The organism is Pseudomonas sp. 102515, from assembly GCF_031085165.1.
GTDB lineage: Bacteria > Pseudomonadota > Gammaproteobacteria > Pseudomonadales > Pseudomonadaceae > Chryseomonas.
This window is the reverse complement of sequence record NZ_JAVHTY010000001.1, coordinates 1297347-1410383: the sequence shown is the minus strand read 5'-3', so window position 1 is coordinate 1410383 and position 113037 is coordinate 1297347. Positions and strand designations below refer to the sequence as shown.

Here is a 113037-nt window from a genome sequence, read left to right as displayed (position 1 = left end):
CGACGTGGATCCGCGCTACGTGAATTTCGTCAAGTTGCGCAACTGGGTCGTGGCGCTGCCGGAGTTCGACGACGATCCCCAGCGGGGTGGCGAGAAGGTGCTGGAGGCCATCCAGGCCGCCTGGATCGACGAGTCCGCCTGACGCATCGCCCGTACCGCGCTACGCTTTTCACCGGGACCCGCGTATAATCCGCGGGTTTCGTTTTTGCTCTATTCCCACATTCGGAGTTCACATGTCTGTTCAACGTACCCTGTCGATCATCAAGCCCGATGCCGTATCCAAGAATGTCGTCGGTGAGATCGTCACCCGCTTCGAGAAGGCTGGCCTGCGCGTCGTCGCTGCCAAGATGGTCCAGCTGTCCGAGCGCGAAGCCGGTGGCTTCTACGCCGAACACAAAGAGCGTCCCTTCTTCAAGGATCTGGTCTCCTTCATGACCTCCGGTCCGGTCGTGGTTCAGGTGCTGGAAGGCGACAACGCCATCGCCAAGAACCGTGAGCTGATGGGCGCCACCGATCCCAAGAAAGCCGACGCCGGTACCATCCGTGCCGACTTCGCCGTCTCCATTGACGAGAACGCCGTCCACGGTTCGGACTCCGAAGCGTCCGCCGCTCGCGAGATCTCCTACTTCTTCGCAGCCACCGAAGTCTGCGAGCGCGTCCGCTGAGGATGAGCGCTGGCCAGGGAAGCGGCCAGCCCGCCTTCCTGGCACCGCCCGCGTCCTGCGCGGGCTTCAAACAGATTTCGTCGAGGTGATCCCATGACCACAGCCACCGATAAGGTCAATCTGCTGGGCCTGACCCAGCCGCAGCTCGAGTCGTTCTTCGAGTCCATCGGGGAGAAGCGCTTTCGCGCCGGCCAGGTCATGAAGTGGATCCATCACTTCGGCATCGACGATTTCGACGCCATGAGCAACCTGGGCAAGGCGCTCAAGGAAAAGCTCAAGGCCGCTGCGGAAATCCGTGGCCCCGAGATCGTCAGCGAGGACATCTCCCGCGATGGCACCCGCAAGTGGGTGATCCGCGTCGCCTCCGGCAGCTGCGTCGAGACGGTCTACATTCCGCAGAACGGCCGTGGCACCCTGTGTGTGTCGTCCCAGGCCGGCTGCGCGCTGGACTGCAGCTTCTGCTCCACCGGCAAGCAGGGCTTCAACAGCAACCTCACCGCCGCCGAGGTGATCGGCCAGGTGTGGATCGCCAACAAGTCCTTTGGCAGCGTACCGGCCAAGATCGACCGCGCCATCACCAACGTGGTGATGATGGGCATGGGCGAGCCACTGCTGAATTTCGACAACGTCGTCGCCGCCATGCGCATCATGATGGATGACCTGGGCTACGGCATCTCCAAGCGCAAGGTCACCCTGTCCACTTCGGGCGTGGTGCCGATGATCGAAGAGCTGGCCAAGCAGATCGACGTCTCCCTGGCGCTGTCGCTGCACGCGCCCAACGACGAGCTGCGTAACGAGCTGGTACCGATCAACCGCAAGTATCCGCTGGCCATGCTGCTCGATGCCTGCCAGAGATACATCGGCCAACTGGGCGAGAAGCGCGTCCTGACCATCGAGTACACCCTGCTCAAGGACGTCAACGACCTGCCCGAGCATGCGCTGCAGATGATCGAGCTGTTGCGCAACGTACCCTGCAAGATCAACCTGATTCCCTTCAATCCCTTCCCGCACTCCGGATACGAGCGGCCGAGCAAGAACGCCACCCGCCGTTTCCAGGAGCTGCTGCAGCAGGCCGGCTTCAACGTCACGGTGCGTACCACCCGCGGTGACGACATCGATGCCGCGTGCGGCCAGCTGGTGGGGCAGGTCATGGACCGCACCCGGCGTAGCCAGCGTTACATCGCCGTTCGCCAGCTCGACGGTGCCGAAACCGTGACGCCGCTCCAGGGCTGAGGGCGCGACCATGGCGATCACGCGCTTTGCGGCTGTCGCGCTCGCCCTGGTGGTCGGCGGCCTCGCCGGCTGCGTGACCGAGGGTGATCGCAACCCCATGGATACCCGCCAGGGACGGATGCAGGCCCGTGACGCCTACATCCAGCTCGGCCTCGGCTATGTTCAGCAGGGTAATACCGAGCAGGCGAAGGTACCCCTGAAGAAGGCCCTGGAGCTGGATTCGTCGAGCGCCGACGCCCATGCCGCGCTCGGACTGGTGTTCCAGGCCCAGGGCGAGACCGACCTGGCCGATCAGGAATACCGCCTGGCCCTGCGCGAGCGGCCCCACGATGCCCGCATCCTCAACAACTACGGCAGCTTCCTCTATGAGCAGGGGCGCTACAAGGATGCCTACGAACGCTTTACCCAGGCCGCCGAGGACAGCCTCTACCCGGAGCGCGCCCGGGTGTTCGAGAATCTCGGCCTGACCGCCCTGCGACTCAATCAGGTCGACTTGGGCAAGGAAAATCTGGAAAAATCCCTGCGGCTGGATCGCAATCAGCCCAGGGCCCTGTTCGAATTGGCTCAATTGGCCTACCAGACGCGCGATTACGTGCCGTCCCGGAGCTATTACCAGGCCTTCAGCCAGCTAAGCCCCCAGGATGCCCGCAGCCTGTTGCTCGGGATCCGTCTCGCCGAGGTGTTCAATGATCGCAACACCGCCGCGAGTTACGCCCTGCAGCTGAAGCGCCTCTACCCGAACTCACCTGAATATCGTCAACTTCAGTCGGAGCAGAAATGACCGCAGTGCAATCCGAAGCGGTACACGCCGGACGGGGCAATCCCGGTGAGATCTTGCGGCAGAAGCGGCTGGAACTTGGCTGGAGCCAGGCCCAGGTCGCCCAGAATCTCAATCTCAGCGAGCGCATCATCGAGCAGCTCGAGTCCGGCAACTATCAGCAGATGCCGGGGCACACCTTTGCCCGTGGCTACACCAAGGCCTATGGCAAGCTGCTCGGCCTGGACCAGGTCGAGCTGGTGCGTACCTTCGACGGCTATACCGGCACCGATGCCAAAGGCAGCACCGTGCACAGCCTGGGTCGTCTCGACGAGCCGGTGCGGCTGTCGCGCAATGTCCTGAGATTCGTCAGTTTCATCCTGGTGGTGCTGATCATAGCCATGGGCCTGTTCTGGTGGCAGGAGCGCAGTCGCCAGGCCTCCAGCTCCAGTGCCGTGAGCATGGAGCATGTCGAGGTCGAGGGTGCCGACGGCAAGACCGAGATCCACCCCATCGACGAGCCGGAAGAACAACCCCCGGTCGTCGCCCAGCAGCCGGCTGCCACCCTGCCTTCCCCGGTAGGCACGCCGACGCCGGATGCCAACGCCGTCGCCGCCATGACCGCCCCCACCGCCGCGCCCACCCCGGCCCCGGTAACGGGTTCGACCACGCCTACTCCCACGGCGCCCACCGCCGCGGCCCCTGCCGCGCCGGCCAGCGCGCCTGCCGCGGCTCCCGTGGCCGGCAGCGACAGCCTGAACATCCGGTTCACCGCCAGCTGCTGGACGCAGGTCAGCGACGGTACCGGCAAGATCCTCTTCAGTGGCGTGAAGAAGGGCGGCGAGAGCCTGGATTACGCCTCGATCAAGGCACCGGTGAACATCCGTCTCGGTTTCGCCCGCGGTGCCCAGATCTCCTACAACGGCCAGGTCGTCGACCTCGCGCCCTACACCAAGGGCGAGACCGCCCGCATCAAACTCGGTCAGGCCGGACAATGACGTCCGGCGACCCCATGGGAAACCAGCATGCATAGCGAATCGCCCATCAAACGTCGGTTGTCCCGCAAGATCTGGGTCGGCTCGGTGCCGGTCGGCGGCGATGCCCCCATCGCCGTGCAGAGCATGACCAACACCGAAACCTGCGACGTCGACGCCACCGTGGCGCAGATCCAGCGCCTGCAGGACGCCGGTGCCGACATCGTGCGCATCTCGGTGCCCGACATGGACGCCGCCGAAGCCTTCGGTCGCATCAAGCAGCGGGTCAGCCTGCCGCTGGTGGCCGACATCCACTTCGACTACAAGATCGCCCTGCGTGTGGCCGAACTGGGCGTTGACTGCCTGCGCATCAACCCCGGCAACATCGGTCGCGAAGACCGGGTCAGGGCGGTGGTCGACGCGGCCCGCGAGCGCGGCATCCCGATCCGCATCGGCGTCAACGCCGGTTCGCTGGAAAAGGACCTACAGAAGAAATACGGCGAGCCCACCCCGGAAGCCCTGGTGGAATCGGCCATGCGCCACGTCGACCACCTGGAGAAGCTGGACTATCCGGACTTCAAGGTCAGCGTGAAGGCCAGTGACGTCTTCATGGCCGTGGCCGCCTATCGCCAGCTGGCCACCCGCATCGAGCAGCCGCTGCACCTGGGCATCACCGAAGCCGGCGGCCTGCGCTCGGGTACGGTGAAATCCGCCGTGGGTCTGGGCATGCTGCTGGCTGACGGCATCGGCGACACCATCCGCATCTCGCTCGCGGCCGATCCGGTCGAGGAGATCAAGGTCGGTTTCGACATCCTGAAATCCCTGCGCCTGCGTTCGCGTGGCATCAACTTCATCGCCTGCCCGAGCTGCTCGCGGCAGAACTTCGATGTGGTCAAGACCATGAACGAGCTGGAAGGGCGCCTGGAGGACCTGCTGGTGCCGCTGGACGTCGCGGTGATCGGCTGCGTGGTCAACGGCCCCGGCGAAGCCAAGGAGGCCCATGTCGGCCTGACCGGAGGTACGCCCAACAACCTGGTGTACATCGACGGCAAGCCGGCCTCCAAGCTGAACAACGACAATCTGGTGGACGAGCTGGAAGGGCTCATCCGCCGCAAGGCGGCCGAGAAGGCCGAAGCGGATGCCGCACTCATCGCGCGCAGCTGAAAGATCAAGGAATAAGGCCCTTTCGTGAGCAAGTCCCTGCAAGCCATCCGTGGCATGAACGATATCCTGCCGGAGCAGACTCCGGCCTGGCGCTACCTGGAACGTACCTTCGCGACGTTGCTCGACGGCTATGGTTACCACGAGATCCGTCTGCCCATCATGGAGTTCACCGAACTCTTCGCCCGCGGTATCGGCGAGGGCACCGACGTGGTCGACAAGGAGATGTACACCTTCCTCGACCGCAACGAGGAGTCCCTGACCCTGAGACCCGAAGGCACCGCGGGTTGCGTGCGGGCCGTGCTCGAACATGGCATGACCGGCGGTGGCCAGGTGCAGAAGCTCTGGTACGCCGGGCCGATGTTCCGCTACGAGAAGCCGCAGAAGGGCCGCTATCGCCAGTTCCACCAGATCGGCGTGGAGGTCTTCAACCTGCCCGGTCCGGACATCGACGCCGAACTGATCGTGCTCACCGCGCGCCTCTGGCAGCGCCTGGGCCTGAGCGACGCCGTCACCCTGCAGCTCAACAGCCTGGGTTCCAGCGCCGATCGCGTGCGCTATCGCGAAGCCCTGGTGGCCTATCTGCAGGACCGCTTCGAGCAGCTCGACGAAGACAGCCAGCGGCGCCTGACCACCAATCCGCTGCGCATCCTCGACAGCAAGAACGCCCAGACCCAGGCGCTGTTGCAGGACGCCCCGACCCTGGCGGATTACCTGGACGACGAATCCCGTGCCCACTTCGACGGCCTCAAGGCCCGCCTGGACGCCGCCGGCATCCGCTACCAGATCAATCCCAAGCTGGTGCGTGGCCTGGACTACTACGGCCGTACCGTCTTCGAGTGGGTCACCGACAAGCTGGGGGCCCAGGGCACCGTCTGCGCCGGTGGCCGCTACGACGGCCTGATCACCCAGTTCGGCGGCAAGCCCACCCCTGGGGTCGGTTTCGCCATGGGGGTCGAGCGCCTGGTGCTGCTGCTGGAAACCCTGGAGCGTCTGCCCGGTGATCTGCAGCGCCCCGCCGATCTCTATCTCTGCGCCTTTGGCGAGGCGGCCGAGCTGGCCGGCCTCAAGCTGGCCGAGCAACTGCGCGATGCCCGTCCCGACCTGCGTCTGCTGGTCAACGCCGGCGCCGGCAGCTTCAAGAGCCAGTTCAAGAAGGCCGACAAGAGCGGCGCGCTCTGGGCGATGATCCTGGGCGACGACGAACTGGCCACGCAACAGGTGGCACTCAAGCCGCTGCGTGGCGAGGCGCCCCAGGAAAAGGTCGACTTCGCGGCCCTGGCCGCTCGTCTGGACGAGATTTTGCCCCCGGCCGGTTCCGGTCGCGGGAATTGAGGAGAACGGATTTGAGTTCCATCGACGACGACAATCTGGTGGTCGCCAAGGCCTGGTGGCAGCGTAACGGCAAGCCGCTGCTGGCCGGTGGCGTCATCGCCCTGGTGGCGGTACTGGGCTGGCAGGGCTGGCAGCGCTATCAGAACAACCAGGCGCAAGGCGCCTCGGTGCTCTATCAGCAGCTGGTGGAAGCTACCCTGGCGCCCGGTGGCAAGGTCGACACCGCCCGGGTGACCGATACCTACGGCAAGCTCAAGCAGGATTATTCCGGTACCGCCTACGCCCAGTACGGGAGTCTCTTCGTCGCCAAGGTGGCCGTGGAGAACAATCGCCTGGACGACGCCGCCGCCGAACTCAAGGCCGTGGTGGACAAGCCCCACGACGCCGAACTCGGCGAGCTGGCGCGTCAGCGTCTGGCCCGGGTGCTGGCAGCCCAGGGCAAGGCCGAGGAAGGCCTCAAGCTGCTGGATGGCGAGGCGCCCAAGGCCTATGTCGCCAACCGCGAAGAATTGCGGGGCGACCTGCTGGTGGCATTGAAGAAGCCGGTCGAGGCCCGCGCCGCCTATGAAAAAGCCCGCGCCGCGCTGCCCAACGATGCAGCCGAAGGCGTGCTGCAGATGAAACTCGATGATCTCGCCAAAGGAGACGCCTGATGTTGCGCTGGAAGCCTATCGCGGTACTGGGTCTCGCCCTTGCGGTCGTCGGGTGCAGCAGCACCGGTAAGAAGGAATTGCCGCCGGCCGAGCTGAAGGACATCAAGGCCGAAGTCCGGCTGGATGAAGTCTGGAGTCGTTCGGTGGGCGATGGCCAGGGCAAGGAATACAACCGCCTGGTACCGGCCGTGGACGGTCAGACGATCTTTGCCGCCGATGCCGATGGCCGGGTCATGGCGATGAATCGCGAGACCGGCCAGGTGCTGTGGAAGAAAGACCTGGACCTGCCGGTATCCGGCGGCGTCGGGGTCGGTTCCGGCCTGGTGCTGGTTGGCACCCTGCGTGGCCAGGTGATCGCCCTCGACAGTGCCAGTGGCGACGAGAAGTGGCGCGCCCAGGCGTCCAGCGAGGTGCTGTCCGCCCCGGTGGTCAACAACGACGTGGTGGTGGTGCAGTCCCAGGACGACAAGCTGCAGGCCTTCGAACTGGGCAGCGGCACCCGTCGCTGGATCTACGAAGACACCCAGCCCGTGCTGAGTCTGAGGGGCACCGGTGCCCCCCTGGTCACCAACCAAGTGGTCATGGCCGGCTTCGCCAGCGGCAAGGTGGTCGCCCTGGACGTGCAGCGTGGCCTGCCGTTGTGGGAACAGCAGATTGCCGTGCCCAAGGGCCGTTCCGAACTGGAGCGCATCGTCGACGTGGACGGTGGCCTGTCGCTGTCGGGCGACACCCTCTATGTGGTCAGCTACAACGGCCGCGTAGCCGCGCTCAATCCGGCCAATGGCCAGGTCCTCTGGCAGCGGGATGCCTCCAGCTACGACGGCGTCGCCGAAGGCTTCGGCAACGTCTACCTGAGCCTGGACAACGGCACCGTGGAGGCCGTCGAGGAATCCTCGACCTCCGCGCTCTGGACCAATGCCGATCTGGCCCGTCGCCAGCTCACCGGCCCGGTGGTCTGGTCGAGCAACGTGGTGGTGGGCGACTACGCCGGCTACATCCACCTGCTGAGCCAGGTCGATGGGCGTTTCGTCGGTCGCACCAAGGTCGACGGTGACGGCGTCCGGGTACGGCCACTGGTCGTCGGCGACATGCTCTATGTTTACGGCAATGGCGGTAAACTCGTCGCCTATCGTCTGCGCTAGTGGGGTGTTTTAGAAGTTCGCGCAAGAATTGGCGAGTGATTGTTGGGTCTGGGCAAGGCGCCGCGACGAGTCATAGCAGGGCTATGGCGAGGAGTGACAGCGCCGTCCAGGCCGAAAAAGCGCCGCCAAAATTGTGTAGTAACCTCTGAAACACCGCACTACACCTTTATCCTCAACCGATGGCCGCTACCGTGAAGTTCGGTAGCGGCCATCGTGTTTTCTGCTCTGGGAGAGCCGTATGGTTCCCGTAATTGCCCTGGTGGGGCGGCCGAACGTCGGCAAATCCACGCTTTTCAACCGCCTGACCAAGACCCGGGACGCCATCGTCGCCGACTTCGCCGGCCTGACCCGCGATCGCAAGTACGGCGAAGCCAAGTGGCAGGGGCGCACCTACATCGTGGTCGACACCGGCGGTATCTCTGGTGACGAGGAAGGTATCGACCTGAAGATGGCCGAGCAGTCGCTGCAGGCCATCGAAGAATCCGATGCGGTGCTGTTCCTGGTGGACTCCCGCGAAGGCATGACCGTCGCCGACCAGATGATCGCCGAGCACCTGCGCAAGCGAAACAAGCGCACCTTCCTGGTGGCCAACAAGGTCGATACCGTCGACCCGGATATCGCCCGGGCGGAATTCAGCCCGCTGGCCATTGGCGACGCCTATCCCATCGCGGCGGCCCACGGGCGCGGCGTGAACAACCTGCTGGAAGACGCCCTGGGCGTCTTTCCCAAGGATGAGGTCGAGGTCGAGGAGCTCACCGAGGAGCAGGTGCGCGCCGCCGCGGAAGAGGGCGGTGACGTCTTCCGTCGCGTGCAGGGCATCGACGAGACCACCGGCATCAAGATCGCCGTGATCGGCCGGCCCAACGTCGGCAAGTCGACCCTGGTCAACCGCATGCTCGGCGAAGAGCGGGTGATCGTCTATGACCAGGCCGGCACCACGCGCGACAGCATCTACATCCCTTTCGAACGCAACGAAGAACGCTACACCCTGATCGACACCGCCGGCGTGCGCCGCCGCGGCAAGGTCTTCGAGGCGGTCGAGAAGTTCTCGGTGGTCAAGACGCTACAGGCGATCCAGGACGCCAACGTGGTGATCTTCGTCATGGACGCCCGCGAAGGCGTGGTCGAGCACGACCTCAACCTGCTCGGCTTCGTGCTGGAGACCGGTCGCGCCCTGGTGATCGCCCTCAACAAGTGGGACGGCATGGAGTCCGGCGAGCGCGACTACGTCAAGACCGAGCTGGAGCGCCGGCTGCTGTTCGTCGACTTCGCCGACATCCACTTCATCTCGGCGCTGCATGGCACCGGCGTGGGTCACCTGTACAAGTCGGTGCAGCAGTCCTTCGCCTCGGCCACCACTCGCTGGCCCACCAGCCGCCTGACCCAGATCCTCGAGGACGCGGTGCAGGAGCACCAGCCGCCGATGGTCAGTGGCCGGCGCATCAAGCTGCGCTATGCCCACCTGGGCGGCGCCAACCCGCCGCTGATCGTCATCCACGGCAACCAGACGGATGCGGTGCCCAAGTCCTATACCCGCTACCTGGAAAAGACCTATCGCCGGGTGCTCAAGCTGGTGGGTACGCCGATCCGCATCGAATACCGCGGTGGCGAGAACCCCTTCGAGGGCAAGAAGAACACCCTCACCGAGCGCCAGGTCAACAAGAAGCGCCGGTTGATGAGCCACCACAAGAAGGCCGAGAAGAAGCGCAAGGACAAGCGGCGGTAGACCGTGGCATGCTGCGAAAGGAAGGGGGCTCGATAGCCCCCTTTTTCTTTGGTGATGCGTCAAGGCAATCCCGTCGTGGAAGCACCCGTGGAAAAGGCTGCGCCGTTTCCCACGCTACGTGATCAGCCTTATCGAGGCCCTGCGGATCGCGGCTGAGCGTCCAGCTGGCCGCGTGGGGCGAACCGCTCCCTTTTCCACGCCCCATCCCTTGCCCTGGCGGGGAAAAAATCGCAGGCTGCTGGTCTTCTCAGCCAGACCTGTACCCGCGCGATGATCCAGAGCAAGCTTCCCGACCTCGCCGTCACCATCTTTACCCGCATGTCCCAGCTCGCCGCCCAGACCGGTGCGCTGAACCTGTCCCAGGGCTTTCCCGATTTCGACGGCCCGGCCGAGCTGCTCGCGGCGGTCGGTCGCCATGTCGCGGCCGGTCACAACCAGTACGCGCCCATGACCGGGCTGCCGGCGCTGCGCCAGCAGGTGGCGGCCAAGGTCGCCCGCTTCTATGGCCGTGCGGTGGACGCCGAGGCCGAGGTCACCATCGTGCCCGGGGCCACCCAGGGCCTGTTCTGTGCTCTCCAGACCCTGGTGCGGCCAGGTGACGAGGTGATCGTCTTCGATCCCTGCTACGACAGCTACGAACCCTCGGTGCACCTGGCCGGCGGGCGCTGTGTGCACCTGCCCCTGGCGCTGCCGGGCTTCGGCATCGACTGGGCGGCGCTGGAAGCGGCCCTGAGCCCACGCACCCGCGCCATCGTGCTCAATACCCCGCACAATCCCAGTGGCTCCCTGGTCAGCGCTGCCGAACTGGACCGCCTGGCCGCGCTGATCCGTGGGCGCGATCTCTACCTGGTCAGCGACGAGGTCTATGAGCACCTGGTGTACGACGACGAGCGCCATGCCAGCGTCATCGCCCACGACGAACTCTATGCCCGCGCCTTCGTGGTCAGCTCCTTTGGCAAGACCTACCACGTCACCGGCTGGAAGACCGGCTACGTGGTGGCGCCGCCGGCGCTGTCGGCCGAGTTGCGCAAGGTCCACCAGTACGTGAGCTTCTGCGGGGTGACGCCGATCCAGGGCGCCCTGGCCGACTTCATGGCCGCCCATCCCGAACACCTCAGCAAGCTGCCGGCCTTCTACCAGGCCAAGCGCGATCTCTTCTGCGATCTGCTGGGCAACTCGCGCTTCACCTTCCAGCGTGCCGCCGGCACCTATTTCCAGGTGGCCGACTATTCCGCCATCCGCCCGGATCTGGACGACGTGGCCATGGCCGAGTGGCTGACCCGCGAGCATGGCGTCGCCGCCATTCCGCTGTCGGTGTTCTACCAGACGCCGCCCGCGGACCTGCGCCTGGTGCGCTTCTGCTTCGCCAAGCGCGAAGACACCCTGCGCCAGGCAGCGGAGCGGCTATGCGCGATCTGACCCCCACCCAGGACCTACGCCTGGCGCTGGTGCAGAGCGACCTGGTTTGGCACGCCCCGGCCGCCAACCGCGCCCATTTCGAGTGTCTGCTGACGGACATGGGCGAGACCGACCTGGTCATCCTGCCGGAGATGTTCACCACCGGCTTTTCCATGGAATCGACAGTCCTTGCCGAGCCCGCGGACGGGCCGACGGCGGCCTGGATGAGAGAACAGGCGCAGCGTCTCGGCGCCGTGATCACCGGCAGCCTGATCGTGCGGGATGCGGATGGGCAGCACCGCAATCGCCTGCTGTGGGCGACGCCGGATGGCGAGTTGCAGCACTACGACAAGCGCCATCTGTTTCGCATGGCCGGCGAGCACGAACACTATGCGCCAGGCGAGACACAGCTGGTGGTGACACTCAAGGGTTGGCGGATCCGCCCGCTGATCTGCTACGACCTGAGATTCCCGGTCTGGAGTCGTGCCCAGGACGATACCGATCTGCTGCTCTATGTAGCCAACTGGCCGGCGCCGCGGCGCGGGCATTGGAGCCGCCTGCTGCCGGCGCGGGCCATCGAGAATCTCTGCTACGTCGCCGCGGTGAATCGCATCGGCAGCGACGGCAATGGCCATCCCTATGCGGGAGACAGCCAGGTGCTGGACTTCCAGGGTGAACCCCTGATCGAAGCCGGCGCGGAATCCGGCGTCTTCCATACGACCCTGGCGGCCGCGGACCTGGCCGGCTATCGCCAGCGCTTTCCGGCGCAGCGCGATGCCGACGCCTTCCGCCTGGACTGATCAGGCCCAGAAGGGCGCTGGCTGGGCAGCGTGCTGGCGGATCAGGGCGACGGCCCGGTCCACGTCCGCCGCGGTGGTGTAGCGACCCAGGCTGAATCTGTAGCTGCGCGCCGCCTGTTCGGCGGTGAGGCCCAGACCCAGGAGCACATGGGAGGGCGCAGCCTTGGCCGAACTGCAGGCCGAGGTGGTGGAGAAGGCCAGCTGGCGCTGCAATGATGCGGTATCCAGCGGCGTGGCGAAGGTCAGATTCAGGGTATGGGGAATGCGCTGCCGGGCGCAGCCATTGAGCTGCATGCCGGGCAGGGTCTGGACCCCGGCCAGGAACCGCTCGCGCAACTGACCGAGACGCTCGTTCTCCCGCGCCATGGCCTGGGCAGCGAGGGCGAAGGCGGTACCCATGCCGACGATCTGGTGAGTAGCCAGGGTGCCGGAACGTAGTCCGCGCTCATGGCCGCCGCCGTGGATCTGTGCCTGCAGGGCGCCCTCGGCATGCGGACCGACATAGAGGGCGCCGATGCCCTTGGGCCCATAGGTCTTGTGCGCGGAAAAGGACATCAGATCGACCTCCAGGCTGGCCAGGTCGATGGTGACCTTGCCGGTGGCCTGAGCGGCGTCCACGTGGAAGAGGGCGCCCCTGGCGCGGACCATTCGGCCGATGGCGTCGATGTCGGTCAGGGTGCCCAGCTCGTTGTTCACCACCATCAGCGAGACCAGGCAGGTGTCCGTTCGCCAGGCCTGCTCGACGGCGGCGGGGGTGATCAGACCTGTCGCGTCCGGCGTCAGGTAGGTGACGGTGAAGCCCTCGGCTTCCAGTTGGGCCGCGGTATCGAGCACCGCCCGGTGTTCCAGGCAGCTGGTGATCAGGTGGCCGCGTCCGCGACGACGGGCCATGCCGAGCAGCGCGAGGTTGTTGGATTCGGTGGCACCGGAGGTCCAGACCAACTGCTCGGGCCGGGCGCCGACCAGTTCGGCCACCTGCTGGCGGGCGGTGTCCACGGCGCGCTGGGCATCGTTGCCGAAGGCATGGCCGCGGGAGGCGGGATTGCCGAAGACGCCCTGCCGGCCCAGGCAACCCAGCATGGCTTCGATGACGGCGTCGTCGACGGGGGTGGTGGCGGCGTAATCGAAATACAGGGGATAAGCGTCCATGGCGGCCTCGGGCGTTTGAATGGAACTAGGCTAACGCTCCCGCTCGTGAAGAAATTTGCTTTCTTATCGCTTTTTGCCACTCTAGGAAGAATAGAATTCTATTCAATAGCCTATACAGAGAAAATCATTTCATGGATCGCTTCGATCGGGCCCTTCTCGAGATTTTGCAGCAGGACAGTACCCGACCGGTGGCCGATATCGCCGAGCGTATCGGCCTGGGCACTACCGCCTGTTGGCGGCGTATCCAGAGGTTGGAGGAGCAAGGGGTCATCCGCGCCCGGGTGGCGTTGCTCGACCCCCGGCAACTCAACGTGGGGGTGACGGTGTTCGTCTCGGTGCGCACCAACCAGCACGCCATGGACTGGCTGCAACACTTCCACGAGGCAGTGGCGGCCATCCCGGAGGTGGTCGAGCTCTATCGCATGGCCGGCGACACCGACTACCTGATGCGCATCGTGGTGCCGGACATCGCCGCCTACGACGGCGTCTACAAACGGCTGATCCAGGTGCCGGGATTGCTGGACGTGAGTTCCAGCTTCGCCATGGAGCAGATCAAGTACAGCACGGCCTTGCCGCTGGACTATGTGCGGTAGGGCTTATGAAGACCGTAGCGTGGAAGGCCGCGCAGCCTTTTCCACGCTCGATATCAGCTGCTTGGGTCACCCTCATCCCAGCCCTCTCCCAAAGGGAAAGGGGGTTGTCTGCAGGCGATGAGCCCGGCCACTGTGTCAGCGATAGGCGCTGACCTGATCCAGCAGGGTGACGTCGTCGGCCGGTAGCTGCAGCCGGGTGGCGGCCACCAGGTCGTCGAGTTGGGCCTGTGAGGTGGCGCTGGCGATGGGCGCGGTGATGCTGGGGCGGGCGATCAGCCAGGCCAGGGCGACCTGGGCCGGGGTAGCGTCGTGCTTTTCGGCGATTTCGTCGAGGCCGGCCAGGATGGCCATGCCGCGTTCGTCCAGGTAGCCCTTGACCATCTCGGCCCGCGAACCCTTGAGATCGTCCTTGGTGCGGTACTTGCCGGTCAGGAAGCCGCTGGCCAGGGAGAAGTAGCTGATCACGCCCAGACCGAGTTCCTTGACCACGGGTTCCAGCTCGGTCTCGTAGTCCTGGCGCGCATGCAGGTTGTAGAGGGGTTGCAGGCTCTGGTAGGCCGGCACGCCCAGGCGCTCGGCGACCTGGGTCGCTTCGCGCAGGCGCTGGCCGCCGTAGTTGGAGGCACCGATCACCCGTACCTTGCCCTGTTCCACCAGCCGGGCGAAGGCGCCCAGGGTTTCCTCCAGCGGCGTGTCCTCGTCGTCGCAGTGCGCCTGGTAGAGATCGATGCGATCGGTCTGCAGGCGCTTGAGCGAGGCCTCCACCGCCTGCTGCACATAGCTGGCCTTGAGGCCCTTGCGGCCCTCACCCATGTCCATACCCAGCTTGGTGGCCAGGATCACCTGATCACGCTTGCCGCTACGGGCGAACCACTTGCCCAGCAGGGTCTCGGATTCGCCACCGCTGTTGCCGGGTGCCCAGCGCGAATAGACGTCGGCGGTGTCGATGAAATTCAGGCCCGCCTCGAGCAAGGCGTCCAGCATGCGAAAGGACTGGGCTTCGTCCAGCGTCCAGCCGAAGACGTTGCCACCAAAGCAGAGTGGCGGCACCTGGAGGTCTGAGTGGCCGAGGGTACGTGTGTGCATGGGATCCTCATCCGGTTGGGGGGCATGCAGATTACGACCGATGGCCACGGCTCAAGGTTCGAGGCGCGTCGGCCCCGGCCACTCCCGCAGGGGCAGGGGTTTGCCGAGGGCATAGCCCTGGGCGTAGTCCACGCCGATGATGCCGAGCAATTCGAAGGTGGCCTGGGATTCGACGAATTCGGCGATGGTCTCGGCGCCCAGGTGATGGGCGACCTGGTTGATCGACTCGACGATGGCGCGATCCAGCGGATCCTGGTCGAGGGTGCGGATGAAGCTGCCGTCGATCTTCACGTAGTCGACGCGGAAATGCTTGAGGTAGGCGAAGGAGCTGAGGCCGGCGCCGAAGTCGTCCAGGGCGATGCGGCAGCCACGTTCGCGGACCTGGCTGATGAGTTCGGAGGCCACCGAGAGCTTGTTGATCACCGCGGTCTCGGTCAGCTCGAAGAGCAGGCGCTGCGGATCCAGTGGCGAGGCGGCGATCAGCTCCAGCAACTCGGGCAGGAAGTCGGGATCGCTCAGGCTGTTGCCCGAGAGATTGATGCCCACGTGCAGCTCGGGTCGTTCCTGCAGCCAGGGGACCAGCTCGACCAGCACCTGGCGCACGACCCAACGGTCGATGCTGCTCATCAGGCCGAAGCGCTCGGCGGCCGGGATGAAGGTGGCCGGCGAGATCAGCTGGCCCTGGACATCGCGCAGGCGCAGCAGCAGCTCGACGTGCTGCGCGGTGCTGCCGGTGGCGCGGGTGGGGACGATGGCCTGGGCGTGCAATTCGAAGCGGTGCTGCTCCAGGGCCTCGCGCAGGCCGCTGGCCATGAGGATCTCGCGGTGCTGGCGCTCCACGTCTTCGCTGCCGGCGCGATAGAGCGCCGCGCGATTGCGCCCGGCGTGCTTGGCGGTGTAGCAGGCCACGTCGGCCTGGCTCATCAATTCCGCCGGGCTGCGGGTTTCGGCGGTGATGGCGACGATGCCGGCACTGGCGCCGACGTCGTAGATCCGGTTCTGCCAGTTGAAGCGTACGGCACCGATGCTGGCGATGAGCTTTTCGGCGACGGCCTCGGCCTGCACCAGGTCGCAGTCGCGCAGCAGCAGGGCGAATTCGTCACCACCGATACGCGCCACGGCGTCCGAGCCGCGCAGGGAGTCGCGCAGCAAGGTGCCCAGTTCGCGCAGCAACAGGTCACCGGCGGCATGGCCGGCGGAGTCGTTGACCACCTTGAAGCGGTCCAGGTCGATGAAGCACAGCGCATGCTGGGTGGTGCCGGCCTGGGCCTGTTGCCAGGCGGCGTCCAGTTCCTGCTCGAACTTGAGGCGGTTGTAGAGACCGGTCAGGGCGTCGTGGGAGGCGTTGTAGCTCAGCTCGCGCTGGAGGTTGCGCGCGTGGGTGACGTTCTGGAACACCAGCACCGCGCCGATGATGTGGCCATCCACCGTGCGTACCGGCGCGGCGGAGTCCTGCACCTCGTGTCTTTCACCCTGGCGACTGAGCAGCACCGCGCCCTCGTCCAGCGAGGTGATGGTCTGCTCGCGCAGGCAGCGGGTCACCGGACTGGGCAGGACCTCGTCGCTCTGGCTGTCGTGGATGAGGAACACCTCTTCGTGGCGGCGCCCCTGGGCATCCGCCAGCGACCAGCCGGTGAGCTGTTCGGCGACCGGATTGAGAAAGAGGATGCGGCCGTCCATATCGGTTGTCAGCACGGCGTCGGCGATGGAGGCCAGGGTGACCTGCAGCCGTTCCTTTTCCTCGTAGAGCGCCGTGGTCAGCTGGTGGTGCTCGGTGACGTCGCGGTTGCTGCCGACCATTCGGCAAAAGCCGTCGCCGCTTTCGATGGCGATGACTTCAGAACGGATCCAGCGAACGGCGCCATCCCGGCGAACGATCCGAAACTCGTGCTCGTAAGAGGACAGATTGCTGATAGATGCACGGAAGAGCCTCATGGAGGCTTCGCGATCCTCCGGGTGCAGGGCTTCGATCCAGGTCGCTAGCTCGTAATTGCCATCGATCAGCGGCAGGCCATAGAGCTGTTGAACCTTGGCATCGGCGATGAATTGACGGCTGCGGCTGTCCCACTCCCAGATGCCGACGTTGCTGGCGCGAATCGCCAGTTGCAATCGCTCGCGCAGATGCGCGCTAACTTCATCGGCGCGCCGCTCGGCATCAATATCCCGAACCTGCAGCAGATAGCCCGTCAGTAGATCCTGGTCGTTGTGGTCTGGCGAGCAGGCCATCATTACCCAGAGGGTATGGCCGTCATGGTGACGGAGTTGCAACGTCTGCTCATGTTCGCCAAGGTCGGGCTCGGCTTGGGAGTCGGCCAGCAGCTCGTCCAGAGGATGGCCTTCGAGGGCATGGCGCGAATAGCCCAGCATGGTCTCCAGAGCCGGGTTGACGTCCGACAGCAGCCCCTGGGTCGACACCAGCGCCATGCCATAGGGCGCGGTCTGCATGGCGTGCCGATAGCGTGCCTGATTGCGCAGCAGCCGCTGATGCTGATGGCGGCTCTGTTGCACTGCTGATGCCAGCAATAGCGGTGGAATCTGCATCAACGCCACGGGTATGTAGGTGAGCGCCTGGATGGCCAGGGACGCGCCGGTTAGATCTATGACATGGTCGTAGGCCAGCAGGTTGCCCAGCAGGAAGATGTTGAGTCCGCCGATCAACGCCGTACCCGCTACGGTGAGCCGCATGGTCAGCATCAGCAGCAGCATCGCCAGGTAGACGAAGGGGTAGGGCAGGTAGCTCAGGATGCAGATCGCCAGTAGGGGGCTCAGGCCCAGCAGGGCGATGAATTCCTTGCGCCCATATGGCGTGAAGGTGGCCAGCGCCACCGGCCAGCGCAGCAGCGCCAGGGGTAACACCGTGAGTAGGCCGAGGGCGTCGCCGATGTACCAATGCACAGCAACGGTCAGCAGCCTGGCTTCCCCGGTCAGACCCATCATCAGGGTCCCCAACGCCGCCCCCAGCAGCGGCGGCAGGAGGACGCCATAGATGAGCAGGCGGCCCATGGCCGCGACATTGCGATCGAAGGCTAGACTCTGGCGTCGTAACAACGCCGCGCCCAGCATGATCTCGGCCAGATTGCTGGCGCCGAATCCCAGACCAGGCAGCACTGTTCCGCCCGTTAGGAGATCCGCCAGAACGGTGGCAACCAAGATTGCCCCAGCCTGTAGCGGCCACTGTCGTGGCGGACTGCGCAGCAGGTACGCCAGCGCCAGACCGTTGGGTAACCACAGCGCCGGTACCGCACTGGGATCTTGGCCGGTCAGTGTCAGGCACAGCAGAGAAGAAAGCAGGAACACGCCGCAGAGTGCCAAGGCGCTACCCAGGGCGGGCGGAAACCGAAGCGAAGATACGTTCATCGACCGTCCGTAACGGACCGCTTTCGGCGTGGCGGTGCACGGCGGGAGCGGAAATTCCTCAAAGCGGTCAGTATCTAGGCAGAGGCACCATAAAAAAAGGGAACACCGACGGGTATTCCCTTTAGTTTGACGAATGTCAGTTTCAGGCGGCCTTGGCCTGGGCCTGGGTGACCGCGCGGTTCAGGGCGCTGAGCAGGGCGCGGAAGCTGGCGGTGGTGATGTTCTCATCGATGCCGATGCCATGCAGCGGGCGCTGGCCTTCCAGGCGGACCTCGATGTAGGAAGCGGCCTTGGCGTTGGCGCCGGCGCCGATGGAGTGCTCGTGGTAGTCCATGATCTCCACCGCCTGCGGCAGGCTGGCGACCAGGGCCTCCAGCGGACCCTTGGCGGTGCCGTGCCAGTGTTCGGTACGACCCTCGACGGCGACCTTGATGTCGACGGTGGAGGTGCCGTCTTCCTCGCGCAGCCTGTGGCTGACCAGGGCGTAGGGACTCTTGGCCTGCAGGTATTCCTGTTCGAGCAGGGCGTGGATCTGCGCCGCGGTCATCTCCAGGCCCAGGCGGTCGGTCTCGCGCTGCACCACCTGGCTGAATTCGATCTGCATGCGGCGCGGCAGGCTGATGCCGTATTCCTGCTCCAGCAGGAAGGCGATGCCGCCCTTGCCCGACTGGCTGTTGACGCGGATGACCGCCTCGTAGTCGCGGCCGATGTCGGCCGGATCGATGGGCAGGTAGGGCACTTCCCAGAGCGCATCCGGCTTCTGCTGGGCGAAGCCCTTGCGGATGGCGTCCTGGTGGGAGCCGGAGAAGGCGGTATGGACCAGGTCGCCGACATAGGGATGGCGCGGGTGCACCGGCAGCTGGTTGCACTCCTCGACGGTCTTGCGCACGGCGTCGATGTCGGAGAAGTCCAGTTCGGGATCCACACCCTGGGTGTAGAGGTTGAGCGCCAGGGTCACCAGGCAGACGTTGCCGGTGCGCTCGCCGTTGCCGAACAGGCAACCTTCGACGCGATCGGCGCCGGCCATCACCGCCAGTTCCGAGGCGGCCACGCCGGTGCCCCGGTCGTTGTGGGTGTGGACGCTGATCAGCACGCTGTCACGGCGGTCGATGTGGCGGCCGAACCACTCGATCTGGTCGGCGTAGTTGTTGGGCGTGGCGCACTCGATGGTGGCCGGGAGGTTGAGGATCAGCTTGTTGGCCGGGGTCGGTGCGAACACCGCGATCACCGCGTTGCACACCTCGACGGCGAAGTCGGTCTCGGTGGAGCTGAACACCTCGGGGGAGTACTCGAAGCCCCACTGGGTCTCCGGACGCTCGGCGGCCAGGCGCACGATGGTCTGGCCGGCGGCCACGGCGATGGCCTTGACGCCGGCCTTGTCCTGGCCGAAGACGATGCGACGGAAGCTCGGCGCACAGGCGTTGTAGTAGTGGACGATGGCGCGCTTGGCACCCCTGAGCGACTCGAAGGTACGCTCGATGAGGTCGTCACGGGCCTGGGTCAGCACCTGGATGGTGACGTCGTCGGGGATATGACCGCCCTCGATCAGCTCGCGGACAAAGTCGAAGTCGGTCTGGGAGGCGGAGGGGAAGCCTACCTCGATCTCCTTCAGGCCTACCGCCACCAGGCACTTGAAGAAGGCCATCTTCTTCTCGGCATCCATCGGCTCGATCAGCGACTGGTTGCCGTCGCGCAGGTCGGTGGACAGCCAGATCGGCGCCTTGTCGATGACCTTGTCCGGCCAGGTACGGTCGGGCAGGGCGACGGGCGTGAAGGGACGGTACTTCTGCGAAGGATCTTTGAGCATGGTCATGGCGATTCTTTCCTTGGGCGTGGTCGGGACTTACGAAGCGAGCGCAGCAGAGCTTCGCAGTCGTGGACTGACCAGTCGCAGGCAGCGGTGCTGCCGGAGGAGGATGAGGGTATGGGCGTTGTACATGGCGCTCACGTTAGTCCGCCCAGGGCGGGTCTCGCAATGTTCTTTTTGAAATTGGCAGAAATGTTCGATCAGGGCGATTTCGTGAGTATTTATTGCTGGTTAAGGCCGGTTATTGGTGATTTATAAATGAGCGTGGCGGTGTTTTTCGTGTAGCCCGAGCTCGACGGGGTGATCCCTGGCGCCGGACCGGGTCAATGCTGGACGACTCTTGGCAACCGAACGGAAGGAAGGCGTCCATGAAGACTCTCGCGCTGGTAGGCCTGGCGACCACCCTGATGGCCGGCTGGGCGTCAGCGGCCCAGGCCGTCGACAACCCCCTTGAGGCGGAACGCTGGAAGACGCGACCGCTGATCCTGGTCGCGCCCACGGCGAACGATCCCCAGGTGGTGAAGCTGCGCGAGGAGCTGGCGCAGCCGGCCAATCGCGAAGCCTTCGTCGAGCGCGAGATGGTGCTCTATACCGTGGTGGACGGTGCCGGAAGCCGCAACGACCAGCCGCTGCGCCCGGAGCAGGCCCGGGCGCTGCTCAAGGCGCTGGATGCCCGTGCCGGGCAGCCGGCGACGCTCTATCTGGTGGGCAAGGATGGTGGGGTCAAGGTGCGCGAAGAGCAGGGGTGGTCGCTCAAGACATTGTTCGGCACGGTCGACCGGATGCCGATGCGGCGGTAGTCGTGGTTCCCTTACCCCAGCCTTCGCCCCGAGGAAGAGGGGGCCCAGGCACCGTAGGTTGGATCGAGCGTTTGGCGAAGCCCAACAAGCCCGGCCCTCAGGCGTAGACGTAAGGCCCACCCTGCTCCAGCGCGCGCTGATAGGCCGGGCGGGCATGGATGCGCTTGAGGAAGTCCACCAGCTTGGGTCTTTTGCCATTGTCCAGGCCGGCGCGGCTGGCGGCGGCTTCCAGGGGGAAGCTGAGCTGGATGTCGGCGGCGGTGAAGCGGTCGCCGACGAACCAGCCGCTGGCGCCCAGCTGGCTCTCCAGGTAATCCAGGTGCAGGTCGAGCTGGGGCTGGATGAAGCTGGCCGTGGCCTTGGTGGCGATGCCCTTGGCGATGGGCTTGGCGAAGAAGGGCATGGGCGAGGTGGCGATGCGGTCGAACACCAGCTTGAGCAGCAGCGGCGTCATGGCCGAACCTTCGGCGTAGTGCAACCAGTAGGTGTAGCGCACGAACTCGGGGCTGTCCTGGGCCGGTAGCAATTGCGGGCCGTAGCGCCGTGCCAGGTAGTCGACGATGGCGCCGGATTCGGCCAGGGTCAGGTCGCCGTCGACGATCACCGGCGACTTGCCCAGCGGATGCACCTTGCGCAACTCCGGCGGGGCGAACAGCCCGCCCGCCGCTCGCTCGTAGCGTTGCACCCGATACTCGATGCCGAGCTCTTCGAGCAGCCAGAGCACCCGCTGGGAGCGGGAGTTGTTCAGGTGGTGGACGACGATCATGGTCTTTCCTTAGGCCGGGGCGGGCGATCAGGGCGCCGGGATGCCCGGTTCGCCGAGGGAGGTCATGGCCTCGCGCGGTTCCAGCCGCCCGCGGAAGTCGCGTCCGCTCGGGTGCTGAAACACATGGAGGCCGAATTCCGGGAGGATGGAGAGCAGGTGATCGAAGATGTCCCCCTGGATGCCCTCATATTGCGCCCACACCGTGGTGTTGGTGAAGCAGTAGATCTCCACCGGCAGACCCTCGCCGGAGAGCGGCATCTGGCGGACCAGCAGGGTCATGCCTTGATGCACCCCGGGATGGGCGCGCAGGTAGCGTTCGACATAGGCGCGAAAGGTCCCCAGGTTGGTGACCCGACGGGTGTTGACCGGCTCCTGGCCGCGCTTTTCCAGCTTGCGATTCCAGTCCGCCAGTTCCTGCTCCTTGGCGGTGAGGTAGTCGTCCAGCAGGTTGAAGCGGTGCAGGTGCTCGCGCTCGGCGTCGCTGAGGAAGTGCACGCTATTCTGGTCGATGTTGAGCGCGCGCTTGATCCGTCGGCCACCGGCTTCCTGCATGCCGCGGTAGTTGCGGAAGGAGTCGGTGATGAATCTCTTGGTGGGGATGGTGGTGATGGTCTTGTCGAAGTTCTGCACCTTGACCGTGTGCAGGGCGATGTCGATGACGTCGCCATCGGCGTTGAGCTGGGGCATCTCGATCCAGTCGCCGACGCGGATGATGTCGTTGCTGGAGATCTGCACGCTGGCCACCAGCGAGAGCAGGGTGTCCTGGAATATCAGCAGCAGCACCGCGGCCATGGCGCCGAGGCCGGAGAGCAGGATCAGCGGCGAGCGGTCGATCAGGGTGGCGATCATCAGGATGACCGCGATGGCGTAGATGACGATCTTGCTGACCTGGACATAGCCCTTGATCGGCTTGAGGCGTGCCGAAGGCCGGCGCGAATACAGCACGTTGACCACGTTCAGGGCGCTGCCCAGGGCCAGGGCGATGGTCAGCACGATGAAGGCGCTGCAGACGTTCTGCACCACGGTGACCAGGGCCTCGGGACGCCCGGGCACCAGTTCGATGCCGATCGACAGCACCAGGGCCGGGACGATGTTGGCCAGCCGGCCGATGACGCGGTGGTGATTGAGCTCCTGGTCCTGACCGAAGGAGGTGCTGCGCAGCAGGCGATAGAAGCCGCGCACCAGGATGCGCTTGACGATCCAGTTGAGGACCCAGGCCGCCAGCAGCAGGCCGAGGCAGGCGACCAGGGTGAGCAGTTGCGGGTGTTTTTCGAGATCGTCGATCAGGTTGGTCAGGGCCGTGGGCATAGAGGGTCTCTTGACGGGATACTACGGGCGCCACGTTAGCAAAGCTGCGCCCCGCATGCCGTATTCGGCGCCCGTGGTCGGTCCAAGGTTCAGCCTTTCCAGGAAAATTTCCATGCGCGTCCTCCCTGCCTTTTTCACCCTCGTCGCCATGCTGCTGCTCGCCGGTTGCGCCGGGCGTCCCTTCGGACCGCCGACCCTGGACGATCGCCTGGCCGAACTCGGCTATCGGCAGGGCGCGGCCATGGACACCATCCTGGGCTTCGATCTCTCCGGCTGGCACTACCTGGACACCCGCCACCTGGCGCTGGGGACCGGGTTGGGCCGCGCCTACCTGGTGGACTTCGCCATGCCCTGCCGCAACTTGGCCGGTGGTAATCGCCTCGGCTATCGCTCGCGGGCCGCTGGCTTGCGCCCGGGTGACTTCCTCGTCTCCACCGATGCCCGGGGCAACCGTATGGAGTGCCCCATCGGCGGATTGCATCGCCTCGATCCCTTGCGCTGAAACGCCATGATCCTGACCCTCGGCCATTCCAATCATCCGCTGGCGCGCTATGTCGAGCTGCTGCAGGCGCAGGGGGTGACGGCGGTGGCCGATGTGCGCTCCCAGCCTTACAGCCGCCATGTGCCCCAGTATCGCCGCGGGGCCCTGCGCGAAGGTCTGGCCGCGGCGGGCATCGCCTATGTATTCCTGGGGCGGGAGCTGGGTGCACGCAGTGCGGATCCGGCGCACTACCAGGATGGACAGGTGCGCTATGACCGCCTGGCCGCCAGCGTGCGGTTCCAGCAGGGATTGCTGCGGCTGGAGCAGGGCCAGGCACGCTGGCGCATCGCACTGCTGTGCGCCGAGCGCGATCCCCTGACCTGTCATCGTGGCCTGCTGGTGGCGCCCTGCCTGGTGCGACGGGGCCTGGCGGTCGCCCATATCCACCCGGACGGGCGGCTGGAAAGCCAGGCCGAGCTGGAAGACCGGCTATTGGCCGCGAGCGGTCTGGCGGACGGCGACCTGTTCAGTTCGCGCGAGGAGCGATTGAAGCGGGCCTATGCCCGCCACGGCTGGGGCTAGGTGCCTAAGGCTCCACGGGTTCGCGCTTCTTCCACCAGCCGGCGAACAGGCCGACCGGATAGAGCGTCACCATGACGGCGAACACCACCCAGGTGCGCCAGGACCAGGCCGACACCACGAAGCCCTGGGAAAAGCCCACCAGCAGATAGCAGGCCGCGGTGACCAGCAGGATGCTGCCGAGGGTGCTGCCGAAGCGGGGTCTTGAGGTCATGGTGGTTCCGGGTCGCGGCAAGGGAAGGCGTCCCTTTTAAGCCAGCGCCTTGCGCCTGGCAATGCCCGCGACTGCAACCAATTGTTTGCCCGGCTCAGGGCTTGAAGGCACCGATGAAGATGCTCGGATCGACGCGCACGTCGTTGAGGCTGACGTTCCAGTGCAGATGGGGACCGGTGGCCCGCCCGGTGCTGCCGACGCGACCGACCACGCCGCCGCGGGGCACCTCCTGGCCGACCTGGACGTCGACGCGGGAGAGGTGGCAGAACATGCTGATCAGCCCCTGGCCGTGGTCGACGAACACCGTCTTGCCATTGAAGAAGTAGTCGCCTACCAGGACCACCTTGCCGGCGGCGGGGGCCTTGACCGGGGTGCCGGCGGGCACGGCGAAGTCCAGGCCGGAATGCGGATTGCGCTCCTGGCCGTTGAAGAAGCGGCGCAGGCCGAAGGGACTGGAGAGCGGGCCGTCCACCGGCTTGTCGAGGAGCAGGTTGCTGGGCTGGTTGGGCGAGAACAGCCGGTAGGCGGCCTGCTGCTCGGCCAGTTCGCGTTCGAAACGCTTGAGGTCCTCGGGATTGGGCGTGACCTGGCGCTGGTTCTTCAGGGTGATGCGCTGCTCGGCGTAGTGCCGGCTGCCGACCGTGAAGGCCTGGGGCGCGGCGCCGGCGACCTCCAGCGGCTGGCGACCCGCGGCGGTGCCCAGGGGGATGCCGACGATGGCCACCCAGCCGTTGCCGTCCTTGACCACCAGCACCGGCTTGCCCTGGTAGCGTACCCGCGGCGCGGCGTCACCCGGAATGGGGACCACGGCGACGCCGCCCGGCACGGGCTTGTCTAGCAGGCGTTGCAGGTAGGTGCCGGCGTGGGCGGGAAGGGTCAGCAGCAGACAGCAGAGCAGGGCGAACAGGCGGGGCATGGGCGCATCCGGTGGCGAAAACGCCCATGCTGGAGCAGGCGAGGGCCGCAGGGCAAGGTGCCCCAGGCCCCCTTGGTCAGTTGGGGACGATCTTGTAGAGCACGGTTTCCAGTGCCGGCTTCTGCTTGGGATCGAAGAAGCTCATCTCGGGAATGCGCGAATCCGTGACGTAGATGGTGCCATCCGGACCGCGACCGAAGGTGTCCGGCCAGACCAGTTTCTTGTCCTGCACCAGGGTGGTGACCTGGCCGTTCTCGCGGATCTTCACCGCATGGTCTTCCACCGCGCTGACATAGAGGCGCCCTTGCGGGTCCATCAGCAGGCCATCGGCCGGGCCGTTCTCGCCGACCTTTTCCACCTTGGCCGGCAGGCTGGCGAGTTCGTCACCCTGCAGCGCCGTGGTAGGAATGCGGTAGAGGGTATTGCCCTTGACCGCCTGCCAGTAGAGGTAGTCGCCGGCTGGGGAGAGGGCGATGCCGTCGGCGGAAAATTCCACGCCGCGGCCATCCGGACGCACCAGCGGCTCGCCATCGGCCTTGACCTTGACGCCCTTCTCGGCCTGGGTGCTCGGATCGCCATCCAGGGCGCGGCGTGCCTTGCCGCTCTCCAGGTCCAGCACCACCAGGGCGCCGCGGGCACCGGAATCGGTGATATAGGCATGGCGACCATCCGGGCTGAATCTCACGTCGTTGAGGTAGCTGCCCTGGGGTGCCACGCTCTCGTCCAGCGCATAGACCTTGCTCACCTGGTTGCTGGCCAGGTCGATCTTGACCAGCTTGGGTGCGCCGGGCACCACCAGGGCCTGGGCCGGAGCGCCTGGATCGATCACCCAGAGACTGCCGCGACCGTCGGCCACCACGGATTGCACGCAGACCCAGTGATTACCCGGGGTCAGTTCGTCGCGCTTGGCATTGCGCCAGCCGTTCCAGGCCGGGTCCGGATAGGGCACCAGGCTGCCGTCGGGCTTGAGTTCGGCGACCGATACCGCGCTGTCTTCGGTCCAGCGCGGGAAGTTGACGAAGATCCGTCCGCTCTCGCTGACGGTCACGCCGGTGACCTGGTGATCGAAGCGGGCGACCTTTTCCAGTTTGGCACTGGATTCGGCGGCCAGTGCGACGGGTGCCAGGGGCAGGGCGGTCAACAGGGTGGCCAGGGCGAGGCGGGAGAGGGCAGGTCTGGGCATGGCAGGGTCCTTGTAGGGGTGACCGGGCGGTCCGGTGCTAGAGGTACGACTGCCCTGGCCGTGGAGAAAGTCGCCGGGACCGACGACCGGCTGGCCGTTGGCCAGCGCGGGAACGCAGCTGGAATTTCCGGGGTCCTCCCTGAAACCCCAGAGGAGAAGCCCATGTTCCGTCCCATCGCCAGCAGCTTGGCCTTGCTTACCCTGAGTACGGTACTCGCCGGTTGCGACAAACCACCGGAGACCCCGCCTCCCCAGCGCAGCGAAGTAGTGCAGAAGAGCGCGCCTGGCAGCGATCCGGCCACGCAGTCGCCCGATCGCACCGTGGAGCATGGCAATCCGGGGACCAAGGCGCCCTGAGGCGCCGGCTGTCAGTCCAGCAGCGACAGGGTGACCGGCGCCCGGTGATTGTCCAGCACCCGCACCTCCAGCTCGCCTTCGCCCAGGCGAGCCTGGAGCTTCTGGCCCGGCTGTACCTGACTGGCGGTGCGCACGGCGTGACCGCGTTCGTCGAGCAGGATGCTGTAGCCGCGACCCAAGGTGGCCAGGGGGCTGACGATCTGCAGGGTCTGGACGGTGCCAGCCAGGCGCTGCTGGCGCTCCTTGAGTTGCCGCTGCATGACCCGCGGCAGGCGTTCGGCCAGTTGCTCCAGGCGCTGGCGCAGCAAGGCCAACTGGCGCCCGGGATGCTGGCCGGCCAGGCGGGTATCCAGGTGCGCGAGGCGATCGCGGCGGCGATTCTGGGCGATGACGTAGGCACGGCGCAGGCGCAGATCCAGATCGTCCAGCCGTTGGGCCTGCTGGCGCAGTCGCTCGCCAGGGTGACGCAGGCGCCGGCTGCAGGCCTCCAGGCGCAGCCGCTCGCGGGCCAGCCGTTCGCGCATGCGCAAGAGCAGTTGGCGATGCAGGCCGTCCAGGCGCTGGCGCAGGTCGGTGCTATGGGGCGCGAGCAATTCCGCGGCTGCCGAAGGCGTCGGCGCGCGGACATCGGCGACGAAGTCGGCGATGGACACATCGGTCTCGTGCCCCACGGCGCTCACCACCGGGGTCTGGCAGGCGGCCAGGGCGCGGGCCACGGGTTCTTCGTTGAAGCACCAGAGGTCTTCCAGCGAACCGCCGCCGCGGGCCAGGATCAGCGCATCGAAGCCCTGGCGGTCGGCCAGTTGCAGGGCGCGGACGATCTGGGCGGTGGCCTCGCGGCCCTGCACGGCGGTGGGGATCAGCGTCAGCTCCACCTGGGGGGCGCGGCGCTTGAAGACGCTGACGATGTCGCGGATCACCGCGCCGGTGGGCGAGGAGACGATGCCGATGCGCTGCGGATGGGCGGGCAGTGCGCGCTTGCGTTCGGCGGCGAACAGGCCCTCGGCGGCCAGCCGCTCCTTGAGCGCCTCGAACGCCAGGCGCAGGGCGCCGTCGCCGGCCGGCTCGACGCTGTCGAGGATCAGCTGGTAGTCGCCGCGGCCCTCGAACAGCGAGACCTTGCCGCGCACCTTGACCGCCAGGCCGTCGCGCAGGGCCTGGCGCACCCGGCTGGCATGCTGGCGAAACAGCGCGCAGCGCACCTGGGCCTGGCCATCCTTCAACGTGAAATACAGGTGGCCCGACGCCGGCTTGGCCAGGTTGGAGATCTCGCCCTCGACCCAGACCTGGGCGAAGACGTCTTCCAGCAGCACCCGGGCGCGGCTGTTGAGCTGGCTGACGCTGAGCACCTCGCGGTCGAGACCGAGGCGGGTGAAGGGATCCTTGAACATGGGGCGCTTTCTGTGGCTTTCGTCGGCCTCACCTTAGCAGTTCTGGGCGCGGGGCGAGCAGGGGATTAAGCTGCGCGCCCCCTTTGCCGAGACCCGTGTTCCATGACCCTGCGCCAGACCATCCTCGCTCCCCGTATCTCCAGCCATCCACGGGTGGAGCGCACCGCCGTGGAGGTTCTCGGCTGGCTCGCCGCCAGTGGCGTGGTCAGGGCCGAAGCCTCGCCCTGCCTGCCCAGCCGCGGGCGGCGTGGCCATGCGCCGGGTCCGCGACTGACCGAGGTGCTGCGCCTGGCGCCGGGCATGGACGATCCGCGCGACTGCGCCGACGGCGGCCTGGAGATCGTCACCGAGCGCTGCATCTTCACCCCGCTGGACGGCTTCGAAGGCCGCGCCCGCTGCCCCGCCTGCCGGCGCGAGATCGGCGAGGCGCTGTTCGAGCACCTGGAGGTCTGGATGCCGGCGGAAAGCGACAACTTCGCCTGCCCGGAATGCGATCACGAAGACGACATCAACGGCTTCGACTTCCCCCAGCCCTGCGCCTTTTCCGACCTGGGTTTCATCTTCAACCACTGGCCGGCGCGGGCCTTCGCCCCGGCCTTCCTGGAGGAATTCCGGAGGCGGCTGGGGCAGCCGTTGGCGGTGGTGGAGGTGTAGGGGCGGGCGTTTTTAGCGCGGCCATGGCGGTCCGCGATAGCCCCGTAGCGTGGAAAACCGCGCAGCGTTTTCCACTGGGCCTAGGTGCCTGACGGTGGACAAGGCTGCGCCGTTGTCCACCCTACAAGCTGGAAGGGTGAGCTGTTGGGCTTCGCGTTGCTCAGCCCAACCTACGGGGGCGGTAGATTGGCTTGAGACGGCGCTTTCGTCGAAGCCCAACGGGCTCAGGCAGCGGGGGGATTGGGCTTAGGTCTTGAGCTTGCGCAACCACTCCAACCCCGCCGAGGTATCGCCCCGCGGACGGTATTCGCAACCGATCCAGCCGTCGTAGCCAAGGGCGTCGAAGCGCTCGAACAGGTAAGGGTAGTGCAACTCCCCCAGGTCCGGTTCGTGGCGGTCGGGCACCCCGGCGATCTGCACGTGGCCGATGCCGGCGAAGTCGCGCTCGAAGGTCTTGCTGACATCGCCCTCGACGATCTGGCAGTGGTAGCAGTCGAACTGCACCTTGAGATTGCTAGCGCCTATGGCCTGGCGGATGGCCTGGGCGTCGTCCTGGCGATTGAGGAAATAGCCGGGCATGTCGCGCGGGTTGATCGGCTCGATGAGGATCGTCACCCCGGCCTTGGCCGCCTGTTCGGCGGCATGGGCCAGATTGCCCAGGTAGGTGTCGCGGGCGCGGGCCCGGTCGACCCCGGCGGGCAGCAGCCCGGCCATCACGTGTACCAGGCGATTGCCCAGCACGGCGGCGTAGTCCAGGGCGCGGTCGATGCCGGCGCGGCACTCGGCTTCGCGACCGGGCAGGGCGGCCAGGCCGCGTTCGCCAGCGGCCCAGTCACCGGGCGGGGCGTTGAACAGCACCTGGGTCAGGCCGGCGGCGTCCAGGCGCGCCTCGATCTCGGCGGCGGTGTGCTCATAGGGAAAGAGGTATTCCACGGCCTGGAAGCCATCCGCCGCGGCGGCGGCGAAGCGGTCGAGGAAGGCATGCTCGGGGTAGAGCATGCTGAGGTTGGCGGCGAAGCGGGGCATGGCTTGTCTCCCAGATCAGACGAAGGGCCAGAGCAGCAGAGTGGTGGCGAAGCCCAGGCACCCCAGCAGGGTGGTCAGGACGGTCCAGGTACGCAAGCCGTCGGCGACGCTCAGGCCGACCAGCTTGGTGAAGATCCAGTAGCCGGCGTCGTTGATGTGCGACACGGCCAGACCGCCGGCGCCCATGGCCAGGCACAGCAGGGCCATGTGGTTGGCCGAGAGGTCCAGGGTGGCGATCAGCGGGCCGAGGATGCCGGCGGTGGTGACCAGGGCCACGGTGGTGGAGCCCTGGACCGCGCGCAGCAGCAGGGTCAGCACGAAGCCCAGCGCCAGCACCGGCAGGCCGGTGGCGCGCAGCAGCTCCGAGACCACCGCGCCGATGCCGGTGTCCACCAGCACCTTGCCGAAGACCCCGCCGGCACCGGCGATGAGGATGACCATGGCCACGCCGGGCAGCGCCGAGCCGATGACGTCCGAGACCTGCTCGCGCGACCAGCCGCGGCGGAAGCCCAGCACATAGGCGCACAGCAGGGTGTCGATCAGCAGGGCCACCAGGGGCGCGCCGACCACGGTGAGGATGTCGCGCAGCAGGTTGCCGGCGGGCAGCCAGCTGGTGGCCAGGGTCCCCAGCAGGATCAGCACGATGGGCAGCAGGATCAAGGTCACCACCAGGCCGAAGCCGGGAGCTGGCGCGGGCGGCAGACCGGCGGCGAGGCCGGCCGGGGTCTCGTCGACCTTGACCGCGGCAGCACCGAGGCTGGGCAGGCCGGGGGCCATGTCCTGGCCGCGGCCCCACTGCTGCAGGTGGGTATCGGTGATCTGCGGACCGTAGACGTCGCTGCGGATGTCGTCGGTCATGGGGTAGTGGCGACGGGTCATGCGCCCGGCCACCCACCAGCCGATCAGGGCCAGCACGGCGGTGATCGGCAGGCCGAACAGCAGCACCCGACCCAGGTCGGCGCCCAGCTGGCCGGCGGCGGCCACGGCGCCCGGGTGGGGCGGCAGCATGGCGTGCACGGTGAGCATGGTGGCGCACATCGGCAGGGCGAAGACGATCAGCGGCTTGCGCGCGGTGCGGGCGATGCCATAGGCCAGCGGCATCAGCACGATCACGCCGACCTCGAAGAACACCGGGATGCCGACCAGGAAGCCGGCCAGGGTCAGCGCCAGCGGCGTGCGTCTGTTGCCGAAGCGCTCGATCAGCGTCTTGGCCAGGGCCTCGGCGCCACCGGAGAGTTCGATGATGCGGCCGATCATGGCGCCCAGGGCGATGATGATGGCGATGTGGCCGAGGATCTTGCCCATGCCGCCTTCGATGGTCGCCACCAGCTTGGACGGCTCCACCCCGGCGGCCAGGGCCACCAGGATGCTCACCAGCATCAGCGCCACGAAGGGCTGGAACTTGTACTTGAGGACCAGGAACAGCAGCAGGGCGATGCCCGCCGCGGCGATGAGGACCAGCAGCAACGGACTCATGAGCGGGACTCCGGGCAGGTGAGGCTGACGACGTGGGACATGGCACTTTCCTCGCTATTGTTGTTTTTCCAGGGCAAGCCGATCCCGCGACGGCCGGCAGGGGCCATCGTGGGGGGGGGTCGGTCGCGCGGGCTTCAGGTCACCAGACGGCGCCGAAGGTCTCCGCCAGTTCGGCCAGCGCGGCGGCATCGAGCGGCGCCGGGCGCGGCTCGCTGAGCAGCCACAGCCGCGCGGTTTCTTCCAGCTCCTCCAGGGCGAAGCTGGCCTTGCTCACGCTGCTTTCCCAGACCACCGGACCTAGGCGTTCGAGCATCACGCCGCGGACCCGGTTGGCCAGTTGCGCCACCTGCTCGGCGACGCTGGCGGCGCCGGGGCGGGCATAGGAAATCAGCGGGATATGGCCGACCTTCATCACCTGGTAGGGGGTGATCGGCGGCAGGATGTCGTCGGGGCGCCAGACGCCGGCCAGGGTCAGGGCCACCAGGTGGGTGGAGTGGGTGTGCACCACGCCGCCCACGCCCGGATTGCGGTCATAGACCTGGCGATGCAGGGCCAGGGTCTTGGATGGCTTGTCGCCGGAGACCCAGTCGCCGTCCAGGCCGACCTTGGCGATGGCCGCCGGATCGAGGCGACCGAGGCAGGCATCGGTGGGGGTGATCAGCCAGCCGTCTTCCAGGCGGGCGCTGATGTTGCCGGCGCTGCCCACGGTGTAGCCGCGGGCATAGAGGCTGGCGCCGACGGTGCAGATCTCTTCGCGCAGGCGGGCTTCGGCGCTCATGGCTGTTCTCCCGCCAGCTGGCGCAGGGCCTTGGCGAAGAAGTCGCGACTGCCGAAGTTGCCGGACTTGAGCGCCAGGGCCAGGGGTTCGCCCTGTACCTGGCCGAGGGTAGCCGGCACCCCCGGATCGATCTGGGCGCCGATGCGCAGGGCCTGTACACCCAGGGCCTGGACCACGGCGCCGGAGGTCTCGCCACCGGCCACCACCAGGCGGCGCACGCCGCCCTCGAACAGGCCACGGGCGATCAGGCCGAGGGCACGTTCCACCAGTTCACCGGCGCGCGCCACGCCCAGCTCGCGCTGGATGGACTTGACCTCGTCGGCGGGACTGGTGGCATAGATCAGTACGGCCTGGTCCTGCTCGCGCGCCCAGGCGAGGGTGGCGTCGATGCTGGCGTCACCCTGGGCCAGCGCCAGCGGATCCAGGCGCAGGGCCGGGCGACCGGCTTCCAACCAGGCGGCGACCTGGCCATTGGTGGCCTGGGAGGCGCTGCCGGCCAGGACCGCCTCGCCACCGGCGGGCAGGTCGAGGGCGGCGGCGTCGTGCGTCTGGAGCAGGCCGGCGCGGCGGAAATTCTCCGGCAGGCCTTGGGCGATGCCCGAGCCGCCGGTGACCAGGGGCAGCTCGGCACAGGCCGCGCCCAGGGTATGCAGGTCGGCATCGGACAGCGCATCGGCGATGGCCAGGCGATGACCCGAAGTACGCAGTTCGGCGATGGCCGCGCGCACGGCCTCGGGGCCCTTGGCGACCTGGTCGTAGCGCAGCAGCCCGACGGTGCCGCGGCTCTGCGCCTGCAGCACCCGCACCAGGTTGGCGTCGCCCATGGGCGTCAGCGGGTGGTGCCGCATGCCAGACTCGCTGAGCAGCTGGTCCTGGACGAACAGGTGGCCACGGAACAGGGTGCGCCCGGTCTCCGGGAAGGCCGGGCAGGCCAGGGTGAAGTCGCAGTCCAGCGCCTCTTGCAAGGCCTCGGCCACCGGGCCGATGTTGCCCGCGGCGGTGGAGTCGAAGGTCGAGCAGTACTTGAAGAAGAATTGTCGGCAACCGCGCTGGCGCAGCCAGGCGAGGGCGGCCAGGGATTCGCTCACCGCCTCGGCGGCCGGCGTGGTACGGGATTTCAGCGCCACCACCACGGCGTCGGCGGCGTCCAGTTCGGCGTCCGCCGCGGGCACGCCGATCACCTGCACGGTGCGCATGCCACCGCGCACCAGCATGTTGGCGAGATCGGTGGCGCCGGTGAAGTCGTCGGCGATGCAGCCCAGCAGCGGGCGGGTCTCGGTCCGGCTCATCGGGATCACTCCGCGGCCTTGGGCAGTTCGATGCCCGGGAAGATCTTGATCACGGCCGAGTCGTCTTCGCGACCATAGCCGGCGGTGGAGGCCTGCATGAACATCTGGTGGGCGGTGGCCGACAGCGGCAGCGGGAATTTCGAGGTGCGCGCGGTATCCAGCACCAGGCCCAGGTCCTTGACGAAGATGTCCACGGCGGACAGCGGGGTGTAGTCGGCCCTGAGGATGTGCGGCACGCGATTCTCGAACATCCAGGAATTGCCGGCGCTGTGGGTGATGACCTCGTAGAGGGCTTCCGGATCGACGCCTTCGCGCAGGCCCAGGGCCATGGCCTCGGCGGAGGCGGCGATGTGCACCCCGGCCAGCAGCTGGTTGATGATCTTGACCTTGGAACCCTGTCCGGGCGCATCGCCCAGGCGATAGACCTTGCCGGCCATGGCGGCCAGGACCGCCTCGCCCTTGGCGTAGGCCTCCGCGGTGCCGGAGGTCATCATGGTCATCTCGCCGCTGGCGGCCTTGGCCGCGCCGCCGGAGAGCGGGGCGTCCAAGAGCAGGATGCCGCGCTCGGCCAGGCGCTCGCCCAGCTCGACGGCGTAGGCCGGGGCCACGGTGGCGCAGGCGATCACCAGGCTGCCCGGACGCAGGGCAGAGGCGGCGGCGCCCTCACCGAACAGCACGGCTTCGGTCTGTTCGGCGTTGACCACCACGGTGACGAGGATGTCGCAGCTGTCGGCCAAAGCGGCGGGTGAGGTGCAGGCCACGCCGCCTTCGCTGGCGAAGGACTCCAGCACGCTGGCGCGTACGTCACAGGCATGCACGGCGAAGCCGGCACGCAGCAGCGAACGGGCGACGCCCAGACCCATGGCCCCGAGGCCGATGACACCGACGTTGTCTTGCATCTTGTTGTTCTCCAGAAAAGGTCAGGCGAAGCCGGCCTGCCGCAGGCGGCGGGCGGCGTTGTAGATGTGCTGGCGGGCGGCGTTGGCGGCGGCCAGGGGATCGCCGAGGCGAATGGCGGCGACGATGGCCTGGTGTTCTTCGTGCACCTGACGGGAGAAGTCCTCGCGCCGCGCCTCGTTGGTGCGGGTGATGCGCGTGGCCGTCTCCAGGTACTGGCTGACGAATTCCAGGGTCCTGATGAAGTAGGGATTGCCAGTGGCCTGGGCGATGGTGCGATGGAAGGCCACGTCGGCGCGTACGCCGTCATGACCGTCGGCGACCTCTTCGTCGATGGCGGCCAGGGCCTCGTCGATGGCCACCAGATCGGTCTCGCTGCGGTTGATGGCGGCTTCGGAGGCGATCTCGGCCTCGATGGCGCGGCGCAGGTCCAGCAGGTGGAAGACGCTGCCGGGCAGGCTGGCTTCGTCGGCGTCGATGCGCAGCGGGCGGATGCCGGCATGGGTCGTGACGAAGATGCCGCGACCCTGCTGGGGCTGCAGCACGCCTTCGTTCTTCAGCCGCGAGATGGCCTCGCGCACCACGGTGCGGCTGACGCCGAAGGCTTCGGACAGCAGGGCTTCGCTGGGGATCTTGCTGCCGGGGGCGAAGACGCCGGCTTCGATCTTGTCCAGCAGCTGCTGGGCGACGTTGTCGCTCAGCACATTGGCGGGAACCTTGGCGAACATGGAGACCTGCTTATGTGGTTGTAAGGTTGTCATACAGGTTGTAGCGCTACTTTCGCACAGGCTTTTGCCTTTGTGTAGTGGTTTTGGCGGAGGCACTACGGAATTTTTGTGACGGATTCTACGGCTGTGAGCCGCAAGCTAGAGCCGCTGGTAGGTGTTATAATGTAACACTTCTGATGGGAGCCTTGTCATGACCCCTGCAGAACGCCTGGCGCAACCTGCCGCGGACTACATGAATGCGTCCCAGCGTGGCGACCTGCGGCGAGGAATTCGCGGTTGCGCTGCCCTCACCCCAGCTCTTCCCCCTTGAGGGAAAGGGGCGGTATGGCGCAGGAAGGAGTACCCGTAGGCTGGGTTGAGCCGGCTTCATCGTCGAAGCCAGCAGGCGGGGCACCGTTGGGCTTCGGTGGCGCTCAACCCAACCTACGCCAACCGCTGCGCCTCGAACAACTCGCCCGGTCGCACGATCTGGTCGCGCGCGGCGATCAGGGGCAGATCGCGGCTGCCGGGGCCGGTGCGGGCGACCAGGGCGTAGAGGGCGCTGACCGCATGGGACGCCGCAGCGGGCGTGGACTGGCCGTTGAGCAACTGGCCCAGCAACACCGCGGAAAAGACATCGCCCATGCCGTTGGGCAGCGGCTGCAGGTCCAGGTAGGGCGTCTGTACCAGCCAGGCATCCGTGGCCTCCACCACCAGGGTGCTGAGGGCGTCGGTCGGCAGGTCCGGGGTGCGCAGGCTGGTGATGACAATGGTCGTAGGGCCCGGTTGGCCGGGGCGACCGAGCAGCAGCCGGGCGGCGCTCACGGCGTCGGCGGTGTCGGCCAGCGGCTGGCCGTGCAGCAACTCGAATTCGTACTGGTTGGGGGTGATCAGGCTGGCCTGTTCGATGGCCCGGCGGCGCAGGAAGTCAGGGATACCGGGGCGTACGAAGATGCCGCGGCCGACGTCGCCCATCACCGGATCGCACAGGTACTGCAGGTCGCCGCGCTGGCGGCGGATCTCCTGCACCACGCCGAGGATCACCTCGCCGATGGCGGCGTCGCCCAGGTAGCCGGAGAGCACCGCCACGCAGCGCGCCAGCACGCCGCGGGCGCGCAGGCCGTCGAGCACGTCGTGGATGTGCTCGGGCGGAAAGACCTGGCCCTTGAATTCGCCGTAGCCGGTGTGATTGGAGAATTGCACCGTGTTGACCACAACCGGTTGCAGGCCGAGCAGTTGCAGCGGCAGGGTGGCGGCGGCATTGCCGACGTGGCCGTAGGCGACATGGGACTGGATGGACAGCACCAGCGGCGGCTGGGCGGGCAGGGCGGCGGGCATGGCGATCTCTCGGGCGGCGGGCTCGGGGTCAGGAGCCGGAAGGGTGGAGGCCTGCAGCTTACCGCAGCCCTTCCGGCGAACCCTAACCCGCCTGTGGCGGTCTGCATCGGCAGTGCAGATCGCTCCCGGCGCTGGCTACACTGGAGCGGCTGTCTTCCATCTCTGGCCCCAAGGAGAAACGGGGAATGTCCGAGCTTCGCTTCGCACGTCTGGTGTTGGGTCTGCAGGCCCTGGTCTGGTTTGGCCTCGCCCTGGCGCATTGGTTCTATCCCTACGAGATGGCCAATGCCCGTGGCATGGTACTGATGGATTCGGCGTCGGTGGCCGAGGCGCGGGTCTGGTACGGCGGCATGCAATTCGCCCTGGCGCTGTTCGCCGTGCTGGCGTTTCGCCGAGCGGAATGGCTGTCGGCCGGCCTGCTGCTGGTGGCCTTCGTGCAGTTGACGCTGTTCGTGGTGCGGCTGATCAGCGGCGTATTGGGCGAGTCGGCCACCGCCGAGCTGGATCTCTATTCCCAGGGCTATCGCCTGGTGATCGGCATCCTGGCCCTGCTGGCGCTGCGCGCCCACCGCCGCCACGAGCAGCGGGAGCTGGAGAATCGCCGCCTCTACCAGGGCCAGTAAGCGGACCAGTGCCAGCAGCTAGCGCTAGGGTCGGGGCCGCGCGGTGTCGATCTGATCGCTGCGAGCGAGGCCCTGGGTCAGCTGGCGACAGAGGTCGAGGAATTCGACCATGGCTCCGGTCTGGTACTTCTGCTTGTGCCAGATGAAGCAGAACTGGCGACGCAGATCCAGGGTCGGCGTCGCGATGGGCACCAGGGTGCCGCGGGCGAAGGCATCGCGCAGGGCCAGCCGTGACAGGCAGCCGATGCCGAGCCCAGATTCCACCGCGCGCAGGATGGCCTCGGTGTGTTCCAGCTCCAGACGCACGTCCAGCGGCTGAGCGTGATGCCGCATGGCCTGGTCGAAGGTCAGGCGGGTGCCGGAACCCTGTTCGCGCAGGATCCAGGCCTGGGCCTCCAATTCGGCCTGGGTGGCCTGTCTGCCTGCCAGGGCGTGTCCGGGCGCGCAGAACACCACCAGTTCATCCTCGATCCAGGGCTGTACCTCCAGATCGGGATGCTGGCAGTCGCCTTCGATGAGGCCGAGGTCGATGTCATGGTTGGCGATGCGCTGCACCACGCTGGCGGTGTTGTGCACGTGCAGGCGCACCCGGCAGTCGGGATGGCGCTGCATGAAGTCCCCCAGCAGTAGGGTAGCCAGGTAGTTGCCGATGGTGAGGGTGGCGCCGACCTCCAGGGAGCCGAAGCCGGTCTTGCCGCGCAACAGGTTTTCCACCTCGGCGCTGCGATCGAGCAGCGCCACCGCCTTGGGTAGCAACTGGCGCCCCAGGGCGTTGAGCGTCAGACGCTTGCCCGCGCGGTCGAACACCCGGCAGTCGAATTGCCGTTCCAGTTCGCCGAGGGCGGTACTGGTGGCCGACTGCGACAGACTGAGCGCCTCGGCCGCCCGGGAAACGCTTTCCTGGCGGGCCACGGCGACGAACACCTCGAGTTGACGCAACGTGAATCTCATATCTGCCTTTTGGATAACCCATATTCGAATTATTCATTTCACGGATATTTTCCCCCTCTATAAACTGTCGCGCAATTTCTATCCAGCCCCGGGCTGTACCGATTTTTCCTGGAGTCATCGATGAGCAACCTGTACACCGAGCGCGTCCTGAGCGTTCATCACTGGAACGACACCCTGTTCAGCTTCAAGACCACCCGTAATGCGGGCCTGCGTTTCGAGAACGGTCAGTTCGTGATGATCGGCCTGGAAACCGAAGGCGGTCGTCCGCTGATGCGCGCCTACAGCATCGCCAGCCCCAACTACGAAGAGCACCTAGAATTCTTCAGCATCAAGGTGCCGGACGGCCCCCTGACCTCGCGCCTGCAGCACCTCAAGGAAGGCGACAACCTGATGGTCAGCCGCAAGCCCACCGGCACCCTGATCCTCAGTGACCTCAAGCCCGCCAAGCACCTCTATCTGCTGAGCACCGGCACCGGCATGGCGCCCTTCCTGAGCACCATCCAGGATCCGGAAACCTACGAGCGCTTCGAGAAGGTGATCCTGGTCCATGGCGTGCGCTACGTGAACGAGCTGGCCTACGCCGACTTCATCACCAAGACCCTGCCGGAGCACGAATTCATCGGCGACCTGGTCCGCGAGAAGCTGATCTACTACCCCCTGGTCACCCGTGAGGAATTCCGCAACCAGGGTCGTCAGACCGACCTGATGCGCAGCGGCAAGCTGTTCGCGGACATCGGCCTGCCGCCGATCAATCCGCAGGACGACCGCGCCATGATCTGCGGCAGTCCGAGCATGCTGGACGAGACCAGCGCCGTGCTGAACGAATTCGGCCTGACCATCTCGCCGCGCATGGGCGACCCGGGCGACTACCTGATCGAGCGCGCCTTCGTCGAGAAGTGACGCGACCCGGCTCCCCGAAAACCCGCCCTCCGGCGGGTTTTTCGTTTCCGCGGTCCGGCGGGCTGAACTCCCCCGGCGCCGGATCGGTCGGTTGCTGCGAGGCGTGTCATGGCGACACGCCATTGCCGGGAGTCCCCATGAAGCCCTATGTGATCTGCCATATGATGTCCTCGGTCGACGGTCACGCCCTCACCGACGGCTGGGACCGCGCCGTCAAGAAGCAGGCCGATGCCACCTACGAGCGCCTGGCCGAGCGCTTCGATTTCGATGCCTGGGCCTGTGGCCGGGTGACCATGGAAGAGATCGCCCACGGCGAGGGCTATCCCACCGGCGTCGCCCAGGCGCCCATCCCGCGCACCCACCATTTCGCCACGCGCGACGCCAGCAAGTACGCCATCGCCATCGATCCCCAGGGCAAGGTGGCCTGGAAGAAGAACGAGGCACTGAATTCCCATGTGGTGGCGGTGCTCACCGAAGGGGTCAGCGACGACTACCTGACGCACCTGCAGAGCATCGGCGCCTCCTACGTCTTCGGTGGCAAGGACGAACTGGATCTGAGCGCCGTGCTGGACTTGCTGAACGCCGAGCTGGGTATCGAGCGACTGGTGGTGGAGGGCGGTCCCCACGTCAGCGGCTCCTTCGTCGCCGCCGGGCTGGTGGACGAGATCAGCGTGCTGATCATCCCGCTGGTGGATGGCCGTGGTGCCCATCCGGCCTCCTTCGAGATCGCCGAACAGGCCTGGAAACAGCCGCTGTACCTCAAGCTGGATACGGCCGAAGCCCAGGACGATGGCAGTGTCTGGCTGCGTTATCGCCGTAGCTAGCCGAGCGCCTTGGCCAGGGCCAGGGCGTCGGCATCCGCCTCCGCCTGGGCCTGCAGCGGGCAGACTCTGCTGGCGTAGCGGGCGATCACCTCGGGCACCTGGGCCAGCGGGACCGGTCGGCTGATGTGGTAGCCCTGGATGAAGTCGCAGCCCAAGGCGCACAACAGGCGCAGCTGTTCCAGGTGTTCGACGCCCTCGGCGGTGACCTTGAGCTTGAGCGGCCGGGCCATGCCGATGATGGCCTGGACGATCTGGTGATCGGCATTGCCTTCGACCAGCCCGGTGACGAAGGAGCGGTCGATCTTCACGGTATCGATCGGCAGGCGTTTGAGATAGGCCAGCGACGAATAGCCCGTGCCGAAGTCGTCGATGGACACCGTCACGCCCAGGTCGCGGATGCGTTGCAGCAAGTCGGCGGTGGGCTGCACGTTCTTGACCAGGGCATTCTCGGTCACCTCCAGTTCCAGCCGTCGCGGCGACAGCCGATGAGCGTCCAGCCGCCAGGCGATCTGCCCGGGCAGGGCTTCGTTGCTCAGACTGAGCGCCGAGCAGTTGACCGCGATGCGCAGGTCCGCAAGGCCGGCGGCGGTCAGCTCCATCAGGTCCTGACAGGCGCGTTTGAGTACCCAGGCATCCAGCTCCTCGATGAAGCCGTTGGCTTCGGCCACGCCGAGAAAGACATGGGGCGCCAGCATGCCGAGGCGGGGATGATCCCAGCGGATCAGGGCCTCGGCCTTGTCCAGCTGGCCGCTGGCGACGTCGAGGATCGGCTGATAGTAGAGCTGTAGACCGCGCTCCTCGGTCAGCGCCTCGCGCAATTCGGCTTCCAGCTCCAATTGCAGCGAGATTTTCTCGCGCAGGGTCTCGTCGAAGAAGCTGTAGGTGTTGCGGCCATTGCCCTTGGACAGATAGAGCGCGAGGTCGGCGCTCTTGAGCAGTTCTTCGCAGCAGCCGCCGTCGCGCGGATAGAGGCTGATGCCGATGCTGGTGGTCATCACCAGGGTGCGGTTGCCGATGGTGACCGGATTGCGCAGCCGTTCCAGGATGCGCTGGGCCAGGTGCCGGGCTTCGTCGGGGCCGGCGAGGCTGGCCAGGATGCAGAATTCGTCGCCACCGAAACGGGCCACCAGATCGCCTTCGCGCACCGCGTCGCGAATGATCTTGGCCATGGCCACCAGCAACTGGTCGCCGGCATCGTGGCCGAGGCTGTCGTTGATGCGCTTGAAGTGATCGATGTCGAGAAACATCACTCCCAGGCTGCGCCCCTGCTGAGCGTGGCGCTCGAGTATCTCGGCGAAGGCCTGGTTGAAGGCGCGGCGATTGTGCAGATCGGTGAGCGGATCGTAGTGGGCGGCCTGCTGCAGCGAGGCGCGGGCTTCGTCGAGCTGGCCGACCAGGGAATTGACCCGCTCCAGGTCGTTTTCCTTGCGCTGCAGCTGGCGATCGGCCCAGGCCGCGCCCAGGCCGCCCACCACCAGCAACAGGGCGCTGATGGCGATGCCGACGCCGAGCTGCCAGGAATTGCTGGCGCCCTGCAGGGCGCTTTCGTTCTGGGCGGGGGCGATCAGCACCATGGACCACATGCCGGTGAAATGCATGGCGGCGATGGCCAGGCCCATCACCAGGGCGGTGGCGATGCGCAGCCAGCGGTAGATGCCGGTGTAGTGACGGCGAAAGATCTGGATCAGTTGCAGAGCGGCGAAGCTGGCGACCACGGCGATGCCGATCGACAGCAGGAAGGGCAGCGGGCGATAGAGCACCACGGCCTCGGTGTGCACCGCGGCCATGCCGGTGTAGTGCATGAGCACGATGCCCACGCTCAGCACCGTGCCGGCCTTGAGTCGCTGACCCAGGGTGAGGTCGGGCTGGCTGAGGGCGGGCATGGCCATGAGTCCGGCCAGCACCACGATCAGCAGCGAGGCCAGGGTGATCAAGAGGTCGTAGTGCACCCGCGTGGACACGGTGAAGGCCAGCATGGCGATGAAGTGCATGCCCCAGACGCCGAAGCCGAAGCTCAGGGCGCCCATCAGACTCCAGGCACGCCGCCGCGCCAGGGTACGGGTCTGGCCGATGCGCTCGGCGAACACCAGGGTGACGTAGCAGGCACTGACGGCGACGAGATAGGCGAGCGCCACCAGCCAGCCATCATGCTGGCCGTGCAGGTGTACTTGCTCCTGGGCAAGAGGGGCGACGAGGAAGTCGAGTCCCAGCCAATTATTCATTCCGTGGCCTCGGCAGGAAGTCTGGCGCGGCTGGAGGAAGACGGCCCGGCGGGATCTCCGGCTCGGGTAGATTTCACAACGGCAACCTGCGCTTTGAGGTTAGCTTGCCTTGCCCTATCGGCGTGGTGAAGAGGGGCTTGAGGCCGCAGCCATGCAGTTAGCGCGCGAGGTTTTTTAGCGGCGGCAAAGTCACTTCGCGACCCGGCAGACGCAGGTCAGCAAAGCGCTCTAGATAGCTGGCTAGCGATTTTATGATATCACCTGGCCAGCGCGATGACCGTTCGTCGAACAGGGCGCTGACGAACGGTCGTGGTAGGGAGAAATCGGCCAAAAAGGCCGACCTGAAAGGATTCAGCTGACCACGCGGTAGCAGGGCTCATAGGCCGCGCCACCGGGCAGCTTCATGCGGTGCTGCTCGACGAAGGCCTGCAGCAGCCGATCCAGCGGTCGCATGATGTCGGGATCGCCATGGATCTCGTAGGGCCCGCGCTCCTCGATCAGCTGGATGCCCTTGGCCTTGACGTTGCCGGCGACGATGCCCGAGAAGGCGCGGCGCAGATTGGCGGCCAGCTCGTGGGGTGGCACGGCATGGGTCAGTTGCAGCGCGGCCATGTTCTCGTGGGTGGGATCGAAGGGACGCTGGAAGCCTTCCTCGATGCGCAGCAGCCAGTTGAAGTGGAAGGCGTCGTGACGCTCGCGACGGAATTGCTTGACCGCCTTGAGGCCCTGGGCCATCTGCCGGGCCACCTCGACCGGATCGTTGACCACGATCTGGTAGTGGCGCTGGGCGGCTTCGCCCAGGGTGGCGCCGATGAAGGCGTGCAATTGCTCCAGGTAAGGCGCGGCGCTCTGCGGCCCGGTGAGCACCACCGGGAAGGGAATGTCCCGGTTGTCCGGGTGCATGAGGATGCCCAGCAGGTAGAGGAATTCCTCTGCCGTACCGGCGCCGCCCGGGAAGATGATGATGCCGTGGCCCACGCGAACGAAGGCTTCCAGGCGCTTCTCGATGTCCGGCAGGATCACCAGTTCGTTGACGATGGGATTGGGCGCCTCGGCGGCGATGATCCCCGGCTCGGTGAGTCCCAGGTAGCGACCGCCCTGCAGGCGCTGCTTGGCATGGGCGATGGTGGCGCCCTTCATCGGACCCTTCATCACGCCCGGGCCGCAGCCGGTGCAGATGTCCAGACTACGCAGGCCCAGTTCGTGGCCGACCTTCTTGGTGTACTTGTATTCCTCGGTGCTGATGGAGTGACCGCCCCAGCACACCACCATCTTCGGCTCGACGCCGGCGCGCAGGGTACGGGCGTTACGCAGCAGGTGGAAGACGTAGTCGGTGATGCCTTCGGAGCTCTCCAGATCGATGCGCAGGCTGCTCTGTTCGCTCTCGGTGTAGACGATGTCGCGCAGGGCGCTGAACAGCATCTCGCGGGTGCTGGCGATCATCTCGCCGTCGACGAAGGCGTCCGAGGGCGCGTTGATCAACTCGAGGCGCACGCCGCGGTCCTGCTGATGGATACGGATCTCGAAATCCTGGTAGGCCTCGAGGATGGTCTTGGCGTTGTCGCTGTGGGCGCCGGTGTTGAGGATGGCCAGGGCGCACTGGCGAAAGAGCTGGTAGAGGTTGCCCGAGCCGGCCGCGCTGAGCTGCTGGACCTCGCGCTGGGAAAGGGTCTCCAGGCTGCCCTTGGGGCTGACCTGAGCGTTGATGACCTGTCTGCTTGGAGCCATAGATGCTTCCCTATCGGTGATACGGCCGAACGGCGGCCGTAGCCGGGTGCGGACCGCCTCATGCGATCCGGCAAGGTCATTGTTGGGGCCTTGGACGCCGGAATGCAAACCGGGCGACGTCAGGGCGCCGCGGTCACGTCCAGTACCCGGATCCGGTCCGCGGTCGGATAGTGCCAGTGCACCTCCACGTCCCAGAGGCGCACCCCATAGCGGCGCTCGGGTGCCGGCGCCTGATAGGCCGGGCGCGGGTCCTGAGCCAGGCACTGCTCGATCAGCTCGGCCAGGGGCTCGCCCAGGCGCTGGCCGTGGGCCTCCGCCTGGACGCGCGCCGCGTCCGCCCAGCCTACCGCGAGGACCGGCGGCGGCGCCTCGGCGATGGCGTTGTGGACGCCCGGCGGACTGTCGGCGTAGGGCACATAGGGCTTGATGTCCAGCACCGGAGTGCCGTCGAGCAGATCGATCCCCGAGAGCAGCAGCCGTCCCGGTTCGAAGCCGTCCAGGCGCACCACCGACTGGCCGATGCCATTGGGTCTGTGGGTGGCGCGGGTGGCGAACACCCCCAGGTAGCTATTGCCGCCCAGGCGCGGTGGCCGCACCCGCAGCCGCGGCTGGCTTTCCAGCGCCTGGTGGAAGAGGAACAGCAGCCAGACATGGCTGACGCCTTCCAGGCCGGCGACCGCCTCGGGTCGGTCGAAGGGCGGCAGCAGTTCCAGCACGCCACGGGCGGCCGGAGCCAGGGCGGGTTGCCGGGGAATGGCGAATTTCTCCTTGAAGCAGGAGCGGACGTGGCCGATGGGGGTGACGCTGTACTGCATGGGACGGGGCCGTCTGACGCGGGGCCGGTCATTATGCCCTGCCCGAGACCTCGGCGGCGGCTGGCGCCTCGTCGGCGTTGCGGCGCACGCCGCGCAGATTCATCGCCGCCAGGCCCAGCTGCAGCACGATCAGGGCATAGGCCTCGGCCTGCAGCCCCCAGGCGATCCACAGTCCATTGCTCAGCAGGAATACCCAGAAGCCGAGGTTGCGTCGGCCCTGGCGCTGGGAGGCCACCAGCCAGGCGGCGAGCAGGGTGATGGCCATGGCCGGCCATTGCAGCAGATCGAGCGCTTCCATGGAAAACCTTCAATAGATTGAATAATGAAGGTGAGCGCTGGAGGCCGTCTTGAGTTCCGAACGAGCCGATCAGGGCGCCGGATGGCGTTCCCGGACGTAGGCGATGAAGCCGTCGATATCGGCACTGCACAGGTATTCGCCCGCGGCGAGGATCTCGGCTTCGGGCCAGTCCCACCAGGCGATGTCGAGCAGCGCCTGGCAGGTGGCCTGGGGAAAGCGCCCTTTGATGAAGCGCGCCGGATTGCCGCCCACCACCGCATAGGGCGGCACGTCGCGGGTGACCACGGCACCGGCGGCCACCACGGCGCCATGGCCGATGGTGACGCCCGAGAGGATCAGCGCATCGGTGCAGATCCAGCAGTCGCTGCCGATCACCACGTCACCCCGGGTGCCGCCATGATCCTTGATGTGGGCCAGGTCGTCGACGAAGGCGGGGAAGGGATAGGTGGTCACCCAGTCCAGCCGGTGCAGGCCGCCGAGGAGGATACGCACCCCCTCGGCGATGGAGGTGTAGCGGCCCAGACGCAGGGTGGCGCCCTCCTTGAGATCGAACACCTTCGGCGCGCCATAGGTGCCGGCGCCGATCTCGTAGTCGGGCAGCTCGCGCCGCAGGCGCGCCGTGCGCTGGTGCAGGCGGGGCAGGGTGGCCAGGGCCTGGCGTTCACGTTTCTTGCGCAGCTTGTCGAGAAAACCCATGGCGGTGCCCTGACGAAAAGTATCCGGCAGGATACCGAAGCGCCCGGGCCGCGCTCAATCGTCGGGGTCAGGTTGATCGCCCGCGAGCGTCGGCATGCCCAGCTGATCGGCGAGATCCTGGAGGTCGCTCGCTTCGAGATCCCAGCCGCCGCTGGACATCTCGCCACCGGCCGGCCCCTTTTCCCGTGGGCGCTGGATGAAGGCCGTGGCCAGCCCCAGCTCCTTGGCCGCCTGCAGGTCGCCATTGTGGGCGGCGCAGAGCATCACCTGTTCCGGTTGCAGGTCGAGCAGGGCGCAGGCGCCCAGGTATACCTCCGCGGCCGGTTTGTAGCGCTGGAAGAGATCGGCGCCAAACAGCATGTCCCAGGGCAGCCCGCCGTGGCGGGCCATGTTCAGCAGCAGGCTGACGTTGCCATTGGAGAGGGCGCAGACCGGATAGCCCTGGCGCAGCCGCTGCAGGCCCGGCACGGCGTCGGGCCAAGGGGCCAGCCGGTGCCAGAGGCGATTGATCCAGGCCACCTCGGCGGTGGTCAGGCCGACCAGCCCATGGCGTGGCAGCAATTCGTCCAGCGCCAGGCGATGCACCTCGTCGAGGGGCAGCCAGGGCAGGCTGCGGGCGGCGATCTGCGGCAGGATGGCCTCGTAGGCTTCGGCGCGCCAGGCATCGGCCAGCCGCTCCCAGTCGCCCTGGACGCCATGCTTGGCGGCCAGCCCCTGCAGGCCCTCGACCAGGCTGCCGCGCCAGTCCACCACGGTGCCGAAGACATCGAAAAGTAGCGCCCGGACGGTCGTCGTCATGGGTAGACTCCTGCAGAAGGTTGTCTCCACCAGACGGAGCACGGGTGACGGGGGTTCCCCCGGAGTGCCCGAAGGTCATCCCCTGCCAAAGGATCCCTGCATGACATTGCGTCACCTCAGCCACTGGGTGTTCGACCTGGACGGCACCCTGACCCTGGCGGTACACGACTTCGCCGCCATTCGCCGGCACCTGGGCATTCCCGAGCAGGCCGACATCCTCCACCACCTGGCGGAGCTGCCGGCCACCGAGCGCGAGGCCAAGCACGCCTGGCTGTTCGAGCACGAACGCGAACTGGCCGTTGCCGCCCGCCCGGCGCCGGGGGCGGTGGCCCTGATCCGTCGCCTGCACGAGGAGGGTCGCCCGCTGGGCATCCTCACCCGCAATGCCCGCGACCTGGCGCTGCTGACCCTGGCCGCCATCGGCCTGGAAGACTGCTTCGATCCGGCTGCCGTGCTGGGGCGCGACGAGGCGGCGCCCAAGCCCGATCCGGGTGGCCTGCTGCGGCTGGCCGACCTCTGGCAGGTGGCGCCGGCCCGCCTGGTGATGGTCGGCGATCACCGCTACGACCTGGAGTGCGGCCGAGCCGTGGGCTGCCATACCCTGCAGGTCAATCAGCCGGGCGACCCCTGGCCGGCGGCGCGTGACCAGCGCTTCGAGACCTGCGCGGAGATCCTGGCGGCGCTCTGACGCCGGAAATTTGTCCGTTAGGCGTAAATAGTCTGTTGTTTGCCTGGCCGCTGGCTAAGATGCCCGCTTCGGATCAGGTCGGGCCAGCCATATGAGCCTCCACACGCCTTCGAGCGATCAGCCACCCTCCAGCGATCTGCGCCAGTACGAGCGCCAGGCGCTGGAGAGCCTTGCCACCGGGCTGCCCCTGACCCAGGTGCTGCATGCGCTGCTGCAGCGGGTGGAGGCCCTGGCCCAAGTCCGGCTGCATGCCTGCATCCTGTTGCTCAGCGAGGATGGCCGCTATCTGCAGGACGGCATCGCGCCGAGTCTGCCGGAAGCCTACAGCCGCGATCTCGGTCGGCTGGAGATCGGTCCGCTGGCGGGCTCCTGTGGCACCGCCGCCTATCGGCGCGAAGCCGTCTATGTCGAGGACATCGCCTGCGATCCGCTGTGGGCCGGCGCTCGCGATCTGGCGCTGCGCTACGGTCTGCGGGCCTGCTGGTCGATGCCGCTGCTGGCGCTGGATGGCCGGTTGCTGGGTACCTTCGCCAACTATTATCTGGAGCCGCGGCGCCCCCTGGCCGCCGAGCGCAACGCCTTCCGCCTGGTCACCGAGACCGCCGCCCTGGCCATCGAGCGTCATCAGACGGATCTGCAGCTGCGCGAGAGCGAAGACCACTATCGGCACCTGGTGGAGCTCAATCCCCAATACACCTGGACCTGCGATCCCAGTGGTCGGCGCATGGTCTTCTCGCCGCGCTGGCAGCAGCTGACCGGCCAGCCGGTACTGGAAGCCGAGAGCTTCTGGGCGCTGCTGCATCCGGACGATCGCCGGGCGACCCGGCAGGCCTGGGACGCCGCGCGCCGCACCGGTCAGGCCTACGACCGGGAGCACCGGGTGCGGGTGGCGGACGGCAGCCACTGCTGGCTGCGCACCCGCGCCTATCCGCGGTGCGATAAAGCGGGCGCCGTGATTCGCTGGTACGGCACCAGCGAAGACATCGACGACCGCCGCGAGGCCGAGGAGGCCCTGCGTCGCGAACGCGCCACCCTGGAGCTCCAGGTGCGCGCACGAACCGCCGAACTGGAGGAGAGCAATCGCCAGCTGCGTGAAGAGATGCAGAGTCGCGCCCAGGCCGAAGAGCTGCTGCGCCAGGCGCAGAAGATGGAAGCCGTGGGCCAGCTCACCGGCGGCATCGCCCATGATTTCAACAACCTGCTGGCCGGCATCCAGGCCAGCCTGGATCTCATGCGCCGCCGCCTGGCGCCGGAGGCTCTGAACGGGGTCGGCGGCCTGCTCGATACCGCCACCCAGTCGGTCGGCCGGGGCGCCAGTCTGACCCATCGGCTGCTGGCCTTTTCCCGCCGTCAGACACTCAATCCCCAGGCGGTGGACGTCGCCCGGCTGATCGGCGATTTCCAGGAGTTGCTGCTGCACAGCCTGGGGCCGCAGATCCGCTGCCAACTGGAACTGGACGCCGAACTCTGGCTGGTCGACGCCGATCCGCACCAGCTGGAAAATGCCCTGCTCAACCTGGCCATCAACAGCCGCGATGCCATGCCGGCGGGCGGCACCCTGACCATCCGCGCACGCAACTGGGTGCAGTCCGACACCGATCCGGCGCTGCCGGCGGGCGACTACCTGCTGATCGAGGTGGGCGACAATGGCGTGGGCATGACGCCAGCGGTGCTGGAGCGCGTCTTCGAGCCCTTCTTCACCACCAAGCCAGTGGGCCAGGGCTCGGGCCTGGGGCTGTCCATGATCTATGGCTTCGTGCGCCAGTCCCGCGGCCAGGTGAGCGTGACCAGCGCGCCGGGGCAGGGCTGCCGCGTGAGGCTGCTGCTGCCGCGCCATCCGGCCATGGCCGTCCACGCCCCCCTGACCGTCGCCAGCGCCCCGGCCGCCCGTGCGCTGCCCGGCGTCCGGGTGCTGCTGGTGGAAGACGATGCGGTCATTCGCCAGTTGCTGGTGCAGGTGTGCGTCGACCTCGGCTGGCGCTATCGCGACGCCGTCGATGCCGAAGCGGCGCTGGCGGCGCTGCGCGAAGGCGAGGGCTTCGACCTGCTGATCACCGATGTCGGGTTGCCGGGGTTGAACGGCCGCTTGCTGGCCGGGGCGGCCCGTACCCTCAGACCTCACCTGCCGATTCTCTTCATCACCGGTTATGCGGCGGGCAACGAACCTCCCGTGCCCCTGGTCGGCGAGCGCATGGCGCTGCTGGGCAAACCCTTCACCCTGGAGGCCCTGGTCGCCCAGGTGCGGGAGCTGCTGGACGCGCCCGCCGCCTTGGAGCGCTGACGCTAGTCGCTGGCGCCGAACAGCGCCCGGCGGCCTGCGGGCGAGGTAAAGATGGCGTCGCCGTTGTGGCCGACGCCGGGGACCTCGATCAGCGGCTGGCGCAGCCCCGGATGACGGCCTTGCAGGTAACGGTAGTAATTCAGCCCGCGGGCCAGGCGATAGGCGCCCTGGGCCTCGGCGGCGCAACCCTTGTCCAGCGCCGGATGGTTGGGGTTGGTGTCCTCGGCGCCCAGCAGATAGGTGAGGTCGAGCCCCGCATAGTGCTGCTCCAGGCTGGCCGCCGTGCGTCCTTCGGCATAGGCCGGCAGACCCTGCATGCCGTATTTCCAGGTGTCGAAATCCGGGCAGCTGGCGGCGTCGGCGAAGGGCAGGGGCTGGCCCTGGGCATCCGGACGGCGGGCATCGAAATAGGCATAGGACGACGGATTGGCCACCACGTATCTCAGGCGGATGCCACGGGCGGCGAGGGCACGCTCGCCCTGGCCGAGCACGGCGTAGCGCTGTACCACCTGGCCACCGCCGGAATGCCCGGCGATCACCACCTCCTGCAAATTGGGCAGCAGGCGGCGCTCCGCCAGCCGTGCGAGCAGGGCATCGAACACCGCGAAGCTGCTCAGCGGCTGCGGACCCAGGGCGGGCTCGCCGCCCATCCAGGCATTGCCCTGCCAGCGCAGCAGGGTGTCCGGTAGCCGATGAAGCCGGACATCCGTTTCGTTGAGGAACTGCGGCGCGATCACCAGGGTGTCCGCCGCGGCGCCGGCCGCCGCCGTGGCCGTCTCGCCGGAACGGAAATAGGTCGCGGCATTGCGCAGGCGGCCATGCACGATCACCAGGGCGCGGCGGATCTCCGGATGGGGCTGGTTCCAGTCGGCCGACAGCTGCAGGGTAGCCTGCGCCTGGCCAATCGGCAGGCGGTCGCTGACGATACGGGCGACCCCCTCATGGGGCGCCGCCTTGGCGGAGCCCCAGGCCAGGGCCAGGCACAGCGCGAGCAGGCGACGCATTGGGGGGTTCTCCAGTGTGATCAGAGCGCCTTGGCGGCGAAGGTATCGCAGCTCTCCACCTTGCCACTGTCGAAGCCGGCGCGGAACCACTTGACCCGTTGCGCCGAGCTGCCGTGGGTGAAGGAATCCGGTACCACGCGGCCCTGGGACTGGCGTTGCAGGCGGTCATCGCCAATGGCGTTGGCAGCGTTCAGCGCCTTCTCCAGGTCACCCGGCTCCAGCCAGTTCAGCCGCTTCTGGGCGTCGTTGGCCCAGACCCCGGCATAGCAGTCGGCCTGCAATTCCAGGCGCACCGATAGCCCGGTGGCACCCTCGGTGGGGATGCCGCGACGGCGCGCCGCTTCCATCTTGCTGGTGGTGCCGCTGAGGTTCTGCACATGGTGGCCGACCTCGTGGGCGATCACATAGGCACGGGCGAAATCGCCATCGGCGCCGAAACGCTGCTGCAGTTCCTGGAAGAAGGTGAGGTCTAGGTAGACCTTGCTGTCTACCGGGCAATAGAAGGGGCCGCTGGCCGCGGTGGCGCCACCGCAACCGGATTGCACCTGTCCATTGAACAACACCAGCTTGGGCGGCTGATACTGCTCGCCATGGGCCTGGAAGATGCGCGTCCAGGTGTTTTCGGTCTCGCCCAGCACCACGCGGACGAAGTCCACCTGGCGATTGTCGGCCGGCGCGGTGGTCTCCTGCTGGCTCGGCGCGCTCTGGCCGCTGAGGCTGATCAGGTTGCCGAGGATCTGCGTCGGACTCTGGCCGCTGAGCAGGCCGAACACCACCACCAGGGCCACGCCCCCCAGACCGAGGCCGCCGCCGATCTTCATGCCGCGTCCACCGCTGGCCTGTTGCACGTTGTCGCTACGTTGTCCCTTGTCCCACTGCATGGCGCTCGCCTCATGATCTTAGCTATCGCTAGGACCGCGGGGCGCGCCAAAAATGCGTTACCGGAAATGACAACGCCCGCGACGGGCGCGGGCGTTGTCGGCGGAGCGGAGCGCGGGATCAGGCCGCGGTCTGGCCCTGCTTGAGGCTTTGCATGTCGATCACGAAGCGGTACTTCACATCGCTCTTGAGCATGCGCTCATAGGCGTCGTTGATGTCCTGGATGGCGATCTGCTCGATGTCCGAGACGATGCCGTGCTTGGCGCAGAAGTCCAGCATCTCCTGGGTCTCGCGGATGCCGCCGATGAGCGAGCCGGCCAGCTGGCGGCGCTTCATCACCAGGTTGAACACGCTGGGCGCCGGGTGCGGCTCGGCGGGCACGCCGACCAGGGTCATGGTGCCGTCCCACTTGAGCAGGGTGAGGAAGGCGTCCAAGTTGTGCGGCGCGGCCACGGTGTTGAGGATGAAGTCGAAGCTGTTCGCGTGGGCGGCCATCTCGTCTTCGTTCTTCGACACCACCACCTCGTCGGCGCCCAGGCGCAGGGCGTCGTCCTTCTTGCCCGCGCTGGTGGTGAAGAGCACCACGTGGGCACCCATGGCATGGGCGATCTTCACGCCCATGTGGCCGAGGCCACCCAGGCCGACGATGCCGACCTTCTTGCCCGGACCGACCTTCCAGTGGGCCAGCGGCGAATAGGTGGTGATGCCGGCGCACAGCAGCGGCGCCACGGCGGCCAGGTTCTCGGTGTGGCTCACCTTGAGCACGAACTTCTCGTTGACCACGATGTGGTCGGAGTAGCCGCCCTGGGTGTTTTCGCTGCCACCGTAGAGGTTGCCGTTATAGGTGCCGGTGAAGCCATTCTCGCAGTAGGACTCTTCACCGGCGTCACAGGGGGCGCAGTGCTGGCAGCTATCGACCATGCAGCCGACGCCGACGCTGTCGCCGACCTTGAAGTTCTTCACGTGGGCACCGACCGCGGTCACCTTGCCGACGATCTCGTGACCGGGCACGGACGGGTAGAGGGTGTTGTTCCACTCGTTGCGGGCGGTGTGCAGGTCGGAATGGCAGACGCCGCAGAAGAGGATGTCGATCTGCACGTCGTGGGCACCGGGTTCGCGCCGCTCGAAGGAGAAGGGCGCCAGGGGCTGGTCGGCGGACTGGGCAGCGTAGCCTTGGGCTTGGCTCATGAGATACCTCATCTAGGTGGTGGAACCGGGGGGGGTGGAACGTCGCGGCCAGGCGGACCTGGCCAGGTGACAAACCGCCGATCCTGCTGAGCCAGAGCCGACGGCGCCAATCGATCGTCTCGATATCTGTCATGCCGCCCATCGATGGAACTCAGGGGCGAGCGGGGTACGAGATTTTACGACCGGGGTGCCCGCGCGGATGTTCCCGCCCTGGCGCGGCAGCTGGGGCCCAGTGGTCGAGCGGTCGTGGCTAACGCGCAAGCTTCGGCGCCACGGTGGGCAGCAACCGGCTGGCCAGGTGCTCCAGCAGCAGCCGGACCCGTGGCAGGCTCTCGCGACTGCGCGGCCACACCAGATTGATCGGCGAGCCCTCGACGCCATGCTCGGGCAACACATCCACCAGGGCGCCGCTGTCCAGGTGCGTGGCGATCAGCCAGGTCGGCAACTGGGCGATGCCATGGCCGGCCAGGGCGGCCAGCACCTCGCCTTCGCCGTCGCCCACCACCAGGCGTGGCTGGAAGATCCAGCGTTCGCTGTCACCCGGCTGTTCGCCGCGCAACTGCCAGGGGCTGATCAGGCCATCGGCCTGGCGAAAGCCGATGCACTGGTGATCGACCAGCTCGGCCGGGGTCTGGGGCCGGCCATGCTGGGCGAGATAGGCCGGGGCGGCGCAGAAGACCTGGCGCTGGGTGCCCAGGAAGCGATGTCCCAGGCTGGCTGGCCAGGCGTCGGAGCCACCGATACGCACCAGGATGTCGATGCCTTCGTGGACCGGGTCGACGAAGCGATCCGACAGCGACAGATCCGGTTGCAGCAGTGGATAGCGGTGCAGCAGCGCCAGAATCAGCGGCAACACATGCAGGCGGCCATAGGAGGCGGGCAGGTCGATGCGCACCCGACCATGGGGCTCGCCGTCCTGCGCGGTCAGCCCCAGTTCGGCCTGTTCCAGCTCGGCCAGTACCCCGGTGCAGGTGCGGTAGAAACTGGCGCCGGCCTCGGTCAGGGTCAGGCGGCGGGTGGTGCGCTGGAACAGTCGCACGCCCAACCGGCTTTCCAGCCGCGCCACGCTCTTGCCGACGGCCGAACCGGTGAGATTGAGGCGCTCGCCGGCCGCGGTGAAGCTGCCGAGGTCGGCCACGGTGACGAAGACGTCGAGGCCCTTTAGGCGTTCGGAGGAATACAAGGCTGGCTCCTGATTGCGGAATCCGATTCCTGTTAAAAAGGAATTTATACCCAGGATACGCCGTTAATTCTCCAATAGGCTGGAATCTACCTTGAGACAAGGCACTCCCTTATCTACAGCACCTGCGATCACGGCAGGCCGTTCTCAACCCTATCTGGAGGTTTCATGCGCAAGGGCACCGCTCTCATCGTCGGCGTGACCGGCATTTCCGGCTACAACCTGGCCAACACCCTGGTCGCCTCGGGCTGGACCGTCTACGGTCTGGCGCGCAAACCGGTGGCGCAGGAAGGCGTCATCCCGGTCGCCGCCGACCTGCTCGACGCCGAGTCCACCCGCCAGGCGCTGGCCGGCCTGCCGATCAGCCATGTGTTCTTCTGCACTTGGACCCGTCGCGCCACCGAGAAGGAAAACGTCGAGGCCAATGGCGCCATGATGGACAACCTCTGCCAGGCCCTGGACAGCGCGCCGCTGCAGCACCTGGCGCTGGTCACCGGCACCAAGCACTACCTGGGTTCCTTCGAGGAATACGGCAGCGGCAAGGCCGAGACGCCCTTCCGCGAAAGCGAACCGCGCCAGGCCGGCGCCAACTTCTACTACACCCTGGAAGACATCCTCTTCGCCGCCGCCGAGCGTCACGGCTTCGGCTGGAGCGTGCACCGCTCCCACAGCATGATCGGCCAGGCCAAGGGCACCAACGCCATGAACATGGGCCTGACCCTGGCGGTCTACGCCTCCCTGTGCAAGGCCACCGGCCAGCCCTTCGTCTTCCCCGGTTCCCGTACCCAGTGGGACGGCATCACCGACGTCACCGACGCCGGCCTGCTCGCCGAGCAGCTGGAATGGGCCGCCCTGGCGCCGGCCGCGCGCAACCAGGCGTTCAACACCGTCAACGGCGACGTCTTCCGCTGGCGCTGGCTGTGGGGCGAGATCGCCGCCTTCTTCGAGCTGGAGCCGGCGCCCTATCCCGAGCAGCCCATGCCACTGGAAGCGCGGATGAAGGACGTGGCACCGGCGCAGTGGCGCCAGCTGGCCGAGCAGCACGGCCTGGTGGAAGCCGACGTCGACAAGCTGGCCTCCTGGTGGCACAGCGACGCCGACCTGGGCCGCGAGATCGAGTGCCTCAACGACATGACCAAGAGTCGTGACCTGGGCTTCTTCGGCTATCGCGACACCCGGGCGAGCTTTCTCGACCTCTTCACCCGGCTGCGGGCCCAGCGCCTGATTCCCTGAGCCGCTCTGGCACGCCGGTCCCCGTGAACACGGGCGGCCGGCGGTTTTCACCGGCCGTACGCGGGGCGCAAAATGCACGTTCTCGTCGCAGGATGCGCCCCATGCTCGAACCCCTCGCTGCCCTGATTCCCGCCTTCAGCCCGCTCGACTGGCTGTTCATCGAAGCCATCGTGGTCCTGGCCTATCTGATCTTTGGCGTCGCCGGCTTCGGCAGCGCCCTGGTCGCCGGTCCCTTGCTCACCAGCTGGATGCCCCTGTCGCGCATCGTGCCCTTGCTGGTGATGCTGGATTTCCTCGCTTCCTTCCACAACTGGCTGCCGGATCGCCGCGCCATCGCCGGGCGCGAACTCAGGCGGCTGCTGCCCATGCTGCTGCTCGGTGCCGCCCTGGGCACCTACCTGCTGATGCGCACCGATGCCCGGTTGCTGATGCTCTGGCTGGGGCTCTTCGTGGTCGCCTATTCCAGCTACAGCCTGCTCACCCCCAAGGGCTTTCGCCAACTAACGCCGGCCTGGTCGATCCCGGCGGGCGGGGTAGGGGGCCTCTGCGGTGCCCTGTTCGGCAGCGGTGGCTTTCTCTATGCGCTCTATCTCAACGGCCGCCTGGAAGACAAGAACGCCATCCGCGGCACCCAGAGTTTTCTCATCGGCTGCAGCGCCTCCATCCGCATCGTCCTGCTGCTGATCGCCGGTGCCTACAGCGACGGCCGCCTGCTGCTGCTCGCGGTCTGCCTGCTGCCCGCCATGCTGCTCGGCGGCTGGATCGGCCGCCACCTGCAACGCCGCCTGTCGCGAGAGCGCTTCACCCGCTTGGTGACCTGGCTGGTGCTGGTCTCGGGCATGACCCTGATCGGGCGGTATCTGGCGGGGTAGCGGGTTTGTCATGGTCATGCCGATCGCGGCCATGGGCCGCTCCTACGGGACGTTAGGCTTTTGTAGAAGCGGTCGCTACGGCGCACCGGCATGGCCGCGATGCTCTCAGACGCCGTAGCCTGGTAGGGTGGAAAACCGCGCAGCGTTTTCCACGCGAAGTGGCCACCTTGGGAACTCCCAGGCCCACCCACCTCTCCGCTCTACAACACCCTTGACGGAGAACGCCCATGCTCACCTCCATCCAGGCCGGCGTCTTGGACGTGGCCTACCAGGTCCAGGGACCAGAAATCGGGCAACCGGTCCTGCTGCTGCATGGCTTTCCCTACGACATCCACGCCTACGCCGAGGTGGCCGACGAACTGGCCGCCGCTGGCTGCCGCGTCTACGTGCCCTTTCTGCGTGGCTACGGCGCCACCCGCTACCTGAGCGCCGACACCCCGCGCTCAGGCCAGCAGGCCGCCCTGGCCCACGACGTCCTGGCGCTGCTCGATGCCCTGGGCCTGGCGCGGGCGACCCTGGCCGGCTACGACTGGGGCGGCCGTGCCGCCGGTATCGTCGCCGCCCTCTGGCCGGAGCGGGTCGCGGGCCTGGTAGTGGGCGACGGCTATCCGATCCAGGACATCGCCGCCACTGCCACCCAGCCCGCCGAGCCGGCGGCGGAGCTGCGCTATTGGTACCAGTACTATTTCCATGGCGAGCGGGGCCGGGCCGGGCTGGCGAAACATCGCCGCGACTTCTGTCGCTTGCTCTGGTCGCTGTGGTCAGCCAGCTGGCGCTTCAGCGACGCCACCTACGCGCTTACCGCCGCGGCCTTCGACAATCCCGATTTCGTCGCCACCGTGATCCACTCCTATCGTCACCGCTACGGCCTGGCGCCGGACGATCCGGCCTATGCCGACACCGAGCGCCTGCTCGCCGCGCAGCCACCCATCCGCGTGCCCACCACGGTATTGGCGGGCGCCGACGACGGGGTCACCGCAGTGCAGGGTGAAGCTGAGGTAGCGCAACACTTCAGCGGACCCTTCCGCTACGAGGTGCTACCCGGCTGCGGACACAACATCCCCCAGGAAGCCCCCGCTGCATTCGCCGCCGCGGTAAGGGAGCGGTTGCCGTAGGTCAGGTTGAGACAGCTTCATCGTCGAAGCCCAACAGCGTTCAAGCCTGGACAATGTTGGGCTTCGCTACGCTCGACCCAACCTACGAGATGTACGCCGCTTTTCCCCTCTCCCCCTGGGAGAGGGCTGGGGTGAAGGTGCAGGTTGTCGGGCTTTGCTGCGCTAAACAGATGGCTGCGTCGGGTGGATAACGGCGCAGCCTTATCCACGCGCACCCGCCGCTACCGCCCCAGCACCTCCGGATTGGCCAGGCCGGTCGGTTCGCCGCTGAAGAAGCCCACCAGGTTGGCGAAGGCCTCGCCGAAATAGAGTTCGTAGCTGTGCTTTTCCACGTACCCCAGGTGCGGGGTGCAGAGCACCTGGGGATGGGCGAGCAGGGGGTCGTCCGGCGCCACGGGTTCCTGCTCGAAGACATCCAGCGCCGCCTGGCCGGGATGGCCCAGCTCCAGCGCCGTGAGCAGGGCGCCGGGCTCGATCAGGCCGGCGCGGGCGGTGTTGACCAGCAGGGCGCTCTTCTTCATCCGCGCCAGGTCTTCGGCCCGCACGCAACCCCGGCTGCGCTCGCTGTATCTGAGGTGCAGGCTGATGACATCGGCTTCGGCGAAGAAGGCCTCCTGGCTGCTCGCCGCGCGATGGCCGTCGGCTTCGGCGCGGGCGCGCGAGGCCTCGCTGCCCCAGACCAGCACCGGCATGCCGAAGGCCTGGCCATAACGCGCCAGGCGCTGGCCGATCTTGCCGTAGCCCCAGATGCCGAGGATCTGCCCATCCAGCCGTTCGCCCAGGTTGACCTGCCAGCGCCCGGCATGGAGCGCGTCGATGGCGGGCTTGAGCTTGCGGCGGGCCATGAGGATCAGCGTCCAGGTCAACTCGGCGGTGGAGACCGGCGAGCCGCTGCCTTCGCAGACCGCTATTCCCCGGTGGGTGCAGGCGGCCACATCGAGGTGGGCGGTGGCCTTGCCGGTCTGGCTGATCAGCTTGAGGCGTGGCAGGTGCGCCAGCAGCTCGGCGTCGATACGGGTGCGCTCGCGGGTCAGCACCAGGGCATCGGCGTCACGGAAGCGCTCCACCAGCACCCTGGGATCGCGCTCGGCATCGTGATAGAGCGTCACCTGATGCCCGGCGCGCTGGAGCAGCGGATAGCAATCCAGGGTTTCGACGACGTGCTGGTAGTCGTCGGGGATGACGATATGCATGGCGGGCTCCGTTGTTGTTCTGGATCGCCAGTGGAGCACTTGCAAGGTCGTCCGACAAGCTTGGGAGCGCCCTCGTAGGTTGCGCTGAGACAGCTCTACCGTCGCAGCCCAACGGCCAGGCCTAGTAGGGAATCACCAGCGGCGTGCCCGCCAGCGGATTCTCGATCACCGCGCACTTGAGGCCGTACAACGCCTCGATCAGCTCGGGCGTGACGATCTCCGCCGGCGGGCCCTCGGCGAGGATGCGGCCGGCGCGCAGGGCGATGATGTGGTCGGCGTAGCGACAGGCCTGGTTGAGGTCGTGCAGTACCGCCACCAGGGTGCGGCCACCCTCCCGATTGAGGCGGCAGAGCAGCTCCATCAGCTCCACCTGGTGGGCGATGTCGAGGAAGGTGGTGGGCTCGTCGAGCAGCAGCAGCGGGGTCTCCTGGGCCAGCGCCAGGGCAATCCACACCCGCTGGCGCTGGCCGCCGGAGAGGCTGTCCACCGCCCGCTCGGCCAGCGCCAGGGTATTGGTGGCTTCCAGGGCGTGCTGCACCGCGCGCTCGTCGGCCTCCGTCCAGCCGGCGAAGGCCTGGCGATGGGGATGACGCCCGCGCGCCACCAGGTCGCTGACCAGGATGTCCTCCGGCGCCACCGCGCTCTGCGGCAGCAGGCCGATGCGTCGGGCCACCTCGCGGGTCGGCAGCTCCTGGATCAGTCGGCCGTCCAGGCGCACCTCGCCGGCCGTGGGGCGGATCAACCGTGCCAGGCTGCGCAGCAGGGTCGACTTGCCGCAGCCGTTGGGGCCGATGATGACGGTGAAGCGCCCATCGGGCAGGCGCACGTCGAGGTCGGCGCAGATCGGCAGGCCGCCGTAGCCCACGGTGAGACGGTGGGCGGCGAGGCGACCGGAGGGGGCGTCTTGGCTCATGAGGTCCGCCGCCATTCGCGGCTCAGCAGGAAGATCAGATAGAGGCCGCCCAGGGCGCCGGTGAGCAACCCGACCGGAATCTGGAAGGGGGCCAGCAGCCGCTGGGCCAGCAGGTCGGCCAGGGCGATGAGGCAGGCGCCGAGCAGCGCGGGGGCGAGGATGCCGAGATCGGCGCTGCGGGTCAGGCGGCGGGCCAGCTGGGGCGCCGCCAGGGCGACGAAGCCGATGGGGCCGGCGGTGGCGATGGCCAGGGCGGCGAGGGCCACGGCGACGGCCAGTAGCAGATTCTGGCTCGGCAGCACGGCCAGGCCCAGCGCGCGGGCCAGGTCGTCGCCCAGCTCCAGCAGGCGCAGCCGCCGCGCCAGCCAGGCGGCCAGCGGCAGGAGCAGCAGGCAGCCGGCCAGCAGGGTCAGGGTGCGACTCCAGGTCAGCATGTCCAGGCTGCCGAACAGCCAGAGCCGGGCCTCCTGGGCTTCATCCAGCTCGGCGCGGGTCAGCAGGTATTCGTTGAGCGAGGCGAGCAGGGCGCTGACGGCGATGCCGAGCAGGATCATCCGCTCGCCACGGATCCCGGCCAGAGCCGCCAGGCCGGCGACCAGTACCGCGGCCAGTAGCCCGCCGCTGAGGGCGCCCAGCATCAGCGCCGCACCGCCCAGTTGCAGCCACAGCAGGGTGATCAGCGCACCGCTGGCCGAGCCGACGGTGAAGCCCACCAGGTCCGGACTGGCCAGGGGATTGCGCGCCAGCCGCTGGAAGATGGCGCCGCTGGCGCCCAGGGCCGCGCCGACGCCAAAGGCCGCCAGCAGTCGCGGCAGGCGTAGCTCCAGCAGGATGAGGCTAGCGAGGGCGTCGCCTCGACCGAGCAGGGTGACCGCCACCCGGTGCGGCGCCGGGGCGAAGGCGCCGCCGGTGAGGGTCAGGGCGCAGACGGCGATGGCCGCCAGCACGAGCAGCAACAGGCAGGCCTTGAAGCGCACCGAGCGGCGGGGGGCGAAGCGATGGCGACTCAAGGGCGCACCCGGCGGGCGGAGCGGATGATCAGCGCGAGCAGCACCGGGGTGCCGAGCAGGGCGCAGACGATCCCGGCTTCCAGCTCTCCCGGCAAGGCCACGCGGCGGCCCAGGGTGTCGGCCAGCAACAGCAGATTGGCACCGGCCAGGGGCGCCAACGCCAGGATCCAGCGCCAGTCGGCACCCACCAGCAGGCGCAGGGCATGGGGCACCACCAGGCCGAGAAAGCCGATGGGTCCGGCCACCGCGGTGGCGGCGCCGCACAGCAGCACGATGGCGACGAAGGCCAGTAGCCGCAGTTGCCCGGGTCGGGCGCCGAGGGCGCGGCCCAGGTCATCGCCCAGGGCCAGGGCATTGAGACGGCCGCCCAGCGGCAGGCCCAGGGCCAGGCCGATCAACAGCAGCGGCAGGATGCCGAGGGCGCCACCCGGCGTCTGGCCGCTCAGGGCACCCACGGCCCAGAATCGGTAGCTGTCGAACACCGCGCTGTCGAACAGGGTGATGATGCCGGTGCAGGCGTTGAGGCTGGCGCTGAGGGCGATGCCGGCCAGGATCAACCGCAGCGGCTGGCCACGCGCCGGGGCGCTGCCACCCAGCAGATAGACCAGGCCGGCAGCCAGGGCCGCCCCCAGCAGGGCGCAGGCCAGGCGCGCCGGGGCGTCGTCCAGCCCCACCAGCGACAGCCCGGCCACCACGGCGAAGGCCGCCCCGGCATTGATCCCCAGCAGCCCGGGGTCGGCCAGGGGATTGCGCGTCAGTGCCTGCATCAGGGCACCGGCCAGACCCAGGGCCGCGCCCACCAGCAGCCCGAGCAGGGTGCGCGGCAGGCGCAGCTGCCAGAGCACCACGGCCTCGGTGGAATCATCGGACGCAACGAGCAGGTGCAGGATCTGCGCGGCCGACAGCGAGCGCGCCCCTATGCCCAGGCTCGCCACCACCGCCAGCGCCAAGACGATCAGCAGCAGGACCAGCACCAGGCCACCGCGGGCGGCGGATGTCCGTTGCGCAAGGGGAGCGGGGCGGGCCGCCTGGGTCATGTCACCCCCAGGGCGCCGGCGACCGTGCTCACCACCTGGCGAGCGGCGAGGGGGCCGGCGTTGAGGTAGAAGGCGTCGGTGTCCACGCGAACGGCCCGGGCCTGACTCACCGCAGTGAGCCGGGGCCACAGCGGCTGTCGCGCCAGGCTGACCAGGGCGGTGCCCTGCTCGGCGTAGAACAGCCAGTCGGCATCGGCCAGGTCCAGCAACTCGGCGCTGACATCCCGTGAGGTGCCCTTGAATCTCTGCGCCGCCGGGCGGGTCACGCCCATGGCTTGCAGCAGCCCGCCGGCAAAGGAATCCGCGCCCATCAGGCGCAGTCGGGCGCCGCTGGAAAACAGCAGGGAGGCGGAGGGTGGCTGGGCGGCGAAGCGCTGCGCCAGGCCGGCCAGTTCTCGATCCAGGTCCGCCAGCAGTCGCTCGGCCTGCTGACGGCGGCCCAGGGCATCGGCCAGCAGCAGGAAATCCGCTCGCCAGTGGCCGCCGGTGCCGCGCGCCACCACAGTGGGGGCGATGCGCGAGAACAGTTCCAGGCCACCGGCCTTGAGCACGGTGCGATTGAGCACGATCAGATCCGGCGCCAGGCGCGCCAGGGCTTCCAGATCCGGCGCCTGGCGACTGCCCAGATCGACCATGGCGTCCAGCTCGCCGGCGCGGCTGGCGAGGGCGCTGCGCAGATAGCCGGGCGCCAGTGCGCGATTGTCCACCCGGGTGGTGCCCGCCGGGATCACGCCCAGGCTCAGGGCGGCGTCCAGCTGGCCGGTGGAGATCACGGCCACCCGTTGGGGGTGGCGGGGGAGGAGGGTGCTGCCCACCACATGCTCCACCTGCCGCGGAAAGTCGCCATCCGCCGTCGACGCGCGTGCGCATGCCCGACCCGGCAGCCCGGCGAGCAGGACGGTACCGGCGGCGAATTGCAGAAGGGCGCGACGATCGAGCATGACGGGGACTGGCTGAAGACGGCAAAGAGGCCCGCCAGGCGGGCCGAGGCCCCACGGCGGGGCGGCTAGGATAGAGCATCAACGCAGGGCTGGCACCTTCCGCCCCCTCTCCCCTTGGAAGAGGACTGGGGTAAGGGCAGGCCACTGGCTCAGAAGCTCACCGTGGCACTCAAGCGCGCCGTCCGCGGTTCGCCCACCGCCACCTGCAGCGGACTGTTGGCGCTCGACGGGTAGTACTGCTTGTCGAACAGGTTGTCGACGTTCAGCTGCAGGCGGGTCCGGTAGCCGGTCACCGGGAGGTCCCAGCGCAGGAAGGCGTCGGCCACGGTGTAGCTGCTCATGTAGAAGCTGTTGGCCGCATCGCCGGCCCGCTCGCCGACGTAGCGGGCACCGCCGCCGACGTGCCAGCCGCCCAGGTTGGATGGCACCAGCAGGTGGTGGGTCAGGTAGAGACTGCCGCTGTGCTTGGGCGCCTGGGGCAGGCGCTTGCCCTCGTTGCTGGGATCGTCGAGCACCTCGGTGTGATCGTAGGCGTAGGTGGCGACGACGTCCCAGCGCTCGGCCAGGCGACCGGTAAGATCCACCTCCACGCCACGCGAGCCGACCTTGCCGGCGGCTTCGCTCACGCTCACGCCACCTACAGTGCTGGTGGTCACCACGTTCTTCTTCTCGATGTCGTAGAGCGCCACGTTCAGGTTCAGGCCGGGCGTCAGGTCGTACTTGGCGCCTATCTCGAAGCTGCGGCCTTCTTCGGGATCGAAGGTGTTGCCCCGGTCGTCGACGGTGGTGTTCGGCACGAAGGATCGACTGTAGTTACCGTATAGCGACAGGGTATCGGTGGCCTGGAACACCACACCGGCCAGCGGCAGGGCCGCGTGATCACGCTTGTCCAGATTGACGACGTAATCCCGGCCCAGGCCTTGATCGCTGTACTGCTTGAAAGCCTGGTAGCGGCCGCCCAGCACCAGGATCCAGCGGTCGTTCAGGTGCCAGTTGTCCTTGAAGTACAGCGAAGTGGATTCCAGGCTGCTGTCCTGATCGCTCTGGGTCGTGCTCAGGAGGCTGGGTGCTGCCAGGTTGCCGTACACCGGCGCGTTGATGTTGATGTTGCGGCGCGAGGCATTGTTGTTGCGGTAGGTGTTGCCGCGGTACTGGTCGTTGTCCTCGTGATCGAGGCCCACCAGCAGATCATGGCGTTGGCCCAGCAGATCCTGCCGGCCGATGAAGTCCCAACTGGCGTACGTCGTCTCGTAATCGTAATGGGCGCCATTGGCCGTCCGCAGCAGATTGCCATTCGCGGCCAAGGAGACCGGCTGGGCGAAGTCCAGGCTGTACCTGTCATTGTTCCAGGCGTAGATCAGCCGGGTCTTCCAGTCATCGCTGAGCTGATACTCGTAGCGTGCACTGGCGGTCTCGGTGATACCGCTCGTTGAGGCCCACTTCTCGTCGAGGCGCTTGTCGTAGCTGGCGCTGCTGGGATGCCCATTGACGAACACCGTCCCCCGATCCACCGGGCCGGTGTAATCGTTATAGGAATAGGCCAGGGTCAGGCTGGCGCGCTCGCCGGTCCAGGACAGCGACGGCGCCACCAGGGTGTGCTGATCCACGCCATAGTTGCGCCAGTAGTCCTCGCTCTGGCGCTCGGCGATCAGCCGATAGGCGAAGCCGCTGTCACCCAGGGGGCCGGTGGTGTCGACGCCGAGATTGCCGCCGCCTTCGCTGTAGGCCGAGCCGCTCAGGGTGGTAAGCGGTTGATACTGCGGCTGCTTGCTGACCACGTTGATCAGGCCGCCGGGTTCGAGAGCGCCATAGAGCAGAGAGGCGGGGCCCTTCAGGACTTCCACGCGCTCGGCGGCGGCGTCGAAGTTGTGCGACAGATTCGAGCGCACCCCATCGCGAAAGATGGAGCCATCGGCGTTGGTACCGAAGCCCCGTTTGACGAAGGCATCCTTGGTCCCGGCCAGGGTGTTGCCCTGGGTCACGCCGCTGACGAATTTGGAGGCGTCGTCCAGGGTCCGCACCTCGTAGTCCTGGATCAGTTGCGGGGTCACGGCCTGCACCGACTGCGCCTCTTCCTTGATCGGCACGTCGCTCTTGCTCGCGGTCGAGGCGCGGGTCGCGCGATAGCCCTGGTCGGCCTCGCTGGCCGTGGCGGAGATGTCCATGGGGGCGAGGGTGGTGTCAGCCGCCGCCAGCAGATCCGAACTGGTCGCCAGGGCCAGGGTACTGAAGGCGAAGGGCGCGAAACGGCAAAGGGCTCTGGGCGGCGTGTTCAAGGGCGTTCTCGGGACGGGCGGGAAAAGTGGCGGCGATTCTAAAGTGATAGTCATTCTCAAGTAAATCGAATCCTCCGACCGTTGGTGTCAGGCGCGTTGCTGCCCATCCCCAAGCGCAGGTATAATGTCGCGCTCCTAAATTTTCCCGCCCGGGAGCGCCCGCCATGCTGCGCATCAGCCAAGAAGCCCTGACGTTCGACGATGTTCTCCTCATCCCCGGCTATTCGGATGTCCTGCCGAAAGACGTCAGTCTCAAGACCCGCCTGACCCGTGGCATCGAGCTGAACATTCCCCTGGTGTCCGCCGCCATGGACACCGTGACCGAGTCCCGCCTGGCCATCGCCATGGCCCAGGAAGGCGGCATCGGCATCATCCACAAGAACATGACCGTCGAGCAGCAGGCCGCGGAAGTCCGCAAGGTCAAGCGCTTCGAGGCCGGCGTGGTGAAGGACCCCATCACCATCGACGCCGACGCCAGCGTGCGCGATCTGTTCGATCTGACCCGTCTGCACAACATCTCCGGCGTCCCGGTGATCTCCGGCCGTGACCTGGTGGGTATCGTCACCTCCCGCGACGTGCGCTTCGAGACCCGTCTCGACGTGCCGGTGCGCGAAGTCATGACCCCCAAGGATCGCCTGGTCACCGTGCGCGAAGGCGCCGACAAGCAGGAAGTCCGCGAGCTGCTGCACAAGCACCGCATCGAGAAGGTGCTGATCGTCGATGCTGCCTTCGCCCTCAAGGGCATGATGACCGTGAAGGACATCGAGAAGGCCAAGGCCTACCCCAACGCCAGCAAGGACGACGCCGGTAGCCTACGCGTCGGTGCGGCCGTCGGTACCGGTGCCGAGACCCCCGAGCGCGTGGCCGCCCTGGTCGCCGCCGGCGTCGACGTCATCGTGGTCGACACCGCCCACGGTCACTCCAAGGGCGTGATCGAGCGCGTACGCTGGGTCAAGCAGACCTACCCGCAGGTCCAGGTCATTGGCGGCAACATCGCTACCGCCGAAGCCGCCAAGGCCCTGGCCGATGCCGGCGCCGACGCGGTCAAGGTCGGCATCGGCCCGGGCTCCATCTGCACCACCCGCATCGTCGCCGGTGTCGGCGTGCCGCAGATCTCCGCCATCGCCAACGTCGCCGCCGCCCTCGAAGGCACCGGCGTGCCGCTGATCGCCGACGGCGGCATCCGCTTCTCCGGTGACCTGTCCAAGGCCATCGTCGCCGGTGGCTACTGCGTGATGATGGGCTCCATGTTCGCCGGTACCGAAGAGGCCCCGGGCGAGGTCGAGCTGTTCCAGGGTCGCTCCTACAAGTCCTACCGCGGCATGGGCTCCCTGGGCGCCATGTCCCAGACCCAGGGCTCCAGCGACCGTTACTTCCAGGACTCCGCCTCCGGCGCCGAGAAGCTGGTCCCCGAGGGCATCGAAGGCCGCGTTCCCTACAAGGGCCCGCTGGCTGCCATCATCCACCAGCTGATGGGTGGCCTGCGCGCCTCCATGGGCTATACCGGTTGCGCCACCGTCGAGCAGATGCGCACCAAGCCGCAGTTCGTGCGCATCACCGGCGCCGGCATGGCCGAATCCCACGTCCACGACGTGCAGATCACCAAGGAAGCGCCCAACTACCGCGTTAGCTGATTCCTGATCTGTCGTTCTTATCGTTGCGATTCGGGGCTGTCTAGACAGCCCCGAATCGTCTGAACCTAGCGCTATCGAGACCTGGCCATGTCCCAAGACATCCACGCCCACCGCATCCTCATCCTCGACTTCGGCTCCCAGTACACCCAGCTCATCGCCCGCCGCGTGCGCGAACTGGGCGTCTATTGCGAGCTGCACCCCTTCGACATGGACGACGCCGACATCCGCGCCTTCGCTCCGCGCGGCATCATCCTCGCCGGCGGGCCCGAGTCGGTCCACGAGGCCGGCAGCCCGCGTGCACCCAAGGCGGTGTTCGACCTGGGCGTACCGCTGTTCGGCATCTGCTACGGCATGCAGACCATGGCCGAGCAGCTCGGCGGCAAGGTCGAAGGCTCCAACATCCGTGAATTCGGCTATGCCAAGGTCGACGTGGTCGGCAAGAGCCGCCTGCTCGAAGGCATCCAGGACCACCTCGACGACGACGGCGTGCTCGGCCTGGACGTCTGGATGAGCCACGGCGACAAGGTCGGCAAGCTGCCGGACGGCTTCCACATCGTCGCCAGCACCCCGAGCTGCGCCATCGCCGCCATGGGCGACGACGAGCGCGGCTGGTACGGCGTGCAGTTCCACCCCGAGGTGACCCATACCAAGCAGGGCGGGCGCATCCTCTCGCGCTTCCTGAAGGACATCTGCGGCTGCGAAGCCCTCTGGACCCCGGCCAACATCGTCGAGGACGCCATCGCCCAGGTGCGCGCCCAGGTCGGCAGCGCCAACGTGCTGCTGGGCCTCTCCGGCGGCGTCGACTCCTCCGTGGTCGCGGCGCTGCTGCACAAGGCCATCGGCGACCAGCTGACCTGCGTCTTCGTCGACAACGGCCTGCTGCGCCTGCACGAGGGTGACCAGGTGATGGCCATGTTCGCCGAGAACATGGGCGTCAAGGTGATCCGCTCCAACTCCGAGCAGCGTTTCCTGACCAACCTGGAAGGCGAGGCCGACCCGGAGAAGAAGCGCAAGATCATCGGCCGCACCTTCATCGACGTCTTCGACGCCGAAGCCAGCAAGCTCGACAACATCAAGTTCCTGGCCCAGGGCACCATCTACCCCGACGTCATCGAGTCGGCCGGCGCCAAGACCGGCAAGGCCCACGTCATCAAGTCCCACCACAACGTCGGCGGCCTGCCCGAGGAGATGAACCTCAAGCTGGTCGAACCGCTGCGCGAACTGTTCAAGGACGAGGTGCGCAAGATCGGCCTGGAGCTGGGCCTGCCCTACGACATGGTCTACCGCCATCCCTTCCCCGGCCCGGGCCTGGGCGTGCGCATCCTCGGCGAAGTGAAGAAGGAATACGCCGACCTGCTGCGTCGCGCCGACGACATCTTCATCGCCGAACTGCGCAAGGCCGACTGGTACCACAAGGTCAGCCAGGCCTTCGTCGTCTTCCAGCCGGTGAAATCCGTCGGCGTGGTCGGCGACGGCCGCCGCTACGCCTGGGTCGTCGCCCTGCGCGCGGTGGAAACCATCGACTTCATGACCGCCCGCTGGGCCCATCTGCCTTACGAACTGCTGGAAAAGGTCTCCAACCGCATCATCAACGAAATCGACGGCATCTCCCGCGTCACCTACGACGTTTCGAGCAAGCCGCCGGCGACGATTGAGTGGGAGTGATGCCGCGGCCGGCATAGACCGGCACGTCTAGCAGAAAAAACCAAAAGCCCGCGTAATTGCGGGCTTTTGGCTTTTTGATGAGGGTGAATCCTGGCAGTCTCCACGACCTGCACCGCACGGTCAGCCTCTTTCGCACGCGGTAGGTTACAACTCCGACTGAATCGAGGAGTGCCCGGCGCACCAGCAGAGGGGGGCGTGCGCCGTTTACAATAAGGTCGTGGCGGGATCAGCGTCGTGCGATGTGGCAGGACTAGGCTGATGTGATTGATGAATGGACGCTCAGGCAACCCGGGAGAACTATTGGTCAGGCTGCGTGGTTTCCGTCCATTACAACTAGTCGCTTGATGGGAAATTGCCTCTGCCGGAACAATTTTCATGAGTGCTGACTAGCCGTTTGCATTTGACATGACCGGTCGTACACACGGCTCATGGACGAACGCATTCATTCATGACTGACCGCTAACGACCCAAAGCGGACGGTCGATTAACGACCGCGATCGGCAAAAACAGAGGCATGGTTAGCTACGAAACAAGGGGCGACTCCGGGTGGCTAAATCGAATGCCTAGAGCTACAGCCCCTTGCTAGTAACCAGGAATCGTTTGCTGGCCTGTACTAACCGATCTGTCGCTTGGTTCAATTGCACCGAATCGCCCTCGAGTACACCTGCTTCCGTTGCATTGTCATGGACGACCGCTTGCAACGCCTCTAGATCCCCAGTGACCTGAGCGCTGATGGCCGATTGACATTTGGTGCTCGCGGCAATTTGAAAAGTCATAGCATTGATCGAGGCAATTTCCGCTGCTACCGTACCGAGCAGGTTGGCAGCCTGTTCCGTGCCTGTCACACACCTATCCGCGCCCTCTCGGCTATCACGCATCGCTTCGGTAGCCTGTGTAGTGCTGTGCTGGAGCCTTTCGATAAGGGCTCTTACCTCGATGGTGGAACTGGCCGTACGTTGCGCCAGATTACGAACTTCATCGGCAACTACGGCGAACCCTCTGCCCTGATCCCCAGCCCGTGCAGCTTCGATCGCAGCATTAAGTGCTAAAAGATTGGTCTGGTCCGCAATACCACGTATCACATCAAGCACTTTTCCAATCTCGGTAGAGGCCTCGGCCAGTGCGTGGACATCTCGGTCTGTGGTATCGATATTCCCGGCAAGGGACAGGATCTCGGTGCGGATATGCTCAACCGCAGCCGTGCTCTCACGAGAATGTTCATTGATCGACACGGCGATGGCGGAAGCCTGAGTGGCACACATGGCTACCTCGTCAATTGAGCCTGCAAGGTTGGTTAGCGCCACATCCATGCGATCGGCCGCGCCCTGCTGCTCATCGACGCCTTGGCGTATGCCCGTAGTAGCGCCGCCCAAGCTTTTTGCCATCTGGCCAAGCCTATTCGCCTCGCCGACGACTTCACCTACCATCCGTTCTAGCTGGTCCAGGAACTGGTTGAAGCGTATCACTACGGGGCTTTGCACGTCGCTGCGATAGCTGAGATCAACCCTTGCACTGTCGGCACCAAGACGATTGGCGATATCTAATATGGCTTGCCCTTCCCGAGCCTCGGTCTGGCTACGCTTGGCCATATATACAAGAATGACCGTTTCAATAACCACATACAATGCGTGTAGGAGAACGACCCAAATATTATGATGATGCACTACATGTACAGCAGTGATGTGTTCTTGCATGAAGAAAAAGGAAAGGTGATGCACCGCAATGACTGCAGCCGCTATCACAATCGGTAACCAGTCTCGGTAATAAACAAGGCAAGCTAGGAGCACGAAGATGCCGAAGTGTAATTCGGTGAAACCCCGCCCTTGGTTGATATGAAGAGCAGCCAATACCATGAGACCAACGCCCATAGCGCAACGAAGTAACCTTGACCCTGAGAAAAGTTGTTGTAACAAAGTCAGGGCGACTGAACAGCCGCCGCCCACAATGAGGGATTGTCCCCAAGTATCTGACCATGCAGCTATCCCTAGCGAGGCCAAGAACATGAACCAAACCAGACCGAGCATAACGCGGTCAGCTTTAAGGTAATGCCGTTCAAGTTGAGATATGGAGGGACGCATAGCAGAACCGTCTTTAGAAGATCAAGAAATTTTGGCAGCATCCTGCTTGTTTTAGCTTATCGGTCGAAATTTCTGAAACTTTAGCATTTGATCTGTAGCCACCAAAAAGGAATTAAGTAGGAACAAAGCGAGACGGCTGAATTTCTTTCCATTTCGTAGACACCATCGAACGTCCGCTCATGGCCGATTGCGGCCCGTTGCCACCGGCTGCAATCGGCCAATAGCAGTCACTCGCAAATAAGTTAAACCGGGCTCATGGAGGATGTGCGATTCCGACAATGACCGCTGCTGTCCGCAGCACGCTGATCGGTATCGGATCTCGCCAAGGTCACAAATCGGCTCTCGTTTCGCTCGAGATTCTCGCCGCATCCCGCGCAGGAGGCAGGCCGAACACCCGTGCATAATCCCGCGTGAATTGCGTGGCGCTTTCATAGCCCACCTCGAACGCGGCGGCCGTGACGCTTTTGGCGCTGGCGACCATGAGGGTTCGGGCCTGTAGCAGGCGAACCCGTTTCTGGTACTGCAATGGGCTCAGCGTAGTGACGGCTTTGAAGTGCCGGTGAAACGCCGAGACGCTCATGGCCGCCTTTTGCGCCAGGCTTTCTACTCTGATCGGTTCAGCAAAGTCTCGCCGAATCCACTGAATGGCCAGGCTCACGCGGGCCATGGCAGTGTCTGGTGCGGCGATCTCTCGCAACATCCAGCCATGCGGGCCTTGTAGAACGCGAAACAATATCTCGCGCTCGTACGCTGGGGCGAGCGCGGCAATCGCATCCGGGTTGCCCATGAGTCGAAGCATGCGCACCCAGGCGTCCATCAACTCTGGCGTGATGGCAGCAACCGAAAAGCCGGGGTCGTTTTCGTACCGCCCCATAGGTTTCGGAAGGTCAGCCAGCAATGTAGCGAGCACTGTCGAGTCGAGGGTCAGGCTAACGGCTAGGTAGGGCTCGCCTGTCTCCGCGGCGTGGACAGCCCCTACCGCGGGCAGGTCGATGGACATCACAAAATACGTCGCAGGGTCATACCGAAGGGTGCGGTCGCCCACCGTCATCGTTTTGCTGCCTTGCAGGATCAGGTTGATCATCGGGTCGTAGACGGCAGCGAGCATGTGCTCGGGGATATCGCCCTGAACCATGGCAACTCGCGGAATACCCGTTTCGGTGCGGCGATTTTCGGCCTTGGCGGCCAAGATGCGTAGCTCATTCAGTTGATCTTTCATGGAAGGGATGTTGACCGGAGATCGACGCGCCGTACAAGCAAAAAGCAGAAACAGGCAAGTTTGGAGTAGGAACGGCTGCGTCGGCGAGGCGGTGCGTCGCTACTGTGGTGACTCATTTCATCGACAGCGGAGCACCACATGAGCGTGATTGTCATCACCGGCGGCAGCCGTGGTATCGGTGCCAGTACGGCACGGCACCTTGCCCAGCGTGGCACGGGTGTCATCCTGACTTACAACAACAATCCCCAAGCAGCGGCGGAGGTCGTGGGGGGTATCGAGCAGGCCGGCGGTAAAGCCGTTGCGCTCAAACTCGATGTTGGCAACGTGGGCAGTTTCGAAGCCTTTCGAGAAGCGGTCGTGATGACCTTGAGAGACGTCTGGAACATCAGCACGCTCACTGGCTTGGTCAACAATGCGGGGTATGGCCTATTCAACCCGTTGCAGACGGTCAGCGAAGCGCAGTTCGACGGCCTGTTCAACGTTCATTTGAAAGGTCCGTTCTTCCTGACCAAGGCACTTCTTCCATTGCTGGAAGAGAACGCCAGCATCGTCAACCTGACCAGCGCCACCACCCGCGTCGCCACGGCCGGGGTGGCGCCTTATGCGGCGTTTAAAGGTGGGTTGGAGGTGCTCACACGCTATATGGCCAAGGAGTTCGGTGATCGGCGCATACGGGCCAATGCGGTTTCACCTGGAGCGATTCGAACTGAGTTGGGAGGCGGGCTCAACGACGAGTTCGAGGCGATGCTGGCTGGGCAAACCGCTCTGGGCAGGGTGGGTGAGCCTGAAGATGTAGCGCAGGTCATTACCATGCTGTTGTCCGAAGACGGCGCCTGGATCAATGCCCAGACCATCGAAGTGGCAGGCGGCTACAACATCTGAAAAAGCGAGGACTATGACGTGCTGGATCATGTTTTTCTATCCGTTAGCGACATCGAGCGCTCCATTCGTTTTTACGAAGCGGCACTGTCGCCGCTTGGCATCAACGCACGTCTGGACTATGACGGCAAGAACGGCCCGCCAGGTCATCCGGATCTCAAAGGCTTCGGCGCCAATGGCCGAGTGTTCTTCTGGCTGCGCGAGGGTGTGGTCGAGGGACGGGCTGCTCACGTCGGGTTTGTCGCGAGCAGCAAGGCTGAGGTCAAGGCTGCCTATGCCGCCGCTATGAGCCAGGGAGCCGTTGACAATGGCGCGCCTGGTGCCCGGCTGCATTACGACCCGAATTATTACGCCGCGAACGTGCTAGACCCGGATGGTTACAGTGTGGAATTCGTCTACAAAAACTGGCAGCACGCGCAATGAAGACACTACTGATTTACGGCGCGACGGGTTACACCGGGCGCATGGCCGCTGAGCGAGCGAAAGCACTAGGTCTAACTTTCGAAATAGCGGGACGTACGGTTGATCGACTTGAAGATCTTGCCGCGCAACTGGATGTTCCTTACCGCGTGTTCGGAGCAGATGCTCAGGCGGCAGAGGCGCTGGATGGTATAGACGTCCTATTGAACTTCGCAGGGCCTTTCGCGCAAACAGCTGAGGCGTTGATGCGCGCGTGCATGCAGGCTGGTGTTGACTACCTAGACATCACGGCCGAGATTAATATCTACCGGCTCGCGGAGCGGCTGGGTGCTCAAGCTGGCGAGGCGGGCGTGATGCTTCTGCCTGGCGTCGGCTGGGACGTTGTCCCCACGGACTGCCTGGCCATGCATGTGGCCCAGCGGGTTGCGGACCCTCATGCGCTGAGCATTGCGCTGCAGGTTCCCGGGTCGATGTCTCGGGGTTCGGCGATGAGCGTCAGCGAAATCATCGGCGCAGGGTTGCTCGCAAGGATCGACGGTGAACTCGTGGCAACGGCTGATGCGCAGTCACGCCAGTTTGATTTTGGCGACGGGCCGGTGACGTGCCAGCCGTTGTCTTTCGGTGATCTGGTGACGGGGTGGCATTCGACAGGCATCCCCAACATCGCGATGTTCGTGCATATCTCGGGCGAGGCTTTTCCCAAGGGCGACTTATCACAACTGCCTGATGGTCCCAGCGTCCATGAGCGGGACACCCATCGGGCTTGCGCGGTTGCAGAGGTCACCGCGGCGGATGGCAGCGTTGCAAGATCCATGATCGAAACGGTGAACGGATATTCCTACACGCCGCTGGCCGCCATTGAAGCTGCGCGCCGGGTGTTAAGCGACGATCGCAAGCCTGGTTTTGAAACGCCAGCTCGCATTTTCGGTGGTGAATTTGCGGAGAGCATTGCCGGAACGACCATCACTGATCGCTGCCTTCCGTAGGTAGCGTCTATGCGGGTTGCTCAGAAATTCGTAGCGCCGTCGCGAGTTTCGAACTCGAGGGAAATCAATTTGCCGGCAAGCTGCGCCACTTCCGCCAGGCGCTTGCGAGACATGCCACTGCATGCCGCCGCCGATAGGCCCCGCAGGGTGATAAGCACGTAGTCAGTCAGAACCTGACCGGTTTCCGGGCGGACCTGATCAAGGTAACGGCGTATCGCCTGGTTCCCGGCGTTGCCCAGTTTCTCGGCCATATCGCGGGCGGTCGGATCGTCCGCGCGCATACCCTCGGTAATCAGACAGCCACGCAAAGCCCGGTCTCGCCCGTACTGCTTCGCAGCGGTAATCAGCAGTGCGGTCAGTGCTTCTGCGGGCGGTCGATCCGGTCCCAGCAGCCTGTCCATAGGCAGCGCGCTTTCACTGGCGTAGCGATGCATCGCGCGCTCGAACAGCTCGGCTTTGCTGCCATATGCGGCGTAAAAGCTCGGCGGCTTGATGTTCATGGCCTCGGTCAGGTCGGTCAGGCTGACCGCGTCGAAGCCGCGCTGATGAAATAGCGCCTGTGCGATGGCTATCCCTTGCTCACGGTCGAAGGGAGGGCGGCGCTGCCGGTTTTTCTCGTTCATGGCGATCTCGTTCCTGTCGGTTTGATTAATTTAGCGATCACTACAAGAGATTTCAATCACAGATCGATGGTCAGGCTTATATAGCAGTCACTAAATATGTTGCGCCCAGGTGTCTGTCTATGTAGTGTTCACTATATATTCACCCGCGCAGGTATTTCCCATGTTGTTTGAAAACAAGGTTGTTCTGGTCACTGGTGGCTCTTCGGGCCTGGGTTTCGCCATCGCTGAAGCCTTCGCCAGCCAGGGCGCTAAGCTGGTCATCACCGGGCGCCGCCAGCCTCAGCTCGACGAAGCCGTTAAGAGCCTCGGCGAGAACGCTTCTGCCGTATGCGCGGACATTTCGAACCTTGGTGACCTGACCCAGCTGTTCAGCCACATCAGCGGGGTGCATGGCCATATCGACGTATTGATCGCCAATGCCGGGACGGGTGAAATCGAGCCCTTGGGCGCAATCACCGAAGCAGGTTTCGATCGGCTCTTCACGACCAATGTCAAAGGCACGACCTTCACTGTGCAAGGCGCGCTGCCGTTGATGGGTAAGGGGAGCAGCGTCGTCGTCATCGGCTCGACCGCCTCGATCAACCCCGGCCCCGGCCTGAGTGTCTACGGAGCCACCAAGGCCGCGCTCCGTTCGCTGGTGCGCAGCTGGGTTCTGGATATCAAAGGATCCGGTGTACGCATCAACCTGCTCAGCCCTGGCCCCGTGGACACCCCGTCCCTGCGCAACGTTCTGGGTGAGAACGCGCAGGAGGTGATCGATGCCCTTAGCGAGAAGAGCACGCTCGGTCGGATCGGCCAGGCATATGAGATAGGTCAGGCCGCGCTCTTCCTGGCGAGCGATGCATCGAGCTATGTCAATGGAGCTGAGCTGTTCGCCGATGGTGGTGCATCTCAGGTTTGATACTCACACGGAGCGGCCCCGCGCTGTCAACGACGCGCTCTACCAACCTGCCGATTCATGAGCGTTTATGGAGATACTTGATGAGCAACTTTGCTGGGTCAGCAATCGATCATGTAGGCCTCGGGGTTTCGGACATTTCGCATGCTCAAGCCTTCTACGAACCTGCGCTCAGGCCGCTTGGGATTGAGTTGCTGATGAGCATCAAGGCCGATCCGCCAGCTTCAACACCTCGACGACTGGGGTTCGGCTCTGAAGGAAAGCCGTTTTTATGGTTGCATGCTGCGCTTCCCCCCAGTCACGGGACGCACATAGCTCTGATCGCAGAGAGTCGTGACGCGGTCGATGCGTTCTATGCGGCCGCCATTGCCGCTGGCGGACAAGATAACGGAGCGCCCGGCATCAGGCGCCATTACCACCCCAGTTACTACGCGGCGTATGTGCTAGGTCCTGAGGGAGTGAATCTGGAAGCGGTTTGCCAGCTAACTGCTTAGTGCTGAGCCTCGCACCCCTTTCAATCGAGTCACAGCTAGGACGGCCCTTGATCAACATGCTGTTCCCTTGTTTCACTTGGGACATGCAGAAGCGCTTCGGACCCGAACGGGTTCTACCTCATTTCTACGGACAGGTTTGGCTCGGATACGGCTACCGCCGAATGGCTGTTTCTGGAGCAATGATCTGTCTGCGGGATATTTAGGCGTTCGTTAAAAGGCAGCTTTTGGCCGACGGCCGCCCCACGCGAAGGTCTGCAATGGGTCGGTAGCTGTCGGTGAGTCTGCTCAAGCCCAGCTATGCGCGTCCTAGTATTTCACCTTGTAGGTAGCGGAATCCTCGGGCCGGTTCTGCCGGCGATCATAGATCCGCGTGGTACTGATGTTGGCATGGCCCAACCAGGCTTGGACCTTGACGATGTCTGCCTCGTGCTCCAAGGCATTGGTGGCCGCCGTGGCGCGCAGGCCATGCACGCCTAGGCCGTCTACCTTGATACCTGCCTTTTTCGCATACGCTTCCATGAGCTTATAGATGCCATCCGCCGTGATGCCGCCGCGATCAACAGGGCCGCGCAGCGGTAGAAAAAGGGACCCTTTCGACGCGACCAGGTGATGCCTGGAGCGCTCAAGGTAATCATGAATGCGGTCCGCTGCGATTGGATGCAGCGGCAGGTAGCGCACCTTGCCGCCTTTGCCGTGGATCAGCAGGTGTTTGATGCCCCGCCGTTCCAGGATGTCGCCCACCGTCAGCTGTGCCGCTTCTTCACGCCGTAACCCGTGGTACAGCAGGACCGCAAGTACGGCGCGGTCGCGCAGTCCTTTTGAGGTGGCCATGTTCGGCGCATCGAGCAGCGTCTTGGCCTGACGATCGCCCAGCGCTGGGGTCTTGCCTTCGCTGGTGTCGATCTTGGGCCGTTTGACTCCGTGCACCGGATTGCCGCCGGCGACAGCGTTGCATTCCAGAAGGTGATCAAACAGGCTGGCCAGTGCGGCGAGTTTGCGCCGTATGGTGGCCCCGGCCAGACCGCGCTTTTCCAGCTGGGCTTGCCAGGCCAGGACGTGCGCACGGTTCACTACGCGAAAATCATCCGCGCTGGCCAGCCCTATTAAGGAAGAGAAGGTTTGGATGAAACGATCGGGTGTTATGTCGAGTCCCGATTAACTGGCTCAAGGCAGGGCTCCGCCTGAAATTTCGTCGACGGTTACCTGGCCTGAGCGGTACCTACAGGGTGGAAAGCACCCACGTGCTCAAGCAAACGTAAGCGAGTAGCACAACGCTGATGGAAAGCGTTGTGCGCATGATCGCAGACTCCTGGCCCACTAGCTTCACCGCTGCTGCGGCAATAGCAATTGACTGCGGTGAAACCAGCTTGGCCATGACGCCACCCGCGGTGTTTGCGGACACCAGCAGCGCCTCCGGTGCGCCGATCTGTCCAGCCGTCACCGCCTGCAGATGGGCGAATAGCGTGTTGTTGTTGACTACCGAGCCGGTTATGAAAACACCCATCCACCCGATCACCGGCGACAGAAGCGGGAAGACGCCACCGGTCTGCGCCAGCGCCAGCCCGATGGTAGAGGAACCACCCGAATAGTTCGTGATGTAGGCCACCGCCATGACCAGCGAAACCGTCGCCAGGGGCTTCCACATCTCCCGGCAAGCCTGCGCCAGCTCCTGGCCGGCAATACGCGTGCTAAGCCGCGCTGACAGCGCGACTGTCAGTACCGCTGCCACCAGAATCGCGGTCCCGGAGGCGTTGAGCCAACCCACGCTCCATACGGCCGGCAGCACATGCATCTGCTGCACCAATGGCGGTAGCTCCTGTACCTTCCCATCCAGCAGTCCGATGGGCAACTGCAGCACCGTCTTCGCCAGCGCTCCACCTGGCGCGAACAGCGCCTTGAATGCGGGCAGGCTCCACACCAATATCGTGCCGGTCAGGATGTAGAACGGCGACCAAGCCTGCAACACCTCCCTGAGGGTGTACTGGCGTGCGGGCCCGGACGCTGTATCGGATTCCCGATAGATCCGCTTGGGACGCCACAGTTGCATGAAGCCGGCCAGAGCCCCCATCGCCGCTAGTGGCCCGAGGATATCCGCCAGTTCAGGCCCGAGCAGGTACAGCGTGGCCGCCTGCACACCACTGAAGACCACGCCGACGACGATCAGCACCGGCCAGGTCTCGCGCACGCCACGCCAGCCGTCAAGCATGAGTACCAAGACGGCCGGCGACACCAGAGCGATGACCTGGACCAGCGCCATCAGCATGGGAGCCATTTCAGATACGGCCACCCCGCCTTGTTGCGCCCCGACCAGCACCGGAATGCCGATCGCTCCATAGGCCCCCGCCGCACCGTTGGCCAGCAGGCACAGCATGGCGGCCTTCAGTGGCCGAAAGCCGAGCTCAACCAGCAGCGCGGCACAGATAGCTATCGGCACACCGAATCCTGCTGCACCCTCCAGAAAGCCGCCGAAGCAAAAGGCAATCAACAGCACCTGGACGCGCTGGTCTTCCGATACCGTCGCGATGCTACTACGGATGATCTCAAACTTGCCGCTACGGATTGCGAGCTTGTACAGCCAAACCGCCATAAGCACGATGAAGCTGATAGGGAAAACGCCACTGATGATGCCGAAGATCGCCGCCCCGGCAATCGCGCTGGAAGGCATTGTGAATACTAGCGCGGAGACCACTGCCGAGACGACCAATGCCAACAGTGCGGCGGTCAATCCCTTGAGGCGAAACGCCGTAAGTGCCAGGAGGAACACCAGCACGGGCAGCGCAGCCAGCAATGCGGAGAGATTGGGGTTATTCAGCGGGTCGTAATTCTGCGGCCACATTGTTGGGGCTCCGAGTGGTGACGACGCTTCGCAAGCGCGGGGCGTGCACAGCCAGATATGGATTGTCGGCTGAATTAGGCAACGCAGTTAGGGCACGGTGTACCGGCAATAAAGTGCCCCAGATTAGCTACCGTGGTCTGTGCAATCTCCTCCAGCGCTTCGGCGGTGAAGAATCCTTGATGCCCGGTCACTAGCACATTCGGAAAGGTCATCAGGCGCTGGAATACGTCGTCGTCGATGATCTCGCCGGAGCGATCCTGGAAGAACAGCGCGCTTTCCTGCTCGTACACGTCGATGGCGACGTGGCCCAGATGGCGCGTTTTCAGCGCACGTATTACCGCACCGGTGTCCACCAGTCCGCCGCGCGAGGTATTGACCAGCATGGCCCCGGATTTCATGCGGGACAGCGAGACGTCATTGATCAGGTGCCCTGTTTGCTCGGTCAGTGGGCAATGCAGGGAGACGATGTCTGAGCGTGTTAGCAGTTCGTCAAGCTCTACATTCTCACCGATCGCCTGGAAGGCAGGCGATATATAGGGGTCATGGCCAAGCACCCTGCAGCCCATGCCTTTAAAGATTCGCGCCGTAGCCAACCCGATCTTCCCCGTGCCCACAATGCCGAACGTTTTGCCGTGCAGCGTGCGCCCGAGCAGGCCATCGAGCATAAAGTTGCCTTCGCGTACGCGGTTGTAAGCACGGTGTGTCTGGCGGTTCAGCGTCATAACCAGCGCCAGCGTGTGCTCGGCCACGGCCTCGGGCGAATACGCAGGCACACGGGCGACGAAAAAGCCCAGCCGCTGCGCGGTGGCCAAGTCGACGTTATTGAAGCCCGCGCAGCGTAGCGCGATGGCACGAACTCCCAACTCATGTAATGCCTGCAGTACCGGCGCATCAAGCCTGTCATTGACGAACACGCACACTCCGTCGCAGCCGTCGGCCAGTGCAGCTGTACGGGAATCAAGTGTGGCCTCGTTGTACAAAAACTGGATCCGTTGCTCCACCGCAGCGGCCTCATTGGCCCGATCGAGTGAACGGCGGTCATAGGGACGCGCACTGAAGACGGCAATTCTCATCTGAAGTATCCGTTTCTGGGCATGGAAGGGTTCTGCGTCGGTCGGAGTGAGGTCGGTGGCAGGGCTTATTATGAGGTTCACCAGAACCCCAACAGTTTCCACCACACGCCGCCCACCAGTGCGAACGCTAGCAATTCGAACAGACACATGACCAAGCCGACGCGCCACCACAGTCCGAGCGTGACATAGCCGCTACCGAAGATGATGGGCGAAGTGCCGGTTGCATAGTGGGTCAGCGTCATCATGATGGCGGACCCGGCCGTCATCATGAGCATGAAGGCAATCAGGTATTCCGGCGGAATGAGCAACGCGCCCACACCGAGGAAGGCCAGCATCATTGCACTGATGTGCGCTGTGGTGCTGGCAAACAGGTAATGAGAGAACACGAAGGCAAGTACCAGGACAGCCGCGATCGGCTGCCAATTCATGCCGCTGGCAATGATGGCAGCCTTCATGCCCTCAGTGAACCAGCTCACCACTCCAAGCTTGTTGAGCTGCTCGGCAAGCATGACCAACGCACCGAACCAGATCAGTGTGTCCCAAGCGCTTTTCTCAGACAGCACATCGTCCCAGTCCAGTGTGCCGGTGATGATGAGCACAAACAGGCCGACGAATGCCACGACCGTAGGATCAAGTGTGTAGGCGGGACCGAATAACAGTGCAGGCAGATTGGCCCACAGTACCAGTAGCAGCCCGAAGGTGAAGATCATCACCTTTTCCTTTGGGGCCAGGGGGCCCATCCGCTGCAGCTCGCCCTTGGCGAAACGCACCGCGTCCGGAGTGACCTTGAGCCCGGGCGGTGATAGGAGGTAGATCACTAGCGGCATGGCTAGCAGACAGAACAGCCCAGGTACCAGCATGCACAGCGCCCACGTGGTCCATGACAGCTGCAGCTGCTGGTCGGTAGCCTTGGCCACGTAATCCACCACCAGCGGATTGGGCGCAGTAGCCGTAAGGAACATCGCCGAAGTGATCGGGTTGGCGTGGTAGTTGACCAGCGCCAGATACGTGCCGACCTTGCCCTGCGTGGCATTGGCTGGATCGGAATCAAAGGCGTTGGCGATGGATTTCATGACCGGGTGCACAATGCCGCCGCCGCGTGCCGTGTTACTTGGGGTGAACGGCGCAAGCACCAATTCACAGATAGCCAGGCCATACCCGATGCCGAGGGTGCGCTTGCCCAGCAGCGCTATGAACAGCATGCCGATACGGTTGCCCAGCCCCGTGTTCTTTAGACCGCGCGAAATTAGAATGGCGACTACGATGAGCCAGATCAGCGGGCTGGAAAAGCTGGACAGCACATCGGCAATTGCCCCTTTCGAGCTTGTCGAGGTCACTTGCGAGAGCGCAAGGATTACGATGGCCATCACCGCCATCACGCCGATGGGCATTACCTTGAGAATGATGGCCACGATGGTGGTGAGAAAGATAGCGACAAGCCCCCAAGCCTCGTCGGTGAGGCCGTCCGGGGCCGGAACGAGCAGCAAGGCGGCCAGAACGGCAGTGGTAATCAAAGCCTGCGGTAGCTTGAAAGGCACAACGGAGTTGAAGTAAATGAACGCAGCGCGGATGCGGTTGAACATGACACTTTCCTGATTCTGTTCCGTGAGCCGTGGCGCCCCTGGGGAGCGTTGCCTTAGCCATCCCTACGAGCGGAATGGACGCAGACGATTTTGAAAGCTGCCACTAACCTCCCCATGACTGGGAAGCGCCCCGGCCGCAATGTCCGGCCCAAAAAGTCAGGCGAAAGCGGATTAGTCATCCGGGCCTCGTCGCCGCTTGCCAAAAGTTTGCATAGCGGCGCGGAGTAGGCGTTTCTCTTTAACCTGACCCATTCCTGGATGTACTCGTGAGCCGTGCCGATTACGACTCTTTGCGCGCATTCACTGATCGGTTCCCCCCAGTGTTTCCTTGAATTCCTCATAGTATTGATCTGCCATTGCCCGTAAGGACCGGCCGATATTGGCGTACTCGTATTCGTTAAGGTTAGCCAGGGACACCCGGGCAGCGGGTTGCTTGGTACCGAACCCCTTGCCGGGTAGCAGCACGATGCCGGTCTCCTTCGCGATTCTGAACAGGAGGTCACCACTGCTGAAGCGCGCTTTTACCCAAGCGGCAAACTCGTCGCCATGTATCTTGCGCGCCAAGTCTTCCAGGTCCAGAAGCGTGTAGTAGTCAACGGCATTCGGATCGCTGTCAGGCTCCACGCCCAACTCACGATAGAGCGCCGCTTCGCGGCGGCGTACCAGTTTCTTGAGCTCGGCTTTGTAGCCGTCGCTTTCGTCCATGAGAGCGAAGAGCGCGAACAGCACCATTTGCACTTGCTGCGGGGTGGACAACCCTGCAGTGTGATTCAGGGCGACTGTACGGCTGTCCGCGACGATGCGGTCAATGAATTTGAGGTCTCGAACATTCGGCAAGAGCGTTCCATAGCGATGGTCCAAGGAAACTTTCGCCGCCTCGGGCAACGTCGAGAGCGCCTCATCGAAAACGCTGTCCTTGTGCGTGGCGATTACGCCTAGGCGCCAGCCGGTGGCACCGAAATACTTAGAGAATGAATACACAAGCATGGTATTGCGAGGGCATATAGCGAACAGGGACCGGAAGTCGTCGGCGAAGGTGCCATAGACATCGTCGGTCAGAATGAACAGATCCGGGCGGGAGTCCGTGATAATGCGGGCAACCGCCTCGAGCCCGCGGTCGTCCATCTTCACGGAGGCCGGGTTGCTGGGGTTGATACAGAAGAAAATCTTTATCGCCGGATCCTTGAGCTTATCCAGCTCCGTATCCGGGTACTGCCAGTTGGCGTGCGGGTCTGCGTCGATGTGTACCTGCTCCAGCCCGAATTCTTCCAGCTCCGGAATTTCAATATAGGGTGTAAACGCGGGCATCCCGATCGCGACCTTGTCGCCCCGTTTAAGCAAACCATTCTGCTGTAGCGAATGAAAGATATAGGTCATTGCGGCCGTACCGCCTTCCACAGCAAACAGGTCTATTGTTCCGGCCGGAACGAAGCCACCGATCATTTCCTTCACGATGTAATGGCCTACGACCTGCTCGGAAATTCTGAGCATGCGGGGTGGCACAGGATAGTTCGCGCCCAGAATGCCTTCGACCATCTCGTGCAGAAACGCAGAAGCCGAAAGCCCCAGTTGGTCCCGGACGTAGCTAAGGCTCCTGGCGAGAAAAAGCACCCCGGGTTGGTCACGGTGCTCAGCGGTATACCGTTCGAAACGTGCCTCGATGCCATCAATCTGCGGTAGCCCGCCGACCCCGTGGGGCATGTAGGAATAGGACAACTCGGCTTCGCTCGTGGCGAAGAGGCCAAGGCGGAAAAAGGCGCGTCGGGGCAGGGTAGACAGGAAGTTTGGATTGCCCCGACCTGCATTTAGCATCAGACGGTTTTCAGTACCGGAGGCCAGCTTGATCAGTTCATCTTTGAGTTCGAATGGACTCAGCTTGGCGTACTGGGCGTAATCGTCGTTCTTGGCAATTTCGTCGCTCATGACATTTTCCCTTTCGGTTAAGCGAAGGCTACGACCAGCGGCCCGAGCAAGGTGAGAAACACATTGGCCAAGGCATAGGTAACCGCGAATGGAACCGTTGGTATCGAATTACCGGCTTTGTCGAGCACTTCTCCAAAGGCAGGGTTGGCGCTGCGCGCCCCGGAAACGGCGCCGGCGAAGATGGCCAGGTTGTCGTAGCGGAGCACATAGCGCCCCACGAGGATCGTGATTACGATAGGGACGATGCATACCGCCACGCCCACGAGAAAGATGGAAATACCTTGTGTAGCGATAGTTTGGACGGCCTGTAGCCCAGACTGCAGGCCTACCACGGCCACGAACCCCGCCAAACCCAGGTCACGCAGGAGGGTGGAAGCCGGCGTGGGAAGGTTGCCACGGGTGAGATGGCGGCTGCGATACCATCCGAAGGCTAGACCGGCGATGAGCGCGCCCCCACCACTACCCAAGGTCAACGGAATCGCACCCAGCCGAACAACGATCATGCCGAGAAGCAAGCCGACGACGAGCCCGAAACCGTGAAAAACAAAGTCGGTTTTCTCGCTCGGCACGATAAGGGTACCAACCTGCTTGGCTACGCGCTGGATGTCATCCGGGGTGCCGTAGAGCGTTACCATATCCCCGGAGCTGATGACGGTATCGGGTTGCAACGCCAATGGCCGACCAGCGCGTTTTACTCCCACCACATACACGCCATGGCGCAACGTACGGTTTGCCTCTTGGCGGATTTCTGCCACGGTTCGATTAACGAAAGCAGGGTTGCCCACGGTCAGGTCGCGTTGCACCACCACCACGTCCATGTCCGGATAAGACTGCAGTTCTGGCCCAAGCCGCTCCGCCATGGCGATCACACCAGCGCGACGTCCTACCACAAGCACAACGTCATCCGCTTCCAGCACAGTATCCGGCGCCACACCGACCAGTGCGCCGCCACGCTTGATACGTTCGATCGTCAAGGCAGCCGCATTAGCGCTTTGCGGGGTGGTTTCCAGTTGCTCGACCGTCTTGCCAGCCGCTTGGGCGACGCGATAGATACGCCCAACCAACGGAGGGGTCGCTGGCTGTTCTCCTGGCCCATATACCCGCGCTCCGGCGAGCAACTCCGCCTCCGCTCGGGTCGCATCGTCCCGAATCGAGCGCTTCATGAACCACGGGAGGACATTGACGCACATAAGGATTGCGCCGAATGAGCCGAAGATATAGGTCACGGCGTAGCCCACCGCAACGTTGCCTTGAAGGGCCTGGATCTGTTCCAGCGGAAGCTCCAGCTTGGCAATCGCGGCACTTGCGGTACCGATGATCGCCGACTGAGTCATCGAGCCTGCAGCGATACCTGCGGCTAGCCCTTTGTCCAGCCCCAATACCCTGGCGGCGACAATCACTGTCGCCAAGCCACTGAGTGCCATGACGGCCGCCAATACAATTTCCCGGAGCGATTGCCGCCCCAGGGAACGAAAGAACTGTGGCCCGCTCTCGAACCCGACGGCGTAGATGAACAAAGCGAACAACACCGACTTGATCCCGTTATCGATGCTGATTCCGACCTGGCTGATCACAACAGCCGCCAGTAGCGAGCCGGCTACGCCTCCAAGCTGAAATTTACCAAACTGGATGCCGCCGACCCAGTAACCGATTGCCAGAGAAAGAAATAACGCAAGTTCGGGCGACTGATTCAGCACGAGGTGGAGGTAGTCCATAGAAACCTTCGATCGAAGGCCGGATGGCAGCGTTTCACCACACGACCAAGCGCTTTGGGGATGACCGAACGCGCAGCCCGTCAATGGCTGGGCACGCAATCCAGCATCTGACAGGCTAAGCTTCACCTGGCAGAACGACGCTCATCATCAAGGTTGCGGTCAGATTTACCAGCAAGCATGGTTGGATCCGGCAGCGCTAGAAACCTAAGCACAGCATTCCAGAACTGTCAAAAGCAGGGGCTGTAGATGAGGTGAGGGCGGGTATGGCTTTGCCTTGAGCAATAAAACTGTAACGAGTAGGTGCCCAAACTGTGTAAAAACACCTATCGGACTATCGCTGCCAAATTAAAATAGAGAGAGAACGCCCATTTTCAAAGTCGATCTCAGCGTAGCCCCCTAAATCCCCTTATATGACCTGATCTAGAAGCCCCAAACTTTGGCTGCAAGAAAATGGCAAGCTGTGGACTGCAACAGCCCCTACGCCGCGTGCGAGCGGGTATTATGTTCAATCTAATTGGCATAATCCGCCGGCAAAGCGGGGCCTGCGCAAGGGCTGCATCCGACCCCTTGCAGCCGTTCGATGTGCCTACGAAGCCAAGGGCGATTCAGTTCCGCTGCTCGGTAGAAGCAACGCTAAAAGCAAATGAACACCTCACCTGTTTACTCGTAGATTTTTCCGCAGTACAAAAAATTAGCGAATTGCCCCCAAGGATTGGAGCCTTGAAGCCCCTGATCGATGCCAAAATTACTGGCCTCGGCCCACGCAATAGCTCCGTCCAAGAAGGTTTCTATCGTCCCGTTTTCCCAGTTACCATTCGACTTATCTTCAGCCAAGGCGTGGGCAAAAGCCAAAAAGGTCTTGGCGTCCTTGACCTGATCCAAGTGCTCATGAAGCTCCATGGGTTTCTTTGCTCAAATTCATAAGTAATCCGTTGGATTATCCATCTAGCGACTAATGTCCGCTAAGGGGCAGTAGCGGTCGCTTGTCAACGTCCGTTTCTTGCCGCCACCAGTCACGGAATGATCACATCACGGTATTCATGTTCTAAGCCCAGCAGGCCGAGCGTGTCGCGCAAGCGAGTATGTCTCTGTCGGCTTTTCGCGGGCTACAGGATTGCAGGGTCAAGCCCATACTCATCGGGCTAACCTGAACTTCTTGAAGATTCTAAATGAAATGGCATGAGTGCCTACGTAAACCCAAGCGGGCAAGGTGTTGCGGGATTACAGTTGTGAGCGGACGCGGCTGAACCAGAAGTCGCTGCTTGGACATGAGCTCGCGTCGCACCTGGTACCCCTACGAGTCAAACCGCCAACACCTCGTCCAAATGTTCCCCGTCCAACCAACCCCTGATATCACTCGCCCGCATGGGCTTGGCGAACAGATAACCCTGCGCTCTGGTACAGCCAAGGTTTTTCAAAGCACCCAGTTCTGCCGCGGTTTCCACCCCTTCCACGATGCAGTCCAGCTGCATGTCCTGGCACAGGGCGATCAGGGATTTGACGATCTTGAAACTGGCCGGGTCGAGGTGGAGGTCGGTGACGAAGGTGCGGTCCACTTTCAGCTTGGTCAGCGGCAGGGCGTGGATCTGGCTCAGGCTGGAATAGCCGGTGCCGAAGTCGTCGAGGGAGATGCCGCAACCCAGTTCGCGAAAGCGGCTGATGGCGCGCTGGGTCTGGGGCAGGTCCTGGATGGCGGCGGTTTCGGTGATTTCCAGGTCGAGGCAGGCCGGGTCGAAGCCGCTGCGCTTGATCAGTTCGACGATCTGCTGGGCGGCGTCTTCCGAGCCGCAGTCGTGGGCGGACAGGTTGAAGGCCAGGCGGATGCCCTTGGGCCAGCACGCGGCCGCATTCAGGGCCTTGCTCAGCAAGGGTAGGGTGAGGCGATTGACCATGCCGACGCGCTCGGCGGTCGGGATGAAATCACCCGGTGGCACGTTGCCCAGCTCCGGACTTTCCCAGCGGGCCAGGGCCTCGAAGGCCACGGTCTGCTTGCTGTGGATGTCCACGATGGGCTGGAAGACCATGTAGAACTCGCGGTCCAGGTCGGCCCGGCGCAAAGCCTGTTCGGTCAGGCCTTCGCGATTGAGTTGCTGGCGGTGCATGGTGCTGAACAGGCAGGCCGTGCCCGGGCGGTGGCGCTTGCTCTGGTACAGGGCGTAGTCGGCGTGCTCATAGACGTCCGTGGCGGTGAAGGCCTGGTCGGGAAAGGTGGCGATGCCCAGCGAGCCACTGATCTGGATGGGCATGTCCACCAGCAGGAAGGGCTCGCGCAGGCTGGCGCAGACCTGTTCGCCAAACGCCCGCAGCTGCTCATCGTTCAGGACCCTGGTGATGATCAGACTGAATTCGTCGCCGCCCAGGCGGGCCAGGTGGACGTCCTCGTCGAGCAGGCCGCTCAGGCGCTGGCCCACCTGATAGAGCAGCCGGTCACCGACGCTATGGCCATAGAGATCGTTGACCGGCTTGAAGCCGTCCAGGTCGATGAGGCCCACGGCCAGACGGGTCCCCTGCGCGCGCGCGTCCGCCAGCAGGGTATCGAGGCGGGCAAAGAATTGCCGCCGATTGGCGAGGCCGGTCAGGCTGTCCTGATTGGCCAGCTTGAGATTTTCCTCGCTGAGTTTCGCCGTCTGCGCCTGCATGTTCACCAGCCGGGTGAAGTCGCCATACTGCGCCTTGAGAATGACGAGCATGGCGACGGACACCAGCAGGACGTCGATCGCCGTGGCCACGAAGGTGCCGATGGTGGTGGAGGCGAAGAACACCACGAACGCCGTGTTGACCACGGCGGTGGTGGCCAGGGCCGCGGGCAGCAGGTGCATCATGCAGAAGATGCAGCCGATCACGGTGATCGCCATGTAGAAGCCCACGTGCGCCTGGGTATAGCTGTCGCCATAGGGAAACAGCGCCAGCGCCCAGGCGGTGAAGGCCGAGGCCACGAAGGGCGCGAGCCTGTTGGTGCGCTTCAGAGCCGAGAGCATCTGCGTCGGACTGCGCGGCTGATTGCGTGTGCGGACCCATTCGGCCGCCCGGATCACGCCGAACAGCGTCATGATCAACGGGCAGTAAAGCACCAGCCAGCGTGGCGCGACGGCATGGTGGGTGCCGGCCAGCAGCAGGGTGTTGGTCAGCAGGATGAAGTACATCATCGGCAGCTGCCGAGACAGCGCGAGGTATTGCGCCTTGACCAGGCCAGGATTGTCCTTGGGCACGGACATCAGGACTCGCACGCCGAGCAGGATTTTCTTCATCGGGCAATGCTCTGAAAATACGACCAGGTAACCCACTGCACGGATATCCTTTCCAGCCTGGGCGGAGCAGGTTGAAGGCTGCGCTCATGGGAGGGTGTCGGCTGGCGCTTGGATTTCTGCAACCTTTGCGACTAGTGGCACTTTGATCTTGTTCGAATAGCCAATCGTCATAGTTATAGGCGAGGCGAGCGCTGGTGAACAGCCTTGACGATTGTCGGCGACCAAGCGCTTGGCGGAGACCTCTGGTGGTCGTTCAGCGATGCAGATGCGCGTGCCTGGCCGGTCCGCCTGAGCATTCGGGAAACGGGGGCAGCCCTGTGCCCAGCTCTCCCGCGCGCGAGCCGCCAGGTCTGTGGTGATGGACCACAACGAAAAAGCCCGCCATCAGGCGGGCTTTTTCAGGTTCGCGACGTTCAGCCCAGCTTGGTCAACAGGGCATCCGCCGCGGCTTCCGAACTGGCCGGATTCTGGCCGGTGACCAGGTTGCCGTCCTCCACTACGAACTCGCCCCAGTCCGGGCCTTTTTCGTAACGGGCACCGAGTTTCTTCAGTTCGTCCTCCACCAGGAAGGGCACCACGTCGGTAAGTTGCACACCGGCTTCCTCGCTGTTGGTGAAGCCGGTGACGGTGCGGCCCTTGACCAGCGGCGTGCCATCGGCGGCCTTGACGTGGCGCAGCACGCCGGGGGCGTGGCAGACCAGGCCGAAGGGCTTGTTGGCCTGGGCGAAGGCTTCGAGCAGGGCGATGGAATCGCGGGACTCGGCGAGGTCCCACAGCGGGCCGTGGCCGCCGGGATAGAAGAGGCTGTCGTAGTCCTCGGCCTCTACCTCGGCGAGCTTGACGGTGTTGGCCAGGGCCTGCTGCGCTTCGGGATCGTTCTTGAAGCGCTCGGTGGACTCGGTCTGGGCCTCGGGGGCGTCGCTCTTGGGGTCCAGCGGCGGTTGGCCACCGGCGGGGGAGGCCAGGGTGATCTCGGCACCGGCATCCTTGAAGACATAGTAGGGGGCAGCGAATTCTTCCAGCCAGAAACCGGTTTTCTTGCCGGTGTCGCCGAGCTGGTTGTGGGAGGTCAGGACCATCAGGATCTTCATCGCGCGTTCCTCGTGTTCGGAAGGGTATCGCTAGACAGACCCTGGGTCCCTGCCGTGAGTGCCCGGCTCTTGTGGTAAGCCACGAGTACCTCACAGAAGCGGCCGGCGAGCCGCCCGGTTGGGGCGGCCGTGGCGTTCAGGGGCGATCAACCCCAGCCAAGCGTGCCGCCCGCCTCGTAGCGCTCACGAGCGGAGACGGTGCTGGCGACGTCATCGAGGTTATGAACGCCTACCAGTTTGATCAGGGAATCCAGGTTGTCGACCTGGCCTTCGTAGCCTGTGTCACGGAAGACATAGGTGTCCTGGCCGTAGTGGAAGACGGCGGCATTAACCAGGCCGGTGGTGGACTGGGTCACGGTGTTGAGCGCGGCGAACAGGCTGGTCGCCTTCGCCAGGGCGGCGTCCTGGATGGTCACCACGGCTTTCTCGTCGTACACCGCGAAGCCGAAGATGATGTGGTCATCGTTCGCGTTGTAGTCGGTGACCGTCACGTGATTCGCTGCCAAGGCACGGTTGGCTGCGGCGCTGCTACTACCGTCGAAGTTGGCCAGGGAAGGGTTGAGCAGACTCAGGGTGTCACGGCCTTCGCCCAGGGTAACGGTGGCGCCATGGCCGTAATTGCCGCGCAGGGTGGCATTGTGAGCGGCCACACCTTCGGTGATCAGGATGTCGACGAAGTCACTGCCAGAGCCGGCATTGATGATCATGTCGGCTTGCTGGATATGGGCACCGATCTGGTCGCCGCCCGCGCCGCTGTCGACGGTGATGGCCTTGACCCGCGAGTTGCTCAAAGCCGCCACGTTTTCGAGTTCCGGAGCGGTGCGGGTGCTGACCTGGAGCAGATCGCCGCCGCTGCCGGTGGTCACGTTCTTGAGAAAGGCGCTCTGGCTGGCATAGGAGTAGTCATGGCCTTCGGTGTAGCCATGCAGGAAGTCGATCGAGAGGCCGGCTGTGGACCTGGAGCCATCGAAGGTCTGTAGGCCGTCGAAGTTGTCCAGGGTGATGATGTCGCCTTCATTGAACTGATTGGTCGGCACGTCGGTGAGGCTGACGGTGAGCTTGGCGATGCTTGAATCCAGGGTGCTGTCGCTGGCGGTGGCGCCACGGGTATGGCCGTCGAGGCGGGTGACCTGATCTTCCCAATGGCCGGTCAGGGTCAGTTCGTTCAGGGTCGAGGCGGCCGCATAGTGTGGACCCTTGGCATCGAAGGTCTTGGCGAAGCCGACGTATTCGGGCGCGGTATTGATGCCGAGGGTGAGTCGGGGCTGGCTCTGGAAGGCGTAGTAGGTGACGCCGTCAGAGGTGCCGGCAGCCTTGGCGGGCGCGGCAACCAGGGGCGCCTTGGCAAGGGCGGCGGTGAACAGGGGGGCGGTGGTGTCCAGGGGATTCTTGTAGGTCATGGCGGTCATCCTTAATGCATGTCAGGCCGAGCGCTCGCTGGACACGTTCTCGCGCAGGGCAAGACGTTTCATACAGCTGAACGTCACGCCGACAGTGCCTAGCTTTTCACGGAGCGACAGCGAACCACGCCGCAATTTCATCGGGCCACTAGTGGCACGCCGCCAAACGGTAGTGCGCTAAAAGTTCAACAACCACGCGGTCAAGACGACCAATAGCGCGACCAGGGCGGGCGACCAGCGGGTGCTCAAGAGCAGCAGCAGGGCAAGCGCCGCCAGAGCGACGTCCAGCAGGCTTTGGATGGCCCCCGTCCAGACCGGATCGTAGAGGGCCGCCAGCAGCAGGCCGACCACGCCGGCGTTGAGCCCGGTCAAGGCGCGCTGCCAACCGGGGTGCTGGCGCAGGGCCTGCCAGAAGGGCAGGGCGGCGAGCAGGATGAGCGCGCCGGGCAGAAAGATCAGCAGGGTCCAGAGCAGGCCATTGAGCCAGGCGGGCAGGGCCGAGGGCACCAGGGTGCCCAGGTAGGCGGCGAAGGTGAACAACGGGCCCGGTACCGCCTGGGCCAGGCCGTAGCCGGCCATGACCTGGCCATCGCTGACCAGGCCGCCGGGCACTACCACCGCCTGCAGCAGCGGCAGCACCACATGGCCGCCGCCAAAGACCAGGGCACCCGCGCGATAGACACCCTCGGCCAGGTTGCCCCAGGCGGGCAACAGCAGCAGCGGCAGCAGGAACAGCAGCAGCGCGCCACCCCCCAGCCGCCGGGAGAGTCCGGTTCGCAGGCCCAGGGCCGGCGGTGTGGCGGCCGGCGCCAGCGCCAGGCGACCGACCAGGGCGGCCAGGCCAAGCCCCAGCAGTTGCCCCGCCGAACCGGGCAGCCAGAGCGCCAGGCCGGCGGCGACCAGCGCCAGGACGCGGCGCGGGGCATCCGGGCACAGGGTGCGGCCCATGCTCCAGACCGCCTGGGCCACCGCCGCCACGGCAAAGACCTCGAGGCCATGCACCGCGCCCGAGTCGGCCAATCCCGGCGCGTGGGCGAGGCTCAGGGCGAACAGGACCAGCAGCAGGGCGGAGGGCAGGGTGAAACCGAGCCAGGCCGCCAGCAGGCCCCAGCCACCGGCGCGGCCCAGGCCCAGGGCCATGCCGACCTGGCTGCTGGTCGGACCGGGCAGGAGCTGGCAGAGCGCGACCAGCTCGGCGTAGGCGCCCTCATCCAGCCATTGGAGACGTTTGACGAAGGCCTGGCGGAAGTAGCCCAGGTGGGCGATGGGGCCGCCAAAGCTGGTGCAGCCCAGGCGCAGGAAGATCAGGAAGACCTGCCAGGCGCTTTCCTGACCGCGGGCAATGTCGCGCATGGCGGCCCGATCAGCCGCGCGGCGTCGCAGAAGGAGCCACCACCTCGCCGTCTTCCTTGACGAAGGGGCCGCGCTGCGGCTCGGGCAGGATCTCCAGCACCCGTTCCGAGGGGCGGCAGAGCCGGGTACCCAAGGGGGTCACCACGATGGGTCGATTGATCAGGATAGGGTGCTGCAGCATGGCGGTGATCAGGGCCGCGTCATCCAGTTGCGGATCGTCCAGGCCCAGTTCGGCGTAGGGCGTGCCCTTGTGGCGCAGCAGCTCGCGCACCGGCATGCCCAGGTCGGCGATCAGCCGCTCCAGCTGCGCCCGGTCGGGCGGTGTCTCCAGGTAGTGGATGACCGCCGGCTCGACGCCGCTGTTGCGAATCAGGCCCAGCACGTTGCGCGAGGTGCCGCAGGCGGGGTTGTGGTAGATCGTGACGGCGTTGCTCATGGACGGTCTCGACGGCGGGAAGGGGCACCCCGTTCGTACCAGCCACGCGAGCCGTTCACCAGGCGCACGACCAGCAGCATCAGCGGTACCTCGATAAGGACCCCCACCACGGTAGCCAGGGCGGCGCCCGAGTGGAAGCCGAACAGGCTGATGGCGGCGGCCACCGCCAGTTCGAAGAAGTTGCTGGCGCCGATCAACGCCGACGGACAGGCCACGCTGTGGCTCTCTCCCACCAGGCGATTGAGCCAGTAGGCCAGGGCCGAATTGAACAGCACCTGGAGCAGGATGGGCACGGCCAGCAGGGCGATCACCAGCGGCTGCGCCAGGATCGCCTCGCCCTGGAAGGCGAACAGCAGCACCAGGGTGGCCAGCAGGGCGCCCATCGAGAAGGGCCCCAGGCGGGCCAGCGTGCTGTCGAAGGCGGCCTGGCCCTGGCGCAGCAGCGCCCGCCGCCAGAGCTGGGCGAGGATCACCGGCAGCACCAGGTAGAGGATCACCGAGAGCAGCAGGGTGGCCCAGGGCACGGCGATCGACGACAGCCCCAGCAACAGACCGACGATAGGCGCGAAGGCGAACACCATGAGGGTGTCGTTCAGCGCGACCTGGGACAGGGTGAACAGCGGATCGCCCTGGGTGAGTCGACTCCAGACGAAGACCATGGCCGTGCAGGGCGCCGCCGCCAGCAGGATGAGACCGGCGATGTAGCTGTCCAGCTGCTCCGTCGGCAGCCAGGGCGCGAAGAGCTCCCGAATGAACAGCCAGGCGAGCAGCGCCATGGAGAAGGGCTTGACCGCCCAGTTGACGAATAGGGTGACGCCGATCCCGCGCCAGTGCTGGCGGACCTGGCCGAGGGCGCTGAAATCCACCTTGAGCAGCATCGGCACGATCATCACCCAGATCAGCAGGCCGACCGGCAGATTGACCTGGGCCAGCTCGATCCGGCCGATGAAGCGGAACAGGCCCGGTGCCAGCTGGCCGAGGGCGATGCCGGCGAGGATGCAGAGCGCCACCCAGAGGCTGAGGTAACGCTCGAAGGTGTTCATGGCGGCTGCTGCCGGTGGGCAGGCGTGGGGATTGTGCATGGCGGGCCTGGTCGGGTGATCGGTGGATGGGCGCGGGTCGGCGGATCAGCAGGCACAGCGCGGCGATTCGCTGACCACGCAGTCGCCGCCGGCGCAACAGTGCTCGGTCAGATAGCCGAGCAGGGCATTCATGTGCTCGTAGGCCGCCCGATAGATCAGGTTGCGTCCCTGGGACTCCACCGTGACGAGACCGGCGTTGGCCAGTTCCTTGAGATGGAAGGAGAGATTGCTGCGAGCCACCTCGAGCTGGTCGGCCAACTGGCTGGGCATGAGGCCGGCCGTGCCGGCGACCACCAGGGCGCGGAAGACCCTCAGACGCTGGGCATGGGCCAGGGCGGCGAGGGCGGATACGGCGAGTTCTTCCTGCATGATTCGATAATTCAATGATCGTTGAATAATTGAATCATAAGGCGTGGTGGCTGCCTGGTCGAGCCCTGATCAGCGACGCAACCGCCGGAGCGCTTCCAGCACCTGCTGCAGCGGGCGGCTCAGGGGTTTGTCGCGGCGCAGCACCAGGGCCAGGGTGCGCGTCAGGGGCGGTGCCAGCGGCTGCACTCGCAGGCCGTGGCGATGATGCTCGGTGGCCACGGCGATGCCGGGCACCAGGCTGTAGCCGAGTCCGGCGGCCACCAGTTCCTTGAGCGCCTCGATACTGCCCAGCTCCATCACCGGCCGGCTGGCCTGGCCGGCGCGGCGAAACCAGTCGTCGATCAGCAACCGGGTGCTGCTGCCGGTCTCGAAGGCCAGCAGCGGCGCCTCGGCCAGTTCCGCCGGGGCCAGCGCACCTGTCGGTAACGAACTGGCAGGCGGGAGCAGGGCGACGAAGGCATCCTCCAGCAGGGGCTCCACCTGCAGGTTGCGGCCACTGGCGGGCAGGGTGACCAGGCCCAGGTCGAGGCGGTTGTCTTCCACCGCCCGCAAGACGTCCAGGGTGTTGCCAGTGCTGACTCGCACATCCAGCTGCGGAAAACGCTGACGCAACTGGCCCAGCAGCGGCGGCAGGAGATGGATGCAGGCGGTGGCGCCAGTGCCGATGGCGACCCGTCCGCTGACCGTCTCGCCATGGCTGGCCAGTGCCTGCAGGGCCTGGTCCACCGCCGTCTGGATATGCGCGGCGTGGTCCAGCAGCAGACGGCCCGCCGCGGTGGGCTTGAGGCCGCGCCCCAGGCGCTCCAGCAGCTTGAGGCCCAGGCGCCGCTCCAGCTGGCGGATCTGCAGGCTGACCGCCGGCTGGCTCAGCCCCAGGCGATCGGCTGCGGCGGAAAAGCTGCCGGTGGCGACGACTTGGACGAAGGTCTGCAACTGATTGAGGTTGAGGTCGGCCATGCCAAGGTTTCGCTTATACCGGTGATAACCGAGCATAGCTTCATCTTTGGCTGGCCGTCCCGGCATGATCGCTTCATCGACCCTACGAATGGACCTCTCCCGTGAACACCGCTCTGCAGTTGCGCGATGCCACCCACGCCGATCTGCCGGCCATCCAGGCCATCTATGCCCCGCATGTCCTGCACGGCTGCGCCAGCTTCGAGCTGGAGCCGCCGGACCTGGCCGAGCTGGAGCGCCGGCTGGCGGCGGTACGCCAGGCCGGGCTGCCTTACCGGGTGGCCGAGCGGGACGGCGAGGTGGTGGGCTATGCCTATGCGGTGCTCTATCGCCCGCGACCGGCCTATCGCCATACCGCGGAGGACTCGGTGTACGTGCGCGACGGCCTGGGCGGCCAGGGTATCGGTCGCCGGCTGCTGGAGGAGGTCGTCGCGGCCTGCACGGCGGCGGGCTTTCGCCAGCTGGTGGCGGTGATCGGCGACAGCGCCAACCGGGGCTCCATCGCCCTGCACCAGCGACTGGGCTTTCGCACCGTCGGCACCTTCGAGGCGGTGGGTTTCAAGCATGGGCGCTGGGTGGACACGGTCCTGATGCAGCGCAGCCTGGGCGAGGGCGAGCGGACCCCGGGTACGCGCTGATGACGCCGATGCCGAGCGATCGCGCCATCTGGCAACTGGGGTTGATGCAGTTGCTGGCCTGGGGCCTGGCCTTCTATCTGCCGGGGGTCTATGGCCCGGCCATAGCCGCGGGGCTGGGTTGGGATGCACGCTGGGTCTATGGCGGCTTTTCCCTGGCGATGCTGACCATGGGCCTGGTCTCGCCCTTCAGCGGCGCGGTGATCGAACGCCTGGGCGGCTGTCGCACCCTGCAACTGGGCCTGGTGCTCGATGCCCTCGGTTGCCTGGGCCTGGCAGCGGCCCAGTCGGCGCCGCTGTTCTACCTGGCCTGGGTGACCCTGGGTGTGGGCATGCGCCTGTCGCTGTACGACGCCGCCTTCGCCACCCTGGCGCGCCTGGCCGGCGAGCGGTCGCGGACGGTGATGGTGCGCATCACCCTGCTTGGTGGGCTGGCCTCGGCGGTGTTCTGGCCGCTGGGGCATTGGCTGCTGGAACTGCTGGACTGGCGCCTGGGGCTGGTGGTCTATGCCGGCATCGCCCTGGCCGGCTTGCTGTTGCTCGTGCCGCTGCCCAATGTGCGTGGGCGCTTGCCTAGCGCCGAGCTGCCGCCCGCCGCCGCGGGCGGCTCGCCTCGCCTCGCTGGCGTGCTGTTCGCCACCGGGATGGCGCTGATCGGCTTTCTTTCGGCGGGGTTGTCGGCCCATCTGCCGGCGCTGCTGGCCGAGCGTGGGGTGCCGGTGGGGGTGGCGGCGCTGTGGGGGATCGGCCAGGTCTGCGCGCGGCTGGCGGAGCTGGCTTCCGGTCAGCGGCTTTCGGCGCGTCAGCTCAATCTGTTGCTGGGCCTCGGCCTGCCGCTGAGTTTCGCCCTGGCGCTGGCCAGCGAAGGTCATATGGGCCTCACCGCCGGCTTCGTCTTTCTCTATGGCGCCCTCAACGGCCTGGTGGCGGTGCTGCGGGCCAGCCTGCCGCTGGAGTTGTTCGATCGGGCGCTCTATGCGCGCCTGACCGGCAAGCTGCTGGCGCCGAGCTTCCTGCTCTCGGCGGCCGCGCCCTCGTGCTATGCCCTGGCGCGGGAGAGTTGGGGCGACCGAGGCCTGCTCGGCCTGTGCCTGCTGGTCAGCCTGGGCGTGACCCTGGCGGCGCTGGGGCTGCTCGGGCGCCGGTCCGCGGGCTAGTTCAGGCGGCGGGCGAACTGACCCACCGCACCCACCACGCGCTGGGCGCCGTCCTGGATCTCGGTGATGCGGGTACCGGCGGCGTTGGCCAGTTGCAGGCCCTGTTCCGCCTGGTGCTTGCTCGCCGCCATGTTGGCCACGGCGGTCTGCGCCAGTTGCTGGTTCTGCTGCACCACGCCGACGATCTCCTCGGTGGCCTTGCTGGTCCGGCCGGCGAGTTGGCGGACCTCGTCGGCCACCACGGCGAAGCCCCGCCCCTGTTCACCGGCCCGTGCCGCTTCGATGGCGGCGTTGAGCGCCAGCAGGTTGGTCTGCTCGGCGATGCCGCTGATGGTCTTGACGATGGTACTGATCACCAGCGACTGCTCGCCCAGGGCCTCGATGCCGTTGGAGGCGACCTGCAGCTCCTCGGCGATCTTGCGCATCACCGAGACGGTGTCCTGCACCACCTCGGCACCCTGACGGGCGCTCTCGTCGGTCTGCTGGGAGATATCGAAAGCCACCCTGGCTGCCTCGGCTACTGCCTGTTCCTGCTCTACCTGCTCGGTGATCACGGTGGCGAACTTCACCACCTTGTACAGCTCGCCACGGGTGTTGAGCACCGGGTTGTAGGAGGCTTCCAGCCAGACGGTACGGCCATGGCTGTCGACGCGCTTGAAGCGGCTGGCGATGAATTCCCCCCGATTCAACCGCGCCCAGAACGCCTGGTAGTCGGCGGAGTGACTCTCTTCGCTGGTGCAGAACATGCGGTGGTGCTTGCCCTGGATCTGCCTGAGCGAATAGCCCATGCCCTGCAGGAAGCGGTCGTTGGCGGTAAGCACCTCGCCGCCCAGGTTGAATTCGATGACCGCGGTGGAGCGCAGCAGGGCGTTGATCAGGCCGGAGTGCTCGGTGGAGGTCTCAACCTGTTCGGTACGGTCGTTGCCGTAGCAGATGGTCTTGTGGATGCGGCCATCGGCGTCGCGCAGCGGCTGCCAGGTCGCATAGAGCCAGGCTTCCTGGCCGTTGGCCCGCAGCAGGCGGTACATGCCGCTGGTCTGGGTACCTTGGCTGAGCGCGCTTTTGAGGTCGCGATAGCAGGGCAGTTGTTTGACGTATTCCGGAATGAAGGCGTCCAGGGGACGCCCTACCACGTTCTCGGCGCGGTAGCCCATCTCGCGGCAGAAGCGCTCGTTGACGCGCTCGATGTTGCCGCGGTCATCCACGGTAAGACTGAGCGCCTGGCTTTCGAAGCCAGCGTGCAGCTGACGCAGTTCGGCGACCTCGGCCCGTAGTTGGGCGAGTTCGGTCTTGAGAGGGCGATTGAACATGGCAGGCACCGAGAGGAGTGAAAGTATGACTTCCACTACTTCGACGGTGCCGGGATTTTCTGAAGGGGGAGAGGCGGCGACTTCCGACTAAAGCCGTAGCCTACGCCTGACGGCTGGCGATGAAGCGCCGGAAGACTTCCAGGGTGGCCTCGCTGACATGGTGTTCCATGCCTTCGGCATCGCGCCGCGCGGTATCGGCGTCCACGCCCAGGGTCAGCAGGAAGGTCTCCACCACATGATGGCGCGCGCGACTGGCTTCGGCCAGGGCTTCGCCCTCGGGGGTGAGGAAGACGCCGCGATAGGGACGCTGCAAGATCAGGCCGGCGGCGGCCAGGCGCTTGAGCATCTTGGCCACGGTCGGCTGGGCCACGCCGATGCGCGCGGCGATGTCCACCTGGCGCGCTTCACCCCCGTCCCGGATGAGATCGGAAATGAGCTCGACATAGTCTTCGATCAGCTCCTGACGGTGGGCTTCGCGGACCTGTTGAAAACCTTCCATGTGAATGGATGGATCGACCAACCGATTCAGCAGTTCGTCGTCCTTTGTCATGTTGCCCACCTGAATGACCTTCTCCGCAAGAGCTGGGGCGCTTCGGAGGGAAGCGCTCGGGCGCCATTTTGACCGAGTTGCGGGCGAATACCAAAGATTCCTTCGCCACTGGGCGTTATCGACGGATGAGATAGAGATTTTTTATTGCTGGATGTGTGAATTTTAGCCTAGGCTAAATTCTCCAAAGGGTAGTCCTACCTTGCCGAACGAGTCAGCCATGAAAGAATCCGCCAGCTACGTCGAGCCTGCCTGGCAGGAGCCTTCGTCGTCCGCCCGGCCCAGCCTCGGGCGGATGAACGCCAGTATTCCGGTGCCCGAAGGCGGCAGCTGGCTGCGCCGGCTGCTGGCCTTCGTCGGCCCGGGCTACATGGTCTCGGTGGGCTACATGGACCCGGGCAACTGGGCCACGGACCTCGCGGGCGGATCGCAATTCGGCTACCTGCTGCTGTCGGTAATCCTGCTCTCCAACCTCATGGCCATCCTGCTGCAGGCCCTGGCCGCGCGCCTGGGCATCGCCACCGGGCTGGATCTCGCCCAGGCCTGCCGCGCGCGTTATTCGCGTCCGGTCAGCCTACTGCTGTGGCTCGCCTGCGAGATCGCGATCATCGCCTGCGATCTGGCCGAGGTGATCGGCACGGCCATCGCCCTCAATCTGCTGTTCGGCATTCCCCTGATGTGGGGCGCGATCCTCACGGCGCTCGACGTCTTTCTCATCCTGCTGTTGATGAACCGCGGCTTTCGCTGGCTGGAAGCCTTCGTCATCGCCCTGTTGACGCTGATCTTCGTCTGCTTCGGCGTGCAGATGGTGCTGGCCCAGCCGTCAATCGCCGCGATCGCGGACGGCTTCCTGCCCAAGGCGGAAGTCATCACCAATCCGGCCGCGCTGTACCTGGCCATCGGCATCATCGGCGCCACCGTGATGCCCCATAACCTCTATCTGCATTCGTCCATCGTGCAGACCCGCGCCTATCCGCGCACCGAGGAAGGGCGGCGCATGGGCCTGCGCTGGGCGGTGGCCGACAGCACCCTGGCGCTGATGCTGGCGCTGTTCGTCAACGCCGCCATCCTGATCACCGCCGCGGCGGTGTTCCACAGCGCGGGCCGTACCGACGTGGCCGAGATCCAGGACGCCTATCACCTGCTGTCACCGATGCTGGGCGTCGGCATCGCCTCGCTGCTGTTCGCGGTCGCCCTGCTGGCCTCGGGCATCAACTCCACCGTCACCGCGACCCTGGCCGGGCAGATCGTCATGGAGGGCTTTCTCTCGCTGCGCATTCCCGACTGGGCGCGGCGCCTGATCACCCGCGGCATCGCCGTCATCCCGGTGGTGGTGGTGACCGGTCTCTATGGCGAGAGCGGTACGGCCAAGCTGCTGGTGCTGAGCCAGGTGGTGCTGTCCATGCAGCTGCCCTTCGCGGTGATCCCGCTGGTGCGCTTCGTTTCGGATCGCCAGCTGATGGGGTCCTTCGTGATCGGTCGGCTGACGAAGGTTCTGGCCTGGGCGATCGCCGGGCTGATCGTGGTGCTCAATGTGAAGCTGCTGGCCGATACCCTGATGGGATAGCCGACAATTGAGGTCTGATAACGTCTCGGGGCTCTGGATCGAAGGTTTGGGAACTTGTGAAAGCGCGAGGGTATCCACCCGTTACCACAATAAGTTCTTCCCATGATCGTTCCGGAGCACCCGCCATGTCCTATGACACCCGCCAGACGCCTGCCTACGCGGCCACCACGGCCACCGCTCCCCTGCTCAAGCGCATTTCCTGGAGCTCGATCATCGCGGGCGTGGTCATCGCCCTGACCGTCTCCTTGCTGCTCAGCCTGTTGGGCACTGCCATCGGCACCGCCTCCATCGATCCGCAACAGGAAGCCAATCCGCTGGACGGCCTGGGCAAGGGCACCGGCATCTGGGTCGGCGTCAGCGCCGTGGTCTCGGTCTTCGTCGGCGCCTGGATCGCCGGTCGCCTGGCCCAACGCGAAGGCGCCCTGCACGGCATCCTGGTGTGGGCCAGCGTGACGCTGGTGAGCGTCTATCTGGTCTCCAGCGCGGTGAGCGGTGTGGTGCGGACCGGCCTCAACGTGGCGGGCAGTGGCCTGTCGATGATCGGCAGCGGCCTGTCCCAGGCCGCACCGGCGCTGACCAATCAGGTTCAGGATCAGCTGCGCCAGCAGGGTATCCAGCTCGACCTGGGCGATCTGCAGAACGAACTGGAAACCGCGCTGCGGCAGACCGGCAAGACCGAACTGCAGCCGGAGAATCTGCAGCAGCAGGCTCAGGGCGCCGAACAGGATGCCAAGAACACCGCCCAGAACAGCGCCAACAATCCGCAGCAGACCGATGACCAGCTGACCGCGCTGCTGGACCGTCTCAAGGCCCGTGGCGACCAGGCCTGGAACGCCGCCGATCGCCAGGCCCTGGTCAACCTGATCAAGGCCCGTACCGGCAAGAGCGACGCCGAGGCCAATGCCATCGTCGACAAGTCCCAGCAGACCTATCAACAGGCCTACGCCAAGTACCAGGAGCTCAAGGCGCAGGCCGAGCAGAAGGCCCGCGAAGCCGCTGACGTGGCTGCCCGCAAGGTTTCCCAGGCCAGCTGGGTGCTGCTGATCAGCCTGGTGGTGGGCGGTATCGTCGGGGCCATCGGCGGTGCCCTGGGTCGTCGTACCCAGCCCGTCAACAAGGTGGTCGCTGGCTAAACGCGACCCCTGGTGGGCCCTGGGGCCCTGCCGCTGGATGATGCCCGGACCTGAAGAGGTTCGGGCATCGTCGTTTCCGGGCTGGCGGTTTTCGCTACTCGCCCGGCCGCAGTGCCCGGGTGAGCAGGCTCAGGCACAGCGGCATATCCGGGCGCTCGGCGCCGAACAGGGTGCGATAGACCAGCGGGGCCACCAGGCCGTCGAGCAGGGCGTCCAGGGTCGGCGCCGGCTCGCCACGCCGGTGGGCGCGCTCGAGCAGCAGCTCCAGGCGTTCCCGGGTCGGTTCGGTGCAGCGCACCGCGCAACCCGGATCGGTGGCTGCCAGGGCATCCCTGAGCATGGCCTGGCCGGGGGTGGAGGCGAGGTCGTCGACATAGTGCTCCAGCCAGCGTTCGAGATCGCCTCTCAGGCTGCCGGTATCCTCCGGCGGCTGGTCCGGGCGCAGGCGTTGCAAGTCGACGTCGGCCAGCAGGCTGGGCAGATTGCCCCAGCGGCGATAGAGGGTCGAGGGCGTGACCCCGGCGCGCGCGGCGATCAAGGGGACGGTGAGGGCTTCCCGGGGCTGCTCCCGCAGGAGCGCCAGGACGGCCTCATGGATGGCTTGCTGGACGCGGGCACTGCGGCCGCCGGGGCGGGCTTGCTTGGTGGTCATGGTGACAGGATACCCGGCCCTTAACGCAAACGCATTGCTTTTGCTGCGGCAAGGGTTCAGGCTCTAACGCAATTATTTAGCGTTAAGGTATGGCATGTCTTCCCTGAACGGCTCTTCCTCTGCACGCCTGATGCTGCTGGGCTCGGTACTGCTGACCTTCCTCGCAGCCTCCAGCGCGCCGACGCCGCTGTACGCCAGCTACCAGCAGGCCTGGGGCTTTTCCACCTTCTGGCTGACCTGGGTCTTCGCCGTCTATGCCTTCGCCCTGCTGGCAGCGTTGCTGGTGGGCGGGCGGTTGTCCGATCACCTGGGGCGGCGGCCGGTGATCCTGGCGGCGCTGGTGCTGGAAGCGGGTTCCATGCTGCTGTTCCACCAGGCCCACGGTCTGGCGGATCTGGTCCTTGCCCGCGCGCTGCAGGGCCTGGCGACCGGGATCGCCACCAGTGCCCTGGGTGCGGCACTGCTCGACGTGGATGCCGAGCGCGGTCCCTGGTTGAACAGCCTGACGCCACTGCTCGGCATGGCGGTCGGCGCGCTGGGCTGCGGCCTGCTGGTGGAATTCGCGCCGGCGCCACTGCAACTGGTCTATCGGCTGTTCCTGCTGCTTTTCGTGCTGCAAGGCCTGGCACTGCTGCGCCTACCCGACAGCGTACCGCGCCGGCCGGGCCTGCTCGCCGCCTTGCGTCCCCAGCTGGCGGTGCCGCCCCAGGCCCGCGCCATGCTCTGCCGGGTATTGCCGCTGGAGCTGGCGGTCTGGGCGGTGGGCGGCTTCTATCTGTCGTTGATGCCGGGGCTGGTCAAGGCGGCGACCGGTACGACGTCGATCCTGGTCGGCGGGGTGGTGGTGGCCGGCCTCACGCTCACCGGTGCGGCCTGTCTGCATGGCTTGCGCCGTTGGCCGGCGGCGCATCTGCTGCGCCTGGGAGCGAGCACCCTGGTGGCCGGTCCGGCGGTGCTCTGGCTGGCGGTGGCCAGCGGTCAGCTGGGCCTCTTCGCCCTGGGCACCCTGGTGACCGGCGTCGGCTTCGGCAGCGGCTTTCTCGGCGCCACCCGCAGCCTGCTGCCCCTGGCCGAACCGGCACAGCGCGCCGGCCTGCTGGCCGCCTTCTATGTTCTGAGCTACCTGGCCTTCTGCCTGCCCGCCCTGGCGGTCAGCGCCCTGGTGCCGCGGCTGGGCCTGACCGGCGCCGCCGAACTCTATCTGGGCGGGGTGATCCTGCTGGCGGCGCTGGGGGTGCGCAACAGCCTGCCGCGCCCCAGCGTGCAGCCGGGCTAGAGCAGGATGTCGGCCGGGCCGGCAAGGGCCCGCTCGACGGGCGTGCCAGTGGCGCGTTCTTCATTGGAAAAGCCGTCGTAGTCGGCCAGAGGCCCGCAGTCGATGCCGGTCAGTTGCTCGATGCGCAAGACGCTGCACTGGTAGGTGCGCAGGCGGCCGAAGGCGATGGACAGCGCGTCCAGTTCGCGGCGCTGGTCGATGAGGTAGGCACTGGCGGAGGGCTTGCCGTCGTCACCCAGGTAAGCCACCACCTTCCAGAAGGCCTCGGGAATCTGGGCGTCGCGATAGATCCGGTCGTCCGGGCGCAGGACCGGACCGCTGAAGACCGTGATGCGTGCCTGCCAGCGCTGGGTGTTGTCGAGGAGATGGTCTTCCAGTTCCAGCCAGGTCCGCTGGTTGAAGGCAGCCATCTGCGGCGCGCAATTGGTGAAGTGGAAGGTGTCTTTGTTGGCCTGGGCGGCGGCGGGGCCCCAGTTGGGATCCTGGCGACGCACCAGGTGGCCACGGTCGAGCAGATTGTCGGCATAGAGCGCCTCGCCAAGCTGGGCTTCCAGTGGTACTCGCCCGTCGTACGCCCAGGCGTCGCGGCTACGCGGTACGTCCCGGTGCTGGCCGCCGTCGATATTGACCCCGACCCAGAGCGCCATCCGCCGGCTGCGCGAGAGCGTGACCGAGAAGTGGGTGTAGTCCAGGCGATCGCCGGAGGCGGGCAGTGGATAGACGTCGGCGGCCAGGGCCGCGCTCGGACGGGGCCAGAGGACCTGGAAGTCGCCCAGGAAGTCGGCCTGGTAACCCTGGCGATCGGCCAGGCTGGCGGCGGGGGTGATGCGCGGCTCGGCACCTCTCAGACCGGCGGGTTGCGCCGGCGACAGGGGACGCAGATCGGCGAGGCGCGGGCGATAGGCGAGATCGACGGCAAAGGGCTGGCTGGACATGGCGGATCTCTGGCGAAAGGGGCGAACCGCCAGCGCAGCACAGGGAGGTTACCGGACGATGACGACGGTCAGCGAAGTGGTATGCACCGGCGCTAGCTGGCAAACTCGTTCGCGACCTAACGATTCCCACCGGAGATCCGTGAGTGAACCGCCCATGAAGCTATCGCTGTTTTCCCCCCTTGCCCGTCGGCGTGCCTGGCTGCTCGGCGTGCCCGGCCTGCTCCTCAGCGGCGCCGCCCTGGCCAGTCAGCAGTCCGCTGCCAAGGGCTTCGTCGAAGACGGTGACCTGACCCTGTTGCTGCGCAACTACTACTACCTGCGCCAGAACGAAGGCGACGGCCATGGCGCTGAAGCGCGCAACAGCCGCGATCCGCGCAGCTGGACCCAGGCCTTCCTGCTCAACTACACCTCCGGCTTCACCCAGGGCACCGTGGGCGTGGGTGTGGATGCCTATGGCTATCTGGGTCTCAAGCTGGATGGCGGCGATGGCCACGCCAACACCCCGAACATGCCGGTGGACGGCGACGGCAGCCAGCGCAGCGAATTCAGCAAGGGCGGGGCGGCGGTCAAGCTGCGCGTCTCCAACACAGTGCTCAAGTACGGTGACCAGCAACCCACGGCACCGGTGCTGGCGGCAGGCGGTAACTGGCTGTTCCCCCAGACCGCCCGTGGCTGGAGCCTGGTGAGCCAGGAGGTCGATCACCTGATGCTCGAAGGCGGACACTTCACCGCCGCCACGGCGCCGCGCACCACCGGCTCGGACGGCGGCATCTTCGCCGGCTATGCCGGTGTCGAGGCGGCTTCGGCCAGCTACGCCGGGGGCGTCTACAAGTTCAGCGATCACTTCAGCGCCTCGCTCTATGCCGGGCACTTCGAGGACGTCTGGGACCAGTATTACGGCAACCTCAACTACGTGGTGCCACTGGCCGCCGAGCAGAGTCTGACCTTCGACGCCAACCTCTACCGCACCCTGGACGCCGGCAGCGCCAAGGCCGGCAGCATCGCCAACACCGCCGGCTCACTGGCCGCCGCCTTCCAGACCGGCGCCCACACCTTCACCCTGATCCACCAGCGTATCCATGGCGACCAGCCCTTCGACTACGCGGTCTTCGGCGCGCCGCTGCCGGGCTCCTTCGGTGACTCCATCCTGCTCGGCAACTCGATGCAGTTCTCCGACTTCAACGGCCCGGGCGAGCGTAGCTGGCAGGCGCGTTATGACCTGGACCTGGAAAGCCACGGCGTGCCGGGGCTGAGCCTGATGGTGCGGCATACCCGCGGCAGCGGCATCGACGGCAGCCACGTGGCCGCCGATTCGGCCTACGCCGGGCTCTATGGCGACGGCGACAAGGAACACGAGACCGATCTGGAGGCCAAGTACGTGCTGCAGAACGGCCCGGCCAAGGACCTGAGCTTCCGCCTGCGCCAGGCCTGGCATTCCGGCAGCCAGAGCACCGGCGGCACCGTGGCCGAGACCCGGCTGATCACCGAGTATCCGCTGAATATTCTCTGATACCGCTGAGTTGGGCTTCGGCGATGGAGCTGCCTCAGCCCAACCTACGGCATCAGGCAAACCGCCGTAGGTTGGCGCTGAGCGCCGCGAAGCCCAACACCCCTCACGCTCAACCCTTCGCTCGCGATTCTTCCAGCAGCCGCTCGATCTCCCCGTGCAACCGCTCGGTCGCCCCCGCGCGGTCGATCCACCATTCGGTGGACCAGACGCGCAGGAGCGTCCAGCCCAGACCCTGGAGGATGGCGCTGCGGGTCTTGTCGCGGTCGCGGGCGGTGGCGGCGCTGTGGTAGGTGGCGCCATCGCATTCGATGCCCACCAGGTAGTCGCCCGGCCGGTCGGGATGGACGATGCCCAGGTCGATACGGAAGCGCGACACGCCGATCTGCGGCACCACCTGCCAGCCCTTGGCCTGCAATGCCTGGGCCACGGCTTCCTCGAAGGGCGAATCGTGTCCACCCAGCGACCCCTTGACCGCGGCGGCCAGGGCCTGGGGACCGCGCTGGGCGAATTCCAGGAACAGCTTGAGATCGCGCACCGCGCGGGCATTGGTGCGATTGAGGTCGATCAGCCCCGGATCGAAGGAGGAGAACACCAGCATCTCTCGCCGCGCCCGGGTCACGGCGACGTTGAGGCGGCGCCAGCCACCGTCCTTGTTCAACGGACCGAAGTTCATCGACATCGTATTGGCACCGGGCTCGGTGGGACCGAAGCCGATGCCGAGCATGATCAGGTCGCGCTCGTCGCCCTGCACCGTTTCCAGGTTCTTCACCACCACCGGCTCGGCCAGGTCTTCGGCGAAGTGCGCCTCGATCTCCGGGTGCTGCTGGCGCGCGCGGTCGAGCAGGTCGGTGACCAGGCGCTGCTGTTCGCTGTTGAGGGTGATGATGCCCAGGCTGAGACCGGCGAAGGCCGGATCGAGCAGGCGCTTGACCGCCTCGGCGACCATGGCCTGGGCTTCGAGGGCGTTGTGGCGACCCTTGCCCTTGGCGTAGACGCCGTCCACTCGCCGCCATTCCACCGCGCTCGGGCGGATCTCCGGGGCAGGGAAGGTGATCAGCTTGCCGTCGTAGTAGTGATGGTTGGAGAAGGCGATCAGGCTCTCGTGGCGACTGCGGTAGTGCCAGTTGAGACTGTGGCTGTAGATGCCGGCACCCAGGCATTCGTCGAGGATGCTTTCCAGGTCCTCGGCGGTGTCGTCCTCGCCGGCGGCGCGATCGAAGAAGCGCGTCGGCGGCATCTGCCGGGGATCGCCGGCGATCACCACCTGCACGCCGCGGGCGATGGCGCCCACCGCGTCCCAGGGGGCGATCTGCGAGGCTTCGTCGAAGATCACCAGGTCGAACAGGCCGCCGTCCGGGGGCAGGTACTGGGCGATGGACAGCGGACTCATCAGCATGCAGGGCGCCAGCCGCGCCAGGGCGTCGCCCATTTCCAGGGCCAGCTGGCGCAGTGGCTTGTGCCGCCGCTGCTTCTGCAGTTCGTGCTTGAGCACGGCGAAGCCGCCGCCCTGGCGCGCCGCGTCGTTCTTCGGTGGCAGTCCGTGGCAGAGCAGGGCGCGGATATGGCGCACGGCAAGGGTCTGCAGGCGATCGTCCAGCCGGCGATAAGCCTGGATATCGCTCTCGTGCTCGGCCGGGACGAAATCGCGCAGCAGCGGCTCGGCGTCCAAAGCGGTGGCGGCGAACCAGCGGGCATAGGCGGTCTCGAACAGGGTCGTCAGAGCCTCGGCCGAGGCGGCCGTGGCGCGGGCGATCAGCGGTGCCAGGCCGAGGGCGTCGGCCTCTTCGCGGACGCGCTGCCAGTCGCACCAGGCCTTGAGTCGACCGGGTTGCCGCAGCAGCGCGGCAGCGGTACGCACCAGCTCGGCGGCGGCGGTGTCACCGGCCAATCCCGCCTGCGCGGCGAATGCCTGGCGGGCGGCTTCGGCCGCGTCGAGGGCCTCGGCGAAGGCACCGCTGGCCGGGGCCAGGGTGGTGTCCACCGGCTGGTCCTCGGGATGCTGCAACCGGCGCGCTGCCGCCTGGCGCAGGGCCAGCAGCTGTTCGGGGGTTTCCGCCAGGGTCGGCAGCGCCGCGCTCAGCCTTTCCGCCAGGCTGCGGCGAACGAGCAGGGCGTCGAGGTCGCTGGTGACGCCCTGCCAGCCGGTGATGCTGCCAAGGGTGGGCGCCAACTCGTCCAGTTCGGTGAGCAGGGTGCGCTGGCGGCGCAGCCGCGGCAGGTCGGCGGCCACATCGGGCTGGCCCTGGGTTTCGCCCTGGCGGGCGAGATCCTGGGTGACCTGGCGCTGGGCGCGGCTGGCGAAGATCCAGAAGCGCTGCCCGGCGGCGTCCCAGGCGGTTTCCAGCTGGGTCAGGGCGACGCGGCGACAGGCTTCGGCGGCATAGGGCACCGACAGCTCGCGCTCCAGCATCTGGTAGTCACGCAGCAACTCCAGGGCGCGTCCCAGCTGGCGCTGACGCTCGGCGGCGCCAGGCCCGAAAGCGAAGGCGAGGTCCTGGCCGGCGGCGCTCTGCAGCAGCTCGGCGAACTCCAGCAGGCGCCGGGGCGCGACCTGGTCGGCCAGCGGCAGGCCGAGGACGTCGCGCAAGCGTTGCCGCGCCTGCTGTAGCCCCTGCTGGGTGTCGCGCAGCCGTTCGGCGGCGCTGACCAGGGCATCCTGCCAGGCGTTGGACCAGGGGTGGGCCGGCAGGAGGGCGAAATCGACCGCCAGGCTGCGGCCGGTCTCGGCATGCAGCGCCAGGCGCCGCACGGCGCTGCGCAACTCGGCCAGGCCCTCGGTGTCATGGGCGTCGGCGTTGGGCCAGGCCAGACGCGGGGTATCGGGGGCGGCGTCGCGCAGGACGCGACCGATGCTCTGCTGCAGCGTCAGGCCGTTGGGCCAGCGCCGGTGCAGGCGCTCGACCACCGAATTGAGGCGATCGCGCAGGCGTTCCACTTCGGCGGCCTCGGCCAGCCATTCCTCTTCGTCGAGGCCGTCGCGGGTGTCCCAGGCGCGCTCCAGCTGCTTGAGCACCTCGGCCTTGGAGGCCTTGCTCGAATGCAGTTCCAGGCAGAACTCGCCGAGTCCCTGGGCCTCCAGGCGGCGATAGACCACGTCCAGGGCCGCGCGTTTCTCGGCGACGAACAGTACCCGCCGGCCGAGCGCCAGGTTGTGGGCGATCATGTTGGCGATGGTCTGGGACTTGCCGGTGCCGGGCGGGCCGTCGAGGACGAAATCCTGGCCGCTGGCCGAGGCCAGCACCGCCGCCAGTTGCGAGGAATCCGCCGGCAGCGGGGTGAAGAGTTCGGCCGGGGTCACCTGGCGATCCAGCTCGCGCTCGCGGGGAAAGCTGCCGCCGCTGAGGTAGGCGCCGGATTCCGTGGTGCGCTCCAGCAGGTGCCGCACCAGCGGGCTTTCCATCAGTTGGTCGCTGCGCTCGGTGAGGTCCTTCCACATCAGGTACTTGGCGAAGGAAAACTGGCCGAGCAGCAACTCGCTGCTGACCTCGAAGCCGGGCAGGTCGCGCACGGCGCGGCGGACCTTGGTCCAGATCCCGTCCACGTCGATGCCGTTGCCATCGCCGGGCAGCGGGCCATCGAGCCCGGGAATGTCCAGGTCGAAATCGTGGCGCAGCAATTCCAGCAGGGTGAGGTTGAAGCGCGGTTCGTCCTCGAACAGATGCAGGGTGATGCCGCTGGCGGCGCTCTGCCGTTCCAGGCGCACCGGCAGCAGGATCAGCGGCGCGCGGTAGTGCTTGGGATCGTCGGCGGCCTTTTTCCAGCGCAGGAACCCCAGCGCCAGGTAGAGGGTGTTGGCGCCGCCCTCGTCGAGATCGCTGCGGGCACGTCGATAGAGTTCCACCAGGGCCGCGTCCAGCCTGGTCGCATCCAGGGGGGCGACCACCTCGCCGCGGGCCAGGGCGCCGCGGGCGTATTCGTCGTCGAGATTCTCGTGTTCGCGGGCCTCGTGCAGCACGGCGTCGCGCCCGCTCACCGCCAGATCCGGCAGCGGCACCAGGCGCAGCGCCCGGCCCTCGGCCAGGCGATCCTCCAGCGCTGCCGGCTCGGGGCAGAGCAGGGGCACGCTGCGGGCATTGTCCGGCACATGCAGCAGGCGATTGCGGGTGGTGAGATCGAGCAGCTTGCGCTGCCACAGCGCCAGGCGCCCGACCGGGGTGGTCGGTGCCGTTTCGATGTCCACGTCGAAGGCCGGCAGCGGCGGGGCTTCTTCCAGGGCTTCGCCTGGCAGCAGCAGACCGTCCAAGGGGGTGGCAGGCTGGCCGGGCACCGCCAGCGGGCGAATGCGCTGCAGGCGGGCACGACGAACGTCCAGCGCCAGTACGAAGGTCTCGTCGTCCAGCTGCCGCTCGGCCAGTTGCATGGCCTGGCTGAAGGACGGCGGCGGCGAGGCGGTGGCCTGGGTGGTCTCGAAGACCAGCAGGTCCTTGAGCGCCACCCGCTTGCGCACCGGCTCGGCGTCGTCGGTGAGCAGCTGGGCGAACTCCTGGGGCTGCAGCCAGACCCCGGCGAAGGCATGGCCGCGGGTGATGACCAGCAGCGGATTGAGGCCGGCCTGTTCCAGCGCCGCGCAGGCGAGCAGGGCGAGATCCAGGCAGGTGGCCAGGCCGCCGTCGAGGATGGCGCCCGGGGTGCGGATCTTCTGGCCCTGGCGCTCGAAACTGGCCGGCGGCACCGCATAGGTCAGCTGCAGGCCGCACAGCGCCGACCAGAGCGCCGAGCCCAGCTCCCAGACGCGCCGCCGCGAGCCGCTCTCGTACCCGTCCAGCGCGGTGGACTTGCCGGCGCGCCGCAGTACCTCGGCGGCCGCGCCCAGCAGGCGATCCACCGCCGGATCGTTGGGCATGACGAAGGCCGCCGCCAGCTCGGGCATGCTGTCCACGCCGCCCCACTGGTTGCGCGCCAGCAATTCGACCGGATAGCGCCGCGTCTGCAGGATCGTCTCGCCCTGGCGCACCGTGAAGGTCAGCTGGGCGACCAGGCTCTCCTGCAGGCTGCCGAGCAGGGCGGCGTCGAATTCGAGGTCGCGATCATCGAGATGGAGGGTGCCCTGGGGATCCAGGCGCTCCAGGTGCCAGGTGCGCGGGACCACGAAGGCCGGCTCGGCCGTGACCGTCAGGCTGAGGTCGGCGAGGGATTCCCGGCCGCTGTGGGTGAGGCGCAATTCGCGCAGCACGGGCACCGCGTTCTGGTGCGCCGCGAAGCCGATCTTGCCGGCCAGCACCAGTTCGACATCCACGCTCATCGCCTACCACCCTTGCTTATTGCCTAAGGTAGATGAATGTACAGTAGTGGGCGGGTCGATGCAGCCCATAGCCCGCCTGGGCAAGCGGAAAAAGTCCTTTGGTGACGGGCGGTTGCGTGGTCTGAGCGATAGGTCGCGGTTCAGGCCGCCGGGGTCGGGAAGACCAGGCTGAAATGGATGCCCCGCTCGTCCTGCTCGACCTCGGCACGGCCACCGTGCAGGCGCATGATCGCCGCGACGATGGCCAGGCCCAGGCCGTTGGAATCATGGGGCTGATGACGCGAGGGATCGGCGCGATAGAAGCGGTCGAACAGCCGTTGCAGATGCGCCGGCGCCAGGGCGGGGCCGGTGTTGCTGACGCTTATCCGGCCACCGTCCGCCTGCAGGCGGATCTCGCCATCCGGCTCGGCGTAGCGAATGGCGTTGGCCACCAGGTTGCTCAGGGCCCGGCGCAGCATCAGCGGATCGGCGACCACCTGGCCGTCACCGGCCACCACCAGGCGCAGGCCGCGCTCGTCGGCCGGGCCTTCGAAATAGTCGGCGATGCGCGCCAGTTCTTCGTCCAGCTGCAGTGGCTGCGGGGTCAGCACCGCCTGGGCGTCGTCGGCGCGGGCGAGGAAGAGAATGCTTTCCACCAGCCGCGAGATGCGCTCCAGCTCTTCCAGGTTGGAGGCCAGCAGCGTCTGGTAGTCCTCGCTGCTGCGTACCTGGCGCAGGGCCACCTCGGTATGGCCCATGAGGGCATTGATCGGGGTGCGGATCTCGTGGGCGAGGTCGGCGGAAAACTGCACCAGCCGGCCATAGCCGTCGGCCAGCCGCGCCAGCATGGCGTTGTAGTTTTCCACCAGCGGCTGCAGCTCGCGCGGGGCATCGGCCAGCTCCAGGGGCGCGGCCAGCCGGGTCGGGGTGATGCCGCCGGCATGGCGGGCGATGCGCCGCAGTGGCGCCAGGCCGCGCCGCAGCAGCAGATAGCCGAGCCCGGCGGTGGCGAGGAAGGCCAGGGTCACGGCGCCGAGCAGGCCCAGACGGAAATCGGCCAGGGTGGTGTCCTCGCTGCGCAGCACATGGGCGGCGGTCAGTTCCACCGGACCTTCGGCGGTGTTCACCGCGACCCGGGCCGCACGCCAGCGGGTCCCGTCGGCCAGGGTGCCTTCGCGCAGATCGGCCCGTGTCGGTCGCCGCGTCTGCGGCACCACGGCCAGGTCGGGGAGGGCGATCTGCAGCGGGTTGGAGGCGATCACCGGCTTGGCGCCTGGCGTGCCGATGAGAAAGACGTCCTGCTCGTTGCCCAGCATGTTGGCGAACAGCTGCGGACTGTGGCCGAGGGTCTCCAGGGACAGGTCGGTACTGAGCAGGCTGCGAAAATGCGCCAGGCGCCCGAGCAGGGCGTAGTCGGCGCGCTCCAGCACGGTACGTTCCAGGCTGTGGTAGAGAAAGGCGCCCGCGCCGCCCACGGCGAGCAGCGCCACCAGGGCGAAGCCCAGGGTGGCGCGCAGGATCAGCGAGGGTGAGCGCACGCTCAAGGCCGCACCTCGCAGACGTAGCCGATGCCGCGCACGGTATGGATCAGCTTGACCGGGTAGGGATTGTCGACCTTGGCGCGCAGCCGCTTGATGGCCACGTCCACCACATTGGTGTCGCTGTCGAAATTCATGTCCCAGACCTCGGCGGCGATCAGGGTGCGCGACAGCACCTCGCCCTCGCGGCGCAGCAGCAGGTGCAGCAGGGCGAATTCCTTGTTGGTCAGGACGATGAGGTCGTCGCCACGGGTCACCCGCCGCCGCAGCAGGTCCAGCTGCAGGTCGGCCAGGTGGAAGTGCTCGGGCTCGCGCACCACGCCGCGGCGCAGCAGGGTGCGGATGCGCAGGAGCAGCTCGACGAAGGAGAAGGGCTTGACCAGGTAGTCGTCGGCGCCCAGCTCCAGGCCGCGGATGCGGTCCTGCAGGCCGTCGCGGGCGGTGAGGAAAAGCACCGGCACGTCGAGCTTCTTGCGCAGGACTTCCATGATCTGCCAACCGTCGATGCCGGGCAGCATGACGTCGAGGATGACCAGGTCGTAGCGGCCGTCCAGCGCCAGGTGCAGGCCATCGGCGCCATGCTGGGTCCAGTCGACCGCGTAGCCGGATTCGCCGAGGCCCTTCTTCAGGTACTCGCCGGTCTTCTGGTCGTCTTCGATGAGGAGAATGTGCATGGCGTAATGGTAGGGCCTCCGGTCGCTCGGCTGGGTGACATTTTTGTCATTCGCCGGTCATCTTGCTGACCCCCCACGCGTCGCACTGTGGCGGGGCGATTCCCTATCCCAGGAGGCTTCATGCGTACCCAGACCCTGCTCCGCGGTTCCCTTGCCCTGCTGCTCGCCGGCAGCGCCCTGCTGGCCCAGGCCGCGCCCATGCCCACCGTCAAGCCCATGCGTGGCACGGTGGACAGCGTCCAGGGCGACACCCTGGCCTTCACCACCCGCAATGGTGCCCACCAGACCCTGATGCTGGACGACAAGACCAGCTACCGCGCCGTGTCCAAGGCCGACCTGGATCGCATCGAAGCCAACAGCTTCATCGGCTCCGCCGCCACGCCGCAGCCCGACGGCACCCTCAAGGCGCTGGAGGTGACGGTGTTCGAGGCCAGCCTGCGCGGCTCCGGCGAAGGCCACTACGGCTGGGAAAACGCCGATGGCAGCACCGGCACCATGACCAACGGCACCGTGGGCGAACTCAAGAAGGCCAACGGCCGCACCCTGACCGTGCAGTACAAGGGTGGCGAGAAGCAGCTGGTGGTGCCGGAAGACGTGCCCATCGCCTATGTCGAGAAGGGCGACCGCAGCCTGCTCAAGCCCGGCGCCAAGGTGGTGCTGTTCCCCGCCGAAGACGGCAAGCACGCCAAGGGCGTGGCCATCGGCAAGGACGGTTTCACCCCACCCATGTAAGAACCTATTCACGGTCTGCTGCGCGTCGGCCAAACTGTGTCGAAAATGTCCTGGGTCGCCAGCCCGGTCGGAATGCTCATTTATCGCTCGTAAACCCGAGCGCGGGTCCGATCCGCTTCCTCAGCCATTTTCGCCTTGTTTGTCTCTAGCTCGCGAGATCGTGAACAGGTTCTAAGACCTCAGGCGGTCGGGCGACCGACCGCCCCCATCTCGCGGTGAAGAGGGAAATGTCATGACCACCTCGCGACGGCGCCTGGTGCACCGCTGGCCGGTGCGCCTCACCCATTGGCTCAACGCCCTGGCGATGCCCTGCATGTTCATGAGCGGCTGGGCGATCTACAACGCCTCGCCGCTGTTTCCCTTCACCTTTCCCGCCTGGGCGACCCTCGGCGGTTGGCTGGGCGGCGCCATCGCCTGGCATTTGGCGGTGTTCTGGCTGCTGGTGGTGAACGGTCTGGTCTATCTGCTCTATGGCCTGTTCAGCGGCCACTTCCGGCGCGATTTCCTGCCCCTGTCGCCGCGCACCATCG

General features: G+C 65.9%; 99 protein-coding genes and 1 pseudogene (2 of these 100 running past the window's edge). 41 read left to right on the top strand and 59 right to left on the bottom strand.

Features of this window, described 5'->3' with window-relative positions:
- The 12 genes from iscX to RCF34_RS06420 form a co-directional block, all read left to right on the top strand.
- Positions 1–142, top strand: partial view of a Fe-S cluster assembly protein IscX gene (gene iscX, locus RCF34_RS06475; protein WP_308707408.1) — the 3' portion only. The gene continues 59 nt to the left of window position 1, outside the view; the window shows 142 of its 201 coding nt (coding positions 60–201); its start codon lies off the left edge, out of view; the stop codon is at positions 140–142.
- 91 nt (positions 143–233) lie between these two features.
- Positions 234–665 carry a nucleoside-diphosphate kinase gene (ndk, locus tag RCF34_RS06470; RefSeq protein ID WP_158892855.1) on the top strand — a complete coding sequence of 144 codons (432 nt, stop codon included), beginning with the start codon at positions 234–236 and terminating at the stop codon, positions 663–665.
- Positions 666–758: 93 nt separating this feature from the next.
- Positions 759–1898 (top strand): 23S rRNA (adenine(2503)-C(2))-methyltransferase RlmN, encoded by a 1140-nt coding sequence (rlmN, locus tag RCF34_RS06465; protein WP_007162426.1) that lies wholly within the window; start codon positions 759–761, stop codon positions 1896–1898.
- 10 nt (positions 1899–1908) lie between these two features.
- Positions 1909–2679, top strand: a complete 771-nt coding sequence (gene pilW / locus RCF34_RS06460; RefSeq protein ID WP_183628672.1) for a type IV pilus biogenesis/stability protein PilW — start codon at positions 1909–1911, stop codon at positions 2677–2679.
- On the top strand, positions 2676–3653 hold the full coding sequence (locus RCF34_RS06455; protein ID WP_308707407.1) for a helix-turn-helix domain-containing protein: 978 nt from the start codon (positions 2676–2678) through the stop codon (positions 3651–3653). Before pilW ends, RCF34_RS06455 begins: the two co-directional genes overlap by 4 nt.
- A gap of 27 nt (positions 3654–3680) precedes the next feature.
- Positions 3681–4793 (top strand): flavodoxin-dependent (E)-4-hydroxy-3-methylbut-2-enyl-diphosphate synthase, encoded by a 1113-nt coding sequence (gene ispG / locus RCF34_RS06450; protein WP_308707406.1) that lies wholly within the window; start codon positions 3681–3683, stop codon positions 4791–4793.
- Positions 4794–4817: 24 nt separating this feature from the next.
- Positions 4818–6125 carry a histidine--tRNA ligase gene (gene hisS, locus RCF34_RS06445; RefSeq protein WP_308707405.1) on the top strand — a complete coding sequence of 436 codons (1308 nt, stop codon included), beginning with the start codon at positions 4818–4820 and terminating at the stop codon, positions 6123–6125.
- An 11-nt stretch (positions 6126–6136) separates the two neighbouring features.
- On the top strand, positions 6137–6778 hold the full coding sequence (locus RCF34_RS06440; RefSeq protein WP_308707404.1) for a tetratricopeptide repeat protein: 642 nt from the start codon (positions 6137–6139) through the stop codon (positions 6776–6778).
- Entirely contained in the window at positions 6778–7920 is a 1143-nt protein-coding gene (bamB, locus tag RCF34_RS06435; RefSeq protein WP_308707403.1) for an outer membrane protein assembly factor BamB, read from the top strand. The genes RCF34_RS06440 and bamB overlap by 1 nt, the downstream gene beginning before the upstream one ends.
- A gap of 238 nt (positions 7921–8158) precedes the next feature.
- Positions 8159–9646: a ribosome biogenesis GTPase Der gene (gene der / locus RCF34_RS06430; protein WP_158892845.1), complete on the top strand. Its 1488-nt coding sequence runs from the start codon at positions 8159–8161 to the stop codon at positions 9644–9646.
- 270 nt (positions 9647–9916) lie between these two features.
- A complete protein-coding gene (locus RCF34_RS06425) occupies positions 9917–11065 on the top strand; it encodes a pyridoxal phosphate-dependent aminotransferase (protein ID WP_308707402.1) in 1149 nt (382 codons plus the stop codon).
- Positions 11053–11844 carry an amidohydrolase gene (locus RCF34_RS06420; RefSeq protein WP_308707401.1) on the top strand — a complete coding sequence of 264 codons (792 nt, stop codon included), beginning with the start codon at positions 11053–11055 and terminating at the stop codon, positions 11842–11844. Before RCF34_RS06425 ends, RCF34_RS06420 begins: the two co-directional genes overlap by 13 nt.
- Here the strand turns inward: RCF34_RS06420 and RCF34_RS06415 are convergent, their stop codons facing one another.
- Positions 11845–12993 (bottom strand): aminotransferase class V-fold PLP-dependent enzyme, encoded by a 1149-nt coding sequence (locus RCF34_RS06415; protein ID WP_308707400.1) that lies wholly within the window; start codon positions 12991–12993, stop codon positions 11845–11847.
- A gap of 131 nt (positions 12994–13124) precedes the next feature.
- Here RCF34_RS06415 and RCF34_RS06410 point away from each other — a divergent pair, with 131 nt between their 5' ends.
- The gene (locus RCF34_RS06410; protein WP_308707399.1) at positions 13125–13586 is read left to right on the top strand and encodes an Lrp/AsnC family transcriptional regulator; all 462 of its coding nucleotides are present in this window, start codon (positions 13125–13127) and stop codon (positions 13584–13586) included.
- 135 nt (positions 13587–13721) lie between these two features.
- On the opposite strand, the gene RCF34_RS06405 is transcribed toward RCF34_RS06410, so the two are convergent.
- The 3 genes from RCF34_RS06405 to leuA all read right to left on the bottom strand — a co-directional run bounded on the left by RCF34_RS06405 (position 13722) and on the right by leuA (position 19842).
- The gene (locus RCF34_RS06405; protein WP_308707398.1) at positions 13722–14672 is read right to left on the bottom strand and encodes an aldo/keto reductase; all 951 of its coding nucleotides are present in this window, start codon (positions 14670–14672) and stop codon (positions 13722–13724) included.
- 51 nt (positions 14673–14723) lie between these two features.
- The gene (locus RCF34_RS06400) at positions 14724–18029 is read right to left on the bottom strand and encodes an EAL domain-containing protein (RefSeq protein ID WP_308707397.1); all 3306 of its coding nucleotides are present in this window, start codon (positions 18027–18029) and stop codon (positions 14724–14726) included.
- Between the two features lie 142 nt (positions 18030–18171).
- Positions 18172–19842 carry a 2-isopropylmalate synthase gene (leuA, locus tag RCF34_RS06395; RefSeq protein WP_308707396.1) on the bottom strand — a complete coding sequence of 557 codons (1671 nt, stop codon included), beginning with the start codon at positions 19840–19842 and terminating at the stop codon, positions 18172–18174.
- Between the two features lie 362 nt (positions 19843–20204).
- On the opposite strand from leuA, the gene RCF34_RS06390 reads away from it, so the two are divergent.
- Positions 20205–20636 (top strand): DUF4174 domain-containing protein, encoded by a 432-nt coding sequence (locus RCF34_RS06390; RefSeq protein ID WP_308707395.1) that lies wholly within the window; start codon positions 20205–20207, stop codon positions 20634–20636.
- Positions 20637–20733: 97 nt separating this feature from the next.
- Here the strand turns inward: RCF34_RS06390 and RCF34_RS06385 are convergent, their stop codons facing one another.
- Positions 20734–21402: a glutathione S-transferase gene (locus RCF34_RS06385; protein WP_308707394.1), complete on the bottom strand. Its 669-nt coding sequence runs from the start codon at positions 21400–21402 to the stop codon at positions 20734–20736.
- 27 nt (positions 21403–21429) lie between these two features.
- Positions 21430–22710, bottom strand: a complete 1281-nt coding sequence (locus tag RCF34_RS06380; RefSeq protein ID WP_308707393.1) for a mechanosensitive ion channel family protein — start codon at positions 22708–22710, stop codon at positions 21430–21432.
- Positions 22711–22822: 112 nt separating this feature from the next.
- Here RCF34_RS06380 and RCF34_RS06375 point away from each other — a divergent pair, with 112 nt between their 5' ends.
- Positions 22823–23212, top strand: a complete 390-nt coding sequence (locus RCF34_RS06375; RefSeq protein ID WP_308707392.1) for a DUF6491 family protein — start codon at positions 22823–22825, stop codon at positions 23210–23212.
- Between the two features lie 6 nt (positions 23213–23218).
- Positions 23219–23773, top strand: a complete 555-nt coding sequence (locus RCF34_RS06370) for a DUF488 domain-containing protein (protein ID WP_308707391.1) — start codon at positions 23219–23221, stop codon at positions 23771–23773.
- A 4-nt stretch (positions 23774–23777) separates the two neighbouring features.
- Here the strand turns inward: RCF34_RS06370 and RCF34_RS06365 are convergent, their stop codons facing one another.
- The 3 genes from RCF34_RS06365 to RCF34_RS06355 all read right to left on the bottom strand — a co-directional run bounded on the left by RCF34_RS06365 (position 23778) and on the right by RCF34_RS06355 (position 26083).
- On the bottom strand, positions 23778–23984 hold the full coding sequence (locus tag RCF34_RS06365) for a hypothetical protein (protein WP_308707390.1): 207 nt from the start codon (positions 23982–23984) through the stop codon (positions 23778–23780).
- Positions 23985–24078: 94 nt separating this feature from the next.
- On the bottom strand, positions 24079–24900 hold the full coding sequence (locus tag RCF34_RS06360; RefSeq protein WP_308707389.1) for a peptidoglycan DD-metalloendopeptidase family protein: 822 nt from the start codon (positions 24898–24900) through the stop codon (positions 24079–24081).
- 76 nt (positions 24901–24976) lie between these two features.
- On the bottom strand, positions 24977–26083 hold the full coding sequence (locus tag RCF34_RS06355) for an L-dopachrome tautomerase-related protein (RefSeq protein WP_308707388.1): 1107 nt from the start codon (positions 26081–26083) through the stop codon (positions 24977–24979).
- Between the two features lie 162 nt (positions 26084–26245).
- Between RCF34_RS06355 and RCF34_RS06350 the strand changes: the two genes are divergently transcribed.
- Positions 26246–26440 carry a hypothetical protein gene (locus RCF34_RS06350; protein ID WP_308707387.1) on the top strand — a complete coding sequence of 65 codons (195 nt, stop codon included), beginning with the start codon at positions 26246–26248 and terminating at the stop codon, positions 26438–26440.
- Between the two features lie 11 nt (positions 26441–26451).
- On the opposite strand, the gene xseA is transcribed toward RCF34_RS06350, so the two are convergent.
- Positions 26452–27831 carry an exodeoxyribonuclease VII large subunit gene (gene xseA, locus RCF34_RS06345; RefSeq protein WP_308707386.1) on the bottom strand — a complete coding sequence of 460 codons (1380 nt, stop codon included), beginning with the start codon at positions 27829–27831 and terminating at the stop codon, positions 26452–26454.
- 102 nt (positions 27832–27933) lie between these two features.
- On the opposite strand from xseA, the gene RCF34_RS06340 reads away from it, so the two are divergent.
- Positions 27934–28485 (top strand): sugar ABC transporter ATPase, encoded by a 552-nt coding sequence (locus tag RCF34_RS06340; protein ID WP_308707385.1) that lies wholly within the window; start codon positions 27934–27936, stop codon positions 28483–28485.
- Between the two features lie 246 nt (positions 28486–28731).
- Here RCF34_RS06340 and otnI read toward each other — a convergent pair whose 3' ends face one another.
- The 7 genes from otnI to pdxY form a co-directional block, all read right to left on the bottom strand.
- Entirely contained in the window at positions 28732–29511 is a 780-nt protein-coding gene (otnI, locus tag RCF34_RS06335) for a 2-oxo-tetronate isomerase (RefSeq protein WP_308707384.1), read from the bottom strand.
- Positions 29512–29526: 15 nt separating this feature from the next.
- Positions 29527–30987, bottom strand: a complete 1461-nt coding sequence (locus RCF34_RS06330; protein ID WP_308707383.1) for an SLC13 family permease — start codon at positions 30985–30987, stop codon at positions 29527–29529.
- A gap of 139 nt (positions 30988–31126) precedes the next feature.
- Positions 31127–31765, bottom strand: coding sequence for an aldolase (locus RCF34_RS06325; protein ID WP_308707382.1), 639 nt, complete (start codon positions 31763–31765; stop codon positions 31127–31129).
- Positions 31762–33054 carry a 3-oxo-tetronate kinase gene (gene otnK, locus RCF34_RS06320; protein ID WP_308707381.1) on the bottom strand — a complete coding sequence of 431 codons (1293 nt, stop codon included), beginning with the start codon at positions 33052–33054 and terminating at the stop codon, positions 31762–31764. The genes RCF34_RS06325 and otnK overlap by 4 nt, the downstream gene beginning before the upstream one ends.
- 5 nt (positions 33055–33059) lie before the next feature.
- A complete protein-coding gene (gene ltnD, locus RCF34_RS06315; RefSeq protein ID WP_308707380.1) occupies positions 33060–33953 on the bottom strand; it encodes an L-threonate dehydrogenase in 894 nt (297 codons plus the stop codon).
- A gap of 21 nt (positions 33954–33974) precedes the next feature.
- A complete protein-coding gene (locus tag RCF34_RS06310) occupies positions 33975–34679 on the bottom strand; it encodes a FadR/GntR family transcriptional regulator (protein WP_308707379.1) in 705 nt (234 codons plus the stop codon).
- 423 nt (positions 34680–35102) lie between these two features.
- Positions 35103–35996, bottom strand: a complete 894-nt coding sequence (pdxY, locus tag RCF34_RS06305) for a pyridoxal kinase PdxY (protein ID WP_308707378.1) — start codon at positions 35994–35996, stop codon at positions 35103–35105.
- Positions 35997–36181: 185 nt separating this feature from the next.
- Here pdxY and RCF34_RS06300 point away from each other — a divergent pair, with 185 nt between their 5' ends.
- Complete coding sequence (locus tag RCF34_RS06300; protein ID WP_133863180.1) at positions 36182–36619, top strand: DUF4345 family protein; 438 nt, start codon at positions 36182–36184, stop codon at positions 36617–36619.
- Positions 36620–36643: 24 nt separating this feature from the next.
- Here the strand turns inward: RCF34_RS06300 and RCF34_RS06295 are convergent, their stop codons facing one another.
- Entirely contained in the window at positions 36644–37570 is a 927-nt protein-coding gene (locus RCF34_RS06295) for a LysR family transcriptional regulator (RefSeq protein ID WP_308707377.1), read from the bottom strand.
- Positions 37571–37690: 120 nt separating this feature from the next.
- Here RCF34_RS06295 and fpr point away from each other — a divergent pair, with 120 nt between their 5' ends.
- The gene (gene fpr / locus RCF34_RS06290; RefSeq protein ID WP_007160677.1) at positions 37691–38470 is read left to right on the top strand and encodes a ferredoxin-NADP reductase; all 780 of its coding nucleotides are present in this window, start codon (positions 37691–37693) and stop codon (positions 38468–38470) included.
- Positions 38471–38607: 137 nt separating this feature from the next.
- On the top strand, positions 38608–39294 hold the full coding sequence (locus tag RCF34_RS06285) for a dihydrofolate reductase family protein (protein ID WP_308707376.1): 687 nt from the start codon (positions 38608–38610) through the stop codon (positions 39292–39294).
- Here the strand turns inward: RCF34_RS06285 and RCF34_RS06280 are convergent.
- The 6 genes from RCF34_RS06280 to RCF34_RS06255 all read right to left on the bottom strand — a co-directional run bounded on the left by RCF34_RS06280 (position 39291) and on the right by RCF34_RS06255 (position 45851).
- Complete coding sequence (locus RCF34_RS06280) at positions 39291–41516, bottom strand: EAL domain-containing protein (RefSeq protein ID WP_308707375.1); 2226 nt, start codon at positions 41514–41516, stop codon at positions 39291–39293. The two genes, RCF34_RS06285 and RCF34_RS06280, sit on opposite strands and share 4 nt — an antisense overlap.
- Positions 41517–41867: 351 nt before the next feature.
- The gene (gene ppnN / locus RCF34_RS06275) at positions 41868–43244 is read right to left on the bottom strand and encodes a nucleotide 5'-monophosphate nucleosidase PpnN (protein ID WP_308707374.1); all 1377 of its coding nucleotides are present in this window, start codon (positions 43242–43244) and stop codon (positions 41868–41870) included.
- A 119-nt stretch (positions 43245–43363) separates the two neighbouring features.
- The gene (gene tsaA, locus RCF34_RS06270; RefSeq protein WP_308707373.1) at positions 43364–44059 is read right to left on the bottom strand and encodes a tRNA (N6-threonylcarbamoyladenosine(37)-N6)-methyltransferase TrmO; all 696 of its coding nucleotides are present in this window, start codon (positions 44057–44059) and stop codon (positions 43364–43366) included.
- A gap of 31 nt (positions 44060–44090) precedes the next feature.
- On the bottom strand, positions 44091–44357 hold the full coding sequence (locus RCF34_RS06265) for a hypothetical protein (RefSeq protein WP_308707372.1): 267 nt from the start codon (positions 44355–44357) through the stop codon (positions 44091–44093).
- Between the two features lie 69 nt (positions 44358–44426).
- On the bottom strand, positions 44427–45053 hold the full coding sequence (locus tag RCF34_RS06260) for a CatB-related O-acetyltransferase (protein WP_308707371.1): 627 nt from the start codon (positions 45051–45053) through the stop codon (positions 44427–44429).
- Positions 45054–45107: 54 nt separating this feature from the next.
- Positions 45108–45851, bottom strand: a complete 744-nt coding sequence (locus tag RCF34_RS06255) for a haloacid dehalogenase type II (RefSeq protein WP_308707370.1) — start codon at positions 45849–45851, stop codon at positions 45108–45110.
- A gap of 100 nt (positions 45852–45951) precedes the next feature.
- Between RCF34_RS06255 and RCF34_RS06250 the strand changes: the two genes are divergently transcribed.
- Together RCF34_RS06250 and RCF34_RS06245 are read left to right on the top strand one after the other, a co-directional pair.
- The gene (locus RCF34_RS06250) at positions 45952–46539 is read left to right on the top strand and encodes an HAD family hydrolase (protein ID WP_308707369.1); all 588 of its coding nucleotides are present in this window, start codon (positions 45952–45954) and stop codon (positions 46537–46539) included.
- A 91-nt stretch (positions 46540–46630) separates the two neighbouring features.
- Entirely contained in the window at positions 46631–48820 is a 2190-nt protein-coding gene (locus tag RCF34_RS06245; RefSeq protein ID WP_308707368.1) for an ATP-binding protein, read from the top strand.
- Between the two features lie 2 nt (positions 48821–48822).
- Here the strand turns inward: RCF34_RS06245 and RCF34_RS06240 are convergent, their stop codons facing one another.
- The 4 genes from RCF34_RS06240 to RCF34_RS06225 all read right to left on the bottom strand — a co-directional run bounded on the left by RCF34_RS06240 (position 48823) and on the right by RCF34_RS06225 (position 53074).
- On the bottom strand, positions 48823–49824 hold the full coding sequence (locus RCF34_RS06240) for an alpha/beta hydrolase (protein ID WP_308707367.1): 1002 nt from the start codon (positions 49822–49824) through the stop codon (positions 48823–48825).
- Positions 49825–49844: 20 nt separating this feature from the next.
- Positions 49845–50705, bottom strand: a complete 861-nt coding sequence (locus tag RCF34_RS06235; RefSeq protein ID WP_308707366.1) for a neutral zinc metallopeptidase — start codon at positions 50703–50705, stop codon at positions 49845–49847.
- 118 nt (positions 50706–50823) lie between these two features.
- Complete coding sequence (locus RCF34_RS06230; protein WP_308707365.1) at positions 50824–51891, bottom strand: NAD(P)-dependent alcohol dehydrogenase; 1068 nt, start codon at positions 51889–51891, stop codon at positions 50824–50826.
- A gap of 250 nt (positions 51892–52141) precedes the next feature.
- The gene (locus tag RCF34_RS06225; RefSeq protein WP_308707364.1) at positions 52142–53074 is read right to left on the bottom strand and encodes a LysR family transcriptional regulator; all 933 of its coding nucleotides are present in this window, start codon (positions 53072–53074) and stop codon (positions 52142–52144) included.
- 165 nt (positions 53075–53239) lie between these two features.
- Between RCF34_RS06225 and RCF34_RS06220 the strand changes: the two genes are divergently transcribed.
- The 3 genes from RCF34_RS06220 (at position 53240) to RCF34_RS06210 (ending at position 56291) form a co-directional block, all read left to right on the top strand.
- Positions 53240–54304, top strand: a complete 1065-nt coding sequence (locus RCF34_RS06220) for an SDR family oxidoreductase (protein ID WP_308707363.1) — start codon at positions 53240–53242, stop codon at positions 54302–54304.
- A 101-nt stretch (positions 54305–54405) separates the two neighbouring features.
- Positions 54406–55176 (top strand): sulfite exporter TauE/SafE family protein, encoded by a 771-nt coding sequence (locus RCF34_RS06215; RefSeq protein WP_308707362.1) that lies wholly within the window; start codon positions 54406–54408, stop codon positions 55174–55176.
- Positions 55177–55403: 227 nt separating this feature from the next.
- A complete protein-coding gene (locus RCF34_RS06210) occupies positions 55404–56291 on the top strand; it encodes an alpha/beta hydrolase (RefSeq protein ID WP_308707361.1) in 888 nt (295 codons plus the stop codon).
- 221 nt (positions 56292–56512) lie between these two features.
- On the opposite strand, the gene RCF34_RS06205 is transcribed toward RCF34_RS06210, so the two are convergent.
- The 6 genes from RCF34_RS06205 to RCF34_RS06180 form a co-directional block, all read right to left on the bottom strand.
- Positions 56513–57484: a D-2-hydroxyacid dehydrogenase family protein gene (locus RCF34_RS06205; RefSeq protein WP_308707360.1), complete on the bottom strand. Its 972-nt coding sequence runs from the start codon at positions 57482–57484 to the stop codon at positions 56513–56515.
- 121 nt (positions 57485–57605) lie between these two features.
- Positions 57606–58412 carry an ABC transporter ATP-binding protein gene (locus tag RCF34_RS06200; protein ID WP_308707359.1) on the bottom strand — a complete coding sequence of 269 codons (807 nt, stop codon included), beginning with the start codon at positions 58410–58412 and terminating at the stop codon, positions 57606–57608.
- Entirely contained in the window at positions 58394–59407 is a 1014-nt protein-coding gene (locus tag RCF34_RS06195; protein WP_308707358.1) for an iron chelate uptake ABC transporter family permease subunit, read from the bottom strand. Before RCF34_RS06195 ends, RCF34_RS06200 begins: the two co-directional genes overlap by 19 nt.
- Positions 59404–60381 carry a FecCD family ABC transporter permease gene (locus tag RCF34_RS06190; RefSeq protein WP_374941164.1) on the bottom strand — a complete coding sequence of 326 codons (978 nt, stop codon included), beginning with the start codon at positions 60379–60381 and terminating at the stop codon, positions 59404–59406. The genes RCF34_RS06195 and RCF34_RS06190 overlap by 4 nt, the downstream gene beginning before the upstream one ends.
- 59 nt (positions 60382–60440) lie before the next feature.
- Positions 60441–61385 carry an iron-siderophore ABC transporter substrate-binding protein gene (locus RCF34_RS06185; RefSeq protein WP_308707356.1) on the bottom strand — a complete coding sequence of 315 codons (945 nt, stop codon included), beginning with the start codon at positions 61383–61385 and terminating at the stop codon, positions 60441–60443.
- A gap of 149 nt (positions 61386–61534) precedes the next feature.
- Positions 61535–63661: a TonB-dependent siderophore receptor gene (locus RCF34_RS06180; RefSeq protein WP_374941146.1), complete on the bottom strand. Its 2127-nt coding sequence runs from the start codon at positions 63659–63661 to the stop codon at positions 61535–61537.
- Between the two features lie 164 nt (positions 63662–63825).
- Between RCF34_RS06180 and guaB the strand changes: the two genes are divergently transcribed.
- Positions 63826–65295: an IMP dehydrogenase gene (gene guaB, locus RCF34_RS06175; RefSeq protein ID WP_308707355.1), complete on the top strand. Its 1470-nt coding sequence runs from the start codon at positions 63826–63828 to the stop codon at positions 65293–65295.
- An 87-nt stretch (positions 65296–65382) separates the two neighbouring features.
- Complete coding sequence (gene guaA / locus RCF34_RS06170; RefSeq protein ID WP_308707354.1) at positions 65383–66960, top strand: glutamine-hydrolyzing GMP synthase; 1578 nt, start codon at positions 65383–65385, stop codon at positions 66958–66960.
- A 569-nt stretch (positions 66961–67529) separates the two neighbouring features.
- Here guaA and RCF34_RS06165 read toward each other — a convergent pair.
- Together RCF34_RS06165 and RCF34_RS06160 are read right to left on the bottom strand one after the other, a co-directional pair.
- Positions 67530–69038: a methyl-accepting chemotaxis protein gene (locus RCF34_RS06165; protein ID WP_308707353.1), complete on the bottom strand. Its 1509-nt coding sequence runs from the start codon at positions 69036–69038 to the stop codon at positions 67530–67532.
- A gap of 328 nt (positions 69039–69366) precedes the next feature.
- Complete coding sequence (locus RCF34_RS06160; protein WP_308707352.1) at positions 69367–70257, bottom strand: AraC family transcriptional regulator; 891 nt, start codon at positions 70255–70257, stop codon at positions 69367–69369.
- A 138-nt stretch (positions 70258–70395) separates the two neighbouring features.
- Here RCF34_RS06160 and RCF34_RS06155 point away from each other — a divergent pair, with 138 nt between their 5' ends.
- The 3 genes from RCF34_RS06155 to RCF34_RS06145 are packed head-to-tail and all read left to right on the top strand — an operon-like array spanning position 70396 to position 72542.
- On the top strand, positions 70396–71139 hold the full coding sequence (locus tag RCF34_RS06155) for an SDR family oxidoreductase (protein ID WP_308707351.1): 744 nt from the start codon (positions 70396–70398) through the stop codon (positions 71137–71139).
- Between the two features lie 18 nt (positions 71140–71157).
- Positions 71158–71559, top strand: coding sequence for a VOC family protein (locus RCF34_RS06150; RefSeq protein ID WP_027602301.1), 402 nt, complete (start codon positions 71158–71160; stop codon positions 71557–71559).
- Complete coding sequence (locus tag RCF34_RS06145) at positions 71556–72542, top strand: saccharopine dehydrogenase NADP-binding domain-containing protein (protein WP_308707350.1); 987 nt, start codon at positions 71556–71558, stop codon at positions 72540–72542. Before RCF34_RS06150 ends, RCF34_RS06145 begins: the two co-directional genes overlap by 4 nt.
- A 20-nt stretch (positions 72543–72562) precedes the next feature.
- On the opposite strand, the gene RCF34_RS06140 is transcribed toward RCF34_RS06145, so the two are convergent.
- The gene (locus RCF34_RS06140; protein ID WP_308707349.1) at positions 72563–73165 is read right to left on the bottom strand and encodes a TetR/AcrR family transcriptional regulator; all 603 of its coding nucleotides are present in this window, start codon (positions 73163–73165) and stop codon (positions 72563–72565) included.
- 160 nt (positions 73166–73325) lie between these two features.
- On the opposite strand from RCF34_RS06140, the gene RCF34_RS06135 reads away from it, so the two are divergent.
- Entirely contained in the window at positions 73326–74066 is a 741-nt protein-coding gene (locus tag RCF34_RS06135; protein ID WP_027602298.1) for an SDR family NAD(P)-dependent oxidoreductase, read from the top strand.
- Between the two features lie 80 nt (positions 74067–74146).
- Complete coding sequence (locus RCF34_RS06130) at positions 74147–74557, top strand: VOC family protein (RefSeq protein ID WP_308707348.1); 411 nt, start codon at positions 74147–74149, stop codon at positions 74555–74557.
- 306 nt (positions 74558–74863) lie between these two features.
- On the opposite strand, the pseudogene RCF34_RS06125 reads toward RCF34_RS06130, so the two are convergent.
- The 15 genes and pseudogenes from RCF34_RS06125 to RCF34_RS06055 all read right to left on the bottom strand — a co-directional run.
- A pseudogene (locus RCF34_RS06125) lies at positions 74864–75673 on the bottom strand (tyrosine-type recombinase/integrase); the annotation flags it as partial.
- 103 nt (positions 75674–75776) lie between these two features.
- Positions 75777–77393 carry a lactate permease LctP family transporter gene (locus RCF34_RS06120; protein ID WP_308707347.1) on the bottom strand — a complete coding sequence of 539 codons (1617 nt, stop codon included), beginning with the start codon at positions 77391–77393 and terminating at the stop codon, positions 75777–75779.
- Between the two features lie 74 nt (positions 77394–77467).
- Positions 77468–78466 (bottom strand): 2-hydroxyacid dehydrogenase, encoded by a 999-nt coding sequence (locus RCF34_RS06115; RefSeq protein WP_308707346.1) that lies wholly within the window; start codon positions 78464–78466, stop codon positions 77468–77470.
- Positions 78467–78543: 77 nt separating this feature from the next.
- A complete protein-coding gene (locus tag RCF34_RS06110) occupies positions 78544–80049 on the bottom strand; it encodes a DASS family sodium-coupled anion symporter (protein WP_308707345.1) in 1506 nt (501 codons plus the stop codon).
- A gap of 300 nt (positions 80050–80349) precedes the next feature.
- A complete protein-coding gene (locus RCF34_RS06105) occupies positions 80350–81972 on the bottom strand; it encodes a bifunctional aspartate transaminase/aspartate 4-decarboxylase (protein WP_308707344.1) in 1623 nt (540 codons plus the stop codon).
- A 17-nt stretch (positions 81973–81989) separates the two neighbouring features.
- Complete coding sequence (gene aspT, locus RCF34_RS06100) at positions 81990–83687, bottom strand: aspartate-alanine antiporter (protein ID WP_308707343.1); 1698 nt, start codon at positions 83685–83687, stop codon at positions 81990–81992.
- Positions 83688–84347: 660 nt separating this feature from the next.
- Positions 84348–84587, bottom strand: a complete 240-nt coding sequence (locus RCF34_RS06095) for a hypothetical protein (RefSeq protein WP_308707342.1) — start codon at positions 84585–84587, stop codon at positions 84348–84350.
- A 401-nt stretch (positions 84588–84988) separates the two neighbouring features.
- Positions 84989–86935 carry an EAL domain-containing protein gene (locus RCF34_RS06090; RefSeq protein ID WP_308707341.1) on the bottom strand — a complete coding sequence of 649 codons (1947 nt, stop codon included), beginning with the start codon at positions 86933–86935 and terminating at the stop codon, positions 84989–84991.
- A 413-nt stretch (positions 86936–87348) separates the two neighbouring features.
- The gene (locus RCF34_RS06085) at positions 87349–88026 is read right to left on the bottom strand and encodes a type 1 glutamine amidotransferase domain-containing protein (protein ID WP_308707340.1); all 678 of its coding nucleotides are present in this window, start codon (positions 88024–88026) and stop codon (positions 87349–87351) included.
- A gap of 146 nt (positions 88027–88172) precedes the next feature.
- On the bottom strand, positions 88173–89426 hold the full coding sequence (locus RCF34_RS06080; RefSeq protein WP_308707339.1) for a hypothetical protein: 1254 nt from the start codon (positions 89424–89426) through the stop codon (positions 88173–88175).
- A 177-nt stretch (positions 89427–89603) separates the two neighbouring features.
- Complete coding sequence (gene chrA / locus RCF34_RS06075) at positions 89604–90779, bottom strand: chromate efflux transporter (protein WP_308707338.1); 1176 nt, start codon at positions 90777–90779, stop codon at positions 89604–89606.
- 10 nt (positions 90780–90789) lie between these two features.
- The gene (gene arsC / locus RCF34_RS06070; protein WP_308707337.1) at positions 90790–91215 is read right to left on the bottom strand and encodes an arsenate reductase (glutaredoxin); all 426 of its coding nucleotides are present in this window, start codon (positions 91213–91215) and stop codon (positions 90790–90792) included.
- Entirely contained in the window at positions 91212–92258 is a 1047-nt protein-coding gene (gene arsB / locus RCF34_RS06065; protein WP_308707531.1) for an ACR3 family arsenite efflux transporter, read from the bottom strand. Before arsB ends, arsC begins: the two co-directional genes overlap by 4 nt.
- A gap of 84 nt (positions 92259–92342) precedes the next feature.
- Positions 92343–92666 carry a helix-turn-helix transcriptional regulator gene (locus tag RCF34_RS06060; protein WP_280305967.1) on the bottom strand — a complete coding sequence of 108 codons (324 nt, stop codon included), beginning with the start codon at positions 92664–92666 and terminating at the stop codon, positions 92343–92345.
- 69 nt (positions 92667–92735) lie between these two features.
- Positions 92736–93659: a LysR family transcriptional regulator gene (locus RCF34_RS06055; protein ID WP_308707336.1), complete on the bottom strand. Its 924-nt coding sequence runs from the start codon at positions 93657–93659 to the stop codon at positions 92736–92738.
- 65 nt (positions 93660–93724) lie between these two features.
- Between RCF34_RS06055 and RCF34_RS06050 the strand changes: the two genes are divergently transcribed.
- Together RCF34_RS06050 and RCF34_RS06045 are read left to right on the top strand one after the other, a co-directional pair.
- A complete protein-coding gene (locus RCF34_RS06050) occupies positions 93725–94258 on the top strand; it encodes an N-acetyltransferase family protein (protein WP_308707335.1) in 534 nt (177 codons plus the stop codon).
- Entirely contained in the window at positions 94258–95412 is a 1155-nt protein-coding gene (locus tag RCF34_RS06045) for an MFS transporter (RefSeq protein WP_308707334.1), read from the top strand. The genes RCF34_RS06050 and RCF34_RS06045 overlap by 1 nt, the downstream gene beginning before the upstream one ends.
- Here the strand turns inward: RCF34_RS06045 and RCF34_RS06040 are convergent.
- Positions 95409–96722 carry a PAS domain-containing methyl-accepting chemotaxis protein gene (locus RCF34_RS06040; protein ID WP_308707333.1) on the bottom strand — a complete coding sequence of 438 codons (1314 nt, stop codon included), beginning with the start codon at positions 96720–96722 and terminating at the stop codon, positions 95409–95411. The genes RCF34_RS06045 and RCF34_RS06040 overlap by 4 nt on opposite strands.
- Before the next feature lie 100 nt (positions 96723–96822).
- Positions 96823–97272 (bottom strand): manganese-binding transcriptional regulator MntR, encoded by a 450-nt coding sequence (gene mntR, locus RCF34_RS06035; protein WP_308707332.1) that lies wholly within the window; start codon positions 97270–97272, stop codon positions 96823–96825.
- A gap of 217 nt (positions 97273–97489) precedes the next feature.
- Here mntR and RCF34_RS06030 point away from each other — a divergent pair, with 217 nt between their 5' ends.
- On the top strand, positions 97490–98836 hold the full coding sequence (locus tag RCF34_RS06030; protein WP_308707331.1) for an Nramp family divalent metal transporter: 1347 nt from the start codon (positions 97490–97492) through the stop codon (positions 98834–98836).
- Positions 98837–98961: 125 nt separating this feature from the next.
- Positions 98962–99969, top strand: coding sequence for a hypothetical protein (locus RCF34_RS06025; RefSeq protein WP_308707330.1), 1008 nt, complete (start codon positions 98962–98964; stop codon positions 99967–99969).
- 94 nt (positions 99970–100063) lie between these two features.
- On the opposite strand, the gene RCF34_RS06020 is transcribed toward RCF34_RS06025, so the two are convergent.
- Positions 100064–100621 carry a TetR/AcrR family transcriptional regulator gene (locus RCF34_RS06020; RefSeq protein WP_308707329.1) on the bottom strand — a complete coding sequence of 186 codons (558 nt, stop codon included), beginning with the start codon at positions 100619–100621 and terminating at the stop codon, positions 100064–100066.
- Between the two features lie 94 nt (positions 100622–100715).
- Between RCF34_RS06020 and RCF34_RS06015 the strand changes: the two genes are divergently transcribed.
- Entirely contained in the window at positions 100716–101897 is a 1182-nt protein-coding gene (locus RCF34_RS06015; protein WP_308707328.1) for an MFS transporter, read from the top strand.
- Here the strand turns inward: RCF34_RS06015 and RCF34_RS06010 are convergent.
- Positions 101894–102832 carry a DNA/RNA non-specific endonuclease gene (locus RCF34_RS06010; RefSeq protein WP_308707327.1) on the bottom strand — a complete coding sequence of 313 codons (939 nt, stop codon included), beginning with the start codon at positions 102830–102832 and terminating at the stop codon, positions 101894–101896. The two genes, RCF34_RS06015 and RCF34_RS06010, sit on opposite strands and share 4 nt — an antisense overlap.
- A gap of 154 nt (positions 102833–102986) precedes the next feature.
- Between RCF34_RS06010 and RCF34_RS06005 the strand changes: the two genes are divergently transcribed.
- Positions 102987–104342, top strand: a complete 1356-nt coding sequence (locus RCF34_RS06005; protein ID WP_374941163.1) for an OprD family porin — start codon at positions 102987–102989, stop codon at positions 104340–104342.
- Positions 104343–104451: 109 nt separating this feature from the next.
- Here RCF34_RS06005 and RCF34_RS06000 read toward each other — a convergent pair whose 3' ends face one another.
- The 3 genes from RCF34_RS06000 to RCF34_RS05990 all read right to left on the bottom strand — a co-directional run bounded on the left by RCF34_RS06000 (position 104452) and on the right by RCF34_RS05990 (position 111775).
- The gene (locus RCF34_RS06000) at positions 104452–109584 is read right to left on the bottom strand and encodes a DUF4011 domain-containing protein (RefSeq protein ID WP_308707325.1); all 5133 of its coding nucleotides are present in this window, start codon (positions 109582–109584) and stop codon (positions 104452–104454) included.
- A gap of 140 nt (positions 109585–109724) precedes the next feature.
- Positions 109725–111107 carry a heavy metal sensor histidine kinase gene (locus RCF34_RS05995; protein WP_308707324.1) on the bottom strand — a complete coding sequence of 461 codons (1383 nt, stop codon included), beginning with the start codon at positions 111105–111107 and terminating at the stop codon, positions 109725–109727.
- Entirely contained in the window at positions 111104–111775 is a 672-nt protein-coding gene (locus RCF34_RS05990) for a heavy metal response regulator transcription factor (RefSeq protein ID WP_093254533.1), read from the bottom strand. Before RCF34_RS05990 ends, RCF34_RS05995 begins: the two co-directional genes overlap by 4 nt.
- 120 nt (positions 111776–111895) lie before the next feature.
- Here RCF34_RS05990 and RCF34_RS05985 point away from each other — a divergent pair, with 120 nt between their 5' ends.
- Both RCF34_RS05985 and RCF34_RS05980 read left to right on the top strand, forming a co-directional pair.
- Positions 111896–112507 carry a hypothetical protein gene (locus RCF34_RS05985; protein ID WP_308707323.1) on the top strand — a complete coding sequence of 204 codons (612 nt, stop codon included), beginning with the start codon at positions 111896–111898 and terminating at the stop codon, positions 112505–112507.
- Between the two features lie 232 nt (positions 112508–112739).
- Positions 112740–113037, top strand: partial view of a cytochrome b/b6 domain-containing protein gene (locus RCF34_RS05980; protein ID WP_308707322.1) — the 5' portion only. The gene runs 329 nt beyond the window's last position; 298 of the gene's 627 nt are visible here — the first part of the coding sequence; the start codon lies at positions 112740–112742; its stop codon lies off the right edge, out of view.

What these genes read in the sequence shown, in the direction of transcription:
- RCF34_RS06025 (WP_308707330.1), top strand. Translation starts at nt 98,962, where the DNA reads ATGTCCTATGACACCCGCCAGACGCCTGCCTACGCGGCCACCACGGCC.
- aspT (WP_308707343.1), bottom strand. Translation starts at nt 83,687, where the DNA reads ATGGACTACCTCCACCTCGTGCTGAATCAGTCGCCCGAACTTGCGTTA.
- RCF34_RS06295 (WP_308707377.1), bottom strand. Translation starts at nt 37,570, where the DNA reads ATGAGATTCACGTTGCGTCAACTCGAGGTGTTCGTCGCCGTGGCCCGC.
- RCF34_RS06015 (WP_308707328.1), top strand. Translation starts at nt 100,716, where the DNA reads ATGTCTTCCCTGAACGGCTCTTCCTCTGCACGCCTGATGCTGCTGGGC.
- mntR (WP_308707332.1), bottom strand. Translation starts at nt 97,272, where the DNA reads ATGACAAAGGACGACGAACTGCTGAATCGGTTGGTCGATCCATCCATT.
- RCF34_RS06405 (WP_308707398.1), bottom strand. Translation starts at nt 14,672, where the DNA reads ATGCACACACGTACCCTCGGCCACTCAGACCTCCAGGTGCCGCCACTC.
- RCF34_RS06160 (WP_308707352.1), bottom strand. Translation starts at nt 70,257, where the DNA reads ATGAAAGATCAACTGAATGAGCTACGCATCTTGGCCGCCAAGGCCGAA.
- ppnN (WP_308707374.1), bottom strand. Translation starts at nt 43,244, where the DNA reads ATGGCTCCAAGCAGACAGGTCATCAACGCTCAGGTCAGCCCCAAGGGC.
- RCF34_RS06340 (WP_308707385.1), top strand. Translation starts at nt 27,934, where the DNA reads ATGACCCTGCGCCAGACCATCCTCGCTCCCCGTATCTCCAGCCATCCA.
- ispG (WP_308707406.1), top strand. Translation starts at nt 3,681, where the DNA reads ATGCATAGCGAATCGCCCATCAAACGTCGGTTGTCCCGCAAGATCTGG.
- RCF34_RS06310 (WP_308707379.1), bottom strand. Translation starts at nt 34,679, where the DNA reads ATGTTCGCCAAGGTTCCCGCCAATGTGCTGAGCGACAACGTCGCCCAG.
- guaA (WP_308707354.1), top strand. Translation starts at nt 65,383, where the DNA reads ATGTCCCAAGACATCCACGCCCACCGCATCCTCATCCTCGACTTCGGC.
- RCF34_RS06140 (WP_308707349.1), bottom strand. Translation starts at nt 73,165, where the DNA reads ATGAACGAGAAAAACCGGCAGCGCCGCCCTCCCTTCGACCGTGAGCAA.
- RCF34_RS06280 (WP_308707375.1), bottom strand. Translation starts at nt 41,516, where the DNA reads ATGAATAATTGGCTGGGACTCGACTTCCTCGTCGCCCCTCTTGCCCAG.
- RCF34_RS06055 (WP_308707336.1), bottom strand. Translation starts at nt 93,659, where the DNA reads ATGCTCGGTTATCACCGGTATAAGCGAAACCTTGGCATGGCCGACCTC.
- RCF34_RS06365 (WP_308707390.1), bottom strand. Translation starts at nt 23,984, where the DNA reads ATGACCTCAAGACCCCGCTTCGGCAGCACCCTCGGCAGCATCCTGCTG.
- RCF34_RS06325 (WP_308707382.1), bottom strand. Translation starts at nt 31,765, where the DNA reads ATGAGCGCCGAAGCCCGCCTGCGCGAAGAGATCTGCACCGTCGGCGCC.
- guaB (WP_308707355.1), top strand. Translation starts at nt 63,826, where the DNA reads ATGCTGCGCATCAGCCAAGAAGCCCTGACGTTCGACGATGTTCTCCTC.
- RCF34_RS06020 (WP_308707329.1), bottom strand. Translation starts at nt 100,621, where the DNA reads ATGACCACCAAGCAAGCCCGCCCCGGCGGCCGCAGTGCCCGCGTCCAG.
- RCF34_RS06010 (WP_308707327.1), bottom strand. Translation starts at nt 102,832, where the DNA reads ATGTCCAGCCAGCCCTTTGCCGTCGATCTCGCCTATCGCCCGCGCCTC.
- RCF34_RS06390 (WP_308707395.1), top strand. Translation starts at nt 20,205, where the DNA reads ATGAAGACTCTCGCGCTGGTAGGCCTGGCGACCACCCTGATGGCCGGC.
- RCF34_RS06205 (WP_308707360.1), bottom strand. Translation starts at nt 57,484, where the DNA reads ATGCATATCGTCATCCCCGACGACTACCAGCACGTCGTCGAAACCCTG.
- RCF34_RS06145 (WP_308707350.1), top strand. Translation starts at nt 71,556, where the DNA reads ATGAAGACACTACTGATTTACGGCGCGACGGGTTACACCGGGCGCATG.
- tsaA (WP_308707373.1), bottom strand. Translation starts at nt 44,059, where the DNA reads ATGCAGTACAGCGTCACCCCCATCGGCCACGTCCGCTCCTGCTTCAAG.
- RCF34_RS06095 (WP_308707342.1), bottom strand. Translation starts at nt 84,587, where the DNA reads ATGGAGCTTCATGAGCACTTGGATCAGGTCAAGGACGCCAAGACCTTT.
- ltnD (WP_308707380.1), bottom strand. Translation starts at nt 33,953, where the DNA reads ATGCAAGACAACGTCGGTGTCATCGGCCTCGGGGCCATGGGTCTGGGC.
- rlmN (WP_007162426.1), top strand. Translation starts at nt 759, where the DNA reads ATGACCACAGCCACCGATAAGGTCAATCTGCTGGGCCTGACCCAGCCG.
- RCF34_RS06240 (WP_308707367.1), bottom strand. Translation starts at nt 49,824, where the DNA reads ATGCGTCGCCTGCTCGCGCTGTGCCTGGCCCTGGCCTGGGGCTCCGCC.
- RCF34_RS06210 (WP_308707361.1), top strand. Translation starts at nt 55,404, where the DNA reads ATGCTCACCTCCATCCAGGCCGGCGTCTTGGACGTGGCCTACCAGGTC.
- RCF34_RS06370 (WP_308707391.1), top strand. Translation starts at nt 23,219, where the DNA reads ATGATCCTGACCCTCGGCCATTCCAATCATCCGCTGGCGCGCTATGTC.
- RCF34_RS06080 (WP_308707339.1), bottom strand. Translation starts at nt 89,426, where the DNA reads ATGACCTACAAGAATCCCCTGGACACCACCGCCCCCCTGTTCACCGCC.
- RCF34_RS06415 (WP_308707400.1), bottom strand. Translation starts at nt 12,993, where the DNA reads ATGGACGCTTATCCCCTGTATTTCGATTACGCCGCCACCACCCCCGTC.
- otnI (WP_308707384.1), bottom strand. Translation starts at nt 29,511, where the DNA reads ATGCCCCGCTTCGCCGCCAACCTCAGCATGCTCTACCCCGAGCATGCC.
- leuA (WP_308707396.1), bottom strand. Translation starts at nt 19,842, where the DNA reads ATGACCATGCTCAAAGATCCTTCGCAGAAGTACCGTCCCTTCACGCCC.
- RCF34_RS06260 (WP_308707371.1), bottom strand. Translation starts at nt 45,053, where the DNA reads ATGGGTTTTCTCGACAAGCTGCGCAAGAAACGTGAACGCCAGGCCCTG.
- RCF34_RS06215 (WP_308707362.1), top strand. Translation starts at nt 54,406, where the DNA reads ATGCTCGAACCCCTCGCTGCCCTGATTCCCGCCTTCAGCCCGCTCGAC.
- RCF34_RS06120 (WP_308707347.1), bottom strand. Translation starts at nt 77,393, where the DNA reads ATGTGGCCGCAGAATTACGACCCGCTGAATAACCCCAATCTCTCCGCA.
- RCF34_RS06400 (WP_308707397.1), bottom strand. Translation starts at nt 18,029, where the DNA reads ATGAACGTATCTTCGCTTCGGTTTCCGCCCGCCCTGGGTAGCGCCTTG.
- RCF34_RS06110 (WP_308707345.1), bottom strand. Translation starts at nt 80,049, where the DNA reads ATGTTCAACCGCATCCGCGCTGCGTTCATTTACTTCAACTCCGTTGTG.
- RCF34_RS06200 (WP_308707359.1), bottom strand. Translation starts at nt 58,412, where the DNA reads ATGGCGGCGGACCTCATGAGCCAAGACGCCCCCTCCGGTCGCCTCGCC.
- RCF34_RS06420 (WP_308707401.1), top strand. Translation starts at nt 11,053, where the DNA reads ATGCGCGATCTGACCCCCACCCAGGACCTACGCCTGGCGCTGGTGCAG.
- bamB (WP_308707403.1), top strand. Translation starts at nt 6,778, where the DNA reads ATGTTGCGCTGGAAGCCTATCGCGGTACTGGGTCTCGCCCTTGCGGTC.
- arsB (WP_308707531.1), bottom strand. Translation starts at nt 92,258, where the DNA reads ATGAACACCTTCGAGCGTTACCTCAGCCTCTGGGTGGCGCTCTGCATC.
- RCF34_RS06330 (WP_308707383.1), bottom strand. Translation starts at nt 30,987, where the DNA reads ATGAGTCCGTTGCTGCTGGTCCTCATCGCCGCGGCGGGCATCGCCCTG.
- RCF34_RS06455 (WP_308707407.1), top strand. Translation starts at nt 2,676, where the DNA reads ATGACCGCAGTGCAATCCGAAGCGGTACACGCCGGACGGGGCAATCCC.
- RCF34_RS06060 (WP_280305967.1), bottom strand. Translation starts at nt 92,666, where the DNA reads ATGCAGGAAGAACTCGCCGTATCCGCCCTCGCCGCCCTGGCCCATGCC.
- RCF34_RS06040 (WP_308707333.1), bottom strand. Translation starts at nt 96,722, where the DNA reads ATGTTCAATCGCCCTCTCAAGACCGAACTCGCCCAACTACGGGCCGAG.
- RCF34_RS06085 (WP_308707340.1), bottom strand. Translation starts at nt 88,026, where the DNA reads ATGAAGATCCTGATGGTCCTGACCTCCCACAACCAGCTCGGCGACACC.
- RCF34_RS06155 (WP_308707351.1), top strand. Translation starts at nt 70,396, where the DNA reads ATGAGCGTGATTGTCATCACCGGCGGCAGCCGTGGTATCGGTGCCAGT.
- pilW (WP_183628672.1), top strand. Translation starts at nt 1,909, where the DNA reads ATGGCGATCACGCGCTTTGCGGCTGTCGCGCTCGCCCTGGTGGTCGGC.
- RCF34_RS06105 (WP_308707344.1), bottom strand. Translation starts at nt 81,972, where the DNA reads ATGAGCGACGAAATTGCCAAGAACGACGATTACGCCCAGTACGCCAAG.
- RCF34_RS06000 (WP_308707325.1), bottom strand. Translation starts at nt 109,584, where the DNA reads ATGAGCGTGGATGTCGAACTGGTGCTGGCCGGCAAGATCGGCTTCGCG.
- der (WP_158892845.1), top strand. Translation starts at nt 8,159, where the DNA reads ATGGTTCCCGTAATTGCCCTGGTGGGGCGGCCGAACGTCGGCAAATCC.
- RCF34_RS06375 (WP_308707392.1), top strand. Translation starts at nt 22,823, where the DNA reads ATGCGCGTCCTCCCTGCCTTTTTCACCCTCGTCGCCATGCTGCTGCTC.
- otnK (WP_308707381.1), bottom strand. Translation starts at nt 33,054, where the DNA reads ATGAGCCGGACCGAGACCCGCCCGCTGCTGGGCTGCATCGCCGACGAC.
- RCF34_RS06285 (WP_308707376.1), top strand. Translation starts at nt 38,608, where the DNA reads ATGAAGCCCTATGTGATCTGCCATATGATGTCCTCGGTCGACGGTCAC.
- RCF34_RS06300 (WP_133863180.1), top strand. Translation starts at nt 36,182, where the DNA reads ATGTCCGAGCTTCGCTTCGCACGTCTGGTGTTGGGTCTGCAGGCCCTG.
- RCF34_RS06135 (WP_027602298.1), top strand. Translation starts at nt 73,326, where the DNA reads ATGTTGTTTGAAAACAAGGTTGTTCTGGTCACTGGTGGCTCTTCGGGC.
- RCF34_RS06005 (WP_374941163.1), top strand. Translation starts at nt 102,987, where the DNA reads ATGAAGCTATCGCTGTTTTCCCCCCTTGCCCGTCGGCGTGCCTGGCTG.
- RCF34_RS06360 (WP_308707389.1), bottom strand. Translation starts at nt 24,900, where the DNA reads ATGCCCCGCCTGTTCGCCCTGCTCTGCTGTCTGCTGCTGACCCTTCCC.
- RCF34_RS06235 (WP_308707366.1), bottom strand. Translation starts at nt 50,705, where the DNA reads ATGCAGTGGGACAAGGGACAACGTAGCGACAACGTGCAACAGGCCAGC.
- RCF34_RS06090 (WP_308707341.1), bottom strand. Translation starts at nt 86,935, where the DNA reads ATGAAGAAAATCCTGCTCGGCGTGCGAGTCCTGATGTCCGTGCCCAAG.
- pdxY (WP_308707378.1), bottom strand. Translation starts at nt 35,996, where the DNA reads ATGCCCGCCGCCCTGCCCGCCCAGCCGCCGCTGGTGCTGTCCATCCAG.
- RCF34_RS06045 (WP_308707334.1), top strand. Translation starts at nt 94,258, where the DNA reads ATGACGCCGATGCCGAGCGATCGCGCCATCTGGCAACTGGGGTTGATG.
- RCF34_RS05990 (WP_093254533.1), bottom strand. Translation starts at nt 111,775, where the DNA reads ATGCACATTCTCCTCATCGAAGACGACCAGAAGACCGGCGAGTACCTG.
- RCF34_RS06350 (WP_308707387.1), top strand. Translation starts at nt 26,246, where the DNA reads ATGTTCCGTCCCATCGCCAGCAGCTTGGCCTTGCTTACCCTGAGTACG.
- RCF34_RS06265 (WP_308707372.1), bottom strand. Translation starts at nt 44,357, where the DNA reads ATGGAAGCGCTCGATCTGCTGCAATGGCCGGCCATGGCCATCACCCTG.
- RCF34_RS06130 (WP_308707348.1), top strand. Translation starts at nt 74,147, where the DNA reads ATGAGCAACTTTGCTGGGTCAGCAATCGATCATGTAGGCCTCGGGGTT.
- chrA (WP_308707338.1), bottom strand. Translation starts at nt 90,779, where the DNA reads ATGCGCGACATTGCCCGCGGTCAGGAAAGCGCCTGGCAGGTCTTCCTG.
- fpr (WP_007160677.1), top strand. Translation starts at nt 37,691, where the DNA reads ATGAGCAACCTGTACACCGAGCGCGTCCTGAGCGTTCATCACTGGAAC.
- RCF34_RS06425 (WP_308707402.1), top strand. Translation starts at nt 9,917, where the DNA reads ATGATCCAGAGCAAGCTTCCCGACCTCGCCGTCACCATCTTTACCCGC.
- RCF34_RS05985 (WP_308707323.1), top strand. Translation starts at nt 111,896, where the DNA reads ATGCGTACCCAGACCCTGCTCCGCGGTTCCCTTGCCCTGCTGCTCGCC.
- RCF34_RS06030 (WP_308707331.1), top strand. Translation starts at nt 97,490, where the DNA reads ATGAAAGAATCCGCCAGCTACGTCGAGCCTGCCTGGCAGGAGCCTTCG.
- RCF34_RS06185 (WP_308707356.1), bottom strand. Translation starts at nt 61,385, where the DNA reads ATGCTCGATCGTCGCGCCCTTCTGCAATTCGCCGCCGGTACCGTCCTG.
- RCF34_RS06380 (WP_308707393.1), bottom strand. Translation starts at nt 22,710, where the DNA reads ATGCCCACGGCCCTGACCAACCTGATCGACGATCTCGAAAAACACCCG.
- RCF34_RS06355 (WP_308707388.1), bottom strand. Translation starts at nt 26,083, where the DNA reads ATGCCCAGACCTGCCCTCTCCCGCCTCGCCCTGGCCACCCTGTTGACC.
- RCF34_RS06385 (WP_308707394.1), bottom strand. Translation starts at nt 21,402, where the DNA reads ATGATCGTCGTCCACCACCTGAACAACTCCCGCTCCCAGCGGGTGCTC.
- RCF34_RS06115 (WP_308707346.1), bottom strand. Translation starts at nt 78,466, where the DNA reads ATGAGAATTGCCGTCTTCAGTGCGCGTCCCTATGACCGCCGTTCACTC.
- RCF34_RS06230 (WP_308707365.1), bottom strand. Translation starts at nt 51,891, where the DNA reads ATGAGCCAAGCCCAAGGCTACGCTGCCCAGTCCGCCGACCAGCCCCTG.
- RCF34_RS06245 (WP_308707368.1), top strand. Translation starts at nt 46,631, where the DNA reads ATGAGCCTCCACACGCCTTCGAGCGATCAGCCACCCTCCAGCGATCTG.
- RCF34_RS06410 (WP_308707399.1), top strand. Translation starts at nt 13,125, where the DNA reads ATGGATCGCTTCGATCGGGCCCTTCTCGAGATTTTGCAGCAGGACAGT.
- xseA (WP_308707386.1), bottom strand. Translation starts at nt 27,831, where the DNA reads ATGTTCAAGGATCCCTTCACCCGCCTCGGTCTCGACCGCGAGGTGCTC.
- ndk (WP_158892855.1), top strand. Translation starts at nt 234, where the DNA reads ATGTCTGTTCAACGTACCCTGTCGATCATCAAGCCCGATGCCGTATCC.
- RCF34_RS06250 (WP_308707369.1), top strand. Translation starts at nt 45,952, where the DNA reads ATGACATTGCGTCACCTCAGCCACTGGGTGTTCGACCTGGACGGCACC.
- arsC (WP_308707337.1), bottom strand. Translation starts at nt 91,215, where the DNA reads ATGAGCAACGCCGTCACGATCTACCACAACCCCGCCTGCGGCACCTCG.
- RCF34_RS06255 (WP_308707370.1), bottom strand. Translation starts at nt 45,851, where the DNA reads ATGACGACGACCGTCCGGGCGCTACTTTTCGATGTCTTCGGCACCGTG.
- RCF34_RS06165 (WP_308707353.1), bottom strand. Translation starts at nt 69,038, where the DNA reads ATGCGTCCCTCCATATCTCAACTTGAACGGCATTACCTTAAAGCTGAC.
- RCF34_RS06220 (WP_308707363.1), top strand. Translation starts at nt 53,240, where the DNA reads ATGCGCAAGGGCACCGCTCTCATCGTCGGCGTGACCGGCATTTCCGGC.